Raw genomic sequence first — 108,441 nt, 5'->3', positions numbered from 1 at the left:
GGTGAGGTTGGGGTCTGCAGCGACGGCATTGCCGCCGGTGTCGAAGACTTCATCGGTGAGCAGGGCGACTGTATAGGCGCCGCTGTCCGCCAGGTCCCAGCTGCCGCCGGGCGCCGCGACGGTATAGGTGGCGGTGCGCGGGGTGCCGTCGCTGTTGGTGTCGAGGGACACGCCGGTGACCGCGAGCGGCCCGGCCGGACCGGAGACGGTGATGTCGCCGGTGTCGATGCTGGAGGCGTCCACCGCGATGTTGTCGGCGAAGGTCACGGTGATCTGCGTGTCGGGATTGCCGGTATCGGCCGCATCGATGGTCGGGGCACTTGCGGATTGCACCACCGGGGCGGTGGTGTCTGTGGCTGCGCCGGTAAATTGGAAATCTAAGTAGTCTGTTCGAAGGGGCTCGCTGCCATCTTGGAAACCAGCGATTTTAATCACATCGCCATTGGTCAAATAAAAATTGCCAATATTGCGTTCAACAAGTGACGACTGATCGGCATAAACTCCACCGGCGTCCATGTCCCAAATGAAGTCGTCAATTAAATCTTCATTTAGGTACATCCTCAGTGTTGATTGACCATCAGCTTCGTCAAAATAGCCAAGGCTTAAGTCGTAAAACCCGGTCGATCCCGTGAATGTAAAGGAGGCAACCTGTTCATCACTTCCAGATGCCTGCAGGTATTGGTCATTTGACGCCTGACCATTGCTTTTGATCGTAAATCCGCTTTCGATCTGGAATGTCTCTGCTTCCACTCTGAAAGGCGGTAGAGGTTCATCTGGAACGCCTACGGAGAAGCCGGTGAGGTTGGGGTCCGCATCCACGGCATTGCCGCCGGTGTCGAAGACTTCATCGGTGAGCAGGGCGACGGTATAGGCGCCATTGTCGAAAAAGTCCCAGCTGCCGCCGGGGGCTGCGACGGTATAGGTGGCGGTGCGCGGGGTACCGTCGCTGTTGGTGTCGAGGGACACGCCGGTGACCGCGAGCGGTCCGGCCGGACCGGTGACGGTGATGTCGCCGCTGTCGATGCTGGAGGCGTCGACGGCGATGTTATCGGCGAAGGTCACGGTGATCTGCGTGTCGGGATTGCCGGTATCGGCCGCATCGATGGCCGGGGCACTGGCGGACTGCACCACCGGGGCGATGACGTCTGTGGTGTCGACAGTGAAACCGGTGAGGTTGGGGTCCGCATCCACGGCATTGCCGCCGGTATCAAAGACTTCATCGGTGATCAGGGCGACGGTATAGGCACCGCTGTCCGCCAGGTCCCAGCTGCCGCCGGGGGCTGCGACGGTATAGGTGGCGGTGCGCGGGGTGCCGTCGCTGTTGCTGTCGAGGGACACGCCGGTGACCGCGAGCGGCCCGGCCGGACCGGTGACGGTGATGTCGCCGGTGTCGATGCTGGAGGCGTCCACCGCGATGTTGTCGGCGAAGGTCACGGTGATCTGCGTGTCGGGATTGCCGGTATCTGCGGCATCGATGGCCGGCGCACTGGCGGACTGCACCACCGGAGCGGTGGTGTCTGCAATGTCGACGGTGAAGCCGGTGAGGCTTGGATCTGCGGCGACGGCATTGCCGCCGGTGTCGAAGACTTCATCGGTGAGCAGGGCAACGGTATAGGCACCGCTGTCCGCCAGGTCCCAGCTGCCGCCGGGCGCTGCGACGGTATAGGTGGCGGTGCGCGGGGTGCCGTCGCCGTTGGTGTCGAGGGACACGCCGGTGACCGCGAGCGGCCCGGCCGGACCGGTGACGGTGATGTCGCCGGTGTCGATGCTGGAGGCGTCCACCGCGATGTTATCGGCGAAGGTCACGGTGATCTGTGTGTCGGGGTCGCTGGACTGAGGCGGGCCGATGTTTTGTGAAAAAGCTGAAACTGCTACGGGAGCGAGTACATCATCCCTGACGATCAACCCATTGATATAGTCTTCTATATTCGAGATTCCGTTACCGTTTACATCGCCGTGGGCATCAAAATCGTCGGGGTCTGAACCAGCGAACACTTCGTAGTTGTCTGGAACACCGTCGTCGTCGCGGTCACTCGGTGCAGGTGGGTTGGGTACGTTATCGTAACCGCCAACTTCGCTGGGTGAGTCAATGATGCTGCCGGTCCCATCGATTACCGACTGGATGATCCTTGCGTCAATCGTACCCGGCAGAGGATTTCTTGCGCCAGCAATGGCCAGCACATAATCCATAACTTCGGAAGAGGGCAGTGCAGTGACACCGCTGGGTACAAACAGCAGGTTCTCAGAGATTTCGGAGACAGCATCACCGTCGACTTCTGCAATGTTGTCCTCTAGGTAGTAGGCCGCGCCTTCTTCCAGCGAACCCAGTTCAATTGCTGCGTTTGTAGATGAACTCGGTCCGGCAATGTAGACGTTTCCGATGACATGTGCGGTCGAGTATGTTCGTCCCTCAAACCCAAATGTGCCGTAGTTATAAATCAAGTTGTTGATGAACTCGACCTGGGTCGAATCCACGACAGCCGCGTTCCTGAATTCGTTGTGAGCAAACAGGTTTCCATAAACGGTCACGTTGGAGCTATCGTCGCCGATCAGCACGCCCATCGAATGGTCGCCCTTTGAATGGAGCGAGGATTTTAGTGCTTCCGAGAAAATGTTGTTCGAGAGAGTAATGTTTTGGGAGCCGTACCAGACCGTGACCAATTCATCGATTGACCAACTGAAAGAATTGCTGTCGATCACGACGTTTTCGACCTGAACCAAACTGCTGCCGATCGAAATGCCGTCTCTGTTATCGGGATCTTCACCTTCTCCGTCACCCGGACGGAAATGGAGGCCGCGTACAATAACGTCACTTTCTACTATTCTTAGCCTAGCTCCGGAGATAGTGACGCCTTCGGGCGATGTTTGGCCAGCTATTGTTACATCGCCATTGACCTCGATAGCATCTTGAAGATTAATCTGGCCGCTAACCTCGAAGACGACAATACGTGGACCTTCTAGTTCTTCCAGGGCCCATCGGAGAGTGCCGGGTCCAGAATCGGCGAGACTTGTCACTTTGACGATCTGCCCTCCGCGGCCGCCGTCTGCCTCAGCACCGAAACCCAGTGCTCCATCAAAGGCATAGCCGTCCTGTGAAAGACCATTGACCATCAGAAAACCCGTTATTGACTTGGTGGTAACCCCCCCGGGTAGAAGCAATTTGTTCGTCAGTTGAACAAAGGAACGTCAAAATGGAGACGAATTTGCATAAGTATCTACGGGCGCACTATCGCAATTTTCCGCGAAAATTTCCAGTATCAAACTTTCCGACGATTATACGATACAAAAACTGTACAGTGATCGGCTTATCGAAATCTTCCCATTTGTGGCGTAGCAAGCCCGTTGGATTTAGGTAATTTCATGGTGTCGAAACGCAAAATTTTTCTAGCCCGATAAAGAGAATGGCAATCTCGATTAGCCTATCGCAATCCTGTACTTAGCAGCTACAAATAGAATTGAAATTTTGGCGACGCAGGCTCTAAGAGTAGCAATCAACAGGTTTAATTGGCGACCGAGAAAAAGCGAGCCTCCTGCCAGAAAATACCGGTAAAGGTGTTTCTCATCCGATGAGGACGGAACCTCTCAAAGCGACCGTGTCCTTCGTATTGGAAGGGCGCCTGTTTTCCGCATCTTAAATGACAGGCAAGAATCATTTCCACTCAAGCAAGTAACGCCCTGAAATTTTCCATTACAGGAATGAGATCTGCTAATTTAAACGAGACTCTTCTAGGAACGCAGACTTACATACGGTTGTTTTTTGGGGATGGTGCGCGCTTTGACGCTTTTTTAAAAAAAGAGCGCCCAAGGGCGCTCGTCGTTTCGAAATTCCCTAGTGACTTAGCCACCCCAGCTGCGGACTTCTCCGCAATCCATGTGGACAAAGTTTGAGCGGGAGTATTTGCCAACACCGCCTGCGCGGCAGGACATGGCTGCTTTGGCCATCTGCGACACAGAACGCGACGACAGGCGCAAGTCAGCCGCTTGGCCTTTCATGTGCAGCGAGTTCTTGGCAACCCGGCGGGAACGGGACCGCAGCATCGCGTTGGTTTGCGGCGAACGATAGCCGGACAGCAGCATGTAGGGTTCATTCACATCCAGAAGGTTGTGCGATGCCGCCATGATGTCGATGGTGCGCAGGTCCATGTCTTTGACCTGATCGGTCCGCCAGTCGCGCATGAAGTGGTTCACTTCCTTCACCGCGTCTTTGATGTATTTTCCGTCGACCCAATAGATCATGTCGATCCGTTCGCCAGTGCGACCGGAATACATGCGGATACGACGAATGTCTCCGCCACCGCGAAGAAACCCTGCTGCGTTGGAATAAGTCGGTGCCGCCACAACTGCCGTAGCCGCAAATGCGCCCAATAGGGCACGACGGGTTAACCCCGAGGTACTGCTCATCGTCATTTTAGTTTCGTCCCGTACTGTTCCTGCCTGCGCACGATGTTACGCGCGCGTTCTTAATTTTTTCCCATCCCAGATGCGGGAGTTATGACACAGAGGCGAAAGTCAGCCAAGAAGTCTTTCAAAATCACCTTTTCAAGGGGGAATTTTCGGCAGTTTTTTGCGCAGGTGACGCAAATATGTATAATCTTGAGGCATTTGGCGGCGTAATCCCGCCGGGCGATGCAAAGACGCATCAGGCGTCGAAAGATGCGCGTCGGTGATACATTTGTGAATAGACAAGTCACACTGGGCGCAATCATATTAGTTCGACGCGCTGGTTTGCGGCGTAAAAACTATGAATAATCAAGGCCATCCCATGTTCTCAGGCATTCGAACGCGTACTGGTATTATCTTCACCGCATGTTTCCTGGCGTCGGCTGCAATCGCCAATACGGAACCTCGGTCGACGACGGCGTTTCAGATGGCGGTGGCGGAGTTTGCGCCGTCAGGGTCGGGGATCGCTGAATTTTACCGCGAGAATGGATTTAAACCTGTTTGGGTTGGGGAAACTCCGCAACACGCCGCGCGACGCTCGCAGTTAATCCGAGCGCTTGCCAAAGTGGATATGCACGGTTTGCCTCAGGGCACTTACAGCGTTCAAACCTTGTTGGATCGCATGAAAGAGGCCCGCACGACGCGTGATCTTGGCGCTATCGAAATCCAGCTAAGTCGTGCGTTTGTGGAGTACGCGCGCAGCCTCCAGTCCGGAGCGTTACGCCCATCCACGATTGACGATGGCTTGGTGCGGAAGGTGGAGCGTAGCTCTGCCAAAGACCATCTGACGAATCTGATTTCGGCCGGAGACGGTAACTATTTCGATCAGCTCATTCCACAATCCACCCAGTACCGTGCGCTTATGAAGCAGAAGCTGGTACTGGAGCAGTTGGTTCATCAAGGCGGTTGGGGCCCTACGGTTCCAGTGGACAAGTTGGAATATGGCGATACTGGCCCTAACGTCATCAAACTGCGGAACCGTTTGGTTTCCATGGGATATCTGCGGCCAACGGCCAGCCCGGAATTTGATCAGACGCTATTGGCCGCCGTTCAAGCATTTCAAACCGATCACGGATTGGCTGCGGATGGGGTGGCCGGGCAAGGCACGATCACCGAACTGAACCGCAGCGCTTCGGATCGCCTAAAGTCCGTCTATGTCGCTTTGGAGCGGGAGCGCTGGTTGCCGCGCGAGCGCGGCGAGCGGCATATTCTAGTGAACCAGGCTGACTTCTCGGCCAAGATCGTCGACGATGGTTCGGTCACGTTTGAAACGCGTGCAGTGATCGGCAAAAACACACATGACCGCCGCAGCCCAGAATTCTCTGATGAGATGGAGCATATGGTCATCAACCCCAGTTGGTATGTCCCTCGTTCGATCATTACCAAGGAATATCTGCCCAAGTTGAAGTCCAACCCAAACGCAGTTGGTCATATCCAGATTACCGATCGCAGCGGACGGCAGATCAACCGCGGCGCTGTGGATTTCAATCAGTTCAACGCTAGGAATTTTCCGTTCGCCATGCGGCAACCGCCCAGCAAGAGTAATGCTTTGGGGCTGGTGAAGTTCATGTTCCCCAACCAGTACAACATCTATCTGCATGATACGCCGCACAAAAACCTGTTTGCCCGTGAGGTCCGTGCCTTCTCTCACGGGTGCATCCGCTTGGCCGATCCGTTTGAGTTCGCCTATGCGCTGCTCGCCAAGCAGGAGGAAGATCCGAAGGCGTTCTTCCACCGAGTACTCGCAACCGGTAAGGAAACGACAGTACCTCTAGAGCAGCACGTGCCAGTCCACCTGATTTACCGAACAGCCTATATTGGGCCGAAAGGGCAGGTTCAGTATCGACGCGATGTCTATGAGCGGGACGGAAAAATCTGGGAGGCCTTGCAGAAAGCAGGGGTGGCCCTGCCGGACGTTCAAGGGTAATCAGCTGGGCAGGTCCTTAATCCGGGAAGCCCGACATGCACTATTCCATTCAGCAAATCGCCGACGCTATCGGAGCGGAAAGTCAGGGTGACACAAGCCTTGTCATCGAGCGCGCCGCGGAACCGTCGGACGCTACTGCGTCGGACTTGGCGATGGCGATGTCGCCGAAATATGCTGAAGCGCTGAGCGGTGGCTCAGCTAAGGCCGCCGTGTTGTGGGAAGGTGCCGATTGGCAAGCACTGGGCTTAACAGCCGCAATTTTTGTGCCTCGACCGCGCATGGCGATGGCTGGGATAACGGCGATGCTGGATCGCGGGCAGGGGGTGGAGCCGGGTATTCACTCTTCGGCCGTGATTGATCCAACAGCGGAAATCGGCGAAGGCGCAGCGATTGGACCGTTGACCGTTATTGGTGCGCGCGTTCGTATCGGAAAAAGCGCGGTGATCGGACCGCATTGTGTGATCGGGATGGACGCAGTTCTGGGCGATAACGCCACCCTGCGAGAGATGGTGAGCATCGGTGCCCGGGCGCAGATCGGGGATCGTTTCATAGCCCAACCGGGCGCGCGCATTGGGGGGGACGGGTTCAGCTTTGTCACGCCCGAGGTTTCGGGGGTCGAAAACGTCCGCAAGACTATGGGCGATCAGGGCGATGCCCGTGCGCAAAGCTGGCTACGCATCCACTCTTTGGGCGCGGTTGAGATTGGCGACGACGTTGAGGTCGGCGCAAATTGCACGGTTGATAACGGGACAATCCGAAATACCTGCATCGGAAACGGCTCAAAGCTGGATAATTTAGTGCATGTCGGCCACAACACCCGTGTGGGTCAGGATTGCCTGCTGTGTGGGCAAACTGGTGTTTCGGGCTCGGTCAAGATCGGCAACAACGTGGTGCTGGGCGGTCAGACCGGCGTTGTCGATAATATCTTTATCGGTGATGGCGTTATCGCGGGTGGTGGCACCAAAATCTTATCAAATGTGCCCAAGGGCCGAGTGATAATGGGCTATCCGGGCATCAAGATGGAAACCCACACTGACATCTACAAAGCGCAACGTCGTTTGCCCCGAATGGCGCGTGACGTCGAGGCGTTGAAAAAGGCGGTTTTCAAACAGCCCCCGAGCGATTAAATCATCCGCAACGGGATAATCAGAGGACCGACATGAGCATCACCGACCGCGTCATCGCAATCATTGCTGAGCAGGCCGTGCTGGAGCCTTCGGACGTCACGCCCACTAGTACACTTGAGGACCTCGGGATCGACAGCCTGGGTCTCGTCGAGAGCATCTTTGCGATCGAGGAAGAGTTCGATATCTCGGTGCCTTTCAACGCGAACGAACCCGAAGCCAGCGACTTCGATATCTCGAACGTTGCGGCGATCATTGCCGGGATCGAAAAGCTTGTGTCGGAAAAGGTCTGACATAAGACCATGAAACGCGTTGTCATTACCGGGGCCGGGACGATCAACTCGCTGGGCCATTCTGTCCCCGATACGCTGGAGGCCATGCGCGAAGGGCGTTGTGGGATTTCTGATTTAGAATTCCGCGATGTTGAGCGACTTTCCATTAAAATCGGTGGTCAGGTGCGAGGGTTCGAGGCCGAAGGTCGGTTTAACCGTCAGCAGATGAGCCTCTATGACCGGTTCACGCAATTCACTCTGACAGCAGCGAAAGAGGCGATTGACCAGTCCGGGATTGAGTTCCACGGTGATCTGGCTGCACGATCCGGCGTAGTTCTTGGTACGGCAGGTGGTGGCGTTTCGACTTGGGACGACAACTACCGCTCGGTCTACGAAGACGGGAAGAACCGCGTTCATCCTTTTGTCGTGCCCAAACTGATGAACAATGCCGCGGCCAGCCATGTGTCGATGGAGCATAACCTAAAAGGGCCTAGCTTTACTGTTTCGACGGCCTGCGCCTCTTCCAACCACGCGATGGCTTTGGCCTTCCAGATGGTGCGCAGCGGTGCAGCACCGGCGATGGTGACGGGCGGTTCGGAATCCATGCTGTGCTTTGGCGGCGTGAAGGCTTGGGAAGGTCTGCGGGTCATGTCCAAGGACGCTTGCCGCCCCTTCAGTGCAAACCGAAACGGCATGGTTCAGGGCGAAGGCGCTGGCGTATTTGTCTTTGAGGAATACGAGCACGCTCGCGCACGCGGTGCAGATATCCTGTGTGAGGTTGTCGGCTTTGCCATGTCCTCGGATGCTGCGGACATCGTGATGCCCAGTAAACAAGGTGCCGCACGGGCTATGGCAGGTGCACTGGCGGACGCACGTCTGAATGCGGATCAAGTGAGCTATATCAACGCGCACGGGACCGGTACGGCCGCAAATGATAAAACGGAATGCGCTGCTGTGGCGGATGTATTCGGGCCGCATGCGGATGATCTGATGATCTCGTCCACAAAATCCATGCACGGCCACTTGATTGGTGGCACAGGTGCGGTCGAATTGCTGGCTTGTATCATGGCGCTCCGCGATGGCGTCATTGCCCCGACGATCGGCTATGAAGAACCTGATCCGGAATGCGCACTGGATGTGGTTCCCAATGATGCCCGCGAAGCGAAGGTCGATGTTGCGCTGAGCAACGCATTCGCCTTTGGTGGGCTGAATGCTGTTCTGGCCCTCAAGCGGGCTTGAGTTTTCCAGTGCTTTAAAAAGAGGAACGCCGCTGGTTTGGACCAGCGGCGTCTCTAAGCATACAGAAGATCAGTTCTGAAGGGGCAAGAGCTTGTCGAATCCGCTGGTGAACCCAGCCAGCGACATTTCAATCTGCAGAAGTTGCGTTGGAGCAAGAATTGAGACAAGCGAAATCGTGGCCTTGGTACCAGCTTTCATTGCGTCGATATCGCCTTGGGTAAAGCCTAGCTGAGCAACGCATCCGACAGGGTTGCAATGATGGTAATCATAACGCTTACCTGGGGCTCCATCTATGGACACAGCGATCTGGGCTTGCAGCATAGTTTCAAGCGGTACGATCAGACTTGCGCCAGCTATCGCAGCGTTTCCCTCAGGCACTTTGTTTATGGAAATTTCGGCCATAGGTTGGCCTTCCTGACCCAAAAGGGTCTGGCGCAGCAAACAGGGATCATCTCCACCCTCGGTCTTAAGGCAAGTGACGTTCCAGTCACCGCTTTGTTCTTTAACGTATTGCTCGCCGACGCGTGGACCGCTTTCGCCCAGGTCGAGTTCAGTCCCGGCTTGTGTCTGTGGTATTTCAGACGGGGTCTGGTCTTCCTGAGCCGTTTCTTGCGCGTATACAGCACCGCACCAAATCGCAGCAGCCATTACGTTGAATGGGAGAAGTTTCTTGATCATGAATGCCTCGGCAGAGTGATTGAGCTTTTTGTCGCGTTTTACCATCGTTAAATCATGGTGTCAGGCACTAAGCTGAATAAACAATACGAAGTGATCGATTTTTGCTGTTTTCCGCCAGTTCATGCCAATGAGAAAGGGAGCCGGTGGAGCGGCTCCCTTTCAAAAATGTTCTCCCCGTCGGACTGGCCGACTTAGTTATGCGCAGACGTTACGAAAGGCGAGCGCAGGGGTCAACTGCAAACCTGAATTTTTAATGGAAGATCAAGCCTTGCTTAAAAAAAACCGCGCCCGAAGGCGCGGCCAGTCTGACAGGGAGGAAGTTTGCAGCCTTGCATCTTTGACAGCGAAGGCAGCAAATTGACTATCGCAGTCAAAGGTTAACTTTGTATGCTGGATCCAGACCGTTGGAAATTAAGGCCTTATATACATGGACAAAAATATCTTTCTGGGTGGCGCAGGTGATGACTATAGCCAGCCGCAAACGCTGACGTTGAAATATGCCAATCGGCATGGGTTGATTGCCGGTGCGACGGGCACCGGTAAAACGGTAACCTTGCAAATTCTGGCCGAAGGGTTCTCGCAAGCCGGGGTTCCGGTCTTTTTGTCAGACGTCAAAGGAGATTTGTCGGGCCTGGCCAAAGCGGGCAGCGAAGCGCACAAGTTGCATCAGGCCTTTCAGGACCGTGCCTCGCGCATAGGGTTTCAGGACTATGCTTACGCCGCGTGTCCGGTGACGTTCTGGGATCTGTTCGGTCAACAGGGCCATCCAGTGCGTACTACCGTGACCGAGATGGGCCCGCTGTTGTTGTCACGTCTCATGGATTTAAGCGAAGCGCAGGAAGGTATCCTGAACATCGCGTTCCGTGTAGCGGACGAAGAGGGAATGCCGCTTCTGGATCTAAGGGACCTGCAGGCGCTGTTGGTCTGGATTGGTGAGAACCGGGCGCAACTATCCTTGCGCTATGGCAATGTTTCGACTGCCTCAATCGGAGCGATCCAGCGGCGTTTGCTGGTGTTGGAAAATCAGGGCGGAACAAACCTGTTTGGTGAACCCGCGTTGGAATTGTCAGATCTGATGCGCACGGACGCAAAGGGGCAGGGGATGGTGAATATCCTCGCCTCGGACAAATTGATGGGATCCCCACGACTGTATGCAACGTTCTTGTTGTGGCTGCTCAGCGAGTTGTTCGAAGAACTGCCCGAGGTAGGCGATCCTGACGAACCGAAGCTGGTCTTCTTTTTTGATGAGGCGCATCTGTTGTTCGAGGACGCCCCGAAGGTACTGGTGGACAAGGTTGAACAGGTCGCGCGGCTGATCCGGTCCAAGGGCGTCGGCGTTTACTTTATCTCACAAAACCCGGCGGACATCCCCGAGGATATCTTGGGTCAGCTCGGCAACCGGGTACAGCACGCCTTGCGCGCATTCACGGCGCGGGACCGAAAGAACCTGCGTCTGGCGGCCGAAACTTACCGCGAGAACCCCGCTTTCGACACCGAAACAGCCATTCGTGAGGTCGGCGTGGGGGAGGCGGTGACGTCAACGCTGCAAAAAAAGGGCGTGCCCGGGATCGTTGAACGGACCTTGATCCGGCCGCCCGGTTCTCAGCTGGGGCCTGTTACCGACGCTGAGCGTAAAGCGCTGCTGGCCGAGTCTCCGATGCAGGTCAAATACGGAACTCTGAAAGATCGCAATTCGGCCTTTGAAATCTTGCAGGCGCGCGCGGATCAAGCCGCGCAATCTGCCGCCGAAGCGGAAGAGAAAGAGGAAACTCAGTCTGTGGCCGAACGCGAATTCGCCACCGCCCGACGTTATTCCGGCAGCCGGGTTGGGCGGTCTTCTTCGCGTGTAACACGACAGAAGGATACATTTGCCTCAGCAATGAGCGAGGCGGTCATTAAAGAACTGAAAGGCACTACCGGGCGTAGGATCGTCCGCGGAATCCTCGGAGGGCTGTTCCGGGCCAGATAAATCAAGGACGCCGCGCAGTGATTAGGTCACGCGGCGCCAAGCCTCTTACTTCAGGCGACGCTGACCTTCCTGGCGGCAGTAGCCGTCAGCCTCGGCCACAGACATCTTAGTGGCCGGGTAGTCGATGGCACGATCCCAGATGACGCGATCTGGGCGGTACAGCTGGCACGTCACGACACCCTTGGAAGTCTGGACCTTGACCGGGTCGGTTTCCAGATCTTCGGGCGAGGGGATACATGCTGCCAAGCTGGCGGCAACCGGCAGCATTAGGATTTTGGGGATAAACGAAGTTCTCATGTGTCGTCTTCTTACTCTCGATAGGTGACCTGTATTTTCAGCGTCAACTGACTTATTAAACGTGAAGGCGATCTGGCGCAGGTCCGGAACATGCCCAACTCTTATGGGTGTATTCAGGTTCGGTTTATGAATCAAGAAACCGCGCCGATTATGCGGCGCGGTTCCCAAAATTCTACTGACTGTGATCTATTTCTCTGGAATCAGGCCTCTTGGGCTGAATCTGAGAACAATCAGCAGGATCAATCCCATGGTCAAAAGCCGCATATGTGCAGCGCTTTCGATCAAGTGCGCCTTGAGAGCACTTCCGTCGGGCAAGCCAGAGGTGATCAGGTTCATCAGCCACAATCCAATGGGCTCTACCTGAACCCAAAGGAACCAGATGACAAACGCCCCCAGAACTGCGCCTAGATTGTTGCCCGATCCGCCGACGATCACCATCACCCAGACCAGGAACGTGAACCGCAACGGCTGATAAGCGCTGGGGGTCAGTTGACCGTCCAGAGTGGTCATCATTGCACCCGCGATGCCGCAGATGGCCGAGCCCAGTACAAAGATTTGCAGGTGACGACGTGTGACGTCCTTGCCCATTGCCTCTGCCGCGACCTCATTATCGCGAATGGCGCGCATCATACGGCCCCAAGGGCTGTGAAGTGCTTTTTGGGCCATCCAAAGCAGCACCAGCAACACAATCAAGAACAGCAGCGAATAACCCAGCTTGACCGACAGTGTCGAAGCCGTGACAGGGTCCAGTCCGAACCATTCGGCGCGCGCAACGAAACCGGGATCATTCTGCAGTTCGACTTCATATCCGACAACCGGGGCAGGGCGCGGAATGCCATAGACGTTCTTGACCCCTCGGGCCAGCCAGTCTTCGTTCTTCAGGATCGCAATGATGATTTCGGCAATGCCCAGCGTTGCAATCGCCAGATAATCGGACCGTAAACCCAGAGCGGTTTTGCCGATCAACCACGCCGCACCTGCGGCCAGTAGACCGCCAGCAGGCCATGCCAGAAGAACCGGAAGGTTCAAGCCGCCGAGGTTACCCGCGACTGCCGGATTGATCGCCTCAACCGCTTCGGCGTTAGGATCGAACACAGCGCGGAAGACGAAGAACCCGACGACCAGAATGCCAATGATCGACAGAGTCCGAACGCGGCCTTTAGGCAGCTTTTGAGCCACCATCACTGTCGCCACAATCGTTGCAGCCCCCAACAGCAAGGCGAGAACGATGCCATACCCACCAGCAGACCATGCGCCCGGCGTCATCGGGGTCGAGACCAGTACGACGGCCAGACCGCCCAGCGCCACAAACCCCATGACACCGACGTTGAACAGCCCCGCAAAGCCCCATTGCAGGTTTACCCCAAGCGCCATGACCGCCGAGATCAGCCCCATATTCAGGATCAGGATCGCGGCGTTCCACCCTTGGGCGAAACCCGTGGCCAATATAAGGATCGCAACTGCCGCAAAGAGTATTGAGTTTTTTAGGCGTTCATTGCCATTGAGTAAGGCGTGGCGATAGGCCCATCCGAGAGCAACTTCCGCAACACCCGCGATTAGACCGACAGGGCCAAGTGCGAAACCCGCGATAAGGGGAATAGCGACGGATACAAGGATACCTAGGATCATACCGCTTTCCCTTTAAACAGACCCGTGGGTTTGAACAGAAGCACGATCAGCAGGATGACAAAGCTGACGGCGAATTTGTAATCGGTGGACAGGAACTGGACCAAACCCGAAGGCTCCAGGCTTTCCGGCGCCAGATAGGTCAGGACTTTCTTCCACGCATAGGTGATCGTCACTTCGGAAAAGGCGATGATGAACCCTCCTGCAATGGCCCCGAGGGGGCTGCCCAAACCCCCGACAATTGCCGAGGCAAAAATCGGTAGCAGCAGCTGAAAATAGACGAAGGGTTTAAAGCTTTTGTCCAGCCCGTACAGAACCCCAGCCGTTGTTGCCAGCGCGGCAACGATGATCCAGGTGATCATAACCACACGTTCGGGGTTAATGCCGGACAGCAAGGCGAGGTCTTCGTTGTCGGAATAAGCACGCATCGACTTGCCGGTGCGAGTTTTGTTGAGGAACCAGAACAGAAGCGCCACGGCGACAACTGCCACCACAACAGTAATCGCTTGCGATGTCCGGATCGCGAGCCCTTCGCTGAGCCCTGTCATCGCCTTGAAATCACGCGCCGAAATCAGGAAGCGCGCGCCGTCGGAAAACCTCTGGTCGTCTGGTCCGATGATAAAGCGCACCAGACCGTTCATGATGAACATCACGCCCATCGAGACGATCACAAGAATGACCGGTTTTGCCTTCTGTTCTCGGTAAAAGCGATACACCAGACGATCAGTGATCAGCACCAGAACGATGCAGCCCAGAATGGCAAAGGGCAGGGCCAGCAGGGCGGTCGGTAATGGACCAAAGCTGATCCCGGCGGCCTGCAGGCCCCAGGTTACCAGAACGGCGATCATCGCCCCAAAGGCCATCGTGTCGCCATGAGCAAAGTTGGAAAAGCGCAGAATGCCGTAGATCAGAGTGACCCCCAACGCCCCCAATGCCAGCTGGCTGCCATAGGCAATCGCAGGCACCAGCACGAAATTCGCAAGCGCCACAAGCGCGTTTAGTATGTCCATCTCACCTTCCCATTCCGACGGGTGCGGCCTTATGGCATGGCATTGAGCAAAGACACAATATTTCACCCGGCCAGTTTGGTCGGATTCCTAGTGAAAATCTGCGATCTCGTGTCGTTTTGACCAATCTAACGAAAGGGCGCGCCGAACCGATTTAAAATGTTCGACGCACCACATTCCGATTCCTTGTTTTCAAGCAGCCCGACAGTTGTCTCAGTTAGTGATTGCGCAGGTTCCCCGTTCGTTTCGTTGCTGGCCGCCTGAGGCTCGGATCTCCAAGTTTCCTGTGTCTGTCTTGATCGTATAGCCGACGCTGCCACCGCTGAGGATTTGCAAAAACTCCTGTGCGCCGAGGCTTGGATAAACGTGAACCTGATGCTCTTGCCCATCCACCAGCAGTACCCCTTTCGATTGGCCTTCGATCTTCTTCAATGCAATCTGGCGGATCGGGTCGATCGGGGCGCATCCGTTGGACTTGCAGGTTTCTGTAATCTGGCACTCATAAACAATTTCACCTTGCGTGGGGGCTTGCGATACGGCCTGCGCGGAAACGGGCAGGACGACGGCGGCAAGCGCTGCCAGATGTTTCATAGTATGTCTCCTGAATGGGCCATGAGCCCGATTTAGATTGAGAATCCCAAGCAGATTCTCGTTGTTCGCGTGATTTGATTAGGTGCCGATCATGGCAAGAATTCAGCTCAGACCGGGCGGAAATCTGAACAGGCTGATTTTTCTGACACGGGGCTCAGATGGGTAAACTTCTGAGAACGCAGTGTTTAAATTTCTGGGGCTTCGATACGAGTAGATGGGGAGGTATTGTTGCCTTATTTTGGCCACTATTGCGTCTTGCTGAAGGGGCAGGCACTCGGCTCGCACACGTCCATTCACCTGACTTCAAGAACGAGTGAAATGTGGGCTGTAGCCCGTTGAAACTCTTGAGTTTCGCATTGTTTTGTATCCAGGCGTGGGGGCGCAGATACAAAAGAGGATAGGAATGAAATTTTACGCAGCTCTGATACTGGGTGCGGCTTTGCCTGTGATGGCTCAATCCGCGACGAGCGATCCTTTGAATGGGGCGGATTTTGTCGTCAACTGCGTGTCGGAAGGCAGTGGTGGCGCAGTGACGCTGGCACGGTCCGGAGCGACCGACAAGGGGTTCATCATCACGGATGACATTCGCGGAGAGGCGACGATCATCGCAGGGCTGAACTCTCTGACCTTTCTGCACATCATGGACATGGATGTGGTGACCTTTGTCGTGGATTTCGAAGATCGAAACTACGACATGTCGATAAAGGGGCCGCATGCCGCGCAGGATTTTGGGACATGCGGTGAACCTGTGTTTTAAAGCTCTACCGAGGTGTTGGATTTTTCGGCGCCTCGGAGAACAATGCAAGTGCCGAATAGATGAAACGTAAGTGCACTATTCTTTGACGTCGCAGCGACCAAGCGCAGTCAAGCTGATACCCTTTCCAACGAAGGTATGCGTCGTGTAAGCGACAATACCATCAGCAAAGATGCTGAAGGTGTAAGAGGCTGAGCGTGTCTCATCCGAGCCATGTGCCGTCATCAAGTTTTCAGAAACTTGAACTACCTCAAGAACAGGTAGTTCACTGTCCCCAAGATTAATGCGCAGCCGATTGTCCGGTAGCATTTCAATGTCGAACCAGATACCTCCTCCAGATACCGGAGTCTGACAAGGATGAGTATTCGCACATGTGAAGTCTAGCCTGCATTTTGTAGCGTCCTGAGCGACAGCCACGCTACAAGTTAACATAAAGGCCGAGAAGCCAATCAAAGACCTCATTTCAGCCCCCCAGAAAGCTCTTCCGAACTTCCGGATCGGCCAGCAGTTCCTTACCTGTACCGCTGTAGGCATTCCGCCCTTGAACCAGCACATAGCCTTTGTCCGCGATCTCCAACGCCTGACGGGCGTTCTGTTCGACCATCAGGATTGGCAAACCGGTGCGTGAGACCTCGATGATCCGGTCGAACAGTTCATCCATCACGATGGGCGAAACACCGGCAGTTGGTTCGTCCAGCATCAAAACCTTGGGCTGGGTCATCAGCGCTCGGCCCACGGCGACCTGTTGGCGCTGGCCGCCGGACAACTCTCCGGCCGGCTGATTGCGCTTGTCGCGCAGGATGGGGAAGAGGTCATAGACCTGCTCCATCGTCTGGCTGATATCGTCGCGACGGATAAAGGCACCCATTTCGAGGTTTTCTTCAACCGTCATGGACGTGAAGATGTTCTGGGTTTGCGGCACGAAGCCCATGCCCTTGATCACGCGGTCCTGTGGCGAGAGCTTGGTGATGTCCTCTCCGTCCAGCCGCACGGAACCTGACCGCACATCCAGCATCCCGAAGACGGCCTTCATCGCAGTAGATTTGCCAGCACCGTTGGGGCCGACGATAACCGCGATCTCACCCTTGTCGACGGCGATGGTGCAGTCGTGCAGGATGTCCGGCCCTTTGCCATAACCTCCGGTCATGGTGTCGCCGATCAGGAAGGGGCCACCGCCAACATAATGCGTTTCACCGCTGGTCTGATGGGCGGGTGTCATGGTGCCCGCACCATGGGGATTGGTGATCGTCGCGTCCTTGTTGCCGTGATCGTCTTGGTAGGGGTTGTCGCTCACGCTCCGGTCTCCAGCTTATCTTTGTTCTTCAGGCCGGTGCCCAGATAGGCTTCGATCACGTGTTCGTTGGCTTTGATCTCATCCAGAGTTCCCTCAGCCAGAACCTTGCCTTCGGCCATACAGATGACCGGGTCGCAGATTTTGCCGATGAAATCCATGTCGTGTTCGATGACCACGAAAGTATAGCCACGCTCTTTGTTCAGGCGCAGGATTGTGTCGGCGATAGTCATCAGCAGGGTACGGTTCACGCCCGCGCCGACCTCATCCAGAAACACGATCTTGGCGTCGACCATCATGGTGCGGCCCAGTTCCAACAATTTCTTCTGACCGCCCGAGACCTGACCCGCCTTGTGGTTGGCCAGATGTTCGATGGTCAGAAATTCCAAAACCTCATCAGCTTTGGCCTTTAGAGCACGTTCTTCATCCGCGATGCGCTTGCGACCGAACCACGTGTTCCAAAGCGATTCTCCCGATTGCGCACCGGGCACCATCATCAGATTCTCGCGGCAGGTCATTGAGGAGAATTCGTGCGCGATTTGGAATGTGCGCAGCAGGCCTTTGTGGAACAATTCGTGCGGGGGCAGGCCGGTGATATCCTCACCGTCCATGATGACTTTACCGCTGGTCGGAGGCAGAACGCCCGCAATCACGTTGAACAGGGTCGTCTTGCCTGCTCCGTTCGGACCGATAAGACCGGTGATCGAGCCCTTTTCGATCTCAAGTGATGCTCCGTCCACGGCGTGGAAACCGCTAAAATGCTTGTGCACGTCCTCAACGACGATCATGGTTTTCCCTTGCCTTTTCCCCGAAAACAGAGGTGCAGCCTTTTGTCACTGAAACAGCCCGGACACAAGGCCCGGGCTGTTCGGTATTGTCTTCTTTGAAGATGAATTAACGGTAGTTGACCGTTTTCATCTCGCCGTCGATGACTTCGATCTCGCGGTATGCACCGGCGCTTTCACCGGGACCGATCAGTTCAACACCAGAGGCACCGACATAGTCGATGTCCTGACCTGCGGCGAGCAGTTCCAGACCTTTTGCCAGTTCGCCCGGATAGATCTTTTCACCCGGTTCATTAGCAACATCCATGATTTTGCCGCCATAATCTGCCGGGTTGCTGGAACCCGCGGCCTGCATGGCCAGCAGGAACAGGGCAGCAGCATCGTAAGACTCAGGAACAAAGATCGACGAGCCGTCAAAGCCATCGGCTTCGGCCATTGCAAAAAATGCATCCGCGGCTTCGCTTTTCGATCCCGGTGCCTGACCATAAGAGCCGTTCAGATCGGGGCCGACGTTTTCGGGTAGCGAGTCACCGATCATGCCGCCGGGCAGACCGAAAGTGTCGAACGCGCCGCTGTCCAGCGAGGATTGAATGATGCCCAGACCGCCCTGGTCCAGATAACCTGCCACGACCAGAATGTCGCCGCCTGCCGATGCTAACGCGCCAACTTCAGCTGAGTAGTCGGCCTTGCCGTCTTCATGTGCAGCCACGATGGTCACTTCGCCGCCCAGCGCCTCGAAGGACGACTTGATCGCTTCGGACAGACCCTTGCCGTAGTCGTTGTTGGTGTAGGTCAGAGCGATCGAGTTTACGCCACGCTCTTTCAGGATATCAGCCATGATTTCACCTTCGCGCGCATCCGACGGCGAGGTGCGGAAGAACAGGCCGTTGTCCTCCATTACCGACAGACCGGGCGAGGTGGCCGACGGTGAGATCATGACCATACCGTTCGGAACGGCAACGTTTTGAAGGATTGCGCCGGTGACACCAGAGCAGTCGCCGCCGACAAGGCCATTGATGCCTTCGGCAACCAAACGTTCGGCGTTAGCGGTGGCCAGCGCGTTGTCGGCGCAGCCCGTGTCGGCGCGCACTGGGGTAACAGTCGAGCCATCCAGCAGTTTGCCCGAATCCGAAACCTCTTTCATTGCGAGTTCCGCACCAGCGGCCATTGCAGGTGAAAGTGATTCAATCGGGCCGGTGAAACCGAACATAATGCCCAGTTTGACATCTTCGGCCATTGCGGTACCGGCCAGCAGCGCGGTTGCTGCGGTTGCAGTAAGCAGCTTTTTCATGAGGTTACTCCCTGAAGTGGTCTTCAATCTGGCCACGACCCTAGGCAAGCTGTTGGGAAAAGAAAAGTCCTAACGAAAAAGTGTTTTTGTGGCCCGGAACCCTATTTGTTCAGATGGATGTGCGTGTCTGGGGCACGGGTAAAGTAAACAACGGAGGACAGAGATGTTCCGGGCTTTTGTGATAGTGATTCTAGCATGGACCGGTGCCGCATGGGCAGACAGGTTGCAAACTTCGCAAGGCCCGATCGAGGTTACGCAAATGGTGAGTGGGCTGGATACACCCTGGGCCATCGGTGTCCTGCCCGCTGGTGGGTTTCTGGTGACAGAACGTGACGGAGAACTTCTCTACATTAACGACGGCAAATTTCAGCGCGTTTCGGGTGTACCCAAAGTCGCTGCCTCGGGGCAGGGTGGTTTGCTGGATGTGACAGTTGCAAGGGATTTCAATCGAAGCCGTGAGATATTTCTGACTTTCTCGAAACCTCAAAGCGGCGGTGCAGGAACCGCGCTTGCCGTAGCGCGTTTGTCCGAGAGTGGCAAACGGCTGACAAACCTCCGCGTGATTTTCGTGGCCGTACCGGGCGGTTCGAGTGGCCGACATTTCGGCTCACGCGTGGTTGAGGCCGAAGACGGGAAGTTGTTCCTTACCATTGGTGACCGAGGGGACCGGCCTGCGGCGCAGGATCGGTCAAACCACATGGGGACCGTGATCCGCCTGAACCGCGACGGTTCGGTGCCTAGCGACAATCCCTTTGTTCAGGACGGTGGAGTTCGCTCCGAGATCTGGTCGTATGGTCATCGCAACCCTCAAGGGGCCGCGTTGGATTCGCGCGGACGGCTTTGGATCTCTGAGCATGGAGCAAGAGGTGGGGATGAAGTCAATCTGGTGAAGTCCGGCCGGAACTATGGTTGGCCGGTCATTTCCTATGGAACGCATTATTCGGGTCAAAAGATAGGTGAGGGTACCCACAAGCCCGGGATGGAACAGCCCGAGCATTATTGGGACCCATCCATCGCGCCATCTGGGTTGTTGGTGTATTCCGGCAAGCTGTGGCCGGATTGGAAGGGGGATATCTTTGTCGGGTCTCTAAAATTCGACTACATCGCTCGCCTCGCGGGTTCACCGCTGCGGGAGGTCGAGCAAATCAAGGGCTCTGAAACCGAACGCGTTCGCGATATCGTCGAGGCTCTCGATGGGTCGATCTGGTTTATTTCAGTGGGTCAGGGGGCCGTCTATCGAATGACCCCCGGTAACTAGGCCAGACCTACACCGACAGGCGGTCACCCTGCGCGCCACGCTCACGATAAGGCGTGGTGTTGTAATGCGCCCGGTAGCATTTCGAAAAATGCGATGGGCTGGCAAAGCCACAGGCCAGTGCCACGTTGATCACGCTCATATCTGTTTGCATCAGCAGGTTGCGCGCTTTGTGCAGGCGCAGCTCCATGTAATACCGTTTGGGTGACCGGCTGAGATAGCGGCGGAACAGGCGCTCAAGCTGCCGAGTCGACATACCGACATCTTTGGCGAGGATCGAAGGCGAAATCGGCTCTTCGATGTTCTTTTCCATCATCAGGATGACCTGGCTCAGCTTGGGGTGTCGCACTCCGATCCGGGTGGGGGTCGACAGGCGTTGCGTGTCCTGATCCGTGCGGATCGAGGAATAGATCATCTGGTCGGCAACTGCATTCGCGAGGTCTTCACCGTAATCATCAGCGATGATCTTTAGCATCAGGTCGATGGACGACGTTCCACCCGCCGTAGTCATCCGATTGCCGTCGATCAAGAACACGGATTTGGTCAGTTCAACCTCGTCGAATTCTTCAACAAAACTGTCCGAGTTTTCCCAGTGGATTGTGGCACGTTTGCCGTCCAGCAGTCCGGCTTTGGCCAAGGTGTAGGCCGCAGTGCACAGGCCGCCGATACGAAGGCCCCGCCGCGCCTCACGACGAACCCAGTTCAAGACCTTTTTGGTGGTCGCGTTCTGAACGTCCACGCCGCCGCAGATCAGAACAATGTCATCGCGCTGCAATTCGATCAGGTCCGAATCCAATGTGAAAGTTGTCCCTGCCGAGCAAGTGACGGTTTCGCCGCCTTCGCCCATGAGCGTCCAAGAATACAGCTTCTTGTCCGCCATACGATTGGCGATCCGAAGGCTGTCCAGCGCTGACGCAAAGGACAGCAGAGAAAACTTGTCCAACAGGACAAATACAAAATTACGCGGGTTACCCGCTGTGTCTTCCACCGTGACAACTTGGCGTTGCTCTTGCATGGCGAATTGTCCTTGATTCGTTAGCCGCTTTGCGAACAGAGCGGGTATTGTAGCCGACAACATGCTCAAAGCTTGTTTCCGGCGTCAAGGGGCGCAAATCGTATATGGTCAGTCTTCAATGCATTTTGTATAGAGACCACCTGAATACTTCAGCGGAGATCAAAGCTATGACCGAATGGCAAAAAACGAACTGGCGCAACAAGCCCCGGGTTCAGATGCCAGATTATACCGACGAGGCCGCTCTGGCCAAGGTCGAGGCTCAGCTTTCACAGTATCCCCCGCTGGTCTTCGCGGGCGAAGCGCGGCGTCTCAAGCAACATTTGGGTGCCGCCGGTCGCGGCGAAGCCTTCCTGTTGCAGGGCGGGGATTGTGCGGAAAGCTTTGAGCAGTTCAGCGCGGACGCAATTCGCGACACGTTCAAGGTGATGCTGCAGATGGCGATGGTTCTGACCTATGGCGCCAAGGTGCCCGTGGTCAAAGTTGGCCGTATGGCCGGCCAGTTCGCCAAGCCACGCAGTGCCCCGACTGAGGTAGTGGATGGCATCGAGCTGCCCAGCTACCGCGGTGATATCATCAACGAACTCGCGTTCACGCCGGAGGCCCGCATTCCGAATCCCGGAAAAATGCTGCAGGCCTACACTCAGGCCGCTGCGACGCTGAACCTGTTGCGCGCGTTTTCGACCGGTGGTTTTGCCGATATGAGTATGGTGCATTCCTGGACTCTGGGCTTCACCGATGAGCAGGACGTGCAGAAATACTCGGAAATTGCAGATCGTATTCAAGATACGATCGATTTTATGGGTGCGGCTGGCATTACGGCAGACACCACTCATGAGTTTTCAACAGTAGAGTTCTACACCAGCCACGAAAGCCTGCTGCTGGAATACGAAGAGGCGTTGACCCGTCTTGATTCGACTTCGGGCAACTGGCTGGCGGGCTCAGGCCATATGATCTGGATCGGCGACCGTACGCGTCAGCCGGACGGTGCACATGTTGAGTTCTGTCGTGGCGTTCTGAACCCGATCGGTCTGAAGTGTGGTCCAACGACGACGGCCGAAGACCTCAAGGTTCTGATGTCCAAGTTGAACCCCGAGAACGAAGAAGGACGCTTGACCCTGATTGCACGCTTTGGCGCGGGCAAAGCGGGTGAGCACCTGCCGCGTCTGATCAAGGCCGTGAAGGAAGAGGGGGCCAAGGTTACTTGGGTCTGCGACCCGATGCACGGCAACACGATCAAATCGGCGACGGGCTATAAAACCCGTCCGTTCGATTCGGTTCTGCGCGAGGTGCGCGACTTCTTCGGTGTTCATCAGGCCGAGGGTACCATCCCGGGTGGTGTGCATTTCGAGATGACCGGTCTGGACGTCACCGAATGTACCGGTGGTGTGCGCGCAGTGACGGAAGAGGACCTTTCGGATCGCTACCACACCGCATGCGACCCACGCCTGAACGCTACGCAGTCGCTGGAACTGGCCTTCCTGGTCGCTGAAGAACTGACCAACCTGCGCCGTGACCGCAACAAGCGCGCAGCAAGCTAAGGTTCTGAACAAAAGTAAAAGAAAAGGCGGGCAATTTGTCCGCCTTTTTTCTTGATCAATCGTCGCGGGACGCAACTAGCCTTAAGTGAGATCCGGGTCGTTTAAACTCGGCCTTTTCGTCGGCAAATCCTGCTGAAACTTGCAATGCTGGTTCCTGCGAAGCATGAACAGCTGATACCGCGCGAACCTCTTCCTTAGAAATTTTGAATCGATGAGGCGTCGCACCGATTACGCCATCACATACCATCACGCCCAGAGCGCGGCTCACATCACCAAGATCACTTTTCAGCGGCAACAGGATCATACGGGCTTGCAGGCGATTCCGACCCAACGAACCAACGGAATCCATTGAGAGATTTGCAATTGCGGGGTTGGCGAACACCCGCTCCATCACATCGGAAGCCGTGGTCCTAGCGTCGGACTCAAAAAACGCCGTCAGGGGCATGCCGCGCACTTCCATGCCTGCCAATTTGTTCAGGTGACTGCCAGCCAGACGAAACCGAGCCAAACCGGGTGCGATGCGCTCCAGTATGAAAGTATACTCCAAAATGTTCTCTAGCCCGCGCGGATCGACTTGAGAACGCATCGGAATGCCGTCGCCCGTCAGTAAAGCTGTCCAATACGCCTCGACCTGCCGGAAAGGCGATAGGTTGCGCCCGCTGTCAAAACGATCCATTGCGACGATCTTTCCAAAGTTTGACCCGGAACCGTTTCCGAAAAAGGTTTTCATTTTCATCACCCTAGCGTCAATAGACCGTCATTTTCTTAAAAAGCCAGATATCCGGGGGCGTCTTTGCCCAGCCAGTTCTGATCAAGGCCTATTTGACACGGGTTGATTCAATTTTGGTCGAATTCTTTAATGAATGGTTAACATCCGGGATGGACGTCAAAAACTCAGCAAACTCTTGCCCTGCGCCGACCGATGGCTTTAGGTGCTGCAAGCGAGCAAACAAGGACAGGCACTATGATCAGATCCATGACCGGTTTCGCCTCGGGCAAAGGGGCGTTCGGGCCTCATAGCTGGACGTGGGAATTACGCAGTGTGAACGGCAAGGGGCTGGACATGCGCCTGCGTGTTCCCGAGTGGCTGACTAGTCTTGAAACCGCTTTGCGTGCCCAGATGTCCAAGGCATTGACCCGCGGCAATGTCACTTTGTCCTTGCGGCTGAGCCGCGATGAAACCGTACCTGATCTGGTTCTGAACGAAGCCGCGATGGCTGCTGTGCTGACAGCCTTGGCCAGAACCCAAGAGATGGCCGTTGCGAGCGGTGTCACGCTGGCACCTTCAACCGCAGCAGACATGATTGCCATTAAGGGGATGTTGGAAGCAGGCAGCGACGTGGATGATCCGGTGCCGCTGGTCGGGGAATTGACGAAAGAGTTTGCCGATTTGCTGGCCGCGTTTATCGAAATGCGCGAATCCGAAGGCCAGGCTTTGGCAGAAATACTCGACGGTCAGCTCAATCAGGTCTCTGCGTTGACTATGCAGGCGGCAAAACTGGCGGAGCAGCGCAAAGACAAAACAGCTGAGGCGCTGCGGGAAAACCTCGCTCGGGTGCTGGATAACGCTCAGGGTGCAGATCCTGACCGCGTAGCACAGGAGTTGGCGCTGATCGCGGTGAAATCCGACATCACCGAAGAAATCGACCGTCTGAAAGCGCATGTGGTTGCTGCACGCGACTTGCTAACACAGGACGTTGCGGTGGGGCGCAAGCTGGACTTCCTGATGCAGGAGTTCAATCGTGAGGCCAATACCCTCTGTTCAAAAGCGCAAAGCGCCGATCTGACGTCAGTAGGGCTTGAGTTGAAAGCCGTAATAGACCAGATGCGCGAGCAAGTGCAAAACGTAGAATGACTATGGGAACAACTGACATGGCAGATCGCCGCGGCCTACTAATCATCCTGTCTTCGCCATCAGGAGCAGGAAAATCCACTTTGGCCCGACGGTTAATGGTGTGGGACGAAGGGCTAGAGTTCTCGATTTCGGCCACGACTCGCGCGCCGCGTCCAGGTGAGGAACACGGGCGCGAGTATTTTTTCCTGTCAGAAGATGAATTCAAGCAGCAGGTCGCCGAAGGGCAAATGCTGGAACACGCCCACGTCTTCGGCAATTTCTACGGCTCGCCAGCGGGTCCAGTGCGAGAGTCGATTAATGCGGGCCGGGATGTACTTTTTGATGTCGACTGGCAGGGCGAGGTGCAAATACGTAACTCGGATCTGGGAAAACACGCGTTGTCGATCTTCATCCTGCCGCCCTCGATCCCTGAACTGCGCCGCCGTCTGGAGACCCGCGGTCAGGACAGCGAGGATGTGATCGCCAAGCGGATGTTGAAAAGCTGGGATGAGATCAGCCATTGGGGCTATTATGACTATGTGCTGGTCAATGACGATCTGGATGCCACCGAAGAAAAACTGAAGACCATCGTCAGTGCAGAACGGATGCGCCGGATTCAGCAGCCGAAGCTGCAAAACCATGTTCGCTCCCTGCAGAACGAATTCGAGGGGCTGTCATGACAATCTACGCCTTGGGTGATCACGCACCGCAGATCCACGAAGACACTTGGGTCGCGCCCGACGCCAACCTGATTGGCAAGGTGGTGTTGGAGCAGGGCGCATCGGTCTGGTTCGGCTGCACCATTCGCGCCGACCATGAAGAGATTCGCGTCGGCGAAGGCAGCAACGTGCAGGAAGACTGCATCATGCATATCGATGCTGGTTATCCCCTGACAATCGGTAAGAACTGCACTATCGGGCACAAGGTCATGCTGCACGGCTGTACGATCGGAGAAAACACTCTGATCGGGATGGGCGCAATCGTTCTGAACGGTGCTAAGATCGGAAAGAACTGCCTGATCGGGGCAGGGGCCTTGATCACGGAAAACAAGGAAATTCCGGACAATTCACTGGTTATGGGGGCACCTGGTAAGGTCGTTCGGCAACTAGACGAAGCAGCGGCTCAGAAAATCACGCTTAGCGCTCTGCACTATCAACAGAATATGCGCCGCTTTCGGGATGAGATGAAGCCCGTCTAAAAGGGCGTTCGGAAAGATCGAAAGAATGTCAGACGACCTGCTTGCCGAATTTGTCGATGCCATTCCGATGCCGGCTCTGGTGGTCGATCAGACGGAGCGGATCATCGCCGCCAATACCGATGCCAAAGCACTGCTAGCGCAAAATATCGTCGGTCGGCATTTCGCAACGATCTTGCGCCAACCGCAGGTGATTGACGCGATTGAGCAGAGCCTGCACACCAAAGGGCCGACCAAAACGCGTCACCTGTCTAATGATGGTGCGCAGGACACTACCTTCGAGGTCGAGTGTCGCTACATGAACGGGGTTGGAGCGGTCGAAGGCGGCGCAATGCTGGCGATTTTTCAGGACGTCACGCACGTTGAACAGGCCAGTCAGATGCGACGAGATTTCGTGGCCAATGTCAGCCACGAGTTGAAGACCCCTCTGACGGCTCTGATGGGTTTTATCGAAACGCTGCGCGGTCCTGCCCGTGATGATGCCGTAGCCCGCGAACGGTTTCTTCAAATCATGGCCGACGAAGCCAACCGCATGAACCGGCTGGTTGGTGATCTGTTATCCTTGAATCGTGTCGAAAGCGAAGAGCGGGTGCGTCCAAAGGAACAACTTGAATTGTCGGGTTTGCTGCAATCCACGTTGAATTCACTGCGCCCATTGGCAGAAGATGCAGACGTCGAGCTTTCGTTGACCGCCCCCGAAGGCCCTGTGTCTCTGGCCGGTGACAGCGATCAACTGCGTCAGGTGTTCACCAACTTAATCGAGAACGGAATTAAGTATGGTGGCAGCGGTGGGAGTGTCGAAGTTATTGTGATCTCGTCCGAGCGGGACACTGCCATGCGTGGCCCGGCTGTGCGGGTCCAAGTAATCGATAAGGGTCCTGGTATCGATGCTGTACATCTGCCGCGCCTGACCGAGCGATTCTACCGCGCTGACAGCCACAGATCCCGGCAATTGGGTGGAACCGGGTTGGGCCTTGCGATTGTTAAGCACATCATAAACCGCCATCGGGGCCGTTTGCGTGTTGAAAGCGAATTGGGCAAAGGCACAGCGTTTACCGTTATCTTGCCGCGCTGATTGGTCAAATCCATCTTCTCTTTAGGCAGAAAGCACATCGTATGTAACGGGCGCATGGCTGCTTTGCGCTGTGTCACTCGATTTTTCCTGCAACTGTCATAAAGCTGTTACAAACCTGTCACAAAAGGCTTACGAGCGACCCGTAGAGGTGCCCGGAAGATCATCATGGGGGTGATCATGAAACTACAATTCTCAAGGAGACTGAAATGTCCTTTGTAAAACTGTCGGCTTCGGCACTCGCCATCGCTGCTGTTTCGGCCACCGCGGCCGCCGCTCGTGATCAGGTTCAGGTTGCCGGTTCCTCGACCGTGCTGCCTTACGCTTCGATCGTTGCAGAAGCCTTCGGTGAAAACTTCGACTTTCCGACACCGGTTGTGGAATCGGGTGGTTCGTCGGCCGGTCTGAAGCGCTTCTGTGAAGGTGTAGGCGAAAACACCATCGACGTTGCAAACGCGTCGCGCGCCATCCGCGAAAAAGAAATCAAAGCATGTGCCGAAAACGGCGTGACCGACATCATCGAAGTTCAGATCGGTTATGACGGCATCGTTTTCGCATCCGACATCAACGGCAACTCGTTCGAGTTCACGCCGGAAGACTGGTACAAAGCTCTGTCCGCACAGATCGTTGTTGACGGTGAACTGGTCAACAACCCAAACAAAACCTGGGCAGACGTGAACCCGGCATTCCCGGCGCAGCCGATCGCAGCCTTCATCCCGGGCACCAAGCACGGCACGCGTGAAGTCTTCGAAGACAAAGTGATCCTGGCTGGCTGTGAGCACCTGGGCGACTTCGACGTTTACAAAGCTGCCAATGGCGACGACAAGAAAGCTGCTGAAAAAGCCTGTATCGCTCTGCGCACCGACGGCGTTTCGGTCGACATCGACGGCGACTATACCGAAACTCTGGCCCGTATCGACAGCAACAAGGACGGCATCGGCGTCTTTGGTCTGGCGTTCTACGAAAACAACACCGACAAGCTGCAAGTTGCCACCATGTCCGGCATCGTTCCTTCGACCGAGTCGATCGCATCCGGTGAGTATCCGGTTTCCCGCCCGCTGTTCTTCTACGTGAAGAAAGCCCACATCGGCGTGATCCCCGGCCTGAAAGAATATGCCGAGTTCTTCGTCGCTGACGAGATCGCAGGCCCCGACGGCCCGCTAGCCGAGTACGGCCTGGTTTCCGATCCGGAACTGGGCAAAGTTCAGGACGCCGTTGCTAACGAAACCGTTCTGGGCGGCGGTTCCTAATCACCCTTGTGAACGGAACCGGGGCGTTTTATGCGCGCCCCGGTTCTTTTTGACTCCACTCACTGCCATCCCCACGGAGTTCTCATGGCACTATCCTGGCTGTTGCTTATCCTGCTTGCGCTGGCAGTGATCGGATATTTCACGGGTCGGTCCCGTGCGCTGGCAAGTGCGGGTGGTGACGCCCGCGATTTGCATTCGCTGCCGTCTTACTATGGCTACAACGTTGCTTTGACGGCGCTTGTTCCGGCTTTGGGTGTGTTGATCGTCTGGCTCTTGGTTCAACCAATGATCGTGAACAGCACGGTATCCGGCCTTATCCCAGATCAGGCTATCCCTGAAGGCTCGGATCGTGGCCTCATAATGAGTGAAGTTCGGCGCGTGGCCAACGGTTTGAATGGCGCCATTGCTACCGGAGCCTTGACCGAGGCTCAGGCACAGAACGCGAACGCGAATATTGATGAACTGACGGCAGCGCTTAAAGGTGCGGGGCAGGTTCTGACGCAAGACGTTACCCAGCCAATTCTGATCGCGGCGCAGAAATACCGCAGCATGACCGGGACCGGGTCGGTGGCGATGCAGGTTGTCGTGCTGGCGTTGGCCCTGTTGGGTGCAGCATTCGCCTATATTCGCACGCACAAAGAATTCCGCGCGCGCAACGTGGTTGAACAGGGCGTTCTGGCCTTGCTTCTGCTTGCGGCATCCATCGCGATCCTGACCACCGTCGGCATCGTCTTGTCGATGCTGTTCGAGACGATGAACTTCTTCCAACTGCACTCGTGGAAAGATTTTTTCTTCGGCTCGACTTGGGCGCCGAATTTTCGTGGAGGCAGTGAGCTGTCGATCCTGCCTTTGCTGTGGGGTACGCTTTATATCTCCTTGATTGCGCTGTTGGTGGCCGTTCCTATCGGCCTGTTTGCCGCAATCTACCTGTCCGAGTATGCATCCGGTGCCACCCGTTCGTTGGCCAAACCTTTGCTGGAGATCCTGGCCGGTATTCCGACCATCGTTTATGGTCTTTTTGCCCTGCTGACCGTGGGTCCGGCGCTGGTGTCCATGTTCGGCAACGGAGGCGCGCTTGGGCTGGGTTGGATGGCCAGCTCTAACGCGGTGCTGACGGCTGGTCTGGTCATGGGTATCATGCTGATCCCGTTCGTGTCGTCGCTGTCAGATGACATCATCAACGCGGTACCGCAGTCGATGCGCGACGGCTCATTGGGTCTGGGTGCGACCAAATCCGAGACAGTGCGCCAGGTGGTTCTGCCCGCCGCGCTACCGGGCATCGTTGGTGCGATCCTGCTGGCTGCAAGCCGCGCCATTGGTGAAACCATGATCGTGGTGATGGCCGCCGGTGCCATCGCCAAGTTCTCGGGCAACCCCTTCGAGGCAATGACCACCATCACTACACGGATCGTCAGCCAGTTGACCGGTGATACGGACTTTGCCAGCCCTGAAACGCTGGTCGCCTTCGCGCTGGGTCTGACCCTGTTCGTTATCACTCTGGGGCTGAACATCTTTGCCCTCTACATCGTACGCAAATACCGGGAGCAGTACGAATGACCGATATTTCCCAATCCCCTGCCACTGCTCCTGCTGCGAAGCCCAAAAACGGATCGCTGTTCGAGAAAGACGCACGCACCAAGCGCCGCAACGCGGCCGAAGGCCGGTTCAAGGTGTACGGCATCGCTGCCATCGGCATTGGCCTGCTGATGCTGATCGTTCTGGTCACTAATATCGTGACCGCTGGTCTGGGTGCGTTCCAGCAAAGCTTTATTGAGCTGAATGTCGAGCTGAGAGAAGACAAGCTGGACAAAAAAGGCAACCGGAACATCGAAGACATCAAGAAGGTGTCAACCTTCGGCTACGCTCCCCTCATTGCGTCTGCTTTAGAAAATGAAGTTGCGGAGTTGGGCATCCAGACCGACTTGTCGCCCAAGGACATGGGCAAAATCCTGTCCAAGGCGGCTCAGGCTGAGCTGAGGAACTATGTCATCTCAAATCCGGATGAAATTGGCAAAACCGTCAGCTTTCGTTTCTTGGTCAACAGCCGTGTTGATGGATACATGAAGGGCCGAGTGACCCGTGAGTCCATCGCCAACGACAAGAGCATCACCACAGAGCAGTTGGACTTCGTCGATCAACTGCGTGACGCGGGCGTGCTTTACAAAGCCTTCAACCCGGCCTTCATCTTTGGCGCAGACGCATCCGACCAACGGCCAGAAGCCGCGGGTATCGGTGTTTCGATGCTTGGGTCACTGTTCATGATGTTCGTGGTGCTGGTACTGGCTTTGCCGATTGGCGTGGCGGCCTCGATCTACCTTGAGGAATTCGCTCCGCAGAACCGGCTGACCGATATAATCGAGGTGAACATTTCGAACCTGGCCGCAGTTCCGTCCATCGTGTTCGGCATTCTGGGTCTGGCAGTGTTCATCAACTATATGCACTTGCCGACTTCGGCCCCGCTGGTCGGCGGTCTGGTGCTGACGCTGATGACCTTGCCAACCATCATCATCTCGACCCGCGCGTCGCTGAAGGCGGTGCCGCCGTCGATCCGCGATGCCGCGCTTGGGGTAGGGGCCTCGAAAATGCAGGCTGTGTTCCATCACGTTTTGCCGCTGGCCGCGCCTGGCATCCTGACGGGCACCATCATTGGCCTGGCGCAAGCGCTGGGAGAAACCGCACCGCTGTTGCTGATCGGGATGGTGGGCTTTATCGCTTCGAACCCGCCTGACGGGATAGTCGCAGGCTTCTTGTCACCAAACTCGGCTATGCCTGCGCAGATTTACGAATGGTCCAAGCGCGCCGACCCCGCCTTTTATGAACGTGCATGGGGGGGCATCATCATCCTGTTGATCTTCCTCGTGACAATGAACACCATCGCGGTACTCCTACGCCGCCGCTTTGAACGCCGCTGGTAAGAGGGGCTATTATGAACGACATGACACGATTGGAGAGAACCGTGGACTCCAAAGAAATCAAGATCGCCGCGAACAACGTGCAAGTCTATTATGGCGACACCCATGCCATCAAAGACGTGGATGTGGAGATTGAAGACAAGACCGTCACGGCTTTCATCGGCCCGTCGGGCTGCGGCAAGTCCACCTTCCTGCGCTGCCTGAACCGGATGAACGACACGATCGACATCTGCCGGGTTCAGGGTGATATCCTGCTGGACGGCGAAGACATCTACGACAAGCGCGTCGACCCGGTGCAGTTGCGCGCCAAGGTCGGAATGGTGTTCCAGAAGCCCAACCCGTTTCCGAAGTCGATCTATGACAACGTGGCCTATGGCCCCCGTATCCACGGCCTTGCTAAGAACAAGGCGGAACTAGATGAGATCGTTGAGAAATCCCTGCGTCGCGGCGCCATCTGGGATGAGGTGAAAGACCGCCTGGACGCCCCCGGCACCGGCTTGTCCGGCGGTCAGCAACAGCGTCTGTGCATTGCGCGCGCTGTTGCGACTGAGCCCGAAGTTCTGCTGATGGACGAGCCGTGCTCGGCCCTGGACCCGATTGCGACCGCGCAGGTCGAAGAACTGATCGACGAACTGCGTTCTCGCTATTCGGTGGTGATCGTCACCCACTCGATGCAACAGGCCGCGCGGGTCAGCCAGAAAACCGCATTCTTCCACCTCGGTAACCTGGTTGAATTTGGTGAAACCGGGCAGATCTTCACAAACCCCGAAGACCCACGCACCGAAAGCTACATTACAGGCCGGATCGGCTGAGCACAGGTATTTAGACATGAGCGAACAACATATTGCATCCGCTTTCGACCGGGATCTCGAAGCCATTCAGGCCCATATCATGAAGATGGGCGGGCTGGTCGAAGCGGCCATCATGGGCGCCGCGCGGTCGCTTGAGAGCCGTGACGAAGAACTGGCTCAGCAGGTCCGCGAGGGCGACAAAGCCATCGACGCGCTGGAAGAGCTGATCGACGAAGAAACTGCCCGCCTGATCGCGTTGCGTGCACCAACAGCCAGCGATCTGCGTCTGGTTCTGTCGGTGCTGAAGGTGTCCGGTAACCTCGAGCGGATCGGGGACTATTCCAAGAATATCGCCAAGCGAACCACGGTGCTGGTCAACGCCGGTGAGATCAACGGCAGTGCCGCAGCTCTGCGCCGGATGGCGCGAGAGGTTGAGCGGATGCTGCGCGACGCGCTCGACGCCTATATTCAACGCGATGCAGAACTGGCCACCGACGTCATCAATCGGGACGAGGAAGTCGACCAGATGTATAACGGCCTGTTCCGCGAATTCCTGACCTTCATGGCCGAAGATCCGCGTAACATTTCGTCCTGTATGCACTTGCATTTCATTGCAAAAAATATCGAGCGCATGGGTGACCATGTTACCGCGATTGCCGAGCAGGTCGTGTATCTGGTCACTGGCGAGCGCCCGACCGAGGCACGTCCGAAAGCGGATATAACCTCGCATACCCCTCAGGAGATCTGATCAATGTCTGCGGATCAGCCAACCGTTCTGGTCGTTGAAGATGAACCAGCGCAGCGCGAAGTGCTGGCGTACAACCTCGAAGCGGAAGGGTTCCGCGTATCCAAGGCAGCCAGCGGCGACGAGGCCATGCTATTGGTCGATGAGGAGCACCCGGACATCATCGTGCTGGACTGGATGATGCCCAACCTCAGCGGGATTGAGGTCTGCCGTCGCTTGAAATCAAGACCGGATACGCGATCGATCCCAATCATCATGCTGTCCGCGCGCACCGAAGAAGTCGACAAGGTGCGAGGCCTGGAAACCGGCGCTGATGACTATGTGGTCAAACCTTATTCAGTAGTAGAGCTGATGGCGCGGGTACGCACGCAGCTGCGCCGGGTACGTCCTGCAACGGTTGGTCTGCGGCTGGAGTTCGACGATATTATTCTGGACTCAGAGACGCATAAGGTCAGCCGCAACAGTAAACCCCTAAAGCTCGGCCCGACCGAATTCCGTCTGCTGAGTACGTTCATGGAAAAACCTGGACGCGTCTGGAGCCGTGAACAGTTGCTCGACCGTGTTTGGGGGCGAGATATCTATGTTGATACACGTACGGTTGACGTCCATATCGGTCGTCTTCGCAAGGCACTAACGCAACATGGCGGTGACGATCCTGTTCGTACTGTGCGTGGGGCTGGATACGCATTGGGGTGAAACCGGGGCAGGGGTATGAGTTTTGCTCATAAACTGATGCAAAACTCTTACTGTTTTTTGCGGTTTGGACGGGTTAGTTTGCGGCGAAGCTGACTAAGCGGAGAAACACCATGAACGCCCCTGAAACAAAGCCCACGTTGCGGGCAAAAGACGCGCCTGACATGGGCAAGTTCGCATGGGATGACCCGTTTCGTTTATCCGATCAATTGAACGAAGACGAACGCATGATAGCTGCGAGCGCTTATGCTTACTCGCAGGAGAAGCTGCAGCCACGTGTGACCGAAGCGTTTCAAAACGAAGAAACCGATCCTGAGATTTTCCGCGAAATGGGAGAAATGGGCCTGCTCGGCACCACAATTCCCGAAGAATATGGTGGCCTTGGGGCAGGGTATGTCTCCTACGGTCTGGTTGCCCGCGAAGTTGAGCGCGTGGATTCGGGCTATCGCTCGATGATGTCGGTTCAAAGCTCACTGGTGATGTATCCTATCTACGCCTATGGCAGCGAAGAACAGCGCCGGAAATACCTGCCCAAACTGGCCAGTGGTGAGTGGATTGGGTGCTTTGGCTTGACCGAGGCCGATGCAGGCTCTGATCCAGCAGGTATGAAAACCCGGGCCGAAAAGATTGACGGCGGTTATCGTCTGACTGGCAGCAAGATGTGGATCTCGAACTCGCCAATTGCGGATGTTTTTGTTGTATGGGCCAAGTCGGATGCGCATAATGGTAAAATCCGCGGCTTTGTTCTGGACAAAGGGCTCAAGGGTTTGAGCGCTCCTAAAATTCAAAACAAGCTGAGCCTGCGCGCCTCAATCACCGGTGAAATCGTACTGGACGCTGTCGAGGTCGACGAAAGCGCGCTGTTGCCGAATGTCCAAGGTCTAAAAGGCCCGTTCGGCTGCTTGAACCGCGCGCGTTTTGGTATCAGCTGGGGCGTTATGGGGGCGGCTGAAAGCTGCTGGCACGCTGCGCGTCAATACGGGTTGGATCGTAAACAGTTCAACCGTCCGTTGGCACAGACACAATTGTACCAGCGTAAATTGGCGGACATGCAAACTGAAATCGCCTTGGGGCTACAGGCAAGTTTGCGCGTCGGGCGACTGATGGATCAAGCCGAAGCAGCTCCGGAAATGGTTTCGATCGTTAAGCGCAACAATTGTGGCAAGGCTCTGGATATCGCACGCATGTCTCGCGACATGCACGGCGGCAATGGTATATCGTTGGAGTTCCAAGTTGTTCGGCATATGATCAACCTAGAGACCGTGAACACCTATGAAGGTACGCATGACGTCCACGCACTGATCCTGGGACGGGCTCAAACGGGGTTGCAGGCGTTCTACTAGAGTTATCGTGTAATTGGTATTATGGTAAAGAAGCAATATGAATAAAACGGAAATCTAGCAATTACGTCAGCATCTTATGGTGAATACTTATTCAGTCAGATGAGACAGTAAAATGGAACTGAGCGGCAAAACTGTGGTAGTCACCGGTGCCGCTCAGGGTATCGGCAAAGGATTGGCCGTACGCTTTGCCGCTGAAGGTGCAAACGTGGTCTGCGCGGATATCGACGTAGATGGTGCTAAATCTGTAGCGCAGCAAATCAGCGGCCATGCTCTGGTCTGCGACGTTTCATGCGAAGAAGATATCAAGGCACTGATCGAAACTGTCGAGGATACGATCAACCCAATCGATCTGCTCTGCGCAAATGCCGGAATTCTTACGCTTGGCGGACTGGACGTACCTGATGAAGACTGGGATCGAATCTGGAAGATAAATGTCATGTCCCATGTCTGGACCGCGCGACATCTGGTGCCTCGAATGCTGGAACGTGGCGGCGGATACATCATGACGACAGCCTCAGCTGCCGGTTTGCTGAACCAGCCCGGCGCTGCACCATATGGGGTTACCAAACACGCGGCGGTTGGATTTGCGGAATGGTTGTCGTTGACTTACGGGCACCGAGGACTGCGGGTTTCGGTGCTGTGCCCACAGGCCGTACGGTCAGAGATGACACTCGGCCACGACGTCTCAGTCGCATCGATTGATGGAATGTTAGAGCCTGAAGATGTCGCACTGGCCTGCGTTGACGCCATTCGTAGCGAACAGTTCCTAGTGCTGCCACATCCTCAGGTTCTGGACTACATGAAGTATAAAGTCGAAGACTACGACCGTTGGTTGGCCGGTATGCGTAATCTAAATCAAACATTTATAGAAGAAAGTTAAGGTTTTCGCCGCGCTTTGCGCATTAAACCTTCCTGCGCTACGGATGCAACCAGTGTACCATCTTCCGAATATACGGACCCTCGGTTGAAGTTTCGTCCCTGCCCGCTCCACGGCGAATCCATCGAATAAAGATGCCAATTTTTAAGCTGGACTGGAGCGTGAAACCATAGCGCGTGATCCAGGCTGGCGCCATTAACCTCTCCAGTGAACCAACTGAGGCCATGCGGACGCATTCCCGATGACATCAGATACATATCGGATGCGTAGGCTAAAATTAGGTGCTGCGTTATTTGGTCAACATCAGCTGCTGCTTTCATACGAAACCAGATCTGGTTACGATCATCTGTTTTTTGGGGGGTGAATGGATTTAAGTGGTCCACTTCGCGAACTTCGATTGGCCGTTCACGCAATAGTCCGCCGCGAAGTTTTTCCGGGACCAGATCAACGTATTTGTTTCTTAACTCTTCTCGGGCTGGGTGGAATTCCGGAGCTTTAGTATGTGGCATTACATGCTGGTGGTCCCAGCCCTCATCCTGAACATGAAATGAGGCTGACATATTGAGGATTTGCTTTCCATGTTGGATTGCAACGACACGCCGGGTTGTTAACGAACCTCCATCTCGTGCTCTATCAACTTGATAAATAACAGGAATAGATGGATCTCCAGCGCGAATAAAATAAGCGTGCAAAGAGTGGCACGGCCGTCCTTCAACAGTTCGGTATGCTGCCGCAAGGGCCTGAGCGATGACTTGGCCGCCAAAAATGCGAGTAGGGGTTTCTCCACCCGATCCCGTACCTCGAAACAGGTCAACCTCGAGTCTCTCGATGGTCAAAAGGTCCAGTAGGACACGCTCTGCTTCAGTCATTTTCAGCCTCCGATCGGTCTTCTCAGGCTTGGGTAGCAGTGCTCAAAGTGTCATTCAATAATTGCCCCGAGGACAAGCGCTTTGAGTTCCGCGCGTGACGGGTACGAACTGGACGGCGAAAGTTGGGTAAAGAAGACGGAGGTCAATTCATCAACCCGGTCGATCCAGAAATATGTCGAAGCCATGCCGCCCCAACCAAAATCGCCCATCGATCCTGGTACGCGCGTTCTGCCCGGATTTATGATGACAGCACCCCCAAGGCCGAAACCTGTGCCTTCCATTGGTTGTTCGGCGAAACTCCGTGGGCCCATCGACGCAATATCGCCCGGTAAGTGATTGCAGAGCATATAATCTAAGGTTTTTGATCCTAAAAAACGGTGGCCGTTGCCCTGCCCTCGATTCCGCAGCATCTCGGCAAATCGAGAGTAATCATCGATAGTGCTGACCAGACCACCGCCGCCTGAGAATGTTGTTGCGTTTTCGAACGGTGACTCTCCGACCTGGTCAACAAGCCGAAGAGTTTCACCCCCGGTCTTTGCCGCATTCAAAGCCATCGCATCACCGGCCAGAGGAGTATAGAGAGAGGCGAAGCGATCCCCTGCCCCCGGTGGCACCGAAAATCCAGTTTCCAGCATCCCGAGTGGCTCAAAGATTTCCTGTTCGAAGAACTTATCCAGCGTCTGTCCGGAAACGACTTCGATCACACGACCGAGGACATCTATGGCGACGGAGTATTCCCACCGTGTACCGGGTTGAAAGGCCAATGGTAATCGCGACAAATCTGCGACACGATTCTCCAACGGCCCTTGGTTTGGCTTAAACATAAGGTCTTGTTCGTCCATCGCCGCAGGCAAAAGTCCCGGGTTGAACGGATAGCTGAGGCCACTGGTATGCGTCAGTAGCTGATGTAGCGTGGGTGTGGGCGCTGCCTCGGTTTGATCCAATCGCTGTGCACCCGGCACCAAGGCCTTCATATCTGAAAACTCTGGCATGAATTCAGAGATCTGCGCGTCGAGGTGAAACAGACCTCGTTCGACCAACATCATCAACGCGACTGTAGTGATTGGCTTGGTCATCGAATATATGCGCGTGATCGTGTCACGCTGAAACGGTAGGTCTTCTTCAATGCTTCTGAGTCCGCATGACTGAAAAAACACCTCGGACCCGCGGTGCTTTATCAGCAAAGAACAGCCCGCGTATTTTCGTTCATCGACATATCGCTGCATCCACGAGGAAATGCGGTGCAAGCGTGTTGAATCGAACTTGGTCATTTTTCGTAGCCCTCTGGTTCTCAGGCGGATTTTGCGAACTTCCGTGTTGAATTGACAGGGAAAACGACAGGAGCAGTACGTGACAACCGGTCTGGCTGTTACAATACGGGTGTAGCGGATTCGCTTGTCACGAGTTGGTACAGTTTTGATTGTCCAAATTCAGGAGGAGCAACATGACGCAACACATAGAATTTGTTTATGATTTCTGCAGCCCGAATGCGTTCCTTGCATATAAAACGCTGCCGACACTGGCCGATAAACACGGTGTTTCCGTGAGCTATGTTCCCGTATTGCTGTCCACGATTTTTAAGTCCACCAATAACCAGAGCCCCTTTCAGGCATTCTCGGAAAACCGCCAAAAGAGCGCCTACCTGACCCATGATCTCCACCGTTTCGCACGCGCGCGGGGCTTGAGTTTTCATATGAGCCCGCACTTTCCAATTAATACTAAATTCGCCATGCGGGGAGCCGTTTTAGCGTCCGGTAAATCATGGGAAAACGAATATATAGAGGCTATTTTTGATGCAATTTGGGTTCATGGCCAAAAGGTTGATGACCTTGGTGTTTTGACCGACATTTTGTACGAGTGCGAACTGCCAGCGCGAAAAATTCGCGAGGCGATGACCAATGTCGAGGTCAAGCAGCGCCTCAAAGAACAAACCAAAGCGGCCGTAAAGCGCGGAGTTTTTGGTGTGCCAAGCATGTTTGCAGGAACCGAGATGTTCTTTGGCAAAAACAGCATGGGAAATCTGGGCCTGGAACTGTCCAAAGCGTCTTAAGCTTCCAGTGCAGACAACCCATGCCTGGCAAACATCGGCACGTATGAGCCCAGGATAACCGCGCGTTCGGGGTCAGAAGCATTACCATCCTTTGCTCGTTTGAAAACGCCCTGTAAAATTCCTGCCATACGAAAGAAATTGAACGCTAAATAGAAACCGAAATTGTCGATTCCGGACAAGCCACGTCGCTGGCAATACTGGTCTATGAAAGCTTGATCAGATGGCAGGCCCAATCTTTCCCGGTCGATACCTTCCAGACCTCGGCCTTCGGTGCCCGGAGGCATCCGCCATTGCATGATCACTGCTGCTAGATCGGCATAAGGATGGCCAATCGTTGAGAGTTCCCAATCCAATACTCCAATGCAACGTGTTCCGCCCTGTTCGAACATCAGATTGTCGATGCGATAATCCCCATGTACCAACGTTCTTTGGCCGTCATTTTCAGGCATGGCCTGAGGTAGCGCGGAAATGAGCGCGTCCATCTCGTCAATTTGAGTGGTTTCAGAGGCGCGATATTGTTTGGTCCAACGGGCAATCTGTCGTTCAAAATAATTTCCGGACGGACCGTAATCGGACAACCCTACGGCCTCGATATCAACCGTGTGCAGCGCGGCCAGAACCCGGTTCATTTCATCCAGAACAGCGGCGCGGGTGGCGTTGGACTCGTCGGCCATTGTAGGCTCAAGAAAGACCCTGCCATCAATATGCTCCATTACGTAAAACTCGGAGCCAAGGATGCTGTCATCTTCGCAGAACAGATACATTTCAGGCACTGGCACCTTACTGTCGGCCAGAGCGGTTTGAACCCGGAATTCACGGTCAACCGCGTGCGCGGACTTCAGAAGTGTGCCGGTTGGTTTTCTGCGCAACACGTAAGCCTTGTCAGGTGTCTGCAAGTGAAACGTCGGGTTGGACTGACCGATGGAAAATTTTTCGGCCTCCAACGGGCCGTGAAACCCGGGTAAATGCGCACTCAGGTAAGCATAAACGGCTTTGATATCCAAGGTCGAATTGATCATGCTGCGCCCTCACAAGGCTTCGGCAAAGATGTTTCCGGCCGTAATGACGTTGATACCGCCTGAAACCGGGATCACCGCGCCGGTAACATAGCTGCCACCGCGACCACAAAGGAACAGCATGCAGCCCGCGATATCCTCATCGCGGCCTACGCGCCCCAAGGGGACAGTTTTCCCGACTTTCTCTCGTGTCTCTTCATCGGCAGTGGCGAACGCTGTCATGCGGGATACGAACGGCCCCGGTGCCAGAGCATTGACAGTGATGTGATACGGCGAAAACTCTTTGGCCATGATCTTGGTAAGGTGCAAAACAGCCGCTTTTGAGGCTGAATAACTGTAAGCGCCGTCGCCCATCGGCACTTCTCCCATGACCGAGCCTACATTAATCACCCGGGCCGGATCGTCGACCGAACCGGACTTCATCAGCATCGGCAGAAGTTTCTGGGTCAGGTCAAACAATCCAGCAACGTTAACTGACATGACCTTTTCCCAAGCGTCATGTGGGAACTGTCCCATTGGCGCACCCCAAGAGACACCCGAGTTATTCATAAGGATATCAAGTGCATTCGTGCGACTTCTAATCTCAGCAACCAATGCCTCAATCCCTTCACAGGTCGAAACATCTCCCCCAAAGCCTTCTGCTTGACCCGGTGCATCCAAACCGTTCAACTCCGCCGCAACGGCCTCGCACGCATCAGCCTTTCGTGAGGCGATCAGAACGCGCGCGCCCGCACGTACCAACGCCTCGGCAGCCATGCGACCAATGCCCGTTGCACCGCCTGTTACCAGCGCGGTTTTACCCTCCAAAGAGAATAGCGTGTCGGGGGTCATGATTTGCTCCTCACTATTGCCGTGCTGGCGAGACTTTCGCGCTGGCAAGGACATCTCGGTACCTGTTGGATTCTTGACAAGACATGTTGCTGGGCCAAAGCTCTTCTTGACTGAATAACAAGGATAATAGGTCGGATATGCAAGCTTTACTCAGCGTCGCACCGGGCGGACCGGAAACTCTGGAGTTGACCACCCTACCCGATCCTGAACCAGGTAGGGGCGAACTATTGGTCGGAGTTAAGGCTGCGGGTGTAAATTTCCCTGATACGCTGATCATTCAGGACCTCTACCAGATCAAACCCCCGCGCCCGTTTGCGCCGGGCGGCGAAATCGCTGGGGAAGTTCTTGCTATCGGAGATGGCGTCACGGGCTTTGAAATTGGTGATCGTGTTATGGCTTTGACTGGGCACGGAGGGTTTGCCACGCATGTGACGCTTCCCGCCGCAACAGCCATAAAGTTTCCGGCAACCATGCCGTTCGAGGACGCAGCCTGTTTCATCTTTACCTACGGCACCTCGTATCACGCCCTGAAGGACCGCGCAGCGTTGCGGCCTGACGAGACCTTGCTGGTGCTTGGTGCCGCTGGCGGGGTTGGATCGGCTGCCGTTGAGTTGGGAAAAACCATGGGTGCGCGAGTGATCGCTGCGGTTTCCTCACAGGACAAAGCAGAATTTTGTCGGAGCTTGGGTGCTGATGAAACGCTGCTTTACGCCCAGGAAATAGACAAAGAAGGTCAGAAGACGTTTGCCAACGAAATCAAGTCACTGGCTGGCCCGCTCGGTGTAAACGTGGTCTATGATGCAGTCGGTGGAAACTATGCCGAGCCGGCTCTCCGTAGCATTGCTTGGAATGGTCGGTATCTCGTGGTTGGTTTCCCTGCGGGCATTCCTAAAATCCCGCTGAATCTGCCGCTTTTGAAGGGGTGTCAGATTGTTGGAGTTTTCTGGGGCGCATCGGTTTTTCATGATCCTGCTGGACACGAGAAAAATATCAGTGAATTGATTGGGTTGTACTGCGACTCTCAGATCAAACCGCAGATTAGTGCAAGCTATTCGCTGGATCGCGCAGGTGAAGCGCTGACCCATCGGACAAGGCGTTCCGCGCTTGGAAAAACCTTGGTCACAATGCCCGCAAAGATCTAAAGCCACTAACGAAAACGTTACCACTCGCCCCATGCGCGCGTTGTTCGGTGGACATGGCCACCCATTCGTGTTTATGAACATGTTATGTGGACAGTGAACTAATGCATAAAGCTCTGATTTTAAACGGCCCGAACCTAAATCTTCTGGGCACTCGCCAGCCCGAAGTTTATGGCAACACCACTTTAGAGATGGTGGAAAATCTATGTGTAAGCCATGGGGCCTCCATAGGTATCGAGGTTTCGTGCCTTCAATCCAACCATGAAGGTGCCCTGATCGATGCGATCCACGCAGCCAGAAGTGAACAGGATGGCATTGTTCTGAACGCGGGAGCGTTTACGCATACATCCATCGCACTTATGGACGCGATCGCTTCCGTTGAACTGCCGGTGATCGAGGTCCACCTGTCCAATATCCACGCGCGTGAATCATTCCGACACGTCTCCTATATTTCCAAAGTTGCTGTCGGTCAGATTTGCGGTTTTGGAGCCCAGGGGTATGTTTTGGCATTGGACGCTCTGTCGGCGCATCTGAAATCTGAGTCCACTGCATGAAGCTGAGCGAATACCTACATTTTCTTAGCTACACTAAAACTCTGGAAGAGCTTTGGGATGCCCATTGCCGCCAGATGGCAGAGTACGGTTTTGACCGCCTTATTTACGGCCACACGCAATTCCGCACTGAAACGTCCCTCGGAGACCCCGAGGATTTTCTCATCCTGACCAATCACGAAAAGCCTTACTTAGACGGTTTCCTGCGAGATGGTCTTTATTTTCATGCTCCGATGCTGAAATGGGCGTTGTATAACGAGGGTGCCGCCAGTTGGAGCGTCGCTCAGAATATGGTGTCCAACGGAAAACTGACAGCGCAAGAACTGCAAGTTCTTGAATTCAACAAATCACATGGAGTTGCCTGCGGCTATACCGTAAGTTTCACTTCAGTCTCGATGAGGTCAAAAGGAGCGATTTCGCTGTCTGCCGGGAATGCGACAACCCAAGCAGAAGTCGATTCAATGTGGGCCGAACACGGCGACGATATATTGTTGATGAACAATATGGCGCATCTTAAGATCCTCACCCTGCCCTACAATGCCCCTAACCGGGCTCTGACCAAACGCCAGCGAGAGGCGCTTCAATGGGTCGGAGACGGGAAAACGACTCAGGATATCGCACTGTTGATGGGGCTAACTGCGGCAACAGTTGAGAAGCATCTGCGACTCGCACGAGAATCTCTTTCGGTGGAAACCACAGCACAGGCTGTCCTGAAGGCATCATTGCAAAATCAGATGTTCGTCATGGAGGTATAAGCGTCGCAGATTGACGCCAACTTGCGTCAATTTACCCTAGGTAAGGAAATCATGACTTTCGAATCCAAGACCGTAGTTGCAAAGTGATATTGTTCCGTGAGTGGTGGCTTTAGCCAGGGAACATTTGGTTGGATCTTTGCAATAACAGGGCTCTCCAATCGCTCTGACATCTAGGCGTCTATTTGTCCGCGTCTGGTTGCCGGAAATTTGGGGGGCCTCGACCATCCCCATCATGCGGGGCCCCTCATACTCTTTCGTTGGACGCGTGAGCGTCCTTTTTCGATTCCGCCATATGCAGACCCACAAAAAAAGCCGGTCACGCATCGCGCAACCGGCTTCTGATGGTGTCCCGGGTCCTGTTGGCCCGGGAGAACCTGATTAGCCCTGAGCGGCTTTGGCAACTTCGGCTGCGAAGTCTTCTTTTTCAACAACGATGCCTTCGCCAACTTCCAGACGGATGAAGCCGGTGATGGTTGCGCCTGCCTCTTTGGCCGCTGCTTCAACGGTCAGGTCAGGGTTCACAACGAACTGCTGGTTCAGCAGGGTCGACTCGGCAACGAATTTCTTCATGCGGCCTTCGATCATCTTTTCGATCACCTGCTCCGGCTTGCCGGATTCACGGGCGATGTCCATCTGAACTTGCTTTTCCTTCTCGACAACCGTCGGGTCCATGTCCGCTTCGGACAGAGCAGCGGGGTTCACAGCTGCGATATGCATCGCAACCTGCTTGCCGATCGCTTCGTCGCCACCCGACAGAGCAACCAGAACGCCGATTTTGCCCATGCCGTTGGTGGCTGCGTTGTGGACGTAGGACACAACGGTGTCGCCCGACAGTTTAGCCATGCGGCGAACCGACATGTTTTCACCAATGGTGGCGATTTTATCGGTCAGGGTGTCTGCAACAGATTTACCACCCAGATCAGCAGCCAGCAGCGCCTCGACATTGTCGACGCCTTCAGCAGCGTAAGCGATTTTACCGACCATTTCTTGGAACTCGGCGTTTTTCGCAACAAAGTCGGTTTCCGAGTTCACCTCAACAGCAACACCGTTGCCGCCTTCGACGTGAACAGCGACCAGACCTTCGGCTGCGGTGCGGCCGGATTTCTTGGCCGCTTTGGCCAAGCCCTTGGTGCGCAGCCAGTCAACGGCTTCGTCCATGTTGCCGCCGGTTTCGGTCAGCGCTTTCTTTGCGTCCATCATGCCTGCGCCGGTCGAGTCGCGCAGTTCTTTAACCATTGCTGCTGTGATTGCCATCTTTAGGCTCTCCTCAATTCAAACGGAATTGGGGCAGGTCTACCCTGCCCCATATGTCATTTACGTGACGGGCAGCTTACGCTTCGGCTTTGGCTTCCGGTGCGGCTTCTTCTGCAACGGGCTCTTCCGCAACGACTTCTTCAACCGGTGCTTCTTCGAACGCGCCGAGGTCAACGCCTGCTGCGCCCATCTGAGCGGTCATGCCGTCCAGCGCGGCACGTGCGGCCAGATCGCAATACAGAGCGATTGCGCGCGCTGCGTCGTCGTTGCCGGGGATGATGTAGTCAACACCGTCAGGCGAGCAGTTGGTGTCGACAACAGCCACAACCGGGATACCCAGCTTGTTGGCTTCGGCGATGGCCAATGCTTCTTTCTTGACGTCGATGACGAACAGCAGATCCGGAACGCCGCCCATCTCGCGGATACCGCCCAGCGAAGCCTGTAGCTTGGACTGGTCACGCTCCATGCCCAGACGCTCTTTTTTGGTCAGGCCTTCAGCGCCCGATTCCATGGCTTCGTCGATCTGGTTCAGACGGTTGATCGACTGGGAAACGGTTTTCCAGTTGGTCAGGGTGCCGCCCAGCCAGCGGTGGTTCATGTAGTACTGAGCCGACTTTTCTGCGGCATCTGCGATTGGCTGAGCTGCCTGACGCTTGGTACCAACGAACAGAACGCGGCCACCTTTTGCGACGGTGTCGCGAACGGCCTGCAGAGCCTGGTCCAGCATCGGAACGGTCTGGGTCAGGTCCATGATGTGGATACCATTGCGCGAGCCGTAGATGAACGGGCCCATGCGGGGATTCCAACGCTGTGTCTGGTGACCAAAGTGAACGCCAGCTTCCAGCAGCTGACGCATGGTGAACTCGGGAAGAGCCATGCTATTTTCCTTTTCCGGTTTACGCCTTGGCGGGGGTGAAAGAAGCGGATGCTCCAACCGGCGGTCTTGATGAGGATGTCTCCCTCAAAAAGCCCAAACCCCGCCTGCGGGTTTGAATGGCGCGCGTATACGGCAGCAGAGTTCACCCTACAAGGGAAAAATCACCATTTTTTGTGATTTTTCACCACAAAATGTGAATATCACACCGATCTATGATAGCCGCGCCAAGCTATGCGCATGACGCACGGCTTCTTCACAATGTGCGGCCAGAGCCTTGCGGTTCGCAAAATCGCTGACCTTGGCCGGGCTGTGATAGATCAGTTCGACAGAGCCCTGCCGCCGCGCGGCAAGTGTCTTGAGCAGGTGCGGACCAAAATCCATATCGCCCCACCAGCCGTAGAACCGGGCGGGTTGGCCTTGGGGAGCGTGGAACACAACCGAAACCGGCTGCACATACATGAAATCACGCAATTCATCTGTAAAGAATGCCGCAAAAAGCGTTGTTTTAAATGGCAAAACCCTCAGGCCGTCGGTTGATGTGCCTTCTGGAAAGAACAACAGTTTGTGTCCGGCTCGCAGACGTTCCTCGAACAGTTTCGTCTGTTCGCGGGCCTTCTTACGGTCGCGCTCGATGAACACCGTCCCAGTCGCACGGGCCAGCCAGCCGATACCGGGCCATTTCGCGACCTCGGCCTTGGATACGAAATAAACGCGTTTCCGCGCGTTCAAGGCGAAGATGTCCAGCCAAGAGGTGTGGTTCGCGACAACTGCACCGCGCTCCTGCATCAATGTACCCGAGGTCCGAAATCCCATTCCGAGAATTCGGAACGCGTTGCGGCAGACAAATTGAGTTATGAAAGGTGTGACGGGGCGGCGGACACCGAATAATGGGCGTTCTAACAGGCGTAGGGTGAGCAAGACGATCAATCCGCCAAAAACCAGAACGGCCAGGGGCAGTCCGCGCAGCACAACCAGACACCAGCCAATCAATCCCAGCTCAACCGGGTCCGATGTATCCTCAGTATTCCAGAGCGGCTGGTTCACCGATTTATGCCCCACTATAAATACGTCTCTGCCGCTCGTTCATGCGGGCGGTATCGAGGATCAAACACACATCGGTCGTGTTGAAGGCGTGGTCAATGAACGCGCCCTCGCCCACGAAACCACCAAGGCGCAAATAGGCCTTGATCAGAGCCGGAACCTGCACCATCGCGGCACGGCGATTGAGGTCTTCAGGAGCAACAAGGTCCATGGGTGCAAAGACCTCGGGCTGCGCCCTCACCCGCAAGTCCGGTGGCGCTAAATGGTTGTGATGCAGCATCGACAAAGGCTGTGCCAATTCCTGGATATCCGTACCGTGAAAGCTGGCAACGCCGAACAGAACTTCGAATTCGCGCTCGGTGACATAGGCGGCCAATCCGTTCCAAAGATGATACATCGCGGTCCCGCCGCGATAGTTGGGATGCAGGCAGGATCGCCCCAGTTCCAACAGCTTGCGACCGCTTTGTTTCAGGACGGTCAGATCGTATTCATCCTCTGAGTAGAACTGCCCCAATTCTGCTGCACGTTCGCCCGGTAACAGCCTGTAAACACCAATAATTTCGTTCGTCAGGTTGTCAATTGCCAGCATGTGATCAAAGTATGGATCGAACTTGTCTTGTTCCAACCCGGCCTCGTGATCGACCATTTCTCCGCCGCCCCCCAATTCGCGGACAAACACGTCATAGCGCAGCCGTTGCACCGCGCGCAGTTCGTCCCCGGTCTCGGCGAGTTTGACGGTAAAGGAAGGGCCTGCATCCGGCATTGCTGGTTCCGTTCTTGTTTGCGCGCTGATACCGCAGTTTCCAGGGGGATGGCAACAAGAGCGGATATGCGAGGGTGTTAACCTTTCCTAAACCAGTTTCACGGATCAAAGACTGGCATCAGGGCGATGCGTGTTCCGTCAATCACCACTTTCCCCTGCTCGCGAAAGTTCACGGTGATTTTGCCTCCGATGTTGGACTGTACTTGTCCAACCCCCCAGTCAGGGAAATCGGGGTGGCGGACATACATGCCCGGTGCAAGAATAGCATTGAGGTCTGTCATGCGAGGGCTCCGGTCCGACGGCAGATGCAGCAGGAGGTACGCATGAGCGACACCACAGTCAACCTGGCCGAGTTGATCGGTTCCCGGATCTGTCACGATCTGATCAGTCCAATTGGCGCGATCACCAACGGTTTGGAACTGCTTGAGATGGTTGGCTCGATGCAAGGTCCTGAAATGGAACTGATCTCGGGCAGTGTCGGCAGCGCGGGCGCGCGTATTCGGTTTTTTCGCGTGGCTTTCGGGTCAGCCAGTGATCAGCCGTTGGGCCGGACCGAGGTGTCTGAATTGCTAAGAGATGTCGAGCGCGCGGGTCGTGTTCGCGTCAACTGGCACTTGACTGAGCCAGTGCCACGCAACCAAGTCAAACTGGCATTTCTGGCTCTGATGTGCTGCGAAAGCGCGATGCCGTTCGGAGGCGAGGTCACGATTGACCATGTTGGTGAAAACTGGACCGTCTCCGGATCGGCCGACAAGCTGAATATCGACAGTGATCTATGGAAAAATCTTCCCAAGGGACGTTTTGCCAACAAGGTCACGCCGGCACAGGTACAATTCGCCCTCCTGCCCGAGACGGCGGCTTCCCTAGGGCGGCGGGTTGCGACGGAGACAGCCTCAACCCGCGTTCTAATCCGGTTTTAAGACCGGGTCGTCCCGTTCCCGCGCACGAGATACTTGAAGCTGGTCAGCTGCGCCGCGCCCACTGGGCCTCGCGCGTGCATCTTGCCTGTGGCGATTCCGATCTCAGCGCCCATTCCAAACTCTCCGCCATCGGCGAATTGGGTTGAAGCGTTGTGCATCAGGATCGCGCTGTCCAGCCGTTCAAAGAACCGAGCGGCGGCATCCTCATCTTCGGTCATGATGCAGTCGGTATGGTTCGATCCATACTGACGGATATGCGCAATCGCCGCGTCGATGTCTGCCACCGGCTTTGCGGCGATGATGCTGTCGAGATATTCCTTGCCCCAGTCGTCGGCTGTAGCTGCAATAGTGCCCTCGACGGCCAGCGTTCCTTCAGCGTGAACCTCTACGCCCGCGGCCTGCAGAGCGGCGATAACGTCTCGCCCCAGAGTCTCGGCCACGTCCTGATGGATCAGCAGGCACTCGGCAGCGCCACAGATCCCGGTGCGCCGGTTCTTGGCATTCAGCACCACATCCAGTGTTTTCTGAGGATCGGCAGCCTTGTCGATGTAAATGTGCACGATGCCTTCCAGATGGGCAAAGACAGGAACACGAGCTTCACGCTGCACCAACCCAACCAGACCTTTGCCTCCGCGCGGGACGATGACATCGACATAGTCCGTCAGGGTCAGCAACTCCTGAACTGCGGCACGGTCTCGCGTGGGCACCAGTTGGATCGCGTCTTCGGGCAGGTTCGCGGCCTTCAGCCCCTCAACCAGACAAGCGTGAATGGCATCGGAGGAGTGAAAGCTTTCGGACCCACCGCGCAGGATCACCGCATTGCCAGATTTCAGGCAGAGCGCCCCGGCGTCCGCAGTCACATTGGGGCGGCTTTCATAGATCACACCGATCACACCCAAAGGCGTGCGTACCCGTTGGATATTCAGCCCCGAAGCCATATCCCACTCCGCCAGCACCTCGCCAACCGGATCGGCCTGATCGGCCACAGTGCGCAGCCCGTCAACCATTCCCTGAATGCGTGCTTCATCCAGCATCAGGCGGTCCATCATTGCCGGGCTTAGGCCTTTCTCACGGCCGAACTCTAGGTCCTTCTTGTTGGCCTTGATTATGTTGGCCCGGTTTTCCCAAACCGCATCAGCGGCCGCGATTAGGGCGGCGTGCTTGCGCTCGGCACTGGCAAAGGCCAGATCGGCCGAGGCCGCCTTGGCGCGTTTTCCAAGATCGGCCATCAAGGTGGGAATGCTGTCGAAATCCTTCATCTCATGTGCCTTTCGGTCGGTCTATTGGTGTTTTATCATTGCGCGTTTACAGCGCCAAATCGTCTCGGTGGATTAAAACGGCGCGACCTGGATATCCCAAAGTCGCCTCGATTTCCGACGACTTACGGCCCTTGATCGCATCCGCCTCTTGTGCGGTGTACCGGCTGAGGCCTTGCGCCAAACGTCGCGAGGCCGGGTCAAGAATGGCGACAGGATCGCCTCGACCAAAATCTCCGGTCACTTCGACAATTCCCGCAGGCAACAGGCTTTTACCGTTGCCAAGTGCCCGGGCCGCGCCTGCATCCACCACGATTTCACCGCGCGGCTTCATGGCCGAAATCCAGCGTTTCCGTGCCGCATGCGGGTCAAGTGTTGCCGTGAACCAGGTGCAGTTCGCGCCATTCTCAAGTGTTTTTAGTGGGTTCAAGGGTGAACCTTCGGTGATCGCCATGTCACATCCTGCGGCAGTAGCCATCTTAGCCGCCAGCAGTTTGGTCTTCATCCCCCCTTTTGAAAGGCCAGACCCGGCATCGCCTGCCATTTCTTCGATTTCAGGGGTGATGTTTTCGATCACATCGTACCGCGTCGCCGAGGCATCCTCATTCGGGTTGCCAGTATAGAACCCATCCACGTCCGACAGCAAAATCAACTGATCCGCACCGATTGTCACGGCAATTTGCGCCGCCAGACGGTCATTGTCTCCGTATCGGATTTCATCAGTCGCGACTGTATCATTTTCGTTGACAATCGGAACCACGCCAAGGCTCAATAACGTCTCCAAAGTGGCGCGCGAGTTCAGATAACGGCGGCGGTCGGCGCTGTCTTCCAGCGTTACCAGAACCTGAGCCGTGGTGATCTTATGCGGTGTGAGCGCTTCTTCATAGGCGCGAGCCAGTCGAATTTGTCCCACAGCAGCAGCAGCCTGAGATTTTTCGAGTGCCAATGTTTCCATTGGTAACCCCAACACTCCGCGCCCCAAAGCGATGGACCCGGACGAGACAAGAATGACATCCGTCCCCTGCCCTTTTAACCACGCTACGTCTTGCGCCAGAGAATGAAGCCAGTCCGAACGCAACAGGCCTGTATTCCCATCCACCAAGAGTGCGGATCCGATCTTGACCACCAGTCGTTTGGCGGAGGTCAGGGTTGCCACGTCTTCGTCTCCTCAACGGGCTTTTGCCGTAAGCGGTCTTCGTCGATTTGCGTACGAAGCGCTCGAAGCACTTCAGTTACGCCAAGATGGGCCACGCCCGACATAGTCATGACGGGGCCGCCGACGGCCTCTTCCAGCTCAGCCTTGGCCAGATCGCGCTCTTCATCATCCAGTGCGTCGACTTTGTTAAGCACTGTGATGCGCGGCTTTTCAGCCAATTCGCCACCATACGCTTCAAGCTCGTGGATAATAGTCCGATAGTCTTCAGCCACGGTCTCTGACGTACCATCGACCAGATGCAGCAGTACCGCGCAGCGTTCGACATGACCCAAGAAACGGTCACCAATACCGCGGCCTTCATGCGCGCCTTCGATCAGGCCGGGGATGTCGGCCACAACGAATTCCACGTTATCGACGCCCACAACGCCCAGATTGGGGTGCAGGGTCGTGAACGGATAGTCCGCAATCTTGGGCCGAGCGTTGGACGTAGCGGCCAGAAAGGTCGACTTGCCCGCATTGGGCATGCCCAACAGACCCACATCGGCGATCAGTTTCAGCCGCAACCAGATAGTGCGGTCGATCCCCGCTTGCCCCGGATTGGCGCGTCGAGGGGCCTGATTTGTCGCAGATTTGAAGTGCAGGTTGCCAAAGCCGCCATTGCCGCCTTTGGCCAGCAATACGCGCTGACCAACCTCGGTCAGGTCACAGATGACGGTTTCTTCGTCCTCATCGAGAATTTCGGTGCCCACAGGCACGCGCAGGACGATATCGTCGCCGTCCTTTCCGGTCCGTTGCTGACCACGACCGGGCTGGCCGTTCTTGGCGAAGAAGTGCTGCTGATAGCGGAAGTCGATCAGGGTGTTCAGCCCGTCCACAACCTCGGCCCAGACCGAGCCACCTTTACCGCCGTCCCCACCATCGGGTCCGCCATATTCGATGTATTTTTCGCGTCGGAAGCTGACGCAGCCGCTACCGCCGGCCCCGGACCGGATGTAGACCTTTGCAAGATCGAGAAATTTCATGTGTGTCCCCTACTGCAAAGGCCCCATCGGCCACAAGTCAGAGTTTTTTACTATAGGTCCAGGTGGGCACGTTTGCGTCGCGCGCCACCGAATAGCTTTCAGCGTCACCCAGATATTCAAACCCGCAATGGGTTAGTACCCGCGCCGAGGCCGGATTGTCCTGAAACACGCTGGCAAACATCGTCGCGTTTTCCAGCGGGTTAGCATTGACCAGTGTTTCCACCGCCAGTGACGCAATACCAGTATTCCAATAGACCGGCGCGACCCAATAGCCGACTTCGGTCTGATTGCGATCGAGACGGGTCAGCGAGATCAGGCCGATCAGCTCGGGTCCGCCATCTTTGGTGGCATCCATCGCCCATACGTCCTCGTCGCGGTCTTCGGCCATCGAACGGGTAACAAAGGCCTCAATCGAGCCGGGCGGCAAAGGATGCGGGATCGATGTCGTCATGCGCGCCACGCGCTCATCACCTGCATAATGTTCAATGAGACCCATATCCGACCGACGCAGCGGGCGCAGGTCGAACCGCTCGGTTTCAATGACCGGCTGGTTTATTATTGTCTCAAGTTTCATGAGTGCGTTCCTCCTCCGAACAACACGTAAATTATGGACGTAAAAGCAAAACCAAATAACGTCCACATCAGATATTTGCGGCCAAGACGTTCTTCAACCGCGTGGGCGATCCTTCCCTGAATCAGGGAGGGGACTATGCTTGCTGCGCTTGTCATCGGAGCCATTGATCAAAACTGCGTTAAAACGAGAAAGGGGACCGGCATTTTCTGCCGGTCCCCCTGGAATTTTTCAAACCTTACGGGTTTCGGCTTACTCTGCGGCCTCCGCCACTGGCAGGACCGAAATAAAGGTGCGGTTCTTGAGTCCCTTGTGGAACTTCACGGCGCCATCAACAGTTGCAAAGATGGTGTGATCTTTGCCCATGCCTACGCCTTCGCCCGGCCAGAACTTGGTGCCGCGCTGACGCACGATGATGTTGCCTGCGATGGCTGCCTGGCCACCATACAGTTTCACGCCAAGGCGGCGACCAGCTGAGTCGCGACCGTTACGGGAGGAACCGCCAGCTTTCTTATGTGCCATTCTCTCTCTCCTTAGCCTTGAGCCAGCTCTTTGGCTTGCTCAACCCATTCGGGTTTCACTTTGATGGTGTCGATAGCAGCAATCTGCTCGTCCGACAAGGCGGCCAGAGCGGCAAAGCTCTCGATACCGGCTTCAGCCAGCTTCTTGGCAGCGGCGGGGCCGACACCGTTCAGCTTGGTCAGATCGTCAGCGGCAGCAGCGGCGGGTGCCTCTGCTTTGGCTTCAGCTTTCTTGGCAGGCTTTGCAGCAGGTGCCGCTTCGCCAGCCAGAGCCGAACCGGTTGCAGCTTTGATGCCAGATTTGTCAGCGCCCGATGCCAGGATGTCGGTGATTTTGACCAGAGTCAGTTTCTGACGGTGGCCAACGGTACGCTTCGAGCTGTGCTTACGACGACGCTTGACGAACTTGATGACCTTGTCACCTTTGACCTGTTCGATCACTTCGGCCTGTACGCCTGCGCCTTCAACGAAAGGTGCGCCAACAACCGGAGCGTCACCGCCCAGCATCAGAACATCGTTGAATTGAACTTTTTCACCTGCGTCGGCAGCCAGTTTTTCAACACGGAGCACATCGCCCGCCTGAACCTTGTACTGCTTGCCGCCAGTCTTGAGGACCGCAAACATGCGTCTTTCCTTTTCCAAACCGCGTTCTGTGGTCCCCTTTCGGGCGTTTTGGCTCCAACAGAATTGAAAGCCACCTCGAACAGCGCGCCCTTTTCGGGCTGTGTGAGGACCCGCAGGGCAAGCCCGATGGGTCAATAATAACGAGACCCGGCGCGGGGATTCCGGCCGGGATGCGCGCTTATCCAAAGATTACAAGCGAATGTCAACATGAAATGCCGACCTAGAGGTCCGACCCTTTTAAAACTTGAGCGACCGCCTGGCCAAGCTGGAAATAAATCGAATCGAACATCCGGTCAAAGCTTTCAAACAATGCGTCATTGATCGCCCGTCCCGTATCGGTTCGGGAAAATGCTATGTTCTCCCGCATCTGTGCATCGTTCAAAGGCTGATAGGCCAGCAAAAAGAATGAATACAACCACGTCCGGGTTTCCTCGGTCACGCTGTCTTTTTGTGAGAGAATTTGTGCGAGCAACTCGACATCATCGATTCCGACGCCCAGATTCAACCCGCGAAAAAAACTGTAATCCGCGCTAATGGCATTCTGAACGTTCTCATCGACGAGATTGTTGACCTCAATATACTCATCTACCAACCGGTAGAGTTGGGACTCTCGATCGCCTTTCTTGTAAGCCTCCTCAGCCATGTCTTCGATTGCGTCATCAGAAAGTGCCACACGGGCCGAGATTTCAAGTGATACGATGGTTTGACCCAAATCGCTTTCGAAAAACAGGATGGCGCGATCAAGCTGGCTGTCGGTGAGGGTTTCTTCAAACACCAGCTCAACATGCTCGTGCATCTTGTCCGCAGCATAAATCCGATCAACCTGCTCCAGAAACACCGGGCCGCCATTGTCACTCAAAAAGTTCTCTTGAAGCTCCTGCCCCAGTGCGCTTCCTTCGTCCCGCAAGATGTCGATGATTTCTTCAATCTGTAGGGCTTGCATCAAGCGTTCGACTTTTTCATCAGCCTGTAACGGCAAGGCCCACAAACAAAAGGCTGCAATGGCTGCAAAAAGACGCATCATATGTCCTGGGCTGGATGCAGTTCCGCCATCCTCGTCGCCAAATCTTCGAACTTCATTGCCATGATTTCGTACTGAATCGCATTCAGCAATTCATAGACCTCTTGCATCAGCGGCTGTTCCAGTGCTTCGGCATAAGCGATCACGTCGTCGTCCGAGAAATCCTGATAAGTGTAGGCGGCCCCAGCAAGCGCGGACAATTGAAGCGCCTGGCGCATGCCGGTTTCGTTCCGTTTCATCATCTGGCGCAGTTCCTCAGCATCCAACTGCAGGTCAATCACACCCGAAGCACTCGCAGCCAGCAGAAACCGCAACTGAATTTCCTGTAAGGCCCGCAGTGCCGTCCCGCTAGAATCAATGGCCGCGTTCATTCGCTTGAGGCTCTCAACACGTTGTGAACCATTTTTGATCAGGTCGGCGACGATCTCCTGCCCCTCCTGCTGCTTGGCGTCTTCATCCTCGATCAGATGCGAGGCATTTTCAGCCTCAACCAACCGCTGCCCCAAGTCCGAGGCATAAAATTCCACCGCGTGGTTCAACGCTTCATCGCTGAGCGTCTGTTCCAGAATGGTCACGGCGATTTGGTGCATGTCTTCAGTATCGAAGACTTCTTCCGTCAGTCGTGTCCAGTCTGAGCCGAACCCTTCTGGATCGATTCCCAGCATCGAGGGCGCCGAAGCCGAAGCCAGCGCTATACTCTCTAGCGCGACGTCGAAACCGGTTGTTGTCAGAAAAGCCTCAATCCGGTCGCGCCCAGCAGCCGAGGATATCACGGGCATCATGACCAGCGCGATCAGCAAGACGGAAAAGGAAAGAGCGACGCGGCGAATGTGATAAGTCATACTTCAAAGCCTAGGCGATTTGAGCCGTCTGGCAATGGAAAATCCAGTCTTGGTAATTTTCGGGAATTTTCTGCTTGCACCCCCGCGCGTTCCTCACTAAATCCCCCCCTCACAGACCCCCGCGGAGAGGTGCCGGAGTGGTCGAACGGGGCGGTCTCGAAAACCGTTGTGGGTGCAAGCCCACCCAGGGTTCGAATCCCTGTCTCTCCGCCACTTTTGCCAGCGGCCATGATACTGCAGTGTAAGCGATGCGCAGGATCACACTGCGTTTCACTTTCGGGTGATCATCATCTCCTTAAACAACTGATGGTGTGTTTCCAGGTAGTCAAAACTTGTTTTTCATTTTTGGGAGACAAATCTGCTTAGGTCAGCGCGCGCCCACCTAACGATCCCATTCGACCCATCCCCGCCATTGAACGTATACCGTTGATGCAATAGCGCCGCTCGTCGAACGGGTAACGGTCTTACGTTCTCCACAAGAATTCAGGTTCAGTTCTTATTGGACCCAGACTTCTGAAAGAGCAATGACAGTAACCCTAGAACGGCCGACACGACTATTAACAGCAGAGACACAGCGTTAAGTACCGGCGTCGAGCCCTGCTTTAGCTTGTCGAACATCGTGATCGTCAGCGGTGACTCCGAGCCCACCAGCATCAATGTGGTGTTGAAGTTCTCGAAACTCATCAACATTGCAACCACAGCCGAGGCGACAATTGCCGGCAGCAGAAACGGAAGGGTGATCTGCCGGACCGCGCCCCATTTGCTGGCCCCGAGGTTCAATGCTGCCTCTTCAAGACTGGGATCGAATTTCTGCAGGCGAGCCGAGATGACAAGGGTCGCAAAAGTGGTGATGAACGAAAACTGCCCAAGGATCACAAGGATCAGACCTGGCCTGAGCCCGTCAAACCAAAGGCCCGTCGCATCTTCCAGAGTATTTGCCAAGGAACTGGAAAAGACGAGGATCGAGATGCCAAGGATCACTCCGGGAATGATCAGAGGCAACAGCATGAGCATATAGAGGAACCCCTTGCCGGGGAAATCGTGACGCACGAACAGAAACGCGTTGCAGGTGCCGACTGCGACGGAAAGCCCGGAAACCCAGACCGCAACAAAAGCGGACGTACCGATTGATCGCATGATCGAGCGCTCATTGAAAACGCCTATGAACGGTGCATCGGTGCCAAAGAACCATGCAAGCGTGAAACCTTCCCACGGCAAAGACGGGAAAACGCTGTCATTAAAAGCAAAGAGGCAGACAACCGCCAGCGGCAGAGCAAGGTAAACGAAGAAAACCGCAACATAGGCGCGGTAGCACAGCTTGGTGAAAGCGGGTTGGGGAATGCTAGGTATCATGAGCGCCCCATTGTCTCGGAAAGCGATTGGCCGGACAGTTTCAGACCAAGAAACACGACAAGTGACGAAAGCGCCAGCAACAGGAAGCCGAAGGCGGAACCCAACTCCCAATTAAACCGGGTAATGAACTGGGTATAGATCATACCAGTGAACCAAAGACTGTCTTTCCCGCCCAGAAGGATTGGAGTCAGATAGTTGCCTAGGGACAGCATGAAGACGACGATGCAACCCGATACAATTCCAGGCATGGCGTGAGGGATCACGATCTCTCGCATGATGGATGTGCTTGTTCCGCCCAAGTCGTAACCCGCTTCGATCAAGCTGTCGTCTAGGCTGTCCAGAGTGGTGACCAACGGGACAACCATGAACAGGATCGACGTGTAGACGAGCCCCACCATGATGGCGGCATCGTTATACAGCATCTCGACCGGTCCTGAAACCAGCCCGAGGTATTGGAGGACATTTGAAAACACGCCCGTTTCCCGCAGCAGGATCATCCAGCCAAAGGTTCGCACCAGTTCTGAGACCCAAAACGGAATCATGCACATCAAAAAAAGCGTTGTCTTGGTGCGCCCTTTGGTGAGCTTGGCGATGTAATAGGCAATCGGAAACCCAAGGATCAACGTCAATGCCGTGGCCAGAACCGACATGATCGCGGTCCGCGCAAAAGTGCGCCAGTAGAGCGGTTCGGTGAAAAAGGCCGCATAATTGGCAAAACCTGTTTCGTATTCACGCGGTCCAATCTTCTCGCTAATAGACACGAAGAACAGGCCGACATGCGGCAGGATGATCAGCACGGTCAACCACAACAGGATCGGCGCCAGCAGCAGATAGAGACCCAGTCGCGAGGTATCGGATACCATGGCTCAGCCCTCCGCCACGGGATAACACCGCGCTCGCGTCGGTTGCCAACGGGTGCGTACCGCATCACCCTTTTGCAGGGAGGCAAAATCACCGGTTTGCGGTAGAGCCGCCTTCCAACTGACGCCATCCGTTCCTTTCACGGTAACCATGCTGTTGGCTCCGTTGAAAAGGACATTCTCAACAATGCCGGGGCTAACGTTCGACACCCCGTCTGTGTCGGCTCCGTTTGGCAGCAATTCAATGGCTTCGGGCCTTAGAAAGACTTGAACCTTCTGTCCCGTTGGCAACTGATCCCGACCGACAGCGACACGAATGTCCGAGCCGCCATCAGCTTTGAGCGTCAAGGTCGTTTCGTCTGTCGCAACGACTCGAGCAGATATCTTGTTGGCGTCCCCGACAAATCCGGCAACAAACGCTGTGTCCGGCGCGTGATAGACGTCATGCGGTGTACCGATCTGTTCGAACCTTCCATGGTTCATAACCGCGATATTGTCACTCATCACCAACGCCTCAGATTGGTCGTGAGTGATATACACAAAGGTCGTGTTAAAGGCCGACTGCAGAGCCTTAAGCTCCACCTTCATATGCTCGCGCAGCTTCAAGTCCAGCGCGCCCAGCGGTTCGTCCAGCAACAGCACATCTGGCTCAAGAACCATACACCGAGCAATCGCGACTCGCTGTTTTTGTCCGCCGGACAGTTGATCGACCCGGCGTTCGGCCACGTTCGGCAATCCGACACGATCGAGCACCTTTTCCACACGTGTTTTGATCTCTGACTTCGAGATGCCGCGTTGGCGCAATCCAAATCCTACATTGTCCCCGATGTTCATCGTTGGAAAAAGCGCAAGGTGTTGGAATACCATGGATACCGGACGTTTGTTCGGCGGCACTCCTATCATGGAATGCCCTTTAATCAGCAAATCTCCGGCTGACGGTGTCTGAAAGCCAGCGATCATGCGCAACAAGGTTGTCTTGCCGCATCCCGAAGGGCCGAGGATGGAAAAGAAAGAGCCTTGCGGCACATCAAAACTGACATGGTCGACAGCGCGGAACGTGTCGAAATCCTTGATCAGATCACGACATTCAAGATCAGGACCCGTATTCGTCAAATTGCAAACTCCCAAGTGTAAAGGGGCACCCGAAGGTGCCCCCTTTTGGCCGGTGTCACAGCATTAGTTTGCTGCGTTGATCCTGTCCAGAGTCGCTCCTTCGAGTGCCTCAAGGCCAGCTGGCACAGGTGGGTACCATTTGATGTTATCAATCGCTTCCTGATCAAAGCTGCCCTGATAACGAGCCTTAAGATCCTCGTTGACGCCCGCATCGCCGTCCACAGCTGCCGTGAAGTTTCCTGCAGTGTTGGTGATCATCGCCGCGATCTCGGGCTGCATCACAAAGTTGATCCAGTCATAGGCCGCATCATCAGCCCGGCCGCGTGCTGGCAAAACGAAGGTGTCGATCCAGCCCAATGCGCCCGCTTCCGGTGCAACAAAAGTGATGTCTGGATTGTCGGCGTTCAGCTGCCAACCGCCTGTATCCCACGCCATCGACGCCACGACTTCACCCGAACGAAGCAGGTTCTTGATCTCATCTCCACCGCCCCAATAGGTTTTCACGTTGGGCTTGCATTCCGTCAGCTTCGCTTCGACCTGATCCAGAATGCCTTGATAAGCTTCTGTGTCGCCATAAGCGGCAAAGGGATCGAGCCCCATGGAATAAGCAAACCCGATCAGCGTCGGGCGCTTGAGACGGTAAGACACCTTCCCTGCGACCGCGTCGTCGCACAAATCGGTGTAGTCGGTCACATCTACGGCTTCGGCCGTGTTCACAACCAGACCACTGGTTCCCCAGACATGCGGCAGGCCATAAACCTCGCCATCAAAGGTCGTGTTTCCCGCGGTCGCGCTGAGCATCGACGGAATGAACAAATCAGCATTCACACGGGACATGTCGATTGGTTTGTAAATTCCAAATTCTTCCTGCGCGCTGGTGATCCTGTCTTGGCTGGGCTGTGCCAGATCAAACCCGCCACCGTTGGTCGCGCGTAGTTTTGCAATCATTTCCTCATTATTCGAGGTCGTTACCTCGACCGTATGGCCCGTTTCGGCCTCGAACTTCGCGATCACGTCTTCCGGTGCGTAACCACCCCATGTCAGCAGTCTCAGAGTGTCCGCTTGTAGCATTGGCGCGGCCAGCGCGGACACTGCTACAAATGATGCAAGCAATGAATATTTCATAGTTCTCCCCTTGGTAGATCCAGCCATGCGCTGGTAAATACAAGATTTTTTGTAACAGCATTAAGTCAAACTAGCTTCGGGAAGTCCACTGCCATCTTTACCCTCAACTACAAGCAAGGGGTCTCTTAGCGAGGAACCGTCAATTGGTTCGTTCCTTTTTGTAAGTCAGCGGAGCGGATCAAGAAGGACGACAAGATGAGAAAGGATACGCCGATCGAATTGTTGGTATTTTAACGGTTCAGGCCGTCACAAGAAAAACTCTGCCCTTTGAACCACCCAGACCATAGCCACAAGGCTCGCACATGCAGCAACGGCAGCACGCGAACCGACCCAGATACGGCCTGGTTGCTTGCGCAAGATCAGAACCAATGGCCAGACCAATAGAACGATCATCAACTGCCCAATCTCGACACCTACGTTAAAGGCCAGAAGGCTGTGCCATACGTTTGGCGCATCCACGCGCAGGATCTGGTGCAGCATGAAGGAAAAGCCGAAACCATGCAGCAAGCCAATGCCCGAAGTGATCGCAAAAGCCTTTAGGTCACCGTGGTTCCGCTCAGGTGGCCGAACGGCCATTACGGCGGCGTAAATGATCGAAAGAGCAATGGCCAGTTCGACCGTGGGGATGAACCAGTCACCGCTCGGGGCAACTCCGAAAAAGCCCAGGATCAATGTCACCGTATGGCCGAGCGTAAACCCTGTTACCCGCGCCAGCAGGCTGTGCAGATTCACCGCTCCGATAATCATACAGAGCACGAACAACACGTGATCTGGACCTTCGATGATGTGTCGGATGCCTTCGACCACAAATGTTGAAGCAGCTGCCGTCGCTGATCCGGACACACTGATCGGCTCGTGCATTAAACCTGTTGCGCGATAGGTGCGGACTTGATCGCCGTTGTAATCCAAGATCAAGTTAGCCGTATCCTCTTGCCCTGTTAGTCCAGGATCAGACGAGTACGACAGTGCGTAATCTTCGACCGGACCGGTCGCGTAACGTAAGTGCAGGTCCAGCATCACATCGCCCACATAAGTCTCGTCGCCTGCAGGGAACTCATCTTTGGCGGATAGTGCGTTTTTCGCCTCGGCCAGGGTCGCAAAACCAGGCTCCGAGCCCAAGGGATGCAAGCGCATGGCGATGACGGAGGCCGTTGGTACTTGTCCCTCAACAGACAAAACCAGCCCGCCAACAGCAAGCAACGCCAACCCGTCCGGATTGTCGCGCAATTCAACCTGATCGACGTAATGCATCACTACGCCATCCTCGATCTGGTTGTAGGTATATGGTGCAGGAACCGGGAGGCCGTCGACCCCTTCTGGTCCAACCAATTCGGCGACCACATAGGACAGTGGTATTCTAAGATATACGTCCAAACCGTTCTCAGAACGCACCACATGATGCACTCTTACATTCTGATTCAGATTGAAGTGAGCACTGGACCTGTCTGCCGTGAGAAACACCATGGCAATCGCAAGGAAGGCGAAAACTAATTTAGTACGTCGCATATCAACCCTCCTTTTTGGCTGTCAGCACGGTCAGGCCATCCAGCATCCATTGATCACCGCGCCTTGATACATCCATCAGCCCGCGAAAATTCACGTTCTGCCGGTGCAAATGCCCCCAATGTCCACCGCTGACACGGGCCGTCCAATTTGCGATGATCTGAAAATCGTCTTTGCCCTGGCCTTGGGCTAGGTTTTCAACCAACAAGTCTTCAATTTCTTCTGCCAGCGCTGAAGCGCCAGATGGAAGTGTAACCGATAGTCCCCTGCGAAGCTCGGCACTGACATCCTCTCGGTGGGACTCATCCACAAACGGCGCTAGAGCGGCCTGAATTCCATCTGCGTCCGTCTCCAACAGGGCCGTGTTAATATTGTCCAACATACCTTTTGCGACGTGATGGGTTGCGATCTCGTCCGGTTCAGGGCGGGGAAAAGAGCCTTTCATCGCAAACGTTAGAATGGCTGCCGCGGCAAAAAAAACGGCCAACCCGAAGCTCAGCCCCCGTGGCGCAGACTTCAAATTCCACGCGCTCAGCAAGCAAATCACGGAAATCACGGCCAATCCAAATGCAAAAAACGGCAGAGGCACCGCCCCGGCGGTTTTAACAATGACCGGTTGGGTGCGGGGCTCTTCCCAAGCCGTCAGGTGATTGGTCCACCTCACTTTCGGATCTGTTTTGTAGATTTGCGAAGGGACCCCACCCGCCGGATCGCTGAGTGTGATGGGAACGATATCAACGCCATCAGGGAACAATTGCCAATGCATGTCAACCTGACTGGCCAGACGGTCTTGAGGATAGGACAACACGGCCCCCAAAAGCATCGTAGTGCGCTCGGCAGGTGCCTGATCCGGTAGCACGCGCAGCCCCTCAGCACCCACCGCGATACGGGACACCTTCACGCTACTTGGCATCACGTTGACCCCATCTACGGTGACAGGGTTTTGGGTTTTGAAGAAATCCGAGGCCTCTTCTTTGATCCATGTGACCTGATCGGCGGTGAGGCTTTCGGCGTCGCCAAGTTTCAGTTCAGTCCACCCTTCGAGGTCTTTTAGGCGAAAAATCACCTCGTGGCGTACTTCACGCGGCGCGATCGACAGAAACGACATGAGCGGGGATTTGTGATGGCGGGTCAGGTTCGGGTTTTCAAATCTGGTGAACCAGGGGTCATCCCAACTCAGCAGAATCGTTTCCGATTGAGACAAGAACCGGTAGTCGGTGACCGGTACACCGCTGTGTTCGGCCATAACCCCGATTGAGGCCAACGGAACACCGTCAGAGTTCAATGGCGGTGTGAACGTGATCTTTTCCGGCCTGCCTTGAAAGGGAAACTCCAAATCCACAAAGACGACTTCCGCACTTCGGGGTCGAGGTGCGACCAAACTGCTGGCTGCTGTTTGACGAGGGATGCGAGGGCGCACGTCAATTGCATGGACCACGCGGTCCAACGGATCGCCATCAGCTGATACGTGAAATGTCTGCCCTGTGCGTTCCGACAATGATGCACCGGAGCCATCGTCAGCTGCGACAAAGAATGGATACGCGCTCAGGTCGATTTCCAGCATAACGCGAACATGATCCGTTTCGACCGACAGTTCGGCGAAGTTCGGCGCCGTCTCGCCACCGTAAGGTGAGACGAGATCAGCCTTGGCAGGCCCCCAGCCGACTATGACGGCAGCCAGGCAAGCAATGCCGCACCACGTCTTAGAAGTGAAACGCAACAGCGGCGTAAATTCCGTTTTGATCGATGTCATAAGCAAACTCCCCGCCATCACGGTCTGTGGAGTAGTCAATTCCGTAAAACTGGTAGCCAAACCGCAAAGACGTGTTCTCCCAGCCCTTCCAGTCAAATCCGGCCAAAGCGACGTATTGCAGATCGTCTCCGTTCACCCCAAAGCCGCTTAACGAAGCTCGGGTCGCGAAGCTCCACCTGTCGTTAAGCTCCACGGCATAGCGCAGCGCGATCAAGGGCTCGAACCATTCCTCTGTTCCGCCCAAGGTCCTGCCCGGCCCCGGTCCGGCCAGATCAATTTCCTGCTTCAGACGGTTCCATTGAACGCCGATTGCAGCATCGGCCGCAAAACGGCGTCCCGAAGCATTCACGCCCTCTGAAAACCTGTAAGCGGCCTGAAGGTTGAAGAATGTTTGCCGAACGTCCACGTCAATCGTTGCATTTCCAACCGGCAAGTTCCCGTCTTCACCGAGCTTCACGTAGTAAACCTCGGAAATAATCCCGAAATCGCCCCTCCACCCTTCGTATCGAACCGATGCCGCACCCTGTAGAATATCCAGGACCTCGCTCAGGTTCAGGTCCAGATCGACACTGGTACCGTCAACTGTAGAAGTGCCTTTGGTGCTGAGAGGCAGGAAAAGATAGGGTGTGATTGAATGGCGCCATGCGTCGGCATCCGTCGAATTACGTGAGAGAGCTTGCGCATTTGCAACCGTTACTGCGACTAGCGTCAGGCCAATCTGCAAAGGCAGCCATAATTTCCATTTCTGAGCAAATCGCATCCCAAGTCTCCGGTTCAAAGAGTTGAGCCAAGAAGACCGGCGCGAGTTCTCACCCGCGCTTCTCTTGGTGCCGAGGGGTTATTGATCTCCGGGATAGGGGAAGTCTTGCCCCAAAACCTCCGAGGCTTCTTCGTAGATTGGGCGTAAGACATCGTCTACGTCGTCATACCCTTCTTTGGTAAAGTCCGAGAATTGCATTGCTTCAAGCGGAACACCAGAACGCTCAGCGAACTCTGCCTTATCATCCTGAGATGGTGGTTTAGCGGGCGAAGCTAAAGGCGGCGACCAGGTACGCTCTTCGGTGACGGCCATCCGCACTATGATGTCGTCTTTCGTCACGTTCCAGACCATGAAGTCATCTGCCATGCTCAGAGGGCCATCATAGGTTGAACGAATGCGATCATGAACATTTGACGACGTATCGAAGTCGTTGAAGAAATGATACGCGACTGCCATTCGTGGCTGGATGTCACTCATGACTTTCCCAAAAGCTTCGGGCGCCGTGTGTACCTGTGTTCCGGCCAAGAGAGCTGTCTCGGGTGTAAATTTCATCTTACTCACCAAATCGGGCACCGCGATGAAGCATTCGTGAATCGCTAGATCGGCATTCTTTGCGTACTCTTTGAACCACGTGTTGGGATAAGTATCCGAGCTGAAAACAAACTTTAAACCATTCCACTCCAACGCATAACTTACCGCACCGTCGATCGAGTGAATTGCAGGGAAGGTCCGAATTTGTACACCGTTCTCGTCGTAGATGACTTCGTTTTCCAGCTTGTAGTCAAATTCATTGACTTCGATCGAGTAGCCCCGAAAATCCACGATTCCTGCGCGGCCAGCCAGATCCCAAGTTAACATCTTCTGCATGTGATCAAGCGCATAGGCAGTTCCGAGTTCTTCTGCTGGCCCGCTTGGGCCCCAAACGCGAAGGGGAATGTTTCGCCCCATCAGCGCACCGCCAATGAACAGATCATGCAACGCCCCGAAATGGTCGGTGTGCAGGTGACCGATAAAAACCTTGTCCAGATAGTTGTAAGGAATTTGAAGCGATGAAATCCGCTCGGCCGAACCCGAACCGATGTCGAACAGGAACTTGTCGCCGTTCCCCAATTCAACAAGGAAACAGGCAGCGGCCTGCGCTGCGCGTGTCGTCGGCATCCCGGTGCCGCAGGCGATCACACGCATCTCATCTTCGGCAAGGTCTTCTGTGTTGGGGTAATAAACTTCCCGCGGTCGGTCACGAACGGCGGTTGGAGAGACCTCTTCGGCGTCCTGCGCGTAGGCAGCAGACGGAGAAACAAAGTCGATCACGGCTTGTGTGACTGACTGCGGTGCGGTTGCCCAAACCCCGAACGCCAGCCCAACCGTGAAATGCTTGCTGAGTTTCCTGAAATCTGAAGGTCGTACCATTGGGTTTCCTCCTTAAAATAGAATGTCCGCAATAGTTTAAGGCCCCACTCAAACTACTTGACGGTCGAGGGACTTCTCTCGATCCTGCGGGCCCGAGACTGAAAACGTAAGTGACTCACAGTTTGAAACGGGGTGACTCACATCGAATTAATTGCAAAAATAGGAATATGAATGGGCTCACAGACAGCGTTACCGAGACCGAAAAGCGGGATGCGCTTTCGCGTTTGCTGGATGACAGCCATCTTGAGGGAGCCGACCGCCTCAGAGCGTTCCTGATCTATATCGTCGACGAAGAACTGGCGGGTCGTGGTGAACACATTCGCGGCAAAACTATTGCTCAGGATGTCTATGGTCGCGACACCTCTGAAGGGTCCGATCCGGAAAACGTAGTCCGTGTGGACGCCAGACGTCTTCGGCAGTTTCTGGAACTGTACTATGAAGGCGCTGGCAAGAACGACCCAGTAAGATTGTATATGGACAGCGGCGGGTATCGGCCCCGGTTCGAAAGCGTTGAACCCGCGCGCAGCCACCGCCCCGTCAAACGCGTAGAAAGATTTGGCGTTCCCGTTGGCACGTTTGCGGTCGGTGCCTTGATCGGTGCGTTCATTGCGAACAGCCTGCTGCTATCGGATTCTGAACATGCTCCTGGAAGCTCCAACAGTGTTTTTGTTTCAGAAACCTCGGACCTCTTGCAACGGGCTGCAATCTACGAAAAGTCGCCTGCAGCCCTGCAGGCGTTCAACCTGGCGCAACAAGCACGCGCAATGATCTTCCCGATCTTTGATCGCCCCCGACAAATTCTCGTGCTGTCCGTATTCGAGCGTGTGATCGAAATCGATCCCGACTATTTCGGTGGTTACGCCGGGGCCGCTCAGGCGCTGGCGACGCTGTCGGTCATTACACCACCTTCGGACGCAAAAAACGACTATACAGCTGCTGCTATGGAATTCGCTAATGAAGCAGTCAGGCTGGCACCTGACCAAGCCTGGAGCCAATCCGCCAAGAGTTGGGCTTACTTTGCCAATCAGGATTACGAAGCAGCGTTGATGGTTGGAAGACGGGCTGCCCAACTTGACCCGGAGGACGGTGCCGTTCTTGATTTTCTCGGCGCAGTGGCGTTGTTCTCAGGCGCGTTTGCTGAAGCGGTTGAAACTGCAGATCGGCAGACACTGGTGGATTCAAGCAATCAGAGGTTTGCCAACCGCAACATATCGGGTGCTGCGCATTTCCATCTCGGCGACTATGAAAAGACCATCCAACGGTTTGAAGAGGCGAAACGACTAGGAGACCCGCTGAGTGCGCCGTCTTTGGCATATCAAGTTGCCGCGTTTTCTGTTCTGGGCCGTGATCGTCAAGCTCAAGCGAAACTGGCCGAATTGGAGCGCGCATGGCCGAATGCGCCAATTGCGACAATGTTGAAGAGTATTTACAGCAATGACAAACACGCCGACGATGTCGTCAACGAACTTCTGCGTCAAGGATGGTCACCGCCGTCACTTCAGTAGGAATTCAACCCTTAGGCAGTAAAAAGACGTATTCTGCATATGTGGGCGTGTTATTGCCATCCGACCTTGGTTTTTTGGGCGTAGCATGGCTCAATCCACAGATTTGAAAAGAAATTTCGCGATTTCCCCTTTGATTTCAGTTAGGCTTATCCCATCTCGGCGGCACATTTCCCAAAGGAGAGACACATGTCCCGCACTATCCTAATAGCTGTAGTCATCGCCGCTGCTGGCGCTGGAATTTATTATTACACAACCCAACCCGACCCAACGCCAGCCGAACAGTTGCAATCTGCTGCGCAGGATGCCGGGGACGCGGTCAGTGAGGCGGCAAGCTCGGTAGCTGAGCAGGCGAATGAGGCCGCCTCGTCTGTTGCAGATCAAGCATCCGACGCCGCCGCGTCTATCGCGGATCAGGCCTCGGATGCCGCGGATCAAGCAGGTCAGACTGCGACGGATTTGGCCAATCAGGCTGGTGAAGAAGTCGCCGCTCTGGCGAACCAGGGTCAAGATCTACTGAATTCGTGGATCGAGGCCGGCGCGCTAAGCCTTGATAACTTTGACTATGACACGATGGTCGCATCCATTCAGGAGAGCGAACTGGCGCAAGATATTAAGACGCAGGCTATTAAAATTTTGGATGACATCCAGGCGTCGCCAGAAACGATTGCAGAGAAGATTCAGGAGCTTCGCGATCTTATGTCAGGGCAGTGAACTAAATGGGCTGCCCTTCAAGGGTAGCCCGCTTTTTTTTGTGTGGCCAATGATCCACCCACGTCTCAACTGAGATCCATTGGCGCAAAACGTCAGGTATACGCCACAAAAAATCAGTCGCGTGTTAGGGCCGATGTTCAAACTCGCTGTGCGGATGGTCGCGGGAAAACCAAATCACCCGAATGGTTTACGCTGAAAAAGAGAGGCGGAAAAGCTCCCCCTCGTGCTAGCGAACCCAACGAGAGGCTCTACACCGGTATGCGAAGAAAAAGGGCCCGCAATTGCGAGCCCTTTGAATTTCGGTTTCCGCAGCGATTAACGCTTCGCTAACCTGAACGTCTGTTATTTCTATATTTTACAAATGTTTACAGCACCAAGAAAATTCTGCTAATAAACTGCTAACGACTACGCTGAAACTGCGCCTCCACTTTCTCGCGCTTTTTTATCGTATTATCAATGGCTTCATCTAGCTCACCGGCTTGCGCAGCAGCCTTCAACGTCAACAAAGCGCCCTTCACTTCTTTCAGCGTCTTTACGAAAACCGAGTTGCCATCTGCCAGTACGAGGGTTCGGTTGCCGTATTTACACTGCACATACCAGCCTCCGTCTTGCTCAAAAAACCACGCGCGAACCTTGCGCATGCGATCAACAAGCACCTTTTCACCAGTGTCGTTTTTGTCCCATGCCTTGTGCAGCACTGAATAATCTTCGCCTTTCAAAGCGGCATCCGCCACATTCACCTGTTCTTCCAAAGCTGCGACGAGCTTTAGCCTACGCTGGCGCGTTGGGTCTTGGTTATTGGTACGGACAACGGATTTGACGGTGAGTTTTGATAGATTAGACATGCTTCACTCCTTGTGTATTAGCCACAAGTTTGCTGCCTTGCGCTCTAATTTACGACCAAAACCAAACCGTTACTCCCACCGCAGCAACTTAGTCTCTTGCGCATACGGCACAGAGCGACGTGCCATGCTGTAGCTACCTGTAAACCAGATCGGAACCGGCGCACGGGTCTTTTTGAGCGGTCTGCATCAAACTGCGCAAGCGCTCAGAGATCCAAATATCCGAAAAGGTTTGGCACGCACCGTTTGTGGCCAATTTTGGCCGAGCAGCCCGAAAGTAAAACGCTTTACTACGAAAAAAAATTTCACCATTCCGAAATTCTCAATCAAACCTCTGATTTCAAATAATAAATAAGTTTGAAGGCAAGAATGGAAAATAGAAAACGTTTCAGTCAGCTTCTGAAGCTGGCCGCAAAAACCTACAAAGAACTAAACACGCAAGATCGAACTTCAGCATTAATACTGACCGCAAAATTTTTGCACGCGATGCTGGCTGAACGCAGCACACAACGACAGCGGTTGGCTGAATTGGAGACGCCAGCCAAAAATACGCAAAATCAACGTTCGCATGCGGAAAAAGCGCGCGGAAAGCTGGCTCGCAAGTCCAGTACAAAAAGCCCTAAGCTGTGTCCCATCCTTGCAGCCTGCTGCAAACGCAAGAACTCAGCTTGCGCATAATCAAACGCTTCTTCGTACTTCGTGAGCTTAGTGCTGCGTGTGTAGTAGCCTTTTTGCCCAGCTATCTTTAGCCGCATGTACCAGTTTGCAGCGCGATGTGTTTTTGAGTTGGGAACGGCTACGTCTAGATTGCGTTGAAACAACAAGAGCGCTCCATCGTAGTGTTCTTGTCTATTCTTGTAGTAAGCCGCGCCCTGCCCGTCTCTCCAATGCTGTAAACGCTAAAATTATGCTAATTTCGCTAAACCAAGACGTCTATGATATCAGCGTGCTGCTAACGATCTGCTAATAACAAAAAACGGCCGCAAAATCTTGCGACCGTTTGTTTTAAAAGTGTATTTTGATCGTTCAGCGATTAACGCTTCGAGAACTGGAACGAACGACGCGCTTTGCGCTTACCGTATTTCTTACGTTCCACAACGCGGCTGTCGCGGGTCAGGAAGCCAGCGGCTTTCAGCGCGCCGCGCAGCGACGGATCGTACAGCTGCAGAGCTTTCGAGATACCGTGCTTGACCGCACCGGCCTGACCGGTCAGGCCACCGCCTTTGACGGTTGCAACAACGTCGAATTCGCCTTCAACACCAGCAACCTGGAAAGGCTGGCGCAGGATCAGCTGCAGAACGGGACGAGCAAAGTACTTGTCTTGGTCTTTGCCGTTCACGGTGACCTTGCCGGAACCCGGCTTGATCCAAACGCGGGCAACAGCGTCTTTACGCTTGCCGGTGGCGTAGGAGCGGCCCAGTTCGTCACGCACGGGTTCACGCACGATGACTTCTTCGGCCACGGTTTCAACGCCTGCGACGGCGCTCAGCTCTTCGAGAGTATTGATCTGATCAGCCATCGGTCATTAGCTCCGGGTGTTTTTCTTGTTCATGGACTTAACGTCCAGAACTTCGGGGGCCTGGGCTTCGTGCGGGTGCTCGGCACCGGCATAAACGCGCAGGTTGGTCATTTGCTGACGCGACAGGCGGTTGCCCGGCAGCATGCGCTTGACCGCTTGGGTCACAACGCGCTCGGGGTGGGCACCCTCGAGGATCTGCTGCTTGGTGCGCGACTTGATGCCGCCCGGGTGGCCAGTGTGCCAGTAGAAGTTCTCTTCGCGCTTCTTGCCTGTCATCTGGATTTTGTCAGCGTTGATCACGATGACGTTGTCGCCCATGTCCATGTTCGGGGTGAACGACGCTTTGTGCTTGCCACGCAGACGCATGGCGACGATCGAGGCAAGACGGCCCAGAACAACGCCCTCGGCGTCGATCAGAATCCATTTCTTGTCGATGTCTGCAGGTGTTGCAGAAAAGGTTTTCATGGCAGGATAGTCCTGTTTGATGTGAGGGACCGCCCCAAGACAGAGCGGCCCGAATTCGATGGAGCGTATTTAGAGGGGAGTGTAGCGCAGGTCAACAACATCAAACGCTTTTAAATATCGCAATTTCAATAACTTAAAAAATAGGTATTATTTTACCCCATAGTTAGACGCTGATTTGCTCGGGTGGATTGTCCAGCAAGCGTCTCAATCGCTGCATCGCATCTTCAAACCGCTCAAGCGACACATGCCCATTCATAGCGATCCGTACTGCATTTGGGGCGCGCCCATCGCGTAGGGCGAACTCATCAGCAGACCGGAGTTGAATCCCTTCTCGTTCAGCGGCACGACTAAACGCTGCAGCACGCCACCCGGAAGGTAGGTGCAGCCAAACAAATGGAACGTCCGGTGCCCAGTTGAGCTCAAACCCGCCCAAAGCGTTCACTGCAACCCGCACATATTCTCCCATCTTTACGCGGACATCCCTCGCAATCTGCCGCGTTCTAGGGTCGGATAATAATAACCGGGTCAGTTCCGCAAGCGGCTGTGCAAGTCCGAAGTACCCGTATTCGGCGGACCGCCGCAAATCGACGCTTCTTTCCCTCGGCGCGATGGCGAAACCGACACGCAATGCGGGCGTCAGTGTTTTAGAGATGGAAGACACATGCCATCCGCGCTCGGGCGCAAGGGCGCGATAACTCGGCTCACGCGCATCGCCCATTCGGTAACAATCGTCCTCGACAATTTGCACATCAAAGCGGCGCGCGACTTCCACGATCTCTTTGCGCCGCTCCAGCGGTGTGTGCGCCCCGGTAGGATTCTGAACCTCAGGCGAGACGCAAACAGCTTGCGCGGGTGTCTGACGCAACAGATGTTCCATGGCATTGGGATCTATACCCCACTTGTCCATTTTGACGCCGACGACGTCGGCTCGCATCAACTCCCCTGCCCTGCGAAAACCTGCGTAGGATAGATCTTCCACCAAAACCACCGGCTTGGCGCCACGCAAGATTGTCTGGAACACAAGGCACAACCCATTCTGCCCACCATGTGTTAAAACAATGTCGTCATGTGAAAGCGCTCCCAAGGGCAGATCCGACAACCAATCCACCACGGTCTGCCGCATTGGTTGATAGGCATCGCGAGTTGGGTAGTTCAGGAACAACCCAGGATCGGAATGTGAGACCTTTTTCAGGCACTCGCGAATCAAGGCGACCTGCCCCACATCTGCCAGCCGCGGACTAAAGAGGCTGACATTGGCGTTGTACTTGTCATCTTGCAGGTGCAACTGCCTGGCCCAAACATCGTCCAGAATGGGAGATTTCGGAGGGGCGACAAATGTACCGCGACCGACCTCGGCGTTTAATAAGCCTTCATCGGTCAGAATGGTGTACGCTCTCGCAACCGTACCCGGCGTGATTTGTAGTCGATACGCCAGTTCACGAACCGGAGGCAGTTTCGCTCCGACTTCCAGCATCTTGTTATCTATTGCTTTTCGAATGGTATCAGCGACCAGAGTGTACTTTGGGCCCTTTGATTTCGGCAACGCCTCCGGCCAAATTGTATCCATTACAATTCTTCCTTTGATTTTGACACAATCTCGAATGTATCAATCTCTTGTACCGAACATATTAGCTTTGTGTCAATACAATTTGAAAGGATACCCACTATGACACGCGCAATGCACAACCCCGCCCTCTTGCTGCTGAACGACAGCCCCCGGCTGCCGCTGATCGCCGCGCTGGCCGTGCGGTTTGCGGCAACCGTGACGAAGTGGGAACGCCAACGCCGCAGCCGAGTAAATTTGTCCAATTTGGATGACCGGCTTCTCAGAGATGTCGGCCTGACCCGGTATCAGGCCCGGCGGGAGTACACCCGCTACTTCTGGCAGGGCTAAAATTTCCCCAGTCCCTTGACGGGACCTCTTCCTGGCCGGGCAATGCCCGGCCTTTTTTACCCAAACGCCGCTGCCGCAGACCCTTCGGGTGGAAGCGAATAGGTCATCGTCGCTCGCGCAACTGGCTTGTCGGACCCGTCGGAGAACATCAGCACGTCCCCAACAGCAAGACTGCGGCCCAGTTTCAGCAACCGGCAATGCGCGATCATATCTTTGCCGCCTTCCGGTTTTCTTAAAAAATCCAAAGAACTATTGGTGGTGACGGCAAGTGATTGCCGACCTTTGCGCGCCAAAACCATTGCGTAGACGCTTACATCAGCCAACCCAAACATGGACGGCCCTGAAACGGTTCCACCTGGACGCAGATGCCGATCTTCGACAACCAACCGCATCACAATCGAGTCCTCATTTAGCTCTTCAACTACAAAGTCCCGATGCACCTGCGGAAAGACCTGCCTCATGTAGTCTGTCAGGTCTTCGCGGTTCATGACCAATGACATGCTTCCCCTCCTCGATTTGCCGACCTAGAGTTGGCCCGACATCGGAACGGAGAGCAAGATGCCAATTCTGGAACGTAACGACACAGGTGCCGTGGCTACCCTGAAAATGAACTCGCCTGATCGCCTGAATGCCCTGAGCGATGAGATGCTGGCAGCCCTTCAGGCCGAGTTCGACGCGTTGCGCGATGACAGCGCGATCCGAGCAGTGATTCTAAGCGGTGAAGGCAAGGCTTTCTGCGCGGGCCATGACCTCAAACAGATGACAGCCGGGCGACAATCAGAAGATGGTGGTAAATCTTACTTCCAGGATTTGTTTGCCAGATGTGCGCAGATGATGCTTTCGATTCAGTCTCTGCCCCAACCGGTGATCGCACAGGTTCATGGCATTGCCACTGCGGCAGGCTGCCAGCTTGTTGCCACTTGCGATTTGGCTTTTGCAGCGGAAGGCACCCGTTTCGGCGTGAACGGTGTGAATATCGGTCTGTTTTGCTCGACCCCCATGGTTGCGCTCAGCCGGAACATTCCCCGCAAACGCGCGTTTGAAATGCTGACGACCGGTGAATTTATCTCGGCCGAAACTGCCGTTGAGCTTGGATTGATTAACCGCGTAGTGCCGGAAATGCTGTTGGAACATGAAACTGCGGCGCTCGCGGACCAACTGGCGGCCAAGCTGGGATCGGCGGTCAAAGTCGGCAAGCAGGCGTTTTACCAACAACTGGATATGCCGATTGAGCAGGCCTACAGCTATACCGGAGAGGTAATGGCACAAAATATGCTGCATCGGGATACCGAAGAAGGAATATCTGCATTTATTGAGAAAAGGCCGCCAAATTGGCGGCAATGAGGCGACTGTTCGAAACAATTTTCGAGACTGTTGATGATTTTTCTTCTTTCCAAAACGGCGACACTGTGGCAATGCTGGGTCAGAGCTTAGGCTCTGGAGACACTTTTGGGTCGCCGTGGGCGGAAGGTCCCTCCAAGCTGGTTTCTCTCACCGGCGTCGACATTCCCGCAGCGGCGACCCCAAAATCCCCTATTTCTAATATACATCCTCCCTGTGTTGCGTTGTTACGTGCTGTGCCCTATGTGGCAGCGCATGACACAAAAATTGCATATCGTGGGCGGCGGCATGGCCGGGTCCGAAGCCGCATGGCAGGCGGCGGAAATGGGCGTGGATGTCGTGATCCACGAAATGCGGCCCAACGTGGGCACCTTTGCGCATCAGACGGGCAATCTGGCCGAGATGGTGTGTTCGAACTCTTTCCGATCAGATGACGACGAACAGAATGCTGTCGGTCTGTTGCATTGGGAAATGCGTGCGGCGAATGGACTGATCATGACCACGGCCGACGCGCACCGTCTTCCTGCCGGAGGAGCGTTGGCAGTTGATCGCGACCCATTTGCGGAATCCGTTACTGCAAAGCTTCGGTCTCACCCACGAGTCCAGGTGACAGGGGAAGAGGTAACCACCCTGCCCGACGAAGGCCATTGGATCTTTGCCACAGGACCGCTGACTTCGACCGCTCTAGGTCAGGCCATAAGTAAAGAAACCGGCGCTGAATCTCTGGCCTTCTTCGATGCCATCGCCCCCATCGTCTATGCGGACAGCATCGACATGAGCAAAGCGTGGATGCAATCGCGCTATGACAAGGGCGAGACTGAGGAAGAGCGCACCGCCTATCTGAACTGTCCGATGGACAAGGATCAGTACGAGGCGTTCATCGATGCCCTGCTCGCGGCCGATAAGACCGAATTCCACGAGGGGGAAACGGCTGGTTATTTTGACGGCTGCCTACCGATCGAAGTGATGTCGGAACGCGGACGCGAGACTCTACGCCACGGACCGATGAAACCAGTCGGCCTGACCAATCCGCATCAGCCGGACGTCAAGCCGCATGCGGTGGTGCAATTGCGCCGCGACAACGCCCTTGGCACGCTGTTCAACATCGTGGGTTTTCAGACCAAGATGAAATATGGCGCACAAACCGAGGTGTTTCGCATGATCCCCGGGCTTGAAAATGCCAGTTTTGCGCGTCTGGGTGGCATCCACCGAAACACTTTCATCAATTCGCCGACTTTGCTGGACGCGCAGATGCGCCTGAAATCACGCCCGAACATCCGCTTTGCTGGCCAGATCACCGGGGTTGAGGGGTATGTCGAAAGCGCAGCTATGGGTCTTCTGGCTGGCCGTCTGGCTGCAGCCGAGATATTGGGCCGTACCCTGCCTGAAGTGCCGCAGGACAGTGCCATGGGTGCTCTGATCCACCACATCACTGGAGGAGCCGAGGCCAAGACCTTTCAACCCATGAACGTCAACTTTGGCCTATTCCGCCCTGTCGAAGGGCTGAAAGGTGGGCGCCGGGGCCGCAAAGATCGCTACAAGGCCTACACAGACCGGGCCAAAGCCGAATGGACAAACTGGCTGGCGCAGAGCTGACTGGACGCTTTAGGACGAAGCGGCGTAACATAGGTGTATGAGCGACAAATTCCTCAAAGACGCCTACGATCTGGACACCCCGCAGGCCACACATGCGCATTATCAAAAGTGGGCCTCGTCATATGATGCCGAGGTCGGCGCGCATGGTTATGCAACTCCCGGACGCGTCGCCGAAGCGCTTTGGTCGAAGCTGCCCGAACCTCAGACCCCTATACTTGATTATGGTTGCGGCACCGGCCTTTCGGGCGTGGCCTTACGAGCGGCGGGATTCGAGGTGATCGATGGGGTTGACCCGACCGCCAAGATGATGGAAGGCGCCAAGGCCAAAGGGGTCTACCGCAGGCTGTCGACTTTCGAGATTACCGATCCTGACCCTTTGGAAAAAGGTGCATACAAAGCGATTACTGCCATCGGCGTCATCGGCACCGGTGCGGCTCCGCCCGAGGTGTTTGACTTGTTGATGCATGCTTTGCCCAAGGGTGGATTATTGGGCTTTTCCTATAACGATCATACGCTTAAGGACGTTACTTACACTTCTAGACTGAATGACTGGCTGGACATGGGCGCTGCGCGGTTGCTATTTCGAGAATACGGTCCCCACCTGCCAGGCATGGACCTGAAGTCAGACGTATATATTGTTGAAAAAGCGTGACATTCATTACTCGTTTTGCGCCGTCACCCACGGGCCCGCTGCACCTGGGACATGCGTATTCCGCGATCCTAGCCCATGATCTTGCCGTTTCTCGAAATGGTCAGTTCTTGCTGAGGATTGAGGATATCGACCGCTCTCGATCACGGCCTCACTGGGAAGATCAAATATATGATGACCTGAGTTGGTTGGGACTGAGTTGGCCCGAGCCAATAATGCGGCAATCAGAGCGATTGGGCGTCTACGACAAAGCTCTGGATGAGCTATGGGCACGCGGCCTACTCTATCCTTGCACCTGCAATCGCAAGGATATCGCTGCTGCAGCAAGTGCACCACAGGAAGGCGCGCCGCTGCATGGGCCAGATGGGATAATCTATCCCGGTACCTGCCGTGAAAAATGGAGGAAAACCTCGGCCACCGATACGCGCGCTAGGGAAATTCCGCTGAGATTGGATATAGCTGCCGCTGGTCGTTCGCTGTCTGGATCAAACCATACCGATGCTAAAGTTGGTGACTTTCAGGAAGCTGGCGTCGGACCGAATGATGAGACGGGTTCTGTCGTGTTCACTTTGGGCGAACTGACAAACACCATCGGAGACGTTGTCTTGTCGCGACGCGATATGGGCACGTCCTATCACTTGTCCGTGGTGTTGGATGACGCCGCGCAAGGCGTCACCCATGTCGTACGTGGTCAGGATCTGTTCGAAGCGACCCGCATTCATGTAGTTCTGCAAGCTCTGCTGGGATTGCCGACACCGCAATACTTCCATCACCTGTTGATCCGCGACGACGCAGGTAAACGATTGGCCAAACGCGACGACGCGCGAGCGATCTCAAAATACCGAGCCGAAGGCGCAACTCCTGCGGATATTCGAGAGATGGTTGGCTTGTGATCAGCTCACTCCATTGGTGACATTAGTTCAACCTCGTCTCCATCACGCACTGCTGTGTAGAAGCAAGTACGGCGGTTCGTGTGACAGGCAGCACCGGTCTGACGAACGAGAACCAGCAGGCAATCGCGGTCACAATCGAACCGAAAATCCACCAACTCCTGCACGTGGCCCGAGGTTTCGCCCTTGATCCAGAACGACTGACGGGATCGCGACCAATAGGTGACGCGCCCGGTTTCAAGCGTCTTCTCAATGGCTTGAACATTCATCCAAGCCATCATCAATACCGCACCGGATCCTTCATCCTGCGCGATGGCAGGGATCAATCCGGCCTCGTTAAATTTCAATGACGATGGATCAAACGTGACGGTGGCAGACATGAGAAAAACCTTTTGCATCCCGGTGGATGCTCACTATGTATGGGGAACAGACAACGAGGGAAAGCCATGTCCGGCGAGAACGACCTGATAAAGCTCTATTCCGGCCGCATTCTGGCGCTTGCGGCGGATATTCCGCATCTTGAGCGGATTGAGAACCCTGATGCCGCGGTGAAAAAGCGTTCGCCACTTTGTGGATCGACCGTGACTGTGGATGTGAAAATGCAGAACGGTAAGGTTTCCGACTTTGGTCAAGACGTCAAAGCCTGTGCGCTAGGTCAGGCATCGGCCTCGGTCGTGGGCAGCGCTATCATTGGCGCAACTCGAGCGCAGGTGGAAACCGCGCGCGATCAGTTGTCTGCAATGCTTAAGAAAGACGGTCCTGCGCCTGATGCGCCTTTTGACGGGCTTGAGGTGCTGATCCCCGCCCGGGACTACAAGAACCGCCACGCGTCGATCATGCTGGTTTTGGAGGCCACGGCCGAGGCCATGGAGCAGGCGGAACAGGCTAACTGCGCATAAAATTGGAATTTTTAGGCAATCCGGTTTAATCACACTGCAGGATGTCGGGGGGATTGGATTGGAAAAACTGCTTGAACATTTCGTTACCCTCTGGGTCGTCATCGACCCAATTGGCACTATTCCCGTTTTCATCGCCGTAACTGCGACCCTCTCAGCAGCGTCGCGTCGCAAAACTGCTCTTCTCGCAGCTTTGGTCAGTGCCGGAGTATTGTTGTTCTTTCTGGTGTTCGGTCAATTATTGATCGAAGCGCTGGATATCGGATTGAACTCGTTTCAGGTTGCAGGCGGCATCATCCTGTTTCTCTTTGCCCTGACAATGATCTTCGGTGAAAGCAAGCAAGTCGTTGAACAACATGAAGCGGAAGAAGAGTTGGAGCGGCCCGCCAACCGGCCCAACCCCGCGATATTCCCGCTGGCTGTTCCGTCTTTGGCTTCGCCGGGCGCGATGCTGGCAATCGTTATTCTTACCGACAACAACCGCTATAGTGCTGCGGACCAAGGCATCACGGCTTTGGTCATGCTGTCCGTCATTCTGATCTCATTTATCCTGATGCTACTTGCAAACCCAATAATCCGGTTGATCCGATATTCGGGAGCAGCCATCATCAGCCGCGTGATGGGCATGATCCTGGCGTCAGTCGCAGTAAATTCCGTGCTGTCTGCGATTCTGGAAATTATCAAAACTGGCGAGCTTTAAGAAAAAACCGCCGCACCTTCCGGGCGGAAAGGGCGGCGGCAGGTTGTGCGTGTCTCGTGTGGGGTCCGGATAGCCGCACGAGGCCGAGGCAGGCCTCTCAAGGGAATTGGGACAGGCAGGTCACCCTTGACTGAAATGGGGATGACAGCGCGGTATGGTCGGCACGAGATCGCAGGCAGATAGGCTTAGAACGCACCCGGCAGGTGAAGGGCTACCATCAGCATGACCACCAAAGACACGGCCCCCGCAGCATCCTGCAAAATCGTCGATTGCGAGCGGCTCAGGGCGGTCTTGATCTGGGTCAGCATGGTCTCACCTCCGGTCGAGATTTAATCCTTTGTTGACCTTTTGTTCTCATATTTTCGCGAGTCGGTAAAGAACTTTTTGCGAACATTTGTGAACTTACGGGAACACCACGCCTAACCCACTGAAATCAAACGGATCGCCTGATCCTGTTTCATAAGCCACAGGAGAACACGCGCCGCCTGCCCCCGAGCAGATTGCAATTGCGGGTCGGCAGACAACAATGCACGCGCATCTGTCTGCGCGGTGGCCATCAACCCTGCTTGCCGCTCCAGATCGGCAATCCGGAACTTCGGCAAACCGGATTGCGCCGTTCCGATCAAATCTCCAGCGCCGCGCATTTGCAGATCGGTTTCCGAAATGCGGAACCCATCTTCGGTCTCTCGCAACACCTCAAGCCGCTTGCGCCCGCCCTCACTAAGCGGCGGTTGATACATCAGCAAACACGTCGAGTCTGCCTCACCCCGCCCTACGCGACCGCGCAACTGGTGCAACTGCGCCAGCCCGAAGATCTCGGCCCGCTCGATAACCATGATCGAGGCATTGGGAACATTGACGCCGACCTCAATGACGGTTGTAGCGACCAAAACCTTGGTCTGCCCGTCTTGAAACGCCCTCATTGCGGCGTCTTTGTCATCCGCGGGCATTTGGCCGTGCACCAATCCAACCGTGCCTTCGCCCAGAATGGCGCGCAAACGTTTGAACCGTTCTTCGGCGGCTGTCAGGTCCGAGACTTCGGATTCGTCGACCAGAGGACAGACCCAATAACACTGTCGCCCCTCATCAATGGCGCGGCGCAGATGCGAGACAACTTCGTCCATGCGTTCTGTGCTGACGACGGCGGTTTTGATCGGTTTCCGACCCGGAGGCTTCTCATCAAGCACTGACACGTCCATGTCACCATATTGCGCAAGCGCCAGACTGCGCGGGATCGGAGTGGCCGTCATCACCAGAACATCCGCGCCCTGCCCCTTTTCAGACAACTCCATACGCTGACGCACGCCAAAACGGTGTTGTTCATCGACAATGGCCAGACGCAAGGTTTTGAACTCCACATCACTCTGAAACACGGCATGAGTGCCGACCAAGATGTGAATGTCACCATTTTTTAACGCTGCAAGTTTGGCGCGTCGTTCAGCGCCTTTGTCGCGTCCGGTCAGAATTTCCAACACAACCCCGGCGTCTTCTGCCAGGGGGCGCAGGCCCTCAAGATGCTGCCGAGCCAGAATTTCCGTGGGTGCCATCATGACACCCTGCCCGCCTGCCTCAACAGCAACAAGCAAGGCCATGAAAGCCACCAGTGTTTTGCCAGCGCCCACATCGCCCTGCAACAACCGGTTCATGCGCGTGTCCGAGGCCATATCACCTGCGATATCGTCGATCGCCCGCATTTGCGCGCTCGTTGGTTGGTACGGCAGGTTTGCAAGAACCTTTGCCTGCAGTACCCCGGTACCGACACTGATCACCCCCCTGGCTTTCCGCTCTCGCTGTCGTGCCAAGGCCAGGGTCATCTGGTGCGCGAAGAGTTCGTCGTAAGCCAAACGTTCACGCGCTGGCGCATGCGCGGCAACATCATCCGCCCCTTGCGGGTTATGCGCGGCGAAAATCGCAGTCTCCCAATTTGGCCAACCGTGATTCGTCGCCAAAGCAGGGTCAATCCACTCCGCAAGCGCAGGCGCACGCGCCAATGCACTACGCGCCGCCTTATAGGCCGTTTTCTGTGTGATCCCCTGTGTCAGATGATACACCGGTTCAAAGTCCGGGATATCCTTGGCATCTTCGACCGGAAGCATGTGATCCGGATGAACCATCTGTGCCATGCCATCGAACAGTTCCAGCTTGCCCGAGATCACCCGGCGCGCTCCCTCGGGCAGAACTCGTTTCAAATAGTCTCCACGTGCGTGGAAGAAGACCAATTGGAAATCTGCCTGACTGTCCTCGACATGCACCCGATAGGCACCGCCCTTGTTTCGAGCTGGACGATGTACTCCAACAGTCACCTCAACGGTTAGCGTGGTCGGCAGATCGACGCCCTGAATGGTGTCGCGACGACGTCTGTCTATAACTGCGTATGGCAGGCTGAACAGTACATCTCTTGGCGACTCCGTGCCGGCCTGCATCAAGACCTGGGCGGTCTTTGGACCTACACCATCCAACGTTTCCAATCCCGCAAACAGCGGGAAAAGGCTTTCCGGACGACCGCTCATACAGTTCCGATAAGCTGTAGCCAGCCATCCTCATCCAGTGTTTCAATACCCAATTCAGCCGCTTTCTTGGCTTTGGAACCTGCGCCCGGACCGGCCACCAGCAGATCAGTCTTTTTACTGACCGAGCCCGAGACTTTAGCCCCCAAAGCCTCGGCCCTAGCTTTTGCCTCGGCTCGCGTCATTTTTTCAAGCGTGCCTGTGAAAACAACTGTTTTGCCGGCAACCGGACTGCCTTCGGTGTCAGGCCGCTTTGCCTCCTGTACTTCCAACTGGGCTACCAACGCATCAATACTGGCGCGCTCAGCCTCTTGCGCGAATGCCGAGACAAGAGCGCGGGCCATAACCTCTCCGACACCGTCCACACTCAACAAATCTTCCCATTCTGGTCCCTGGAAATCAGCCGCGGACGTGACGGCGTGTTCAAAATCACCCCAGGTACCATAATGGTTGGCGATCAGGTTCGACGCCGCCTCGCCCATATGCCGGATACCCAATGCAAACAGCAGCCGACCAAATTGAATTTCGCGTTTTTCGTCAATCGCAGCCCATAAATTGCCTGCGCTCTGTGCACCCCAACCTTTGCGGTTGGCAAGTCTGTTCAGGTTCTTTCCGTCACGCTCTTGCAATGTGAAAATATCAACCGGAGTTCTGACCGGAAGATCGGGGTCGTCGTAGAACATCTCGATCTGCTTCGCGCCCAGACCTTCGATATCGAACGCTTTTCGAGAGACGAAATGTTTCAATTTTTCAACCGCTTGCGCCGGACAAATCACACCTCCGGTACAGCGGCGCACCGCGTCGCCCTCTTCTCGGACGGCATCGCTGTCGCATTCGGGGCAAGTCGTGGGGAATTCGAACGGGGCCACATCTTCGGGACGTTTTGTGATATCGACATCCGCGATCTTTGGGATCACATCGCCCGCGCGATACACTTGGACCCAATCGCCTACCCGAATGTCCTTGCCGTCGCGGATCGTGCCCCCCTTGGCATCACGGCCAGCGATATAGTCTTCGTTGTGAAGCGTGGCGTTCGAGACGACCACACCGCCAACGGTCACAGGATGCAGTCGGGCAACTGGGCTGAGCGCACCAGTGCGACCGACCTGAATGTCGATCGCCTCCAGCCTGGTCCAGGCGAGTTCTGCTGGGAACTTATGTGCAATCGCCCATCGAGGTGTTGTGGATCGGAACCCTAATCGCGCTTGCAAAGACAGATCGTCCACTTTGTAAACCACCCCGTCGATATCGTATCCTAGGGTGGACCGCTGCGCCTCGATATCGCGGTAGTGTTCCAGCATCTGTTCGGTTGTTTTACAGCATTTGGTCAACGGGTTTGTGGCGAACCCAAGTTCATGCAACCGTTTAATCGCTCCCATTTGAGTTGTGGCCAGAGGTTCAGACAATTCACCCCACGCATACGCAAAGAACCGCAGTGGGCGAGCGCGTGTTACAGTCGAGTCCAATTGGCGCAACGACCCGGCAGCCGCGTTCCGAGGATTCGCGAAAGTTTTTTCGCTGGCCTCTTCCTGACGTGCATTCAGCTGTTCGAAGTCGGCATGCGACATGTAGACCTCGCCTCGAACCTCCAGAATACTTGGTGCGTTCTCCAATACCTGAGGAATATCAGAAATCGTCCGGGCGTTTGCGGTGACGTTTTCCCCAACTTCGCCATCACCACGCGTGGCGGCTTGGATCAGCTTGCCCTGTTCATAACGTAAAGACAGAGACAAACCGTCGATCTTGGGTTCCGCCGTGAAACACAAGGGCTTCGATACATCCAATCCAAGATACTTCCGGATTGAGCGGTCAAAGTCCTGAACGTCTTCGTCATCAAACGCATTGCCCAGCGACATCATGCGAACCGCATGCGTGACTTTTGAGAACCCATCAGCGGGACGTGCACCAACCTGATCAGAGGGGCTGTCACTTCGTTTCAAATCAGGAAAACGCGCTTCGATTTCAGCGTTTCGGCGCTTCAGCGCATCGTACTCGGCGTCTGAAATCTCGGGGGCGTCATCCGCATGATACAGCGTATTTGCCCGAGACAACTGCTCGGCCAATCGCGCCAATTCCTCGCGTGCGGCATCTTCAGTCAGGTCAGATACCGGAATCATTTTGCTCATGGCCTCGCCCTGTCACGTATTCTTGGACCTCAGTGATAGGGCGAGGTCATGGCTAGGTCCAGACGTGCTGTTTCGTGAGTGAACATGGTCGCCCCGGACCAAGGGCGACCGAGACTAGATCAGGCGCTGACAGCCATCCGTGTTTCGTCAATGCTGTTGCGCTGCGGATCCCGCAGAACGTAACCCCTACCCCAGACGGTTTCGATATAATTGTCTCCCCCCGTCGCGTTGCTAAGCTTTTTACGAAGTTTACAAATGAAGACGTCGATGATCTTCAGTTCGGGCTCATCCATGCCGCCATAGAGATGGTTTAGAAACATTTCTTTGGTCAGGGTCGTGCCCTTGCGAAGGCTCAAAAGCTCCAGCATCTGATATTCTTTGCCAGTCAGATGAACCGTCTGGCCTTCCACCTCAACCGTTTTGGCATCGAGGTTCACGGCCACCTGTCCTGTTTGGATAATCGATTGTGAATGCCCCTTTGACCGGCGGATAATGGCGTGAATACGGGCGACCAGTTCCTCACGATGGAACGGTTTGGTCATGTAATCGTCAGCACCAAATCCGAAGCCCTTGATTTTACTCTCGGTGTCATCCGCGCCCGACAAGATCAGGATCGGGGTTTCAACCCGCGCAATGCGCAGCTGACGCAGAACCTCATGCCCGTTCATGTCCGGCAAATTCAGGTCCAGAAGGATCAAATCGTAGTCATAGAGCTTCGCCAGATCGATGCCTTCCTCGCCGAGATCCGTCGCATAGACGTTTAGGTTGGCATGCGTCAGCATCAGTTCGATGCTTTTGGAGGTGGTCGGATCATCCTCGACAAGAAGTATACGCATTTACTGCTCCAGTTCGGGTCAATTTACCAATTTCAAATTGAGCCTGATCAAAAATGGTTAATCTGACGTTACCGTTGAATCACTTATTCACGTTCGCCTATAGGTTGTCGAAATTTTTTTAGCGCGGTGACTTTCAGAGCGTCCGTTCCATGCTCTGCCACAGCGGAAACCCACGAATTGAATTCCTCATCACTCAACCCATAGCGCTTTTTGGCGTCAGACAGAGTGATCAGCCCATAAATTACTCCCCGCACAACAATCGCCTTGCGCGAGGCGACCCAGCGGGTCGTATCCTCGGGCGGTAGATCGGCGCGCGATAAAACCGTTCCATCCGGCAGGGTTACCGACCTTGGTCCTTCTACTTTGTGCAAATACATCTCTCGGTCCTCTTCGTGCTGCGACAAAGCTGACGCCAGCCTACTTAATGCAGAGTGAAACCGCCCCTTGAGAGTGTGTAGAATTTTCCTATATTCTGCCGGTCTTTCTTAACCCGCACTGGAATCGTCATGGCCCTCGATACCGAGACACCGCTGAACTCGCTTGGCTTTGCCAAACCCCCGTCGGAAACACGGGTGGTGGTCGCCATGTCCGGAGGCGTGGACAGTTCCGTTGTCGCAGCCCATCTGGCCGATCAAGGCTATGACGTGGTGGGCGTGACACTGCAGCTATACGATCACGGCGCGGCGCTGGCCAAGAAAGGCGCGTGCTGTGCGGGAATCGACATTCATGATGCACGCCGTGTGGCCGAGGAACGCGGGTTTCCCCACTACGTTCTGGACTATGAGAACATCTTCAAGGATGCGGTAATCGACGAGTTCGCCGACAGCTATCTGGCGGGCGCGACTCCGGTTCCGTGCATCCGTTGCAATGAACGGGTGAAGTTTAAGGACCTTCTGGAAACCGCCAAGGACCTTGAGGCCGACTGTATGGCCACCGGTCACTATATCCAACGCAAGATGGGACCGAACGGGCCAGAGCTGCACAGCGCCGAGGATGCGAACCGCGATCAGTCCTATTTCCTGTTTTCGACCACACCGGAACAGTTGGAGTTTCTGCGCTTCCCCCTGGGCCACCTGCCCTCGAAGGATGCAACTCGCGAGATGGCGGCTCAGTACGGTTTGGCTGTGGCTGACAAGCCCGACAGTCAGGACATCTGTTTTGTGCCGAACGGAAACTATGCCAGTGTTATTGAAAAGTTGCGCCCCGGTGCCGCGGAACCCGGTGAGATCGTGCACGCCGACGGTCGCGTTCTGGCGCAGCATAACGGGGTCATTCATTACACGATCGGGCAACGCCGTGGCTTGGGCATCGGTGGCCTCAGCGAACCCCTTTACGTGGTCAAACTCGACGTCGACAAGAAACAGGTCGTCGTTGGCCCCAAAGAGCTGCTCGCTACCCGGACTATCCCGGTGCGTGAGATCAACTGGCTGGGTGATGAACCATTCACCTCGCAAAAAGAGTGGCATGTGTCGGTTAAGGTGCGGTCGACTCGCCCACCGCGCGAGGCAATCGTTCGTCCGCTGACCGACACTACGGCAGAGGTCGAGTTGCTGACGCCCGAAGAAGGTGTTTCTCCGGGTCAGGCTTGTGTGTTCTACGCTTCTGAAGGCAGCCGCATCTTTGGCGGTGGCTGGATTTGGCGCGGCTACTAAACTGCATCAGTCCACGAGTTGCTTAGGATATAAAGCCCAGCACAGATCATCACATATGGCACCAGACGTTCCAGTCGCCGGGCTAAAGCCCCACTCATGAAAGGCGCTTTGGCCCCAAAGAGCGCGACAGTTGCCAGACTTAGCGCCGCAAGCGTTGCGCCGATCACACCCGCGGTTCGGAAACTTGGGGCAGAGTCGGCCAATAACGGTGCAAGCACAGCGAATGTATCCAACGACAGGCTGATGAACAGCAGCGTGACCATGATGATCGAAGCCCCGGTTTCCAGATTCGGATTTGCTTCGGAGTCAGTTCCGCGTTTCCTTCGGATCAAGGCCACAACACCCAAGCTCAAGGGTATAATGCCCAGGTAACCGGCCCAATGCGGCACCACATCCTCAACCCCCAAAGCTAGCAAAAGCGCCGCGCTGATAACGATGACCTGCGCCAGCAGGAATCCGAAGACCGACCGCTTGGCTCCCGACACAAGCGTCAGCGCAAGCAGGGCCGCCAAATTGTCCAGATTGGTCAGAATCTGAGCCATGAAAGCGGATATTCCGAAAAGCACGAAATCCAGCATTAGGCTTTCATCCTTTCCAAAACTGCCTTGGCCGCACGCAATCCGGGTGCTTCGCCACCGCGTCCCAGCCGTTCCATCGTGGTGATCATCGCGTTGCGCTGCGCATCTGGCGCATCGGCTACCTGTTTCAACGCTTCTGCAATCTGGGTGGGCTGGCAATCATCCAGCAAACACTCGGGGACCGTCCGGGTCTCGGCCACCAGATTGACGAGTGTCACGGTATCCAGCTTGACCATCCGTTTGGCGATCAGGGTAGTCAACCAGTTCAGGTTGTAGGCAATAACCATTGGCGTGGCCTGCGCGGCCAGTTCCAGTGAAACGGTCCCCGAGGCCGCCAACGCCAGTTCCGCCGCAGCAAACGCAGCCCGTTTCTGTGACTGTGCCTGATCCGAAGGCATATCGCGCGGATCAACGACGACAGGATTTCCCGGCCAGCCCTGCACATGCCCGGCGACGGTATCCACCATATGCGCAACCGCTGGCACCACAACACGCGCGTCCGGCCTATCGTTCAGGTACAGGCGCAGTGCTTCACCAAAGACCGGGGCCAGACGCTCAACCTCCCCGCCTCGCGACCCTGGCAGCGCCAGAATGATCGGCGCATCCCCAAGATCGTACGCAGATCGAAACTCTTGGATATCTTTGTCCGAAGCCACAGGCTCACTGGCTACGGGGTGCCCCACAAAATCACATTCCATGCCAGCGCGCTCCATATAGGGCGGCTCAAATGGCAACAGTGCCAAAACATGATCAATGACTTTGGCCATTTTGTCAGCCCGCCCCGGTCGCCACGCCCATACGCTGGGGGCCACGTAGTGCACGGTTCTAATATCGCTCTGCGCCTTCACAAGCTTAGCCACGCGCAGTGAGAAATCGGGACTGTCTATGGTGATCAGAACATCCGGCTTCGTATCCAGCACGGCCTGGGCTGTCTCGGCAATGCGACGTTTCAGATGGAAGAACTTAGGTAAAACCTCGACCAGCCCCATTACTGACAGTTCAGCCATTGGAAAGCGGCTTTCCAACCCCTGCGCTTGCATCAATGGCCCACCTACCCCGTCGAATTGAACATCCGGCACGAGGCTACTTAGCCCTTCCATCAATGCACCGCCCAGACGGTCGCCCGAAGGTTCACCGGCGACCACGAAAATGCGCATCAGCTGGCCCGCTCACGCACGCAGAGGAAGAGGCCAAGACGGTTACATTCGTCGATCACACGATCCAACTGCAACACGATGACGCCCCCTTTTTCGATAACGATGCCAGATAAACCGGCAGCAACGGCAGAGGAAACGGTTCCCGGTCCAATGGTCGGCAGGTCAGCCCGGCGGTCCTGATCGGGTTTGGGGGCTTTGAACAGAACACCTCCGCCCGCGTCAGGACGCTGAGTCAAGGATTGCAGCATCCAGTCGGTTCCAAAGATGCTCTCAACAGCCAATGCTTGCCCTTTGGACACCGCACAAGCCTGCCCGATATCCGCCGAACCCATCGCCCTCAGAATACCTGCTGCCCGGTCGGCGTCAGTCAGATCACCCTCGGACGGTTGCGCCTCGGTCAGGCAACCTAGCTGAGGCAACAGTGCGGGCGCAATTTCGTGCGCGGCGCGAACGGCCAGCCCTGCCTCTTCGAAAATGCCGATCACGGCGCGAAGGGCCCCGTCATCCCCGGACATGAGCGCCTTTTGCAGCACCGGGACCAGAGGCATCGTTGCTGCATCGATCCGCGACGGATCAATGGCGGGACGGCGCACTGCTCCGGCCATGCAAATCTCGGTCACGCCGCGAGCCTTGAGCTCAGCGATGAAACTGCCCAACTGCTCCAGCGGAAAGACGACATCTGCGGTCACCGAGTCGGGTGTAAAACCCTCCATCGCGCAAATCAGAGGGCGGTCAGCGAGATGATCGACCACTTCACCCGGCAGAGCGCCCGTTCCAGCAATAAGCGCCAGCATCAGTTTATTTCCTCGGTGTCAGGAAAGAGCGATCCGATTGCCCGGTGACGAAATCCACGATCCGCTGGACGTATTCGCTTTCATTCTCTGCGCCGACGCGATGGGCGCGCTCCAGAAACGTACCATCACCCGACGACAGCTCACGGAAGGCTGCACGCAGGGCCGAGATATCCTCGCGCGAGACCCCCTTGCGTTTCAAACCAACAAGGTTCAGCCCGTCCAATTCACCCCGCGGGGCTTGAACCAGACCGTATGGGATCACGTCATTGGGTACCATAGTCAGCGCACCGATGATCGCGCCACGGCCAACACGCACCCATTGATGCAGCCCTGAGATGCCGCCCACGATTACGTCATCCTCAATGATGCAATGCCCAGCAGCCCCGGCGTGATTGACCATGATCACCCGGTTGCCGATCTGAACGTCGTGCGCCACATGGACACCGGCCATCAGCAGACAATCATCACCGATCCGGGTAACACCGCCACCACCTTCGGTGCCGGTGTTCACCGTTACGTGCTCACGGATGCGATTGCGTTTGCCGATTTCAAGCCGGGTATCCTCGCCGCCGAATTTCAAATCCTGCGGAATCTCTCCGATCACCGAGAAGTTGAAAACAACGGTTTCATCACCAATCGAGGTTTCGCCTGTCACTACGACATGCGACTTCAGCTCGACCCGGTTGCCGAGCTTAACCTGTGCACCGACGTAGCAGAACGGCCCGATGATGCAGCCCTCACCGACCTGCGCACCGTCTTCGATAATTGCGCTTGGGTGAATGCTGCTCATGTTGTTTTTTCCATATCCCAGTCGACATAAGCCGAGAATTCCGCCTCGGCCGCAACTTCACCTTCGACTGTAGCGCGGCCGCTGAACTTGAAGATTTTGCCGCCCTTTTTGCCCCGCACAGTCTCGACGTGCATTTCCAGTACGTCCCCCGGGACCACCTTGCGGCGGAATTTACACTTGTCGATATTCATGAAGTAGATCAGCAGCTCACTGTCGATCACATCCATTCCCACGCCCAGCATCACACCCGCCGTTTGTGCCATCGCTTCGACAATCGTCACACCCGGCATGATCGGAGTGCCAGGGAAATGTCCCTGAAAGTGCGGCTCATTCATGGTCACATTCTTGATGCCAACCGCCGATTGATAGCCCGAGATGTCAACCACCTTGTCAACCAGCAGAAACGGATAGCGATGCGGCAAGATCCGTTGGATCAGCTGAATATCTGCGCTCTTGGTTTCCGTGCTCATGATGTAGTCGTCCCGTTCTGGATTTCTGTTTGCGCGTGGTTAGCAATACCGTGCCCCAAGGGCAAGCAAACCTATTCGCTGGCCTCGTTTTCCACCGTACTGCCATCACCGATAGCGGCATTGATCCTTGCGATGGCCACTTCGGTGATGTCGGTGCGATCTGAACTGAGAAATACGCTGGATCGTTCAATGATGATCGAGGCTCCGGTTTCGCGTAGCAGGTCAATTAATACTGGTTGCACCAACTCGATAAATCTCTGTTGTGCTTTGTCGCTGCGCTGCGCCAACGCGTCCAGTTTTGCGCGCTGACCTTCACGGTGGGATTGGACTTTCTTGTCAAAGGCGTCGGCCAGCGGGCGAAACTCTTCTGCCGACATTGTCTCGCGCTTTTCCGTAAGAATCTTTTCTTCGTGGCTCAGTTCGGCCACGATCCGTTCGTTTTCTTCCCCCAGAAGAACTCCTTCGGCCTCGATCTCACGAAGGACACGCTGCCCGAAAGCGGATTCAGCAAACAGACGCTCGCTAGACAGGGTTAGAACGCTACTTTGAGGAACACCCATTTGTTGAGCAACAGTTGGGTCGGCAACCGCGAGAAGGAAAAAAGCACACAGGGCCCTTAATGGGCCCTGCAATTTCATGATCGCTCGTATCAACATTCAGGATCAGAACTGGGCCTGAATGGTCAGGTCAAAGTTCTGCTCTTTGTCAAAGTCCTCTTTCTTCAACGCTTGCGAGAAGTTGAATCGCAGCGGGCCAAATGGTGTATCCCACAGAACTGACACTCCGATCACGTGGCGGATCGAGCCGTCTTCACCGACGATATCACCCCCAGTCGTGTCCACATCATTCAGGTTGTACAAGTTGCCGAAATCATAAAACACACCGCCACGTAGACCGAATTCTTCGGGCAACCCCAACGGGAAGTCCGATTCCAAACGCGCAACCCAATAGTAGTTGCCCCCGATCGCGTCGTCCTGCCCGTTGGACAGGTCGCGTGGTCCGATACCAGCAGGTTCGAACCCGCGGAAAGTGCTGGGGCCCAGAACAAAGCGGTCAATGGTGCGGCTGGTATCATCGCCAGTCCAGTGCAGCGACCCTAGTTCTAAGGATGCACGCAGAACGACTTCTTCGTTCCAAACACGGGTTTGGGCGATAGTGCGGGCGGTCGTCTTGAAATACTCGTTGTCGCCGCCCAGTCCAGCGGCATCAACACCGGCCTCGAACAACACGCCTGCGTTCGGGTTCAAACCACCAAGCCGGCTGTCATAGACATATGAAACACCGAGTGCGCTGGTCGTACGATCGCCTTGAGCAATGTCCGAGGAAATGACCGCACCGTTGACCTCGTCACCCTGCTGAGTCATCTCGCTGTTTTCCCAGATGTAGCGCAAGCGAAGCGCAGACAACTCTCCGATGGCATAGCTCAGTTGAGGCCGGAAGAACAGAGTCTCGGTATCATAGCTGGCAAAGCTCGAATTGGTTGTTGACAGCCCTAGCCCTACGTCAAAGCGCAATTTGCGGCCCAGCAAGTAAGGTTCCGAGAAGTTCAGTGTATATTGCTCAGCATCCTGTGCGGTTGAGAGGTTAACGCCAATTGTCTGCCCACGCCCCAGGAAGTTTGATTCACGTAAACCAATCGCAATCCCGAAGCCATCGGAAACCGAGTAACTCCCTCCCAAGCTGAGCGAGCCGGTCGGCTGCTCTTCGACATCCACATCCACAATGACCTGGCTGGGCGAAGAGCCTTCTCGCGGCTCTACGTCAGCTACGGCAAAGAAACCCAAGGCGCGAATACGTTCGGCAGCCTGACGAATTTCACGCGGATTGAAGGGATCGCCTTCGACCGTGTCAAACTGACGGCGGATAACTCTGTCCAGAGTAGTTGTGTTGCCTTCAATGTCGATACGCTCAACAAAAATCCGTGGACCTTTCGTGAGCACGAACTGAACATCCAGCGTCAGATCGCGTGGGTTTCGAGTGACCCGAGGCTCAACACGCAGGAAATCTACGCCCTGCTTAATCCCCAGACGTTCCATCCGAGCGATCGAGTTTTCAACAAGCGACGGTGTGTAGGTCACACCCGGCTTAATTTTCAACGCGGCTTGGTAGGGAGCCGGATCAACTCCCGGAATCTCACTTACAGTGCTGATTTGCCCAAACGAAAACTTTTGACCTTCCGTGATATTCATCACGAGGAAAAAGGCATCGCGTTCACGGGTGAATTCCACATTCGCGCTGTTTACGCGAAAATCCACATAGCCCCGTGACAGGTAGAAGTCCCGAATGACCTGCTTGTCGAATTCGATCCGGTCGGCGATGAACGTATCACTACTGACGAAAGTCCGCAGAATGTTCGCCTGTTTGGTCTCCAGAACTCGACGCAAGCGGCGATCGGAAAAGGCGCGGTTCCCCACAAAACTGACACGCTCAACCTCAATCGTGGTGCCTTCGGCGACTTCGAAAACTAGATCAACCCGGTTGTCGCTACGGCGAATAATGCGCGGAATGACCGTCGCAGATACGCGGCCCTGAGACGAATAGATCTGGGCGATCAAGTCAGCGTCTGCCTCGGCGACCTGAGGCGTAAACACACGCCGCGGCTCGGACGAGATGGCCTCAAGCAGTACATCGTCCTTTACGCGACGGTTTCCTTCGATGCTGATCTGATTGATGGTCGGATATTCTTCGACCTTGATCACCAGAGTATTGCCGCGCGGGGTTAACTCGACTGTCTCAAAAACACCACTGTCAAGCAAACGCTGATACGCGTCATTCAATTCACCGCCACTCACGGATTGGCCCGGCTGAATTCCAGTTCGTGCGATAATCGTGGACGTTTCGATACGTCGATTCCCTTCGACATCGAACGAATTGACGACGAAATTCTGAGCCCACGCGGCTTGCGGCACAGGCAGAAAACTCACCAATGTCAAAAGGAATATGAACGTTAGTGACCGCCACAAAATCTTGTTTGCTGGCCCTTGCCCCCCGCAGGATGTACCCGCGCTTCGCCTCACTGTCATTTTTTCACTACCCAATATTTTTGGACTTTAAAGCTGAGTAGCGAGAATATTAAAGCTTGTCAAAAGACCAAAACAGAAAACGGCCACAAGGGCCGCCGTGTTCCTACCTGATGTCAGTATATTAAGAATCACATGGTGATCAGATAGTGCCATCCGGCAACCGCAATACCGGTAGCGCCAAAGAAAAGTAGCATGTCCCAGTTCAAAACGAACAGGCAACCAAAACCTTTGGCAGAACTACGCAGAACTTTTGACATCTCAGCCTCTGACACCGATACCAGTTAATTTCGGCAAAAAGAATAGGCGAGAACTACGGCGCAAATACGGCATTTTCGTGAGCGCAAGGCCACAATCAGCAGAACAGATCGTTGGTCACGGAAAAGATCATAAGCCCGAGAATCAAGGATATACCCACACCCATAAGAACCCGCAGGACTCCATCGCTCGGAGGTTTGCCCGCGACTGCTTCGTAGGCGTAGAAAACCAGATGCCCTCCATCCAGCGCTGGAATTGGGAATAGGTTCAAAAGACCGACTGCAGTCGACAGAACCGCAATGAAAAAGATAAAGCTTTGCGCCCCTTGGCTGGCCATAGCGCCAGACGTTTCGGCAATACCAATGGGTCCAGACATATTGCAGGTGCTGATCGCCCCCGTAATCATGTGCCAGATACCCGAAAGCGAGCCATCAATAATACGGATTGTCTGCCGTACCCCCCCTGACAAGGACGCCAGCACGCCCGCCGGCTCGGTTGCAGGCTCAAGCGCCATTCCGCCAACAATCCCAATGCGCCAGTGAGTTACGAAGCCTCCTTCAGGCTTCGGCTCATCCGTGCGGCGAGGCGCCAAAGCAAACTCCAACTCGGCACCGTCACGCCACACATCCAGCAAAAGAACTTTACCGTCAGAGTCCTCGACATGTTCTTTGAGTTGCTCGAAGGCAAATATCGGATCACCATTCACAGCTGTAATAACGTCGCCAGCCTTTAGATCGATATCCATAGCCGCGCTGCGCGGCACGACCTGTTGGATCAACGCTGGAAAGAGCCAAGGACCGGTCACATCCATCTCTTGCCCGTCTCGGATTACGGTGTAGTCCAGTTGCGGTTCAACCGGCAGAGCATCGGTGAAACCCGTCCACGCTCCCTGTTCGTCGAAATCGGGAACCTCTTGGCCCGCAATCGCAACAATCTCGTCTCCATCTTGCAGCCCTTGAACCGTACCGGGCAGTCCCCGAAGTTCACCCACAGTCAGAGGCTCTCGCGTAACGCCTTGGGACATGAAAATCAGGCCAAAAACCAAGATTGACATTACAAAGTTGAATACCGGACCGGCGGCAACGGTAGCGGACCGCGCCCAAAGCGGCGCTCCGTGCATGGTTCGGCGCAGTTCTTCCGGGCTCTGTTCTGTGATTTCCTGCATCGCACCTTCGTCTTTGCCAGACGCGGCATTCGCATCACCCAGAAACTTGACGTATCCACCGAATGGCAAGGCAGCGACCTGCCATTTGGTTCCCCGCTTGTCCACGCGGCTCCACAGCACCGGGCCGAACCCAATAGAAAACACCTCGGCGTGGATACCCGACCAGCGCCCGACGATGTAATGACCGTACTCATGAACCGCTACGATAACGGACAGCGCGATCACAAAGGCGACGATCGTGTACAACAGATTACCGAATTGAGGGATCAGAGAGAGTACGTCCAAGGGTCTATCCTGCTGTCTTCATCATGGCCTCGTCGGCCCACTTACGTGCCAAATGGTCTGTTCTAAGCACGTTATCAAGGTTAAACGGGGCATCAAGAAGGCCGTCTGAGGCCTCAAATCTGTTCAAAACGCTTTCGACAATCTCGGCCATTTCGAGAAAGCCGACCTGACGCGCGATGAACAGGTCCAGTGCGCGCTCTTTGGCGGCGTTGAACACGGCGCCGGACAGGCCGCCCCGCTCCATCACATTGCGTGCCAGCCGCAGGGCCGGATAACGTGCTTCGTCGGGCTCGTGAAAGCGCAGTTGCCCCAGTTTGGCAAGGTCCAGTCGTGCAATCGGCAACTCTCGCCGGTCCGGCCAGTTCAATGCGTAGCCGATTGCATGACGCATGTCGGGCGCACCCATGTGTGCCATCACCGCGCCGTCCTTGAACCCAACCATTGAATGCACAATGGATTCGGGATGTACGATGACCTCGATCTGATCTGGCGTAACGCCAAAGAATTCTTTGGTTTCAATAAGCTCTAACGCCTTGTTGAACATAGATGCGCTGTCGATGGTGATCCTCTGCCCCATGTTCCAGTTCGGATGGCTGGAGGCCTGTTCGACCGTGGCATTGGCTAAATCGCGCAACGGCCAGTCGCGGAATGCACCACCGCTAGCGGTGATAATGATCCGCTCAACGGCATCCATATCTTCGCCTGCCAGCGCCTGAAACACGGCGGAATGCTCGCTGTCCACCGGCAGAAGTCGCGCATTATGCGTGTGCGCCGTTTCCAACACCAATTGGCCAGCACACACCAGCGTTTCTTTATTGGCTAAGGCCAATGTGGCGCCCTGCTTCAGCGCCTCAAGTCCAGGCGGCAATCCGGCAGCTCCAACAATCGCAGACATAACCCAATCTGCCGATCGTGCACCAGCTTCGGTCAGCGCGGATTGGCCGGCGGCCGCCTCGACATCACTGCCTGTCAGTGCAGCGCGCAGGTCATCCAGCCGATCCTCATGTGCGGTCACCGCAACATCCGCCTTTAAGCGGCGCGCATCTTCTGCCAGTTTTTCGATATTCGCACCACCGGTCAGTGCCACCACATCATAGGCCGACGGGTTTCGATCAATCAGATCAATGGTGTTCTGCCCAACCGAACCGGTCGCACCAAACACTGAAACTTTGCGCATTACATGCCTCCGGGGGCGTAGATCAGCCCCGCGATCAGTACGAATAAGGCTGCTCCCATCATTCCATCAAACCGGTCCAGAAACCCACCATGTCCGGGTATCAGGTTCGAACTGTCCTTGACCCCGAACTTCCGCTTGGTAGCGCTTTCGACGATGTCTCCGGCCTGACTGGCCATCGACGCCAGAACCGAGACTACTACGAACATCAAACCAAAGCCTGCATGAAGCGCGAACACTGCCCCTACGGCAGCAGCCGCGGCCCAACCGCCAGCGGTTCCGGACCATGTTTTCTTGGGGCTCACCCTGGGCCAGAACTTAGGGCCGCCAAAAGTTTTGCCAACGAAATATCCGGCCACATCCGTCGCAACCACCACTGAGATCAGCCACACCATCCATCCAAAGCCCATATTCTCGCGGATCGAGATAAATCCCAAACCGGACGCAGCGATCCAGATGGCAAAAAGCGCAAAAATCGTCTTGGACCGGCTAACCTGCCCTGCCCCAACCAAGGCCGGAGCCAGCAGGATCGGTAGCTTGTAGAGCGGAGGCAAATGATAACTGAGCACCACCACAACCGCTGTCAAAATACCCAACTGCATTGCCACGCCAGACCTATCCGGGTCGATCATCCGCACCAATTCCCAGGTCATCAAACCACACGCAATTGCGATGAAGGATTCGAACCACAACCCACCCAGCCAAACCTCGACCGAACCGATTATGACCAAGACTGCCGCAGACAATACCCGAGCGGTCAGGTCAGACCATCTGCTGTCGCTCATGCCGGAACGGCTCCGAAACGGCGATCACGAGACCCATAGCTGTGACACAGCCTTTCCAACTCGGCTGCTGTGAAATCCGGCCAAAGCGTGTCGATGAATTCGTACTCAGCATAAGCCGACTGCCAAAGAAGGAAGTTCGAGATCCGCGCCTCACCACTGGTACGGATGACGAGATCAGGATCAGGAAGAACGTGCGTGTCCAAATACTTGGGAAGGGTTTCCTCATCTACATCTTCGGCGCGCAGACGACCTTCGGCCACATCTCGTGCCAGACGCTTAGTGGCACGGGCAACCTCGTCCCGACCACCATAGTTTAGGGCGACTGTCAGGTGGACGAGATCGTTGTCCTTAGTTTCCTCTTCCAGCGTATCCATAAGTGCTGTCAGCTTGGAATCCAGTCGCACACGGTCGCCAATAAAGCGCACCCGTATCCCGTTTTCCTTCAGGGTTCGGGTTTCCTTGACGATATAGCGTCGGAACAGGCTCATCAGCCCTGCCACCTCAGCTTGCGTGCGCTTCCAGTTCTCGGTGGAGAAAGCGAAAACTGTGAGGTATTTGACCCCGAGCCCCGGGCAGGCCTCAACCACTTCGCGCACACGCCGCGCTCCGGCATGATGTCCGAACAGCCTCGGCCGACCACGCGCCTGCGCCCAGCGTCCGTTTCCGTCCATGATAATTGCGACATGGCGCGGCCCTTGCGCGGGCGCAGTATCGGGGGCGTTTAGCATGATCCGGATCAGACCTGCATGATCTCGGCCTGCTTGGTCTCAAGCGCGGCATCAACGGATTTGATCATCTCGTCGGTCAGATCCTGAACCTCGGCTTCCCAGAATTTCTGGTCGTCTTCGGACATACCGTCAGCCTTGGCCTTTTTGATCTGATCCATTCCGTCGCGACGCACGTTGCGGATCGAGACGCGAGCGTGTTCGGCGTATTGCCCAGCGACCTTGCCCAGTTCACGGCGACGCTCTTCATTCAATTCCGGGATCGGCAGCATGATGATGGTGCCGTTCAGCTGCGGGTTAATACCCAGACCACTTTCACGAATGGCTTTCTCGACTTTGCCGACCAGACCCTTGTCCCAGACATTGACGGTAACCATGCGCGGCTCCGGCACGTTGACCGTTCCCACCTGATTGATTGGGGTCATTGATCCATACGCATCTACCATAACCGGCTCCAGCATCGAGGCTGATGCCCGCCCAGTCCGAAGCGAGGCGAATTCAGTTCTGAGGTTGGACATGGCGCCTTCCATGCGCCGTTTCAGATCATCGGTATCCAGTTCGAAATCGTCAGACATTCTGCTCACTCCCCGTCTTCAGGTGCTGTTGGGATGGCTCATAAGCCATCGCAATTGGGATGTATAGCAATGATGATGCGGAAATGCGCCAATGGCCAGAGGTGTTTGCGGCATTTTCGCGAAGTTTCCAAAACGAACAGACCGGTTGCTGAATAATCCGGCCGGCCTGTTCTATGTCTTTTTGATCAGGCGTTTACATCAACGACAACGCGTCCTTTGACCTTTCCACCAAGAATATCGGCGCCCAATTGTGGCAAGTCGCTTAGGGTTGCCGGTTGGACCATCGCTTCCAGCTTGTCCATCGGCAAGTCTGTGGCGACGCGCTGCCACGCCCGTACACGATTGTCGTAGGGTTGCATCACGCTGTCGATGCCCAGCAGGTTGACCCCGCGCAGCAGGAACGGAATGACGGATGCTGGTAAGGCCGCCCCGCCCGCAAGACCGACTGCAGCGACCGAGGCACCATATTTCATCTGCCCCAGCACACGCGCCAACATCTCCCCGCCGACCGCATCCACACATCCTGCCCATGTCTCGCTTTCCAGCGGGCGCTTGGACGTCTCGTTCAACTCTTCCCGAGGAACGATCGTGCTGGCGCCCAAAGATTTCAAATAGTCTCCGGCTTCGGGCCTCCCGGTCACTGCCGCCACCTCATAGCCCAGATTGGCCAGAATTGCTGTAGCTACAGAACCAACACCGCCAGCAGCTCCGGTCACCAGAATCGGCCCATGGTCCTTCTTCATCCCTTGATCTTCCAAGGCCATGACCGCCAGCATGGCGGTGAACCCCGCGGTCCCTACAGCCATCGCCTGCCGTGCGTCCAAGCCGTCAGGCAAAGGCACCAACCAATCGGCCAAGGCATTCGCCTTTTGAGAATATCCACCCCAATGCGCCTCTCCCACGCGCCAGCCGGTTAGCACCACCTTGTCACCGGGCTTGTAGCGATCATCCGAAGACGCCTCGACCGTCCCCGCATAATCGACCCCCGGCACGTGCGGGTAGTTGCGCACCAGTCCGCCGCCCTTCGGAGACATGCACAATCCGTCCTTGTAATTGACCGTGGAGTATTCGACCGCCACAGTCACTTCGCCATTGGGCAGATCATCCACCGACAGTTGCTTGATCGAGGGGTTCGCCAACCCGCTCGATTCGTCCTTTTCCATGACCAAGGCGTTGAACATCTGATTTCCTTTCGCTTCCCTTATCCCAGGCCCCGTTCTTCACCTGGCTAAAAAATATCCCGGGGGAGTCGCACAGCGACGGGGGCAGAGCCCCCTTCCACCCTCAAATCCAGAAACGCTCCTGTACAGTTGCGCTCCGCATTCCGTCGGGCGTTTCAACCTCAACCTCCGTGCCCGCGTCCCAATGGCTCAGCCGCATCATGCCGACAGATACGTTGGTTTCAAAATCCGGAGACCACGCTGCCGAGGTCACCTGCCCCACCCGTTTGCCCCCGGCAAATACCGACCAGGGCCTGTCACAAGATGGCACGGGCGTACCTTCTATTGCGAGCGGTCGAATTTGCTGGACCGGCCCTTCTTTGGCCACACGCAACAAAGCGTCCCGTCCGATGCACCCGATGGCGGTATGAGTATTGCAAAACTTTCCCAAACCACATTCATGCGGCGTGTTGTCGTCGGTCATGTCGTTGCCATAGGACAGCAACCCGCCTTCGATCCGCTCAATCAGGTTCGGGCACCCCGCGCGCACCTGCAGATCCTCGCCCGCCTTGAACAGAGCATTCCAAAGCGGCATGCCAATCTCGGACCCTTCGACGTAGATCTCGAACCCGCCCTGTTTGGAATAGCCCGACCGGGCCACTGCCAGATCGCGGCCCTCAAACTCGAACATATCGAATTTGAAGAACCGGATGTCCCGCACACGATCCCCAAAGACCCGCGCCATCAGTTCATCCGCCTTAGGCCCCTGTACGGCCAGAGGCGATACGTCCGGTTCATCCACCAGCACATCCAGCCGATACCCGCTGGCGATGCCCTTCACCCACAGCAGCAAGTCACTGTCTGCAATAGAAATCCACCAGCGATCATCCGAGAGTTTCACCGCAACAGGATCATTCAGCATTCCGCCGGTCTCATCGACAATGGGCACGTAGTAACACTGCCCTGGCAGCATTCCCCGCAGATCGCGCGGTGTCAGCATCTGCATCAACTTTGCGGCATCCGGGCCGCGCAGTTCGACCTGCCGTTCACAGGACACGTCCCAGACCTGTACATGGGTCTTTAGGTGCCGGTAATCCGCTTCTGGGCTTTCAAAAACCGTGGGCAATAACATACGGTTATAGACCGTATATCCTTTTACTCCAGCCGCTTCTACGCCGTCCGAGAAAGGAGTGCGCCGCAACCGGCGAGACAAGGAAATCTGTGGCATTCAAACCTCCTTAGGCATAAACACCAGATCGCTGACAGGCGCAGCCGATCCGGATTCAGTCAACATCTGGTGCAATTGCCCCCGATGGTGGGTCTGGTGGTTGAACATATGGATCACGCATTGCGCGTAAGGCAATGTAACATCAGCTTCTTTCGCTGCCGAGAACCACGTGAATTCCCCGGCCATAGGTGCATCGCCAAGCGAACTCGCCCATTTTGAAATGCGGGCGTCGACCTTTTCACACAGAGGCAGCCATGCGGCCAGATCTGAACACAGAGAAACGCTCTCAGGAATACCGCCTCCCGGACCTTCACCCTTGTCAAAGCGCGAGATCCAGATCCAGTTGCCCCACAATAGATGGTTCGCCGTACCCATGATCGAGCCGAAAAACGCGCCACGTTCTTTGGTCAGGTCTTCAGGCGTCAATGCTTGCAGAAAGCCGGATAACTGGGTGTTTTGCCACCGGTTATACCGCGCCATCTCCTGCGCGTAGGCTCCTGTGATCATCATTTCGGACCATGCCAATCAATTGGGCAAATCTCAGCAGATTTACCGCCGAAATCCCACACACGACCATAGTCGCGCACCTTGGACTTGGTTCCACGTGCGACGATGATGTCCGGCCCCATCCAGTATTTCGAGTTCGTGACCATCACCGGATGATCCGCATCCTTACCGGCCAGCATCTCGATCTCACCCTGAATCTTGCGGCCGATGACGATGCGGCGCTTATTCCCGTCGCGTTCGATCTGTACCGGAGCGCGCTCGGCCCCGATGATCTCACTCACCAGCATGGTGAAAAGACCGGTGGTGCCGCCTGCCTGTCCGCTGAAGATTTGCAGCAATCCGTTATAGGCCTTGCCGCTGGCGCGTTCATCTACATACGCGGCAACTTTCCATTGGCCCTCACCCATACGGCCGGGAATATCGACCAGAAGACCCACGTTCAGACCCGACAGATCCTCGCCCTCGTAATGGCCTTCATCGATGATCACACCCATCCATGCGTGGCAATGTCCCTCGGTCGGAGGATGCGCTCCCAGCGATACGACACACGGGCAGAATACATCGCACGAGCAATTGAGGATCAGCTCTCCTTTGATAGCCCAGTCTGTCGGGCTCATCTCGCGTCGTTTCGGATTGGGCATACGGCTGTCGATGCGCTGGCTGATCGGCAGTCTGTCAGCCTCAGGTTTTCTATTCTTAGCCATATACTTATCCTCCGAAAGTAAAGGGATAGATCAACAGGATCAGACCCCCTGCAATAAGTGCAAACCCCATCGGTCGCGTCACCGCGTGACCAATCTGAGGTAGTTTTTCCAAAACCATGAACAGCGTCGCCAGCCCCATCCAAAGCAGGCTCATGACCCCACCGACAAAGCCAAGCGCCATGAAGCCCCAACAGCAGCCCACGCAGAAGGCACCCAGGCCCAGTCCCATTCGTAGACCGCCTGTGAATCCAGTTTTCCAGTGGCCCAGAAAATATGTCATTGGTGCATGGCAGACGCCGTGGCAGACCTCTTTTGCGCGGGTGAACTGAAACGCACCGACCGCGATCATCAGGCCTCCTGCAAACAGGCCAGATTTGGCGATACCCAGCATATCGACGACACCGCCGAATAGCAGGCCCAGCTGTACACCTGTGATCAGAGATGCAAACCCGACCCAGACGATGAAATAACCAGCCAGAACACCCAGCCAGCCCGCGCGTGTACCATTGGCACTGCGGATCAGGTCGTCATAACTGCGCAGGGTCGGCACCAGAGTCGGCAACATCATCGCCGCCATCATGATCGCCCACATCCAGAACAGCGGGCCAAACTCGGCCATGGGCATATACATGTCCATGCGAGGGTCCATGGCCGCCATCGCCTGACCCATCGGGCCTGGTCGGCCGATCCAATCCAGATCCATGTCGCGGCTCATGGTGAACATCATCCACCACGCCCACAGGATCAGGACATAGAACCCCAGCCACAATCCGCTGCGTAGAACTGCGCGACTCACCTGTCCCTCCCGACTCAGTCCTTGCTTTTCAAATGTCAGACTTTTAAATGTCAGACAAATAAAATTTCTCAGGCGACCCCGGAATATGAAAATCAAACCCCAAAAAACTGTCGATTTGTCCGCACAGATCGCGCAGGCCATTCGAGACGCAATCATCTCGGGCGAACTGATCGTGGATGAGCGTTTGCCGTCAGAGGCAGAACTTTCCGACCAGTTTCAAGTGTCCCGCCCGACAGTGCGTGAAGCATTGAAGCGCCTCGCCGCACAATCGTTGATCCGCACTCAACGCGGCGCCAGCGGCGGTGCTTTTGTCAATAGGATCAGCTTTGAGGACGCATATTCACAGCAGGTCACGACTTCGACCCTGCTACTGTCGATGAATGCAGTCAGTTTCGATACAGCCTGCGAGGCCCGGTTTGCTCTGGAACGCGCCTGCGCCCCCCTGTCGGCACAACGCCGGACCGCCGATCAACTGGCAACTATGCGGGCCGAGATTTTTCGGCAGGCGCAACCTGGCCTGACGGATGAAGCCTTCTGCGCCTCTGACGTCTCGTTTCACCGTGCTCTGGTCGATGGTGCGGGCAACCCGGTTTTGTCCTACCAATTGGCCGGGGCCGTCGAGGCCATGCAGCCCTTGATGAACATGATCACCTTCTCAGCGCGGTCGCGTGAAGAGATCATCGCCCTGCATAGCCAGATTGCCGACGCGCTGGAAGCTCACGACGCGCACAAAGTGGACGTAGCGCTGGTTGAGCTTGAAAAGTACACGCGTAAGCTGGCGCAAGACGTAGCGCAGCAGCACCGCAAACCCGCATAATGAGGGAATGATGATAACCGCACTGAATGTAATCGCTGCACTTCTGACTATTGGCTTTGGCCTTTTCGGGTTTCTGGCCCCGGCATTCACTGCCGCCTCACTGGACCTGGCGCCGACCGATAGCAACATGGGGCTCAGCGAGATGCGTGCATCGGTAGGTGGCCTGTTCGTCGTCACCGGTATTGCGGTGTTATGGCTCAACAACCCTATGGCCTACGCCATGCTGGGTGTTGTCTATGCCGGCGCTGCTCTTGGTCGGTTCGTCTCGGTCGTTCTGGACAACCCACCGGTGGTTAAAGCGGTGACGTTTGGTGGAATCGAGCTAGCTCTGGCTGTGTGGCTTATCCTGGCCAACATCAACAGAGTCGCGTAAGCAATTGTTTTATAATGAACGGGAATTGCTGAATCCCGGTTTGCATCCGCGCGTCTACTCACCTATATAGGATACGTCCTTCGGGACTATGGACATAAACGCGCTCGTAATAAGCGGATCGGACCCGGGGGCGGTACCCGGCGGCTCCACCAACAATCCTTCGTTTGGGGATTATGGGGCCGAAATAGGATCGACGAACGTCTAAAGGGGTTAGCTTTGTCTCGGCTGTCTGCCACCGTTATCGGCGAAACTAGTACAATTGCAAACGACAATCGTGCTCCGGTTGCAGTTGCTGCGTAAGCAGTAACAAGACCGAAACTTAAGTCCTTACGCCTAGCCGCGTAAGGCGGGGTTCGCAGGTACCTGGCAACAGAAACCTGCATTTCTCTTTTCATGTCTGAGGTTTAACTCTGATCTTGTTCACGTTCAGAGTTTGTTCACCCTTTCGCCTCATGCTGACACCGACAGGAAAAGGAGAACCTGGATGTCACATGCAGATATCGTGAGAGGATGGTATTCCGAAGTATGGGAAAACGGGAATCTTGATGCAATCGATCAGTATTTTGCCGCTGACACTATGGCCGAAGGGCTGATCCCGGAAATGCAGGTCGGTGCGGATGATTTCCGCGATTTGGTTACAGCGTTTCGACATGTTTTAGGCGATATCAAAGTTGAGATTCCGAAGATTATCGAAGACGGTGACTGGGTTTCCGCCATTCTGCATGTCAGCACGACACGGGCCGACAACGGGGCACCGCTGAAAGCCACCGGCAGCGTTATTGCCCGCATTAAGGATGGCCGCATGGTCGAAGCCTACAACCAGTTCGATTTCATCTCGTTATTCGAGCAACTCGGGCAGTTTCCTCAGGACACTCTGCCCGTCTGCATGACGGGTCAGCGGCTCGATTGGGCCTGAAGCCTAAATCGCAATCTTGACCCGTTTGGAGCTTGCACGTATGCAAAGATCATGGGGTAAGATTGCGAACGCCCCGTGAGGCGTCAGCCCAAGTTTCGCATGTATCCGCTCAGATCAGGAGACATGCTATGCCTGCGCCCAATTCAATCACTGCAAAACAACTGATGCGCCTGATCGGAACGCCTCAGGCTCCGGTGTTGGTCGATATACGTATAGACTCGGATTTTGACGCCGACCCCTACCTGATCCCCGGTTCTGTCCGCCACTATGCCAAGGATATCGAGGGCATAGTTGAGCGGATTGGGAACCTCGCGGTCGTCATCATTTGTCAAAAAGGGAAAAAACTCAGCCAAGGGCTTGTCTCGTTGCTGCGCAGCAAAGGGTGCGAAGCTGAATACCTCGAAGGCGGCATGTTTGCTTGGCGGGATCTTCCGGACTCGCCACGCGTTCCAGCCAAAGCAGTGCCAAAACAAAGCGACGCCCCTTCTGTATGGGTCACGCGTCACCGGCCCAAGATTGACCGGATCGCCTGCCCTTGGCTGATCCTTCGGTTCGTTGATCCTGACGCGCAGTTTCTGTTCGTAGCTCCGTCCGAGGTCCTGTCTGCGGCCGAAGTGTTTGATGCCACTCCATTCGATATCGAGGATACCTTCTGGTCCCACCGACAGGACCGCTGCACCTTTGATACCATGCTGGACGAGTTCCAGCTGCGTGCCCCCGCGTTGGACCGTCTCGCGACTGTTATTCGAGCTGCCGATACCAACCGCCACGACCTTGCACCAGAAGCTGCCGGTTTGCTTGCGGTCTCTGTTGGCCTATCGCGTCAATATCGGGACGATCATCAGAACCTTGCGGCGGGTCTGCATCTATACGATGCGCTGTACCGCTGGGCCCGGGACGGAAAAGACGAACGTCACGATTGGCCGACGGATCGCAAGGCATGAACCCATCACTTTCTGAACTCGTCCAAGTATTTGGTCGCATTGGTTTGCTTTCATTCGGGGGGCCTGCTGCCCAAATCTCGTTGATGCATCAGGAGTTGGTCGAACGGCGCCCTTGGCTGGATGAACAAACCTATCTGAGGGCCCTTTCGCTGTGCATGCTGTTGCCTGGCCCCGAGGCGATGCAGTTGGCCACATATGCTGGCTGGCGCCTGCGTGGCGTCGCTGGCGGTTTGATCGCGGGCGCCCTCTTCGTTTTACCCGGGGCCTGCGTCATCGCGGTTTTGGTGGGCCTCTACGCGGCATACGGCAACCTTCCATTGGTGCAGGCCGGGTTTCTGGGCGTCAAAGCCACAGTAATTGTCATCGTCCTGCAAGCTCTTCGAAATCTAGCGCGTAAAGCACTGACAGACGCGCACCATCGCGCCATCGCGGGTCTGGGTTTCTTAGCGATTTTCGCGTTCAACCTCCCCTTCCCCTTGATCATTCTGGCCGCCGCCATCTGGGGGTACGTCACCTTTGAAGGAGACGCCAAGCCCTTGGGCACCCAGACCGCCCCTAAAGCCACCGGAACAATGCGCACTGCTGCTTTGTGGCTAACATTATGGTTGGGGCCACTACTGCTCCTTACCGTGACGGGGCAAAAACTGCTAAGCGATTTAGGCTGGTTCTTTGCTCGTTTGGCCGTGGTCACATTTGGTGGAGCTTATGCGGTGCTGGCTTACATGACGCAGACCGTCGTGGACAAGTATCAATGGGTCAGCACAGACCAGATGATCGACGCGTTGGGATTGGCGGAAACGACACCGGGACCACTGATTCTGGTAACCCAGTTTGTGGCAATGCTGACCGGGCAGATCAGTGGCGGCGCATCGTTGGCCTTCGCCGCTGGAGCGGTCGCCCTGTGGGCCACTTTCGTTCCCTGTTTTCTTTGGATCTTCCTCGCCGCCCCCTATCTGGATCAGTTGGCCGCCCGTCCCAAATTATCAGCCGCACTACACGGTATAACCGCCGCCGTGGTCGGCGTGATTCTCAACTTGTCCGTTTGGTTCAGCCTGAACGTTCTTTTTCGAGAAATCCCCGAAAAATCTTTGGGACCGGTGACTATACCCTGGCCCATTCCAACCAGCCTGAATCCGACGGCATTGGGGCTGACACTTCTGGCAGGGTTATTGATTTTTAAGTTTAAATTGGGAATGGCCACAACGCTGATCATAATGGCCGCGGTTGGAACAGGGATGCATTTTCTTTAGACAATCCTCACATACCCGGTCTTTCGTTTCCGTCGAAATACCTTATGCTGAGTCCGACCACTTTTGAGGATGACATATGTCGCAAGACATCGATTATGGGAACCTGATGCACACCGCGATGCGCGGTCTCATCAAGACCGTTCTGACCAGCGTTTCCGAAAACGGACTGCCCGGCACACATCATTTCTTTATTACATTCGATACCCGTCAGGACGGGGTCGAACTGGCCGACTGGTTGCGTGATCGATACCCGGAAGAGATGACAATCGTCATGCAGCACTGGTTCGAAAACCTTGAGGTCGGGGACGACGGATTCGCGATTACGTTGAACTTTGGCGATGCGCCAGAACCGCTCTACATCCCCTATTCCGCGATCAAAACCTTCGTTGACCCTTCGGTTGAGTTTGGACTGCGCTTTGAAAGCCCCGAAGATGAGGAAGAATTCGAACCCGTCGCCGAGGATTCGATAGAGGTTGAGGAAGAAGAGTCTGATCAGCAGGATGCTGAAGTTGTCTCGTTGGATAGTTTCCGAAAATAAAGCCCTTCGAAACTGTCGGCGTCACTGCTTTTCTAAGAATGTCTCGACCGATCGCGACTTCACACCGTTCCGGAACCGAGAAAATGACAGATCCAGGCCGCCCTCTGCAAGTGTGCGGTCGTATTGCTGCAATTCGTAATCTCCGGTCTCGCCAATAAACAGCGAGAATACCGTCAGAGTATCGCCTTCAATCCGCCCCCAGACAAACGGTTCGCCCTGCATCGGGTCCAGAGGGACCTCATGCCCAAAAACGTTGCGCTTCATGGCGGCGGAAAAGACGTCAGGCCTGTTGGATTCCTTGAAATCAATTGAGAACTTTTGCTCTTTAATGCGACCATCAGCTTTGTGGGTTGTGGTCGTCCAACTTACGTTGAAGCCGTCCTTCAACTTTTTAATTGACACGCTCATGTCCCGCGGCGCTTCGGTTCCGTCATCATAAACTACATTCGCAGATCCTACGTAGCTGCCGACAAATGGCTCGATATTTGCGGCATGAGCCGGAAGGCTGGCCAAGATGGCCCAAAATAATACACTCAATGAAAAAGCGACAGTTTTCAGGTGATAAGTCCGAAACATTGTACCCACCTGAGCCTCCAAATTAATGATCTGTTTATTGTAGCTCAGCCGCACGCACGCACAACGTGTTTCGCAAGAAATTTCGCCCGCCCTTCAGCCTATACCTCTGGCACGCTTAAGTTTATGGTGCGCGCAACTGGCCGATTGCACGCTGCCGCCGCAACGGGTAAACGGCATGCAACTGTATACACGACGGAGTGACAGATGTCTCAAACCCGCACCGAATCCGACAGCTTTGGCCCGCTGGAGGTACCCGCAGACAAGTATTGGGGTGCCCAAACACAGCGTTCGATCATGAACTTCCCCATCGGCTGGGAAAAGCAGCCGGTGGCCATCGTCCGCGCGCTGGGCGTGATCAAAAAAGCCTGCGCCATGGAAAACAAGGCGATCGGCAAGCTGGACGCGAAAATCGCGGATGCCGTCATTCAAGCCGCTGGTGAGGTGGTCGAAGGCAAATTCGACGACAACTTCCCTTTGGTCGTCTGGCAGACCGGTTCGGGCACTCAATCAAACATGAACTCGAACGAGGTTATCGCCAACCGGGCGATTGAGATTCTGGGTGGCGTAATCGGCTCGAAAGACCCTGTGCACCCGAACGATCACTGCAACATGGGTCAGTCATCGAACGACACATTCCCGACGGCCATGCACATTGCCACCGCGATGAGCGTGCGCGATGTCCTGATGCCGGGTCTTGAAAAATTCGCATCAGCACTGGAAGCAAAGGCTAAAGAGTTCGCGGGCATCATCAAGATTGGCCGGACTCACACGCAGGACGCAACACCGCTGACGCTGGAACAGGAATTCGGCGGTTATGCGCACCAAATCCGTCAGGGCATTGCCCGGGTCGAGGCCTGCATGCCCGGTATCTACGAACTGGCACAGGGCGGCACCGCCGTTGGCACCGGTCTGAACACGCATAACGGCTGGGACGAAGCCGTGGCCAAGAACATGGCCGAGATCACCGGCCTGCCCTTCGTCACCGCGCCCAACAAGTTCGAAGCACTGGCCGCACACGACGCTATGGTCTTCCTGTCAGGTGCTTTGGCAACTATTGCGGGGTCCTGCTACAAGATCGCGAACGACATCCGCCTACTTGGCTCCGGCCCGCGTTCCGGTCTGGGCGAGTTGATCCTGCCCGAGAATGAACCCGGTTCGTCGATCATGCCGGGTAAGGTGAATCCTACACAGGCCGAAGCGCTGACCCAGGTCGCAGCGCACGTAATGGGCAACGACGCAGCAATGAAATTCGCCGGCTCTCAGGGCCACTTCCAGTTGAACGTTTATAACCCGATGATGTCCTACAACCTGCTGCAATCCATCCAGCTATTGGGCGACGCCACCGACAGTTTTACCGAACGTATGCTGGTTGGCATCAAGGCAAATGAGCCGCGCATCGACAAGCTGATGAAAGAATCGCTGATGCTGGTGACTGCTCTGGCCCCCACCATCGGTTATGACAACGCCACAACGGTCGCCAAGACGGCCCACAAGAACGGAACTACCCTCAAGGAAGAGGCTATCGCGCTGGGTTTCGTGGACGAGGAGACTTTCGATGCGGTCGTCCGCCCCGAACACATGATCGGCCCCAAAGGCTGATGGGTAAGCCGGTCAATCTGAACCGGTACAGAAAACAAAAAGCGCGGGCTGAGAAAAAGGCCCGCGCTGATCAGAACGCTGTAAAGTTCGGGCGCAGCAAAATCGAGAAGATCGAGAGCAAGTTTGAACAGGACAAACAGCGCCGCAATCTGGACAGTCGTGAGTTGGATGAATGAGCGGTCGCCCGGTCAAACGTTCACTGACCCTCAAAGGGCATCGAACATCGGTTTCTCTTGAGGATGAATTTTGGCAGGCCTTCCGCGACATTGCCAAGGAAAAAGATATACCAATCAACGCTTTGGCTTCTGAAATTGACGTTGCCCGCGATCCTCAGATTGGTTTGGCTTCAGCCATTCGCGTT

113 protein-coding genes, 1 tRNA gene and 1 other RNA gene (1 of these 115 running past the window's edge) are annotated in these 108,441 nt (G+C 55.5%); 47 read left to right on the top strand and 68 right to left on the bottom strand.

The features are described from left to right. Together ABLN94_RS18280 and ABLN94_RS18275 are read right to left on the bottom strand one after the other, a co-directional pair. A partial coding sequence (locus tag ABLN94_RS18280) for a right-handed parallel beta-helix repeat-containing protein (protein ID WP_352995070.1) occupies positions 1–3,111 on the bottom strand: 3,111 nt, incomplete at its 3' end. Positions 3,112–3,837: 726 nt separating this feature from the next. Then, a complete protein-coding gene (locus ABLN94_RS18275) occupies positions 3,838–4,407 on the bottom strand; it encodes a YcbK family protein (RefSeq protein ID WP_170496758.1) in 570 nt (189 codons plus the stop codon). A gap of 334 nt (positions 4,408–4,741) precedes the next feature. On the opposite strand from ABLN94_RS18275, the gene ABLN94_RS18270 reads away from it, so the two are divergent. The 4 genes from ABLN94_RS18270 to ABLN94_RS18255 are packed head-to-tail and all read left to right on the top strand — an operon-like array spanning position 4,742 to position 9,002. Continuing rightward, complete coding sequence (locus ABLN94_RS18270; RefSeq protein ID WP_352995067.1) at positions 4,742–6,367, top strand: L,D-transpeptidase family protein; 1,626 nt, start codon at positions 4,742–4,744, stop codon at positions 6,365–6,367. 35 nt (positions 6,368–6,402) lie between these two features. Next, entirely contained in the window at positions 6,403–7,494 is a 1,092-nt protein-coding gene (gene lpxD, locus ABLN94_RS18265) for a UDP-3-O-(3-hydroxymyristoyl)glucosamine N-acyltransferase (RefSeq protein ID WP_352995065.1), read from the top strand. A 32-nt stretch (positions 7,495–7,526) separates the two neighbouring features. Next, positions 7,527–7,784 (top strand): acyl carrier protein, encoded by a 258-nt coding sequence (locus tag ABLN94_RS18260; protein ID WP_170496755.1) that lies wholly within the window; start codon positions 7,527–7,529, stop codon positions 7,782–7,784. 9 nt (positions 7,785–7,793) lie between these two features. Beyond that, positions 7,794–9,002 (top strand): beta-ketoacyl-[acyl-carrier-protein] synthase family protein, encoded by a 1,209-nt coding sequence (locus tag ABLN94_RS18255; protein ID WP_352995061.1) that lies wholly within the window; start codon positions 7,794–7,796, stop codon positions 9,000–9,002. 69 nt (positions 9,003–9,071) lie between these two features. Here the strand turns inward: ABLN94_RS18255 and ABLN94_RS18250 are convergent, their stop codons facing one another. Then, positions 9,072–9,680 carry an invasion associated locus B family protein gene (locus ABLN94_RS18250; RefSeq protein ID WP_352995059.1) on the bottom strand — a complete coding sequence of 203 codons (609 nt, stop codon included), beginning with the start codon at positions 9,678–9,680 and terminating at the stop codon, positions 9,072–9,074. Positions 9,681–10,107: 427 nt separating this feature from the next. Here ABLN94_RS18250 and ABLN94_RS18245 point away from each other — a divergent pair, with 427 nt between their 5' ends. Then, positions 10,108–11,649 carry a helicase HerA-like domain-containing protein gene (locus tag ABLN94_RS18245; RefSeq protein ID WP_352995056.1) on the top strand — a complete coding sequence of 514 codons (1,542 nt, stop codon included), beginning with the start codon at positions 10,108–10,110 and terminating at the stop codon, positions 11,647–11,649. A 45-nt stretch (positions 11,650–11,694) separates the two neighbouring features. Here the strand turns inward: ABLN94_RS18245 and ABLN94_RS18240 are convergent, their stop codons facing one another. The 4 genes from ABLN94_RS18240 to ABLN94_RS18225 all read right to left on the bottom strand — a co-directional run bounded on the left by ABLN94_RS18240 (position 11,695) and on the right by ABLN94_RS18225 (position 15,170). Continuing rightward, positions 11,695–11,946 (bottom strand): hypothetical protein, encoded by a 252-nt coding sequence (locus tag ABLN94_RS18240; RefSeq protein WP_170496748.1) that lies wholly within the window; start codon positions 11,944–11,946, stop codon positions 11,695–11,697. A 186-nt stretch (positions 11,947–12,132) separates the two neighbouring features. Next, positions 12,133–13,575, bottom strand: coding sequence for a branched-chain amino acid ABC transporter permease (locus tag ABLN94_RS18235; RefSeq protein ID WP_352995053.1), 1,443 nt, complete (start codon positions 13,573–13,575; stop codon positions 12,133–12,135). Then, positions 13,572–14,582, bottom strand: coding sequence for a branched-chain amino acid ABC transporter permease (locus ABLN94_RS18230; protein WP_170496744.1), 1,011 nt, complete (start codon positions 14,580–14,582; stop codon positions 13,572–13,574). Before ABLN94_RS18230 ends, ABLN94_RS18235 begins: the two co-directional genes overlap by 4 nt. A 210-nt stretch (positions 14,583–14,792) precedes the next feature. Continuing rightward, positions 14,793–15,170 carry a hypothetical protein gene (locus ABLN94_RS18225; RefSeq protein ID WP_352995050.1) on the bottom strand — a complete coding sequence of 126 codons (378 nt, stop codon included), beginning with the start codon at positions 15,168–15,170 and terminating at the stop codon, positions 14,793–14,795. Positions 15,171–15,573: 403 nt separating this feature from the next. Here ABLN94_RS18225 and ABLN94_RS18220 point away from each other — a divergent pair, with 403 nt between their 5' ends. Continuing rightward, positions 15,574–15,927 (top strand): hypothetical protein, encoded by a 354-nt coding sequence (locus tag ABLN94_RS18220; RefSeq protein ID WP_352995047.1) that lies wholly within the window; start codon positions 15,574–15,576, stop codon positions 15,925–15,927. Between the two features lie 75 nt (positions 15,928–16,002). On the opposite strand, the gene ABLN94_RS18215 is transcribed toward ABLN94_RS18220, so the two are convergent. From ABLN94_RS18215 to ABLN94_RS18200, 4 genes are all read right to left on the bottom strand, one after another. Beyond that, positions 16,003–16,149: a hypothetical protein gene (locus ABLN94_RS18215; RefSeq protein WP_352995045.1), complete on the bottom strand. Its 147-nt coding sequence runs from the start codon at positions 16,147–16,149 to the stop codon at positions 16,003–16,005. A gap of 238 nt (positions 16,150–16,387) precedes the next feature. Next, positions 16,388–17,218 carry an ABC transporter ATP-binding protein gene (locus tag ABLN94_RS18210; RefSeq protein WP_352995043.1) on the bottom strand — a complete coding sequence of 277 codons (831 nt, stop codon included), beginning with the start codon at positions 17,216–17,218 and terminating at the stop codon, positions 16,388–16,390. Continuing rightward, on the bottom strand, positions 17,215–18,003 hold the full coding sequence (locus tag ABLN94_RS18205) for an ABC transporter ATP-binding protein (RefSeq protein ID WP_352995041.1): 789 nt from the start codon (positions 18,001–18,003) through the stop codon (positions 17,215–17,217). Before ABLN94_RS18205 ends, ABLN94_RS18210 begins: the two co-directional genes overlap by 4 nt. Positions 18,004–18,109: 106 nt before the next feature. Further along, positions 18,110–19,291, bottom strand: a complete 1,182-nt coding sequence (locus ABLN94_RS18200; protein WP_352995038.1) for an ABC transporter substrate-binding protein — start codon at positions 19,289–19,291, stop codon at positions 18,110–18,112. A gap of 163 nt (positions 19,292–19,454) precedes the next feature. On the opposite strand from ABLN94_RS18200, the gene ABLN94_RS18195 reads away from it, so the two are divergent. Then, positions 19,455–20,549, top strand: coding sequence for a PQQ-dependent sugar dehydrogenase (locus ABLN94_RS18195; protein WP_352995035.1), 1,095 nt, complete (start codon positions 19,455–19,457; stop codon positions 20,547–20,549). 7 nt (positions 20,550–20,556) lie between these two features. Here the strand turns inward: ABLN94_RS18195 and ABLN94_RS18190 are convergent, their stop codons facing one another. Then, the gene (locus ABLN94_RS18190) at positions 20,557–21,561 is read right to left on the bottom strand and encodes a GlxA family transcriptional regulator (protein WP_170496729.1); all 1,005 of its coding nucleotides are present in this window, start codon (positions 21,559–21,561) and stop codon (positions 20,557–20,559) included. A gap of 167 nt (positions 21,562–21,728) precedes the next feature. Between ABLN94_RS18190 and ABLN94_RS18185 the strand changes: the two genes are divergently transcribed. Continuing rightward, entirely contained in the window at positions 21,729–23,099 is a 1,371-nt protein-coding gene (locus ABLN94_RS18185; protein WP_170496727.1) for a class II 3-deoxy-7-phosphoheptulonate synthase, read from the top strand. Between the two features lie 55 nt (positions 23,100–23,154). Here ABLN94_RS18185 and ABLN94_RS18180 read toward each other — a convergent pair whose 3' ends face one another. After that, positions 23,155–23,829: a PAS domain-containing protein gene (locus ABLN94_RS18180; RefSeq protein WP_352995031.1), complete on the bottom strand. Its 675-nt coding sequence runs from the start codon at positions 23,827–23,829 to the stop codon at positions 23,155–23,157. A gap of 234 nt (positions 23,830–24,063) precedes the next feature. Here ABLN94_RS18180 and ABLN94_RS18175 point away from each other — a divergent pair, with 234 nt between their 5' ends. The 12 genes from ABLN94_RS18175 (at position 24,064) to ABLN94_RS18120 (ending at position 35,814) form a co-directional block, all read left to right on the top strand. Next, the gene (locus ABLN94_RS18175; protein WP_352995029.1) at positions 24,064–24,954 is read left to right on the top strand and encodes a YicC/YloC family endoribonuclease; all 891 of its coding nucleotides are present in this window, start codon (positions 24,064–24,066) and stop codon (positions 24,952–24,954) included. A gap of 17 nt (positions 24,955–24,971) precedes the next feature. Next, on the top strand, positions 24,972–25,613 hold the full coding sequence (gene gmk / locus ABLN94_RS18170; protein ID WP_352995026.1) for a guanylate kinase: 642 nt from the start codon (positions 24,972–24,974) through the stop codon (positions 25,611–25,613). Continuing rightward, positions 25,610–26,131, top strand: a complete 522-nt coding sequence (locus ABLN94_RS18165) for a gamma carbonic anhydrase family protein (RefSeq protein WP_352995024.1) — start codon at positions 25,610–25,612, stop codon at positions 26,129–26,131. Before gmk ends, ABLN94_RS18165 begins: the two co-directional genes overlap by 4 nt. Before the next feature lie 25 nt (positions 26,132–26,156). Then, positions 26,157–27,203, top strand: a complete 1,047-nt coding sequence (locus ABLN94_RS18160; RefSeq protein ID WP_352995022.1) for a sensor histidine kinase — start codon at positions 26,157–26,159, stop codon at positions 27,201–27,203. Between the two features lie 206 nt (positions 27,204–27,409). Then, a complete protein-coding gene (locus ABLN94_RS18155) occupies positions 27,410–28,450 on the top strand; it encodes a substrate-binding domain-containing protein (RefSeq protein ID WP_352995020.1) in 1,041 nt (346 codons plus the stop codon). 84 nt (positions 28,451–28,534) lie between these two features. Continuing rightward, complete coding sequence (gene pstC / locus ABLN94_RS18150) at positions 28,535–30,007, top strand: phosphate ABC transporter permease subunit PstC (RefSeq protein WP_352995018.1); 1,473 nt, start codon at positions 28,535–28,537, stop codon at positions 30,005–30,007. Beyond that, positions 30,004–31,365, top strand: coding sequence for a phosphate ABC transporter permease PstA (gene pstA, locus ABLN94_RS18145; RefSeq protein ID WP_352995015.1), 1,362 nt, complete (start codon positions 30,004–30,006; stop codon positions 31,363–31,365). The genes pstC and pstA overlap by 4 nt, the downstream gene beginning before the upstream one ends. Before the next feature lie 11 nt (positions 31,366–31,376). After that, on the top strand, positions 31,377–32,174 hold the full coding sequence (pstB, locus tag ABLN94_RS18140) for a phosphate ABC transporter ATP-binding protein PstB (RefSeq protein ID WP_170496711.1): 798 nt from the start codon (positions 31,377–31,379) through the stop codon (positions 32,172–32,174). Between the two features lie 16 nt (positions 32,175–32,190). Beyond that, complete coding sequence (gene phoU, locus ABLN94_RS18135) at positions 32,191–32,901, top strand: phosphate signaling complex protein PhoU (protein WP_352995012.1); 711 nt, start codon at positions 32,191–32,193, stop codon at positions 32,899–32,901. Between the two features lie 3 nt (positions 32,902–32,904). Then, a complete protein-coding gene (phoB, locus tag ABLN94_RS18130) occupies positions 32,905–33,594 on the top strand; it encodes a phosphate regulon transcriptional regulator PhoB (RefSeq protein WP_170496707.1) in 690 nt (229 codons plus the stop codon). 110 nt (positions 33,595–33,704) lie between these two features. Further along, entirely contained in the window at positions 33,705–34,934 is a 1,230-nt protein-coding gene (locus tag ABLN94_RS18125) for an acyl-CoA dehydrogenase (protein WP_352995009.1), read from the top strand. Positions 34,935–35,046: 112 nt separating this feature from the next. Next, positions 35,047–35,814 carry an SDR family oxidoreductase gene (locus ABLN94_RS18120; RefSeq protein WP_352995007.1) on the top strand — a complete coding sequence of 256 codons (768 nt, stop codon included), beginning with the start codon at positions 35,047–35,049 and terminating at the stop codon, positions 35,812–35,814. Here ABLN94_RS18120 and ABLN94_RS18115 read toward each other — a convergent pair. Continuing rightward, positions 35,811–36,680, bottom strand: coding sequence for an acyl-CoA thioesterase (locus ABLN94_RS18115; protein WP_352995004.1), 870 nt, complete (start codon positions 36,678–36,680; stop codon positions 35,811–35,813). The genes ABLN94_RS18120 and ABLN94_RS18115 overlap by 4 nt on opposite strands. Positions 36,681–36,730: 50 nt before the next feature. Then, on the bottom strand, positions 36,731–37,951 hold the full coding sequence (locus ABLN94_RS18110; RefSeq protein ID WP_352995002.1) for a serine hydrolase domain-containing protein: 1,221 nt from the start codon (positions 37,949–37,951) through the stop codon (positions 36,731–36,733). 173 nt (positions 37,952–38,124) lie between these two features. On the opposite strand from ABLN94_RS18110, the gene ABLN94_RS18105 reads away from it, so the two are divergent. Next, positions 38,125–38,730: a 2-hydroxychromene-2-carboxylate isomerase gene (locus ABLN94_RS18105; RefSeq protein WP_352995001.1), complete on the top strand. Its 606-nt coding sequence runs from the start codon at positions 38,125–38,127 to the stop codon at positions 38,728–38,730. On the opposite strand, the gene ABLN94_RS18100 is transcribed toward ABLN94_RS18105, so the two are convergent. Further along, a complete protein-coding gene (locus ABLN94_RS18100; protein ID WP_352994998.1) occupies positions 38,727–39,749 on the bottom strand; it encodes a phosphotransferase family protein in 1,023 nt (340 codons plus the stop codon). The two genes, ABLN94_RS18105 and ABLN94_RS18100, sit on opposite strands and share 4 nt — an antisense overlap. Before the next feature lie 9 nt (positions 39,750–39,758). Next, positions 39,759–40,577: an SDR family oxidoreductase gene (locus ABLN94_RS18095; RefSeq protein ID WP_352994995.1), complete on the bottom strand. Its 819-nt coding sequence runs from the start codon at positions 40,575–40,577 to the stop codon at positions 39,759–39,761. A gap of 137 nt (positions 40,578–40,714) precedes the next feature. On the opposite strand from ABLN94_RS18095, the gene ABLN94_RS18090 reads away from it, so the two are divergent. From ABLN94_RS18090 to ABLN94_RS18080, 3 genes are all read left to right on the top strand, one after another. Further along, positions 40,715–41,719: an NADPH:quinone oxidoreductase family protein gene (locus tag ABLN94_RS18090; RefSeq protein ID WP_352994992.1), complete on the top strand. Its 1,005-nt coding sequence runs from the start codon at positions 40,715–40,717 to the stop codon at positions 41,717–41,719. Between the two features lie 101 nt (positions 41,720–41,820). After that, positions 41,821–42,270: a type II 3-dehydroquinate dehydratase gene (gene aroQ / locus ABLN94_RS18085; protein ID WP_352994989.1), complete on the top strand. Its 450-nt coding sequence runs from the start codon at positions 41,821–41,823 to the stop codon at positions 42,268–42,270. Then, a complete protein-coding gene (locus ABLN94_RS18080; protein ID WP_352994987.1) occupies positions 42,267–43,022 on the top strand; it encodes a helix-turn-helix transcriptional regulator in 756 nt (251 codons plus the stop codon). The genes aroQ and ABLN94_RS18080 overlap by 4 nt, the downstream gene beginning before the upstream one ends. A 378-nt stretch (positions 43,023–43,400) precedes the next feature. Here the strand turns inward: ABLN94_RS18080 and tsf are convergent, their stop codons facing one another. From tsf to ABLN94_RS18055, 5 genes are all read right to left on the bottom strand, one after another. Then, positions 43,401–44,276 carry a translation elongation factor Ts gene (gene tsf / locus ABLN94_RS18075; RefSeq protein WP_352994984.1) on the bottom strand — a complete coding sequence of 292 codons (876 nt, stop codon included), beginning with the start codon at positions 44,274–44,276 and terminating at the stop codon, positions 43,401–43,403. Positions 44,277–44,352: 76 nt separating this feature from the next. After that, the gene (rpsB, locus tag ABLN94_RS18070) at positions 44,353–45,153 is read right to left on the bottom strand and encodes a 30S ribosomal protein S2 (RefSeq protein ID WP_170487642.1); all 801 of its coding nucleotides are present in this window, start codon (positions 45,151–45,153) and stop codon (positions 44,353–44,355) included. Positions 45,154–45,363: 210 nt separating this feature from the next. Beyond that, positions 45,364–46,197, bottom strand: coding sequence for a lysophospholipid acyltransferase family protein (locus ABLN94_RS18065; protein WP_352994981.1), 834 nt, complete (start codon positions 46,195–46,197; stop codon positions 45,364–45,366). 4 nt (positions 46,198–46,201) lie between these two features. After that, entirely contained in the window at positions 46,202–46,957 is a 756-nt protein-coding gene (locus ABLN94_RS18060) for a GNAT family N-acetyltransferase (RefSeq protein ID WP_352994978.1), read from the bottom strand. Positions 46,958–47,055: 98 nt separating this feature from the next. Then, positions 47,056–47,238 carry a DUF3553 domain-containing protein gene (locus tag ABLN94_RS18055; RefSeq protein WP_010440107.1) on the bottom strand — a complete coding sequence of 61 codons (183 nt, stop codon included), beginning with the start codon at positions 47,236–47,238 and terminating at the stop codon, positions 47,056–47,058. A gap of 42 nt (positions 47,239–47,280) precedes the next feature. On the opposite strand from ABLN94_RS18055, the gene ABLN94_RS18050 reads away from it, so the two are divergent. After that, the gene (locus ABLN94_RS18050) at positions 47,281–47,877 is read left to right on the top strand and encodes a histidine phosphotransferase family protein (RefSeq protein WP_352994974.1); all 597 of its coding nucleotides are present in this window, start codon (positions 47,281–47,283) and stop codon (positions 47,875–47,877) included. On the opposite strand, the gene ABLN94_RS18045 is transcribed toward ABLN94_RS18050, so the two are convergent. The 8 genes from ABLN94_RS18045 to ABLN94_RS18010 all read right to left on the bottom strand — a co-directional run bounded on the left by ABLN94_RS18045 (position 47,874) and on the right by ABLN94_RS18010 (position 54,890). Further along, positions 47,874–49,136: a glutamate-5-semialdehyde dehydrogenase gene (locus ABLN94_RS18045; RefSeq protein ID WP_352994971.1), complete on the bottom strand. Its 1,263-nt coding sequence runs from the start codon at positions 49,134–49,136 to the stop codon at positions 47,874–47,876. The two genes, ABLN94_RS18050 and ABLN94_RS18045, sit on opposite strands and share 4 nt — an antisense overlap. Before the next feature lie 46 nt (positions 49,137–49,182). Beyond that, positions 49,183–50,289 carry a glutamate 5-kinase gene (gene proB / locus ABLN94_RS18040; protein WP_352994968.1) on the bottom strand — a complete coding sequence of 369 codons (1,107 nt, stop codon included), beginning with the start codon at positions 50,287–50,289 and terminating at the stop codon, positions 49,183–49,185. After that, on the bottom strand, positions 50,277–51,311 hold the full coding sequence (gene obgE, locus ABLN94_RS18035; RefSeq protein ID WP_170487635.1) for a GTPase ObgE: 1,035 nt from the start codon (positions 51,309–51,311) through the stop codon (positions 50,277–50,279). Before obgE ends, proB begins: the two co-directional genes overlap by 13 nt. Before the next feature lie 37 nt (positions 51,312–51,348). After that, entirely contained in the window at positions 51,349–51,885 is a 537-nt protein-coding gene (locus ABLN94_RS18030; RefSeq protein ID WP_170487633.1) for a GNAT family N-acetyltransferase, read from the bottom strand. 249 nt (positions 51,886–52,134) lie between these two features. Next, the gene (gene rpmA / locus ABLN94_RS18025) at positions 52,135–52,404 is read right to left on the bottom strand and encodes a 50S ribosomal protein L27 (protein ID WP_010440093.1); all 270 of its coding nucleotides are present in this window, start codon (positions 52,402–52,404) and stop codon (positions 52,135–52,137) included. Positions 52,405–52,415: 11 nt separating this feature from the next. Beyond that, positions 52,416–53,027, bottom strand: coding sequence for a 50S ribosomal protein L21 (locus tag ABLN94_RS18020; RefSeq protein WP_352994964.1), 612 nt, complete (start codon positions 53,025–53,027; stop codon positions 52,416–52,418). A gap of 220 nt (positions 53,028–53,247) precedes the next feature. Next, positions 53,248–54,048, bottom strand: coding sequence for a DUF2059 domain-containing protein (locus ABLN94_RS18015; RefSeq protein ID WP_352994962.1), 801 nt, complete (start codon positions 54,046–54,048; stop codon positions 53,248–53,250). Continuing rightward, the gene (locus tag ABLN94_RS18010; RefSeq protein WP_352994959.1) at positions 54,048–54,890 is read right to left on the bottom strand and encodes a DUF2059 domain-containing protein; all 843 of its coding nucleotides are present in this window, start codon (positions 54,888–54,890) and stop codon (positions 54,048–54,050) included. Before ABLN94_RS18010 ends, ABLN94_RS18015 begins: the two co-directional genes overlap by 1 nt. A gap of 123 nt (positions 54,891–55,013) precedes the next feature. On the opposite strand from ABLN94_RS18010, the gene ABLN94_RS18005 reads away from it, so the two are divergent. After that, positions 55,014–55,103, top strand: a tRNA-Ser gene (locus ABLN94_RS18005). A 276-nt stretch (positions 55,104–55,379) separates the two neighbouring features. Here the strand turns inward: ABLN94_RS18005 and ABLN94_RS18000 are convergent. From ABLN94_RS18000 to gntH, 8 genes are all read right to left on the bottom strand, one after another. Next, entirely contained in the window at positions 55,380–56,243 is an 864-nt protein-coding gene (locus ABLN94_RS18000; protein ID WP_352994957.1) for an ABC transporter permease, read from the bottom strand. Beyond that, positions 56,240–57,106 carry an ABC transporter permease gene (locus ABLN94_RS17995; RefSeq protein ID WP_352994955.1) on the bottom strand — a complete coding sequence of 289 codons (867 nt, stop codon included), beginning with the start codon at positions 57,104–57,106 and terminating at the stop codon, positions 56,240–56,242. The genes ABLN94_RS18000 and ABLN94_RS17995 overlap by 4 nt, the downstream gene beginning before the upstream one ends. Positions 57,107–57,109: 3 nt before the next feature. Then, on the bottom strand, positions 57,110–58,216 hold the full coding sequence (locus ABLN94_RS17990; protein ID WP_352994953.1) for an ABC transporter ATP-binding protein: 1,107 nt from the start codon (positions 58,214–58,216) through the stop codon (positions 57,110–57,112). A 63-nt stretch (positions 58,217–58,279) separates the two neighbouring features. Beyond that, positions 58,280–59,341, bottom strand: a complete 1,062-nt coding sequence (locus ABLN94_RS17985) for an extracellular solute-binding protein (protein WP_352994951.1) — start codon at positions 59,339–59,341, stop codon at positions 58,280–58,282. A gap of 246 nt (positions 59,342–59,587) precedes the next feature. Continuing rightward, complete coding sequence (locus tag ABLN94_RS17980; protein WP_352994948.1) at positions 59,588–60,847, bottom strand: HupE/UreJ family protein; 1,260 nt, start codon at positions 60,845–60,847, stop codon at positions 59,588–59,590. 1 nt (position 60,848) lies between these two features. Then, complete coding sequence (locus ABLN94_RS17975; RefSeq protein WP_352994945.1) at positions 60,849–62,597, bottom strand: hypothetical protein; 1,749 nt, start codon at positions 62,595–62,597, stop codon at positions 60,849–60,851. Continuing rightward, entirely contained in the window at positions 62,548–63,357 is an 810-nt protein-coding gene (locus ABLN94_RS17970; RefSeq protein ID WP_352994942.1) for a hypothetical protein, read from the bottom strand. Before ABLN94_RS17970 ends, ABLN94_RS17975 begins: the two co-directional genes overlap by 50 nt. A gap of 78 nt (positions 63,358–63,435) precedes the next feature. After that, positions 63,436–64,767, bottom strand: coding sequence for a guanitoxin biosynthesis MBL fold metallo-hydrolase GntH (gntH, locus tag ABLN94_RS17965; RefSeq protein ID WP_352994939.1), 1,332 nt, complete (start codon positions 64,765–64,767; stop codon positions 63,436–63,438). A 167-nt stretch (positions 64,768–64,934) separates the two neighbouring features. Here gntH and ABLN94_RS17960 point away from each other — a divergent pair, with 167 nt between their 5' ends. Both ABLN94_RS17960 and ABLN94_RS17955 read left to right on the top strand, forming a co-directional pair. Further along, positions 64,935–66,272, top strand: coding sequence for a tetratricopeptide repeat protein (locus ABLN94_RS17960; protein WP_352994937.1), 1,338 nt, complete (start codon positions 64,935–64,937; stop codon positions 66,270–66,272). A 186-nt stretch (positions 66,273–66,458) separates the two neighbouring features. After that, positions 66,459–66,983, top strand: a complete 525-nt coding sequence (locus tag ABLN94_RS17955; protein ID WP_170487607.1) for a hypothetical protein — start codon at positions 66,459–66,461, stop codon at positions 66,981–66,983. 398 nt (positions 66,984–67,381) lie between these two features. Here ABLN94_RS17955 and ABLN94_RS17950 read toward each other — a convergent pair whose 3' ends face one another. Beyond that, positions 67,382–67,828, bottom strand: coding sequence for a hypothetical protein (locus tag ABLN94_RS17950; RefSeq protein WP_352994935.1), 447 nt, complete (start codon positions 67,826–67,828; stop codon positions 67,382–67,384). A 366-nt stretch (positions 67,829–68,194) separates the two neighbouring features. Here ABLN94_RS17950 and ABLN94_RS17945 point away from each other — a divergent pair, with 366 nt between their 5' ends. After that, positions 68,195–68,503, top strand: coding sequence for a hypothetical protein (locus tag ABLN94_RS17945; protein ID WP_352994932.1), 309 nt, complete (start codon positions 68,195–68,197; stop codon positions 68,501–68,503). A 355-nt stretch (positions 68,504–68,858) separates the two neighbouring features. Here the strand turns inward: ABLN94_RS17945 and rpsI are convergent, their stop codons facing one another. The 3 genes from rpsI to ABLN94_RS17930 form a co-directional block, all read right to left on the bottom strand. Then, on the bottom strand, positions 68,859–69,344 hold the full coding sequence (rpsI, locus tag ABLN94_RS17940) for a 30S ribosomal protein S9 (protein WP_039535473.1): 486 nt from the start codon (positions 69,342–69,344) through the stop codon (positions 68,859–68,861). 6 nt (positions 69,345–69,350) lie between these two features. Continuing rightward, complete coding sequence (gene rplM / locus ABLN94_RS17935) at positions 69,351–69,809, bottom strand: 50S ribosomal protein L13 (RefSeq protein ID WP_170324880.1); 459 nt, start codon at positions 69,807–69,809, stop codon at positions 69,351–69,353. A gap of 163 nt (positions 69,810–69,972) precedes the next feature. Continuing rightward, complete coding sequence (locus tag ABLN94_RS17930; protein WP_352994929.1) at positions 69,973–71,376, bottom strand: PLP-dependent aminotransferase family protein; 1,404 nt, start codon at positions 71,374–71,376, stop codon at positions 69,973–69,975. A 99-nt stretch (positions 71,377–71,475) separates the two neighbouring features. On the opposite strand from ABLN94_RS17930, the gene ABLN94_RS17925 reads away from it, so the two are divergent. Then, complete coding sequence (locus ABLN94_RS17925; RefSeq protein WP_352994926.1) at positions 71,476–71,703, top strand: DUF1127 domain-containing protein; 228 nt, start codon at positions 71,476–71,478, stop codon at positions 71,701–71,703. Between the two features lie 56 nt (positions 71,704–71,759). Here ABLN94_RS17925 and ABLN94_RS17920 read toward each other — a convergent pair whose 3' ends face one another. Next, positions 71,760–72,203, bottom strand: coding sequence for a PaaI family thioesterase (locus ABLN94_RS17920; protein ID WP_170487601.1), 444 nt, complete (start codon positions 72,201–72,203; stop codon positions 71,760–71,762). A gap of 58 nt (positions 72,204–72,261) precedes the next feature. On the opposite strand from ABLN94_RS17920, the gene ABLN94_RS17915 reads away from it, so the two are divergent. The 4 genes from ABLN94_RS17915 (at position 72,262) to gluQRS (ending at position 76,182) form a co-directional block, all read left to right on the top strand. Further along, positions 72,262–73,047, top strand: a complete 786-nt coding sequence (locus ABLN94_RS17915) for an enoyl-CoA hydratase (RefSeq protein ID WP_352994924.1) — start codon at positions 72,262–72,264, stop codon at positions 73,045–73,047. Positions 73,048–73,299: 252 nt separating this feature from the next. Next, entirely contained in the window at positions 73,300–74,640 is a 1,341-nt protein-coding gene (gene trmFO, locus ABLN94_RS17910; RefSeq protein WP_352994921.1) for a methylenetetrahydrofolate--tRNA-(uracil(54)-C(5))-methyltransferase (FADH(2)-oxidizing) TrmFO, read from the top strand. Between the two features lie 37 nt (positions 74,641–74,677). Further along, positions 74,678–75,292 carry a class I SAM-dependent DNA methyltransferase gene (locus tag ABLN94_RS17905; RefSeq protein WP_352994918.1) on the top strand — a complete coding sequence of 205 codons (615 nt, stop codon included), beginning with the start codon at positions 74,678–74,680 and terminating at the stop codon, positions 75,290–75,292. Then, positions 75,289–76,182, top strand: coding sequence for a tRNA glutamyl-Q(34) synthetase GluQRS (gluQRS, locus tag ABLN94_RS17900; RefSeq protein WP_352994916.1), 894 nt, complete (start codon positions 75,289–75,291; stop codon positions 76,180–76,182). The genes ABLN94_RS17905 and gluQRS overlap by 4 nt, the downstream gene beginning before the upstream one ends. Before the next feature lie 5 nt (positions 76,183–76,187). On the opposite strand, the gene hisI is transcribed toward gluQRS, so the two are convergent. Beyond that, entirely contained in the window at positions 76,188–76,577 is a 390-nt protein-coding gene (gene hisI, locus ABLN94_RS17895) for a phosphoribosyl-AMP cyclohydrolase (RefSeq protein WP_352994913.1), read from the bottom strand. A 48-nt stretch (positions 76,578–76,625) separates the two neighbouring features. Between hisI and ABLN94_RS17890 the strand changes: the two genes are divergently transcribed. Next, positions 76,626–77,078, top strand: a complete 453-nt coding sequence (locus ABLN94_RS17890; protein ID WP_352994910.1) for an iron-sulfur cluster assembly scaffold protein — start codon at positions 76,626–76,628, stop codon at positions 77,076–77,078. 58 nt (positions 77,079–77,136) lie between these two features. Next, the gene (locus ABLN94_RS17885) at positions 77,137–77,775 is read left to right on the top strand and encodes a MarC family protein (RefSeq protein WP_352994908.1); all 639 of its coding nucleotides are present in this window, start codon (positions 77,137–77,139) and stop codon (positions 77,773–77,775) included. Positions 77,776–77,960: 185 nt separating this feature from the next. On the opposite strand, the gene ABLN94_RS17880 is transcribed toward ABLN94_RS17885, so the two are convergent. The 5 genes from ABLN94_RS17880 to ABLN94_RS17860 form a co-directional block, all read right to left on the bottom strand. After that, positions 77,961–78,083: a hypothetical protein gene (locus ABLN94_RS17880; RefSeq protein WP_352994906.1), complete on the bottom strand. Its 123-nt coding sequence runs from the start codon at positions 78,081–78,083 to the stop codon at positions 77,961–77,963. A gap of 111 nt (positions 78,084–78,194) precedes the next feature. Beyond that, positions 78,195–80,285, bottom strand: coding sequence for an ATP-dependent DNA helicase RecG (recG, locus tag ABLN94_RS17875; protein WP_352994904.1), 2,091 nt, complete (start codon positions 80,283–80,285; stop codon positions 78,195–78,197). Further along, positions 80,282–82,408, bottom strand: coding sequence for an NAD-dependent DNA ligase LigA (gene ligA, locus ABLN94_RS17870; protein ID WP_352994902.1), 2,127 nt, complete (start codon positions 82,406–82,408; stop codon positions 80,282–80,284). Before ligA ends, recG begins: the two co-directional genes overlap by 4 nt. A 119-nt stretch (positions 82,409–82,527) precedes the next feature. After that, on the bottom strand, positions 82,528–83,244 hold the full coding sequence (gene ctrA, locus ABLN94_RS17865) for a response regulator transcription factor CtrA (protein ID WP_352994900.1): 717 nt from the start codon (positions 83,242–83,244) through the stop codon (positions 82,528–82,530). 83 nt (positions 83,245–83,327) lie between these two features. Beyond that, positions 83,328–83,621, bottom strand: coding sequence for a DUF1153 domain-containing protein (locus ABLN94_RS17860; RefSeq protein ID WP_352994897.1), 294 nt, complete (start codon positions 83,619–83,621; stop codon positions 83,328–83,330). A gap of 129 nt (positions 83,622–83,750) precedes the next feature. On the opposite strand from ABLN94_RS17860, the gene mnmA reads away from it, so the two are divergent. Continuing rightward, positions 83,751–84,896 carry a tRNA 2-thiouridine(34) synthase MnmA gene (gene mnmA / locus ABLN94_RS17855; protein ID WP_352994894.1) on the top strand — a complete coding sequence of 382 codons (1,146 nt, stop codon included), beginning with the start codon at positions 83,751–83,753 and terminating at the stop codon, positions 84,894–84,896. Here mnmA and ABLN94_RS17850 read toward each other — a convergent pair. The 18 genes from ABLN94_RS17850 to ABLN94_RS17765 form a co-directional block, all read right to left on the bottom strand. Next, the gene (locus ABLN94_RS17850) at positions 84,893–85,474 is read right to left on the bottom strand and encodes a cadmium resistance transporter (protein ID WP_352994891.1); all 582 of its coding nucleotides are present in this window, start codon (positions 85,472–85,474) and stop codon (positions 84,893–84,895) included. The two genes, mnmA and ABLN94_RS17850, sit on opposite strands and share 4 nt — an antisense overlap. Beyond that, positions 85,474–86,631, bottom strand: coding sequence for a lipid-A-disaccharide synthase (gene lpxB / locus ABLN94_RS17845; RefSeq protein ID WP_352994889.1), 1,158 nt, complete (start codon positions 86,629–86,631; stop codon positions 85,474–85,476). Before lpxB ends, ABLN94_RS17850 begins: the two co-directional genes overlap by 1 nt. Next, positions 86,631–87,425 (bottom strand): LpxI family protein, encoded by a 795-nt coding sequence (locus ABLN94_RS17840; protein ID WP_352994887.1) that lies wholly within the window; start codon positions 87,423–87,425, stop codon positions 86,631–86,633. The genes lpxB and ABLN94_RS17840 overlap by 1 nt, the downstream gene beginning before the upstream one ends. 4 nt (positions 87,426–87,429) lie before the next feature. Continuing rightward, on the bottom strand, positions 87,430–88,215 hold the full coding sequence (gene lpxA, locus ABLN94_RS17835) for an acyl-ACP--UDP-N-acetylglucosamine O-acyltransferase (protein WP_352994885.1): 786 nt from the start codon (positions 88,213–88,215) through the stop codon (positions 87,430–87,432). Then, complete coding sequence (gene fabZ, locus ABLN94_RS17830; protein ID WP_170487568.1) at positions 88,212–88,685, bottom strand: 3-hydroxyacyl-ACP dehydratase FabZ; 474 nt, start codon at positions 88,683–88,685, stop codon at positions 88,212–88,214. The genes lpxA and fabZ overlap by 4 nt, the downstream gene beginning before the upstream one ends. Positions 88,686–88,756: 71 nt before the next feature. After that, positions 88,757–89,323: an OmpH family outer membrane protein gene (locus ABLN94_RS17825; RefSeq protein ID WP_352994883.1), complete on the bottom strand. Its 567-nt coding sequence runs from the start codon at positions 89,321–89,323 to the stop codon at positions 88,757–88,759. A gap of 24 nt (positions 89,324–89,347) precedes the next feature. After that, positions 89,348–91,708 carry an outer membrane protein assembly factor BamA gene (gene bamA, locus ABLN94_RS17820; RefSeq protein ID WP_352994880.1) on the bottom strand — a complete coding sequence of 787 codons (2,361 nt, stop codon included), beginning with the start codon at positions 91,706–91,708 and terminating at the stop codon, positions 89,348–89,350. A gap of 128 nt (positions 91,709–91,836) precedes the next feature. Continuing rightward, positions 91,837–91,965, bottom strand: a complete 129-nt coding sequence (locus tag ABLN94_RS17815; protein WP_352994877.1) for a hypothetical protein — start codon at positions 91,963–91,965, stop codon at positions 91,837–91,839. A gap of 95 nt (positions 91,966–92,060) precedes the next feature. Continuing rightward, positions 92,061–93,413: an RIP metalloprotease RseP gene (gene rseP / locus ABLN94_RS17810; RefSeq protein WP_170487562.1), complete on the bottom strand. Its 1,353-nt coding sequence runs from the start codon at positions 93,411–93,413 to the stop codon at positions 92,061–92,063. A gap of 4 nt (positions 93,414–93,417) precedes the next feature. Then, positions 93,418–94,590 carry a 1-deoxy-D-xylulose-5-phosphate reductoisomerase gene (gene dxr, locus ABLN94_RS17805; RefSeq protein WP_352994875.1) on the bottom strand — a complete coding sequence of 391 codons (1,173 nt, stop codon included), beginning with the start codon at positions 94,588–94,590 and terminating at the stop codon, positions 93,418–93,420. Continuing rightward, a complete protein-coding gene (locus ABLN94_RS17800) occupies positions 94,590–95,372 on the bottom strand; it encodes a phosphatidate cytidylyltransferase (RefSeq protein ID WP_352994872.1) in 783 nt (260 codons plus the stop codon). The genes dxr and ABLN94_RS17800 overlap by 1 nt, the downstream gene beginning before the upstream one ends. After that, positions 95,369–96,100 (bottom strand): isoprenyl transferase, encoded by a 732-nt coding sequence (locus ABLN94_RS17795; protein WP_170487556.1) that lies wholly within the window; start codon positions 96,098–96,100, stop codon positions 95,369–95,371. Before ABLN94_RS17795 ends, ABLN94_RS17800 begins: the two co-directional genes overlap by 4 nt. Positions 96,101–96,108: 8 nt before the next feature. Beyond that, entirely contained in the window at positions 96,109–96,672 is a 564-nt protein-coding gene (frr, locus tag ABLN94_RS17790) for a ribosome recycling factor (protein ID WP_170487554.1), read from the bottom strand. A gap of 185 nt (positions 96,673–96,857) precedes the next feature. Then, on the bottom strand, positions 96,858–97,853 hold the full coding sequence (gene acuI, locus ABLN94_RS17785; RefSeq protein ID WP_352994869.1) for an acryloyl-CoA reductase: 996 nt from the start codon (positions 97,851–97,853) through the stop codon (positions 96,858–96,860). Positions 97,854–97,956: 103 nt separating this feature from the next. Next, entirely contained in the window at positions 97,957–99,060 is a 1,104-nt protein-coding gene (locus ABLN94_RS17780; protein ID WP_352994866.1) for a dimethylsulfoniopropionate demethylase, read from the bottom strand. After that, positions 99,061–99,570 carry a DinB family protein gene (locus tag ABLN94_RS17775; RefSeq protein WP_352994865.1) on the bottom strand — a complete coding sequence of 170 codons (510 nt, stop codon included), beginning with the start codon at positions 99,568–99,570 and terminating at the stop codon, positions 99,061–99,063. Beyond that, positions 99,567–100,271, bottom strand: a complete 705-nt coding sequence (locus ABLN94_RS17770) for a DUF1326 domain-containing protein (RefSeq protein WP_352994864.1) — start codon at positions 100,269–100,271, stop codon at positions 99,567–99,569. Before ABLN94_RS17770 ends, ABLN94_RS17775 begins: the two co-directional genes overlap by 4 nt. 4 nt (positions 100,272–100,275) lie before the next feature. Continuing rightward, entirely contained in the window at positions 100,276–101,067 is a 792-nt protein-coding gene (locus tag ABLN94_RS17765; protein WP_352994861.1) for a DUF2182 domain-containing protein, read from the bottom strand. An 85-nt stretch (positions 101,068–101,152) separates the two neighbouring features. On the opposite strand from ABLN94_RS17765, the gene ABLN94_RS17760 reads away from it, so the two are divergent. The 7 genes from ABLN94_RS17760 (at position 101,153) to ABLN94_RS17730 (ending at position 105,905) form a co-directional block, all read left to right on the top strand. Beyond that, on the top strand, positions 101,153–101,884 hold the full coding sequence (locus ABLN94_RS17760) for a FadR/GntR family transcriptional regulator (RefSeq protein ID WP_352994859.1): 732 nt from the start codon (positions 101,153–101,155) through the stop codon (positions 101,882–101,884). 10 nt (positions 101,885–101,894) lie between these two features. After that, positions 101,895–102,257, top strand: a complete 363-nt coding sequence (locus tag ABLN94_RS17755; RefSeq protein WP_352995075.1) for a DUF4345 family protein — start codon at positions 101,895–101,897, stop codon at positions 102,255–102,257. A gap of 36 nt (positions 102,258–102,293) precedes the next feature. After that, positions 102,294–102,641: a transfer-messenger RNA gene (gene ssrA / locus ABLN94_RS17750) on the top strand. A 100-nt stretch (positions 102,642–102,741) separates the two neighbouring features. Further along, entirely contained in the window at positions 102,742–103,173 is a 432-nt protein-coding gene (locus tag ABLN94_RS17745; RefSeq protein ID WP_352994857.1) for an ester cyclase, read from the top strand. Between the two features lie 128 nt (positions 103,174–103,301). After that, positions 103,302–104,117 (top strand): sulfurtransferase/chromate resistance protein, encoded by an 816-nt coding sequence (locus ABLN94_RS17740; protein ID WP_352994854.1) that lies wholly within the window; start codon positions 103,302–103,304, stop codon positions 104,115–104,117. Next, the gene (gene chrA, locus ABLN94_RS17735) at positions 104,114–105,367 is read left to right on the top strand and encodes a chromate efflux transporter (RefSeq protein WP_352994851.1); all 1,254 of its coding nucleotides are present in this window, start codon (positions 104,114–104,116) and stop codon (positions 105,365–105,367) included. Before ABLN94_RS17740 ends, chrA begins: the two co-directional genes overlap by 4 nt. Positions 105,368–105,443: 76 nt before the next feature. Further along, the gene (locus ABLN94_RS17730; RefSeq protein WP_170487534.1) at positions 105,444–105,905 is read left to right on the top strand and encodes an SspB family protein; all 462 of its coding nucleotides are present in this window, start codon (positions 105,444–105,446) and stop codon (positions 105,903–105,905) included. Positions 105,906–105,926: 21 nt separating this feature from the next. Here the strand turns inward: ABLN94_RS17730 and ABLN94_RS17725 are convergent, their stop codons facing one another. Further along, positions 105,927–106,535, bottom strand: a complete 609-nt coding sequence (locus ABLN94_RS17725) for a hypothetical protein (RefSeq protein ID WP_352994849.1) — start codon at positions 106,533–106,535, stop codon at positions 105,927–105,929. A 150-nt stretch (positions 106,536–106,685) separates the two neighbouring features. Between ABLN94_RS17725 and fumC the strand changes: the two genes are divergently transcribed. The 3 genes in view from fumC to ABLN94_RS17710 are tightly spaced (each overlapping or abutting the next) and all read left to right on the top strand, a layout consistent with a single transcriptional unit that may run on beyond the window. Next, entirely contained in the window at positions 106,686–108,080 is a 1,395-nt protein-coding gene (fumC, locus tag ABLN94_RS17720) for a class II fumarate hydratase (protein ID WP_352994846.1), read from the top strand. Further along, positions 108,080–108,256: a DUF4169 family protein gene (locus tag ABLN94_RS17715; protein WP_352994843.1), complete on the top strand. Its 177-nt coding sequence runs from the start codon at positions 108,080–108,082 to the stop codon at positions 108,254–108,256. Before fumC ends, ABLN94_RS17715 begins: the two co-directional genes overlap by 1 nt. Further along, positions 108,253–108,441 carry the 5' portion of a ribbon-helix-helix domain-containing protein gene (locus ABLN94_RS17710; RefSeq protein WP_352994840.1) on the top strand. The gene runs 27 nt beyond the window's last position, so the window shows 189 of its 216 coding nt (coding positions 1–189); it begins with the start codon at positions 108,253–108,255; its stop codon lies beyond the right edge, outside the window. Before ABLN94_RS17715 ends, ABLN94_RS17710 begins: the two co-directional genes overlap by 4 nt.

Origin of the sequence: Ruegeria sp. SCP11, assembly GCF_040329455.1 — a bacterium.
In the GTDB taxonomy this organism is placed as follows: Bacteria; Pseudomonadota; Alphaproteobacteria; order Rhodobacterales; family Rhodobacteraceae; genus Ruegeria; species Ruegeria atlantica_E.
Note: the sequence above shows the minus strand (reverse complement) of the source record. Positions and strands in the feature narration are given on the sequence as shown.

What these genes read in the sequence shown, in the direction of transcription:
- ABLN94_RS17960 (WP_352994937.1), top strand. Translation starts at nt 64,935, where the DNA reads ATGAATGGGCTCACAGACAGCGTTACCGAGACCGAAAAGCGGGATGCG.
- rpmA (WP_010440093.1), bottom strand. Translation starts at nt 52,404, where the DNA reads ATGGCACATAAGAAAGCTGGCGGTTCCTCCCGTAACGGTCGCGACTCA.
- ABLN94_RS18115 (WP_352995004.1), bottom strand. Translation starts at nt 36,680, where the DNA reads ATGACTGAAGCAGAGCGTGTCCTACTGGACCTTTTGACCATCGAGAGA.
- trmFO (WP_352994921.1), top strand. Translation starts at nt 73,300, where the DNA reads ATGACACAAAAATTGCATATCGTGGGCGGCGGCATGGCCGGGTCCGAA.
- ABLN94_RS18175 (WP_352995029.1), top strand. Translation starts at nt 24,064, where the DNA reads ATGATCAGATCCATGACCGGTTTCGCCTCGGGCAAAGGGGCGTTCGGG.
- pstB (WP_170496711.1), top strand. Translation starts at nt 31,377, where the DNA reads ATGAACGACATGACACGATTGGAGAGAACCGTGGACTCCAAAGAAATC.
- ABLN94_RS17980 (WP_352994948.1), bottom strand. Translation starts at nt 60,847, where the DNA reads ATGCGACGTACTAAATTAGTTTTCGCCTTCCTTGCGATTGCCATGGTG.
- ABLN94_RS18095 (WP_352994995.1), bottom strand. Translation starts at nt 40,577, where the DNA reads ATGACCCCCGACACGCTATTCTCTTTGGAGGGTAAAACCGCGCTGGTA.
- ABLN94_RS17920 (WP_170487601.1), bottom strand. Translation starts at nt 72,203, where the DNA reads ATGTCATTGGTCATGAACCGCGAAGACCTGACAGACTACATGAGGCAG.
- ABLN94_RS18190 (WP_170496729.1), bottom strand. Translation starts at nt 21,561, where the DNA reads ATGCAAGAGCAACGCCAAGTTGTCACGGTGGAAGACACAGCGGGTAAC.
- gntH (WP_352994939.1), bottom strand. Translation starts at nt 64,767, where the DNA reads ATGGTACGACCTTCAGATTTCAGGAAACTCAGCAAGCATTTCACGGTT.
- ABLN94_RS18205 (WP_352995041.1), bottom strand. Translation starts at nt 18,003, where the DNA reads ATGATCGTCGTTGAGGACGTGCACAAGCATTTTAGCGGTTTCCACGCC.
- ABLN94_RS18100 (WP_352994998.1), bottom strand. Translation starts at nt 39,749, where the DNA reads ATGATCAATTCGACCTTGGATATCAAAGCCGTTTATGCTTACCTGAGT.
- gmk (WP_352995026.1), top strand. Translation starts at nt 24,972, where the DNA reads ATGGCAGATCGCCGCGGCCTACTAATCATCCTGTCTTCGCCATCAGGA.
- ABLN94_RS17880 (WP_352994906.1), bottom strand. Translation starts at nt 78,083, where the DNA reads ATGCTGACCCAGATCAAGACCGCCCTGAGCCGCTCGCAATCGACGATT.
- ABLN94_RS18030 (WP_170487633.1), bottom strand. Translation starts at nt 51,885, where the DNA reads ATGAAACTTGAGACAATAATAAACCAGCCGGTCATTGAAACCGAGCGG.
- ABLN94_RS17955 (WP_170487607.1), top strand. Translation starts at nt 66,459, where the DNA reads ATGTCCCGCACTATCCTAATAGCTGTAGTCATCGCCGCTGCTGGCGCT.
- ABLN94_RS18225 (WP_352995050.1), bottom strand. Translation starts at nt 15,170, where the DNA reads ATGAAACATCTGGCAGCGCTTGCCGCCGTCGTCCTGCCCGTTTCCGCG.
- ABLN94_RS18245 (WP_352995056.1), top strand. Translation starts at nt 10,108, where the DNA reads ATGGACAAAAATATCTTTCTGGGTGGCGCAGGTGATGACTATAGCCAG.
- ABLN94_RS18125 (WP_352995009.1), top strand. Translation starts at nt 33,705, where the DNA reads ATGAACGCCCCTGAAACAAAGCCCACGTTGCGGGCAAAAGACGCGCCT.
- rplM (WP_170324880.1), bottom strand. Translation starts at nt 69,809, where the DNA reads ATGAAAACCTTTTCTGCAACACCTGCAGACATCGACAAGAAATGGATT.
- obgE (WP_170487635.1), bottom strand. Translation starts at nt 51,311, where the DNA reads ATGAAATTTCTCGATCTTGCAAAGGTCTACATCCGGTCCGGGGCCGGC.
- ABLN94_RS17770 (WP_352994864.1), bottom strand. Translation starts at nt 100,271, where the DNA reads ATGGCTAAGAATAGAAAACCTGAGGCTGACAGACTGCCGATCAGCCAG.
- ABLN94_RS17715 (WP_352994843.1), top strand. Translation starts at nt 108,080, where the DNA reads ATGGGTAAGCCGGTCAATCTGAACCGGTACAGAAAACAAAAAGCGCGG.
- ABLN94_RS17840 (WP_352994887.1), bottom strand. Translation starts at nt 87,425, where the DNA reads ATGCTGGCGCTTATTGCTGGAACGGGCGCTCTGCCGGGTGAAGTGGTC.
- ABLN94_RS18000 (WP_352994957.1), bottom strand. Translation starts at nt 56,243, where the DNA reads ATGATACCTAGCATTCCCCAACCCGCTTTCACCAAGCTGTGCTACCGC.
- ligA (WP_352994902.1), bottom strand. Translation starts at nt 82,408, where the DNA reads ATGAGCAAAATGATTCCGGTATCTGACCTGACTGAAGATGCCGCACGC.
- ABLN94_RS18250 (WP_352995059.1), bottom strand. Translation starts at nt 9,680, where the DNA reads ATGATCAAGAAACTTCTCCCATTCAACGTAATGGCTGCTGCGATTTGG.
- ABLN94_RS18255 (WP_352995061.1), top strand. Translation starts at nt 7,794, where the DNA reads ATGAAACGCGTTGTCATTACCGGGGCCGGGACGATCAACTCGCTGGGC.
- ABLN94_RS17950 (WP_352994935.1), bottom strand. Translation starts at nt 67,828, where the DNA reads ATGTCTAATCTATCAAAACTCACCGTCAAATCCGTTGTCCGTACCAAT.
- mnmA (WP_352994894.1), top strand. Translation starts at nt 83,751, where the DNA reads ATGGCCCTCGATACCGAGACACCGCTGAACTCGCTTGGCTTTGCCAAA.
- pstA (WP_352995015.1), top strand. Translation starts at nt 30,004, where the DNA reads ATGACCGATATTTCCCAATCCCCTGCCACTGCTCCTGCTGCGAAGCCC.
- chrA (WP_352994851.1), top strand. Translation starts at nt 104,114, where the DNA reads ATGAACCCATCACTTTCTGAACTCGTCCAAGTATTTGGTCGCATTGGT.
- ABLN94_RS18180 (WP_352995031.1), bottom strand. Translation starts at nt 23,829, where the DNA reads ATGAAAACCTTTTTCGGAAACGGTTCCGGGTCAAACTTTGGAAAGATC.
- ABLN94_RS18260 (WP_170496755.1), top strand. Translation starts at nt 7,527, where the DNA reads ATGAGCATCACCGACCGCGTCATCGCAATCATTGCTGAGCAGGCCGTG.
- aroQ (WP_352994989.1), top strand. Translation starts at nt 41,821, where the DNA reads ATGCATAAAGCTCTGATTTTAAACGGCCCGAACCTAAATCTTCTGGGC.
- ABLN94_RS18240 (WP_170496748.1), bottom strand. Translation starts at nt 11,946, where the DNA reads ATGAGAACTTCGTTTATCCCCAAAATCCTAATGCTGCCGGTTGCCGCC.
- ABLN94_RS18015 (WP_352994962.1), bottom strand. Translation starts at nt 54,048, where the DNA reads ATGCGTCTTTTTGCAGCCATTGCAGCCTTTTGTTTGTGGGCCTTGCCG.
- ABLN94_RS17760 (WP_352994859.1), top strand. Translation starts at nt 101,153, where the DNA reads ATGAAAATCAAACCCCAAAAAACTGTCGATTTGTCCGCACAGATCGCG.
- ABLN94_RS17995 (WP_352994955.1), bottom strand. Translation starts at nt 57,106, where the DNA reads ATGGTATCCGATACCTCGCGACTGGGTCTCTATCTGCTGCTGGCGCCG.
- ABLN94_RS17930 (WP_352994929.1), bottom strand. Translation starts at nt 71,376, where the DNA reads ATGGATACAATTTGGCCGGAGGCGTTGCCGAAATCAAAGGGCCCAAAG.
- ABLN94_RS18090 (WP_352994992.1), top strand. Translation starts at nt 40,715, where the DNA reads ATGCAAGCTTTACTCAGCGTCGCACCGGGCGGACCGGAAACTCTGGAG.
- pstC (WP_352995018.1), top strand. Translation starts at nt 28,535, where the DNA reads ATGGCACTATCCTGGCTGTTGCTTATCCTGCTTGCGCTGGCAGTGATC.
- rpsI (WP_039535473.1), bottom strand. Translation starts at nt 69,344, where the DNA reads ATGGCTGATCAGATCAATACTCTCGAAGAGCTGAGCGCCGTCGCAGGC.
- ABLN94_RS18165 (WP_352995024.1), top strand. Translation starts at nt 25,610, where the DNA reads ATGACAATCTACGCCTTGGGTGATCACGCACCGCAGATCCACGAAGAC.
- recG (WP_352994904.1), bottom strand. Translation starts at nt 80,285, where the DNA reads ATGAGCGGTCGTCCGGAAAGCCTTTTCCCGCTGTTTGCGGGATTGGAA.
- ABLN94_RS17775 (WP_352994865.1), bottom strand. Translation starts at nt 99,570, where the DNA reads ATGATGATCACAGGAGCCTACGCGCAGGAGATGGCGCGGTATAACCGG.
- phoU (WP_352995012.1), top strand. Translation starts at nt 32,191, where the DNA reads ATGAGCGAACAACATATTGCATCCGCTTTCGACCGGGATCTCGAAGCC.
- lpxD (WP_352995065.1), top strand. Translation starts at nt 6,403, where the DNA reads ATGCACTATTCCATTCAGCAAATCGCCGACGCTATCGGAGCGGAAAGT.
- ABLN94_RS17815 (WP_352994877.1), bottom strand. Translation starts at nt 91,965, where the DNA reads ATGTCAAAAGTTCTGCGTAGTTCTGCCAAAGGTTTTGGTTGCCTGTTC.
- ABLN94_RS17970 (WP_352994942.1), bottom strand. Translation starts at nt 63,357, where the DNA reads ATGCGATTTGCTCAGAAATGGAAATTATGGCTGCCTTTGCAGATTGGC.
- ABLN94_RS18230 (WP_170496744.1), bottom strand. Translation starts at nt 14,582, where the DNA reads ATGGACATACTAAACGCGCTTGTGGCGCTTGCGAATTTCGTGCTGGTG.
- ABLN94_RS18235 (WP_352995053.1), bottom strand. Translation starts at nt 13,575, where the DNA reads ATGATCCTAGGTATCCTTGTATCCGTCGCTATTCCCCTTATCGCGGGT.
- hisI (WP_352994913.1), bottom strand. Translation starts at nt 76,577, where the DNA reads ATGCAAAAGGTTTTTCTCATGTCTGCCACCGTCACGTTTGATCCATCG.
- lpxB (WP_352994889.1), bottom strand. Translation starts at nt 86,631, where the DNA reads ATGCGCATTTTCGTGGTCGCCGGTGAACCTTCGGGCGACCGTCTGGGC.
- ABLN94_RS17730 (WP_170487534.1), top strand. Translation starts at nt 105,444, where the DNA reads ATGTCGCAAGACATCGATTATGGGAACCTGATGCACACCGCGATGCGC.
- ABLN94_RS17745 (WP_352994857.1), top strand. Translation starts at nt 102,742, where the DNA reads ATGTCACATGCAGATATCGTGAGAGGATGGTATTCCGAAGTATGGGAA.
- ABLN94_RS17800 (WP_352994872.1), bottom strand. Translation starts at nt 95,372, where the DNA reads ATGAGCGACAGCAGATGGTCTGACCTGACCGCTCGGGTATTGTCTGCG.
- ABLN94_RS17740 (WP_352994854.1), top strand. Translation starts at nt 103,302, where the DNA reads ATGCCTGCGCCCAATTCAATCACTGCAAAACAACTGATGCGCCTGATC.
- ABLN94_RS17890 (WP_352994910.1), top strand. Translation starts at nt 76,626, where the DNA reads ATGTCCGGCGAGAACGACCTGATAAAGCTCTATTCCGGCCGCATTCTG.
- ABLN94_RS18215 (WP_352995045.1), bottom strand. Translation starts at nt 16,149, where the DNA reads ATGACGGCACATGGCTCGGATGAGACACGCTCAGCCTCTTACACCTTC.
- bamA (WP_352994880.1), bottom strand. Translation starts at nt 91,708, where the DNA reads ATGACAGTGAGGCGAAGCGCGGGTACATCCTGCGGGGGGCAAGGGCCA.
- ABLN94_RS17780 (WP_352994866.1), bottom strand. Translation starts at nt 99,060, where the DNA reads ATGCCACAGATTTCCTTGTCTCGCCGGTTGCGGCGCACTCCTTTCTCG.
- ABLN94_RS18055 (WP_010440107.1), bottom strand. Translation starts at nt 47,238, where the DNA reads ATGACAGACCTCAATGCTATTCTTGCACCGGGCATGTATGTCCGCCAC.
- acuI (WP_352994869.1), bottom strand. Translation starts at nt 97,853, where the DNA reads ATGTTCAACGCCTTGGTCATGGAAAAGGACGAATCGAGCGGGTTGGCG.
- fabZ (WP_170487568.1), bottom strand. Translation starts at nt 88,685, where the DNA reads ATGAGCACGGAAACCAAGAGCGCAGATATTCAGCTGATCCAACGGATC.
- ABLN94_RS18185 (WP_170496727.1), top strand. Translation starts at nt 21,729, where the DNA reads ATGACCGAATGGCAAAAAACGAACTGGCGCAACAAGCCCCGGGTTCAG.
- ABLN94_RS17915 (WP_352994924.1), top strand. Translation starts at nt 72,262, where the DNA reads ATGCCAATTCTGGAACGTAACGACACAGGTGCCGTGGCTACCCTGAAA.
- ABLN94_RS17945 (WP_352994932.1), top strand. Translation starts at nt 68,195, where the DNA reads ATGGAAAATAGAAAACGTTTCAGTCAGCTTCTGAAGCTGGCCGCAAAA.
- ABLN94_RS18105 (WP_352995001.1), top strand. Translation starts at nt 38,125, where the DNA reads ATGACGCAACACATAGAATTTGTTTATGATTTCTGCAGCCCGAATGCG.
- rpsB (WP_170487642.1), bottom strand. Translation starts at nt 45,153, where the DNA reads ATGGCTCTTCCCGAGTTCACCATGCGTCAGCTGCTGGAAGCTGGCGTT.
- ABLN94_RS17905 (WP_352994918.1), top strand. Translation starts at nt 74,678, where the DNA reads ATGAGCGACAAATTCCTCAAAGACGCCTACGATCTGGACACCCCGCAG.
- dxr (WP_352994875.1), bottom strand. Translation starts at nt 94,590, where the DNA reads ATGCGCAAAGTTTCAGTGTTTGGTGCGACCGGTTCGGTTGGGCAGAAC.
- lpxA (WP_352994885.1), bottom strand. Translation starts at nt 88,215, where the DNA reads ATGAGCAGCATTCACCCAAGCGCAATTATCGAAGACGGTGCGCAGGTC.
- ABLN94_RS18020 (WP_352994964.1), bottom strand. Translation starts at nt 53,027, where the DNA reads ATGTTTGCGGTCCTCAAGACTGGCGGCAAGCAGTACAAGGTTCAGGCG.
- ABLN94_RS17925 (WP_352994926.1), top strand. Translation starts at nt 71,476, where the DNA reads ATGACACGCGCAATGCACAACCCCGCCCTCTTGCTGCTGAACGACAGC.
- ABLN94_RS18080 (WP_352994987.1), top strand. Translation starts at nt 42,267, where the DNA reads ATGAAGCTGAGCGAATACCTACATTTTCTTAGCTACACTAAAACTCTG.
- ABLN94_RS18010 (WP_352994959.1), bottom strand. Translation starts at nt 54,890, where the DNA reads ATGACTTATCACATTCGCCGCGTCGCTCTTTCCTTTTCCGTCTTGCTG.
- ABLN94_RS18270 (WP_352995067.1), top strand. Translation starts at nt 4,742, where the DNA reads ATGAATAATCAAGGCCATCCCATGTTCTCAGGCATTCGAACGCGTACT.
- ABLN94_RS17795 (WP_170487556.1), bottom strand. Translation starts at nt 96,100, where the DNA reads ATGCTAAACGCCCCCGATACTGCGCCCGCGCAAGGGCCGCGCCATGTC.
- ABLN94_RS17985 (WP_352994951.1), bottom strand. Translation starts at nt 59,341, where the DNA reads ATGAAATATTCATTGCTTGCATCATTTGTAGCAGTGTCCGCGCTGGCC.
- ABLN94_RS18275 (WP_170496758.1), bottom strand. Translation starts at nt 4,407, where the DNA reads ATGACGATGAGCAGTACCTCGGGGTTAACCCGTCGTGCCCTATTGGGC.
- tsf (WP_352994984.1), bottom strand. Translation starts at nt 44,276, where the DNA reads ATGGCAATCACAGCAGCAATGGTTAAAGAACTGCGCGACTCGACCGGC.
- ctrA (WP_352994900.1), bottom strand. Translation starts at nt 83,244, where the DNA reads ATGCGTATACTTCTTGTCGAGGATGATCCGACCACCTCCAAAAGCATC.
- fumC (WP_352994846.1), top strand. Translation starts at nt 106,686, where the DNA reads ATGTCTCAAACCCGCACCGAATCCGACAGCTTTGGCCCGCTGGAGGTA.
- ABLN94_RS18050 (WP_352994974.1), top strand. Translation starts at nt 47,281, where the DNA reads ATGAGCGACACCACAGTCAACCTGGCCGAGTTGATCGGTTCCCGGATC.
- ABLN94_RS17975 (WP_352994945.1), bottom strand. Translation starts at nt 62,597, where the DNA reads ATGACATCGATCAAAACGGAATTTACGCCGCTGTTGCGTTTCACTTCT.
- ABLN94_RS18160 (WP_352995022.1), top strand. Translation starts at nt 26,157, where the DNA reads ATGTCAGACGACCTGCTTGCCGAATTTGTCGATGCCATTCCGATGCCG.
- ABLN94_RS18060 (WP_352994978.1), bottom strand. Translation starts at nt 46,957, where the DNA reads ATGCCGGATGCAGGCCCTTCCTTTACCGTCAAACTCGCCGAGACCGGG.
- ABLN94_RS17860 (WP_352994897.1), bottom strand. Translation starts at nt 83,621, where the DNA reads ATGTATTTGCACAAAGTAGAAGGACCAAGGTCGGTAACCCTGCCGGAT.
- ABLN94_RS18200 (WP_352995038.1), bottom strand. Translation starts at nt 19,291, where the DNA reads ATGAAAAAGCTGCTTACTGCAACCGCAGCAACCGCGCTGCTGGCCGGT.
- ABLN94_RS18195 (WP_352995035.1), top strand. Translation starts at nt 19,455, where the DNA reads ATGTTCCGGGCTTTTGTGATAGTGATTCTAGCATGGACCGGTGCCGCA.
- frr (WP_170487554.1), bottom strand. Translation starts at nt 96,672, where the DNA reads ATGTCTGACGATTTCGAACTGGATACCGATGATCTGAAACGGCGCATG.
- ABLN94_RS18110 (WP_352995002.1), bottom strand. Translation starts at nt 37,951, where the DNA reads ATGACCAAGTTCGATTCAACACGCTTGCACCGCATTTCCTCGTGGATG.
- phoB (WP_170496707.1), top strand. Translation starts at nt 32,905, where the DNA reads ATGTCTGCGGATCAGCCAACCGTTCTGGTCGTTGAAGATGAACCAGCG.
- ABLN94_RS18120 (WP_352995007.1), top strand. Translation starts at nt 35,047, where the DNA reads ATGGAACTGAGCGGCAAAACTGTGGTAGTCACCGGTGCCGCTCAGGGT.
- ABLN94_RS17850 (WP_352994891.1), bottom strand. Translation starts at nt 85,474, where the DNA reads ATGCTGGATTTCGTGCTTTTCGGAATATCCGCTTTCATGGCTCAGATT.
- ABLN94_RS18155 (WP_352995020.1), top strand. Translation starts at nt 27,410, where the DNA reads ATGTCCTTTGTAAAACTGTCGGCTTCGGCACTCGCCATCGCTGCTGTT.
- ABLN94_RS17825 (WP_352994883.1), bottom strand. Translation starts at nt 89,323, where the DNA reads ATGAAATTGCAGGGCCCATTAAGGGCCCTGTGTGCTTTTTTCCTTCTC.
- ABLN94_RS18045 (WP_352994971.1), bottom strand. Translation starts at nt 49,136, where the DNA reads ATGAAGGATTTCGACAGCATTCCCACCTTGATGGCCGATCTTGGAAAA.
- ABLN94_RS17755 (WP_352995075.1), top strand. Translation starts at nt 101,895, where the DNA reads ATGATAACCGCACTGAATGTAATCGCTGCACTTCTGACTATTGGCTTT.
- ABLN94_RS18220 (WP_352995047.1), top strand. Translation starts at nt 15,574, where the DNA reads ATGAAATTTTACGCAGCTCTGATACTGGGTGCGGCTTTGCCTGTGATG.